This window comes from Serratia sp. EC4 (genome assembly GCF_059652115.1).
This window is the reverse complement of the sequence record NZ_JBNIDE010000007.1, coordinates 57,517-172,859: the sequence shown is the minus strand read 5'-3', so window position 1 is coordinate 172,859 and position 115,343 is coordinate 57,517. Positions and strand designations below refer to the sequence as shown.

Sequence of the window (115,343 nt, the reverse complement as noted above, 5' to 3'; positions counted from 1 at the left end):
AGCCAGATGTGGGCGGTGCTGCCGCAAACCTGGCTCGGCAACCTGCTCGGCTCGGTGCTGGTGGCGCTGATGTATTACTACGGCGGCGGCAGCCTGCTGCCGGTGGATACCAGTCTGGTGCACAGCGCCGCGCTGGCGAAAACCACCGCGCCGACCGAGGTGCTGTTCTTCAAGGGCGTATTGTGCAACTGGCTGGTTTGTCTGGCGATTTGGATGGCGATCCGCGTTGAAGGCGCCGCCAAGTTCATCGCCATTTGGTGGTGCCTGCTGGCCTTTATCGCCTCGGGTTACGAACACTCCGTCGCCAACATGACGCTGTTCGCCCTCTCCTGGTTCGGCAACCACAGCGAGGCCTACACCCTCGCCGGCATTGGCCACAACCTGCTGTGGGTGACGCTGGGCAACATCCTGTCCGGCTCGGTGCTGATGGGCCTGGGGTATTGGTACGCCACGCCGCGCGCCGAACGCCCGCTGGCGGCGAAAGCCGCCGCACGTCAGACCGCCTGAGTTTTCGGGGGCGCATTTCGCCCCCCACCCTGATGACCCCGAGGAGTGCCGATGGACTACCTGCCGATTTTCTGCCAACTGCAACATAAAGCCTGTCTGCTGGTCGGCGGCGGCGAGATCGCCGAACGCAAGGCGCGCCTGCTGCTGGACGCCGGCGCGGCGCTGACCGTCAACGCCCTGGACTTCACCCCGCAGTTCCGCCTGTGGGCGGAAGAAGGCCGGTTGACGCTGGCCGCAGGCGAATTCAGCCCGGCCCTGCTGGCGGAAAAATGGCTGGTGATCGCCGCCACTGACCGGCTGGAGGTCAACGCACGGGTATACCAGTGCGCCAACCAGCAGCGGGTGTTCTGCAACGTGGTCGACGATCCGAAACGCGCCAGCTTTATCATGCCGTCGATTATCGATCGTTCGCCGATCATGGTGGCGGTGTCCTCCGGCGGCAAAGCGCCGGTGCTGGCGCGGCTGCTGCGCGAGAAGCTGGAAGCGATGCTGCCGCAGCACCTCGGCAAGCTGGCCCAACTGGGCGGCTCGCTGCGGCAGCGGGTAAAACAACGCTTCAGCGGCCTCGGCGCACGCCGTCGCTTCTGGGAAAGGTTGTTCGCCCACGATCGGCTGGCGCAATCGCTGGCCAACGGCGACGCCGCGCTGGCCGAACGCCAGCTCGAGCAGTTGTTCAGCGAACAACGGGAAGATCGCGGTGAAGTGGTGCTGGTGGGCGCCGGGCCAGGCGATGCCGGTTTGCTGACGCTGAAAGGGCTGCAACAGATCCAGCAGGCCGACGTGGTGGTTTACGACCGGCTGGTCTCCGAAGAGATCATGACGCTGGTGCGCCGCGACGCCGAGCGCATCTTCGTCGGCAAACGCGCCGGGCACCACTGCGTGCCGCAGGAACAGATCAACCAAATCCTGCTGCAGCAGGCGCTGCAAGGCAAACGCGTGGTACGCCTGAAGGGCGGCGATCCCTTTATCTTCGGCCGCGGCGGCGAAGAGCTGGAGACGCTGGCGGACGCCAACGTGCCGTTCTCGGTGGTGCCGGGCATTACCGCCGCCTCCGGCTGTTCCGCCTACAGCGGCATCCCGCTCACCCACCGCGACCATGCGCAGAGCGTCCGCCTGGTGACCGGCCACGCCAAGGCCGACGGTGGATTGGACTGGGCGACGCTCGCCGCCGGGCAACAGACGCTGGTGTTCTATATGGGGCTGTCGCAAGCGACGGAAATCCAGCGCCGGCTGATCGCGAACGGACTGCCGGCCGCCACGCCGGTGGCGCTGGTGGAAAACGGCACTTCTTGCCGCCAGCGGGTGATCGAAGGCGAACTCCACCAACTGGGCGACTTGTCCCTGCAGGCCGCCAGCCCCAGCCTAATCATCGTCGGCAGCGTGGTCAGCCTGCGCAGCAAGCTCAATTGGTTCGCCAGCGAGGAATCGCCCGCCAGCCTGGCGCAAATGGCGTGATACCGACGTAAAAAAAGCGGCCTAAGGCCGCTTTTTTATTTGCGCCGGCGTTACGCCTGCGGCGGTACGAAACCGACGGCCTGATAGACCTTCGCCAGGGTTTCCTGCGCGCGCGCGCGCGCCTTGGCGGCGCCGTCGCGCATCACCTGCTGCAGATAGGCTTCGTCGTTGCGGAAGCGGTGGTAGCGCTCCTGCAGCTCAGCCAGCATGCCGGAGACGGCTTCCGCCACCGCGCCTTTCAGATGGCCGTACATCTGGCCTTCGAACTCGGCTTCCAACTGCGCGATGCTCTTGCCGGTCACGCCGGCGAGGATATCCAGCAGGTTGGAGACGCCCGCCTTGTTGACCACGTCGTAACGCACGACAGGCGGCTCTTCCGAGTCGGTCATTGCGCGTTTGATCTTCTTGGTCACCGCTTTCGGATCTTCCAGCAGGCCGATCACGTTGTTGCGGTTGTCGTCCGACTTGGACATCTTCTTGGTCGGCTCCTGCAGCGACATCACGCGCGCACCGGATTTAGGAATAAACGGCTCCGGCACTTTGAACACGTCGCCGTACAGCGCGTTGAAACGCTGGCCCACGTCGCGGCTCAGCTCCAGGTGCTGTTTCTGGTCTTCGCCCACCGGCACCTGGTTGGTTTGATACAACAGGATATCCGCCGCCATCAGCACCGGATAGCTGAACAGCCCGGCGTTGATGTTCTCGGCGTAGCGTGCGGATTTGTCCTTGAACTGCGTCATGCGGCTCAGTTCGCCGAAATAGGTGTAACAGTTCAGCACCCAACTCAGCTGCGTGTGCTCAGGCACGTGCGACTGCACGAAGATGGTGCTTTTTTCCGGATCGATGCCACAGGCCAGATACAGCGCCAGCGTATCCAGCGTGGCCTTGCGCAGCTTCTCGGCGTCCTGGCGCACGGTGATGGCATGCAGATCGACGATGCAGTAGATGCAGTCGTAGTCGTCCTGCATCTGCACCCACTGACGCAGCGCACCCATGTAGTTGCCGATGGTCAGTTCGCCGGACGGCTGCGCGCCGCTAAATACGATGGGCTTACTCATGTTTAAATTTCCTGATTCTCTAAAGATGACAGCCCAAGAGCGGGCAACAAATCGGCGAAGCGCTCCAACACCCGATCGGGGTGGCTCAGGGCGATCGATTCGCCGTAGTTATAACCGTAGGTAAAGCCGACGCTCGGGCAACCGGCGCCCTGCGCGGCTTGAATATCGTTGCGTGAATCGCCGACGAACAGCAGCTCATGCGCGCGCAGCCCAAGCTTGCCGAGCACCAGGTACAACGGCGCCGGGTGCGGTTTCTTTTCCGTCACGTCGTCGCCGCCGATCACCAGCGAGAAATAGTCGCCAATGCCCAACGATGCCAGCAGCGGCGCCACGAACGGCGTCGGCTTGTTGGTCACCAGCGCCATCGGGTAACCGTGCGCGGCCAGGCGGGCCAGCGTCTCTTGCACCTGTGGGAACAAACGGCTGCCGCTGTCGACGGTCTGCGCGTAGAAATGGTCGAAGCGTTCACGCAGCCGGCTGCACTGCGCCGGCGTGCCTTCCGCCTCCGCCCAACGCAGCGCGCGCTGCACCAGCACGTCGGCGCCGTTGCCGATCCAGGTGCCGACCCGTGCCTCACCCGCTTGCGGCAGGCCCGTCTCTTCCAGCGCCATATCGATGGCGGCCGCCAGACCCGGCGCGCTGTCGACCAGCGTGCCGTCCAGATCGAAGGCCAATGCGCGGATCGCGCCGAAATCAGCCATGGGTAACCTTCGCCAGCTCGCTGCGCATTTCGTCAATCACCTTGCGGTAGTCCGGCTGGCCAAAGATGGCGGAACCGGCGACGAACATATCGGCGCCTGCGGCGGCGATTTCGGCGATGTTATCCACCTTCACCCCGCCGTCGACTTCCAGGCGGATATCGCGACCGCTGTCGTCGATCAGTTTGCGCACCTGGCGCAGCTTGTCCAGGGTGCCGTGGATGAACGACTGGCCGCCGAAGCCCGGGTTGACCGACATCAGCAGGATCACGTCAATTTTATCCATCACGTAATCGAGGTAGCTCAGCGGCGTCGCCGGGTTAAACACCAGACCGGCCTTACAACCGTGCTCTTTGATCAGCTGAATGGTGCGATCGACATGTTCGGAAGCTTCGGGGTGGAAAGAGATATAAGACGCGCCGGCCTTGGCGAAATCTGGCACGATGCGATCTACCGGCTTGACCATCAGATGCACGTCAATCGGCGCGGTAATGCCGTAGTTGCGCAGCGCTTCGCACACCATCGGACCGATGGTCAGATTGGGCACATAGTGGTTGTCCATGACGTCGAAGTGCACCACGTCGCCGCCTGCGGCCAGCACGTTAGCGGTATCTTCACCTAACCGGGCAAAATCTGCCGACAGAATGGACGGGGCAATCAAAAACTTTTTCATCCGCTTCTCCAAACGTAGGGTCGAGTTGTTATGCGCCGGGGTGCCCCCGGCTTAGCGATACAGCGCCAAAAGCTCGTTCACTTTACTGCGGCCGAGAATGTTGCGGCTGATTGTGCGGCGCGCTTTCACCACATACAGCGCAGCATGCTGGTACCAGTCGCGCGTCAGCTCGGTATCGTGATTGGAGATCAATACCGGTACCTGGCTCTCTACCGAGAGCTGGTGCGCCAGATGCGCCAGGCTCTGCTGATCGGCGATGCTGAAGCTGTTGGTGTGGTAAGCGGTGAAATTCGCCGTCGCCGACAGCGGCGCGTAAGGCGGATCGCAATACACCACGGCACCGGCCACGGCCTTCGCCATGGTATCGCGGTAATGCTCGCAGACAAAAGTGGCATTGCGCGATTTTTCGGCAAACCAGTAGAGCTCTTCTTCCGGGAAGTACGGTTTCTTGTACCGGCCGAACGGCACGTTGAACTCGCCGCGCAGGTTATAGCGGCACAGGCCGTTATAGCAGTGACGGTTCAGGTACAGGAACAGCAGCGCCCGGCGGTAAGGCTCGGTGCTAGTATTGAACTCTTCTCTCAGCAGGTAAAACTGATCCGAGTTATTGAATTCATCGGCGAAAAGCGTGCGGGCATCGCGCACGAAGTCATCCGTGCGCAGCTTAACGATGTTATACAGGTTGATAAGATCGCTATTGATGTCGGCGAGAATGTAGGCGTCGTAATCCGTATTCAGAAAGACGGATCCCGCACCCACGAAGGGCTCGATTAAGCAGTCTCCCGCCGGCAGATGGCGACGAATCTCATCTACCAGCGGGTATTTTCCACCAGCCCATTTTAAAAAAGCGCGGTTTTTCTTCATGCCGTCAATTAGCTACTTATACAATTCAGAGCGGCGGATTGTACTCTGTTTCAGACAGCACATCAGCGCACAAATTTAAATGATTTATTTTTTAAGATCTTGCTGCACTTGGTGTACAGGTCGGACCCACGGTTTTTTCGCCTGCACATCCGCCGGCAACGAAGCAATGGCGCGCTTCGCTTCTGCGGAAGAAGCATAGTTGCCGCTCACCAGCACGTACCACGGCTTGCCGTCACGCTTGGTGGCGTACACCAGGTAATTCTGCAGTTTCTGCTGTTTGGCGTAGGCGTTCAGCGTATCGGAACGCGAAGCGCTGCTCAGTTGCAAGGTATAGTGGCTGCCCGGCGCAGACTGCAGAGAGCTGCCGCTGCTGGCGACCGCTCCCGCTTTCGCGGTGGAAGACGGCTTGGCCGGCGGCGTATACACCGTGGTCGGTGATTTATGCTGCGTTGCGGTCGGTTTGGCGGCGGCGGTTTTCGCCGGCGTTTTATGCTGTTGCGGCGCGGTTCCCTGCACAGGACGCGTCGCTTCGCGCGCTGCGGCACCGCTCATCACCGTCGCCGGTGCGGTCGGCAACGTCGACGCTGCGCCAGTCATGCCTTGGGTCGCCGCATCCACCTGCCCCTGCTGCTGCGACAGCGCATCCGCCATGTTGCCCGGCAAATCGACGCGCTGCTGCGCACCGCCCTGCTGAGGCTGCGTTTGCGCTTCGGTCGGCGTGCCGGAGATCGGCGGAACGCTGACGTTCTGCGGTTGCTGCGGCTGAGTCGCGCTCACGCCGTTGTTATCGTGGGTATCCGTCGTGCCGCCCGGCACGCCGTTGTTGGCGGTGGTCAGCGACGAAGAACCGGACAGGTTGATATCGCGGGCTCCGCCGTTTTGCGCGCCGTTCTCCTGAGCCGCTTCATGTTTGGTCGGCGCCTTCAGGGCTGAACCGATGCCGATAATCAGCAGCAGCAGCACCAAAATGCCGATGCCAATCATCAAATGTTGGCGCGAAACGGCGAAGCGCGGCGCGGCGGCCGGCTTGCGCGAGCGCGTAGGGCGACGATCGCTGCTATCAGGTCTGAGATCGTCTTCCGGTTTAAACTCGTCCATCTGAAACCCTCCAACTAGAGGCAAAAGCCCGCCACCGTAGACCTACCGTGGCACGGGCAGATTAACCCGATGATGGCAAAGCGACACCCGTCGTGCTCTGCTCACTGTATTAATATAGATGCAAATGGCGGCTAAGCCACTGTTACTTAGTCCGATTTAATTACGCGCCCGCTCAGGCAGGCAGGCGGCGATCGACGCCAACACCAGCTCATGCCCTACGCCGCCGCGCACTTCCGCCGCACCGATCGCGGTCGGCAGCACCAGACGCAGTTCACCCGCCAGCACTTTCTTGTCGCGCAGCATGTGCGGCAGATAGGATTCCGGCGTCATTTCCTGCGGCCCGCAGACCGGCAAGCCGGCGCGCAGCAGCAGCGTTTTGATGCGCTCGATGTCTTCAACGGAGAACTGGCCGAGACGGTGCGCGGTTTCCGCCGCCATCACCATGCCCGCAGCCACCGCTTCGCCGTGCAGCCATACGCCGTAGCCCATTTCGGCTTCGATGGCGTGGCCGTAAGTATGGCCAAGATTCAGCAAGGCTCGCAGGCCGCTTTCGCGTTCGTCGGCGGCCACGACCTCGGCCTTGAGCTCGCAGCAGCGGCGGATACAGTAGGCCAATGCCTGCATATCCAGCGCCATCAGCGCATCGATGTTGTTTTCCAACCAGACGAAGAACTCGCGATCGAGGATGATCCCGTATTTGATGACTTCTGCCAGGCCGGAAGAGAGTTCACGCGTCGGCAACGTTTTCAGGCAATCCAGATCAACCACCACCGAAGCGGGTTGATAGAAAGCGCCGATCATGTTTTTGCCGAGCGGGTGGTTGACGGCGGTCTTGCCGCCCACGGAAGAGTCCACCTGCGACAACAGCGTGGTGGGAACCTGAATGAAGCGCACGCCGCGTTGGTAGCACGCGGCGGCAAAGCCAGTCAGATCGCCGACAACGCCGCCGCCGAGGGCGATCAGCGTAGTATCGCGCCCGTGCGGTTTTTCCAGCAGCGCCGAAAACACCTGCTCCAACACCGCCAGAGATTTGTACTGCTCACCATCAGGAAGGATCACCTGATCCACCACGACGCCGCCCTGCTCCAGCACCTGCCGGACACGCTCCAGATAAAGCGGCGCCAGGGTCTGGTTGGTGACCAACATCGCTTGCTCACCCGCCTTCAACGGCATAAAAGAAGCCGGATCGTTGAACAATCCGGCGGCGATGGTAATCGGGTAGCTGCGCTCCCCAAGCGTTACAGTAATTCTCTCCATGTCGCGCTCAGTTCTCTGTATGGTGCGGCGGTGGTTGATCCCCGCAACTGCGGGGAACACAAATCAGTTATCCGCATTGGCCGACGGCGAACGCGGAAAGCGGCAATCAGTTGCTTTCCAGCATGTTGATGATCTGGTTGGCAACCACTTTAGCGCTCTGATCGTCGGTGCGGATGGTGACATCGGCAATCTCTTCATACAACGGATTGCGTTCTTTCGCCAAGGCTTCCAGCACTTCACGCGGCGGAGAATCGACCTGCAGCAGCGGGCGTTTTTTATCACGCTGGGTACGAGCAAGCTGCTTCTCGATCGTGGTTTCCAGATAGACCACCACGCCGCGCGCGGACAGACGGTTGCGCGTTTCGCGCGACTTCACCGAACCGCCGCCGGTCGCCAACACAATCCCTTGTTTTTCCGTCAGTTCATTAATGACTTTTTCTTCACGATCGCGGAAACCTTCTTCCCCTTCCACGTCGAATACCCAGCCCACGTCAGCTCCGGTACGTCGCTCAATTTCTTGATCGGAGTCGAAGAACTCCATATTGAGTTGCTGAGCTAACTGACGGCCAATAGTGCTTTTGCCGGCACCCATAGGCCCAACCAGAAAGATATTGCGTTTCTCTGCCATGTTTTTCGGTATTACTAAGACAATTCGTTAATGTTAACCCGCCCCGCCAATCAAATCAGCGGCGGGACCTAAACTGAAACCTCATGAGCGATAGTGCGAGATCAGACGAAAAATTATCTCAACACTCTTGGTAGTTTGGCAACCGAATAAATCGCAATCCACGCCGCGGGAGGGAAACCATATGTTTTTAACGGCGTCTTGACGCTAACAAAAAACCTCGGTGCTCAATTCGGTAACCCTTGTAAGCTAAATCGGCCGCAGCGTCAAACGCAGATCCCCCCAAGGGGATAAAAAAGTGTATCTGCTCATCAACTTTAGGAGATTTGCCGCCCAGCCGACAGGCAGCCGCTTATCCCTTAATCAGAGTCGGCGTAATGAAGATCACCAGTTCGCGTTTTTTCTGTTGTGCGCCGCTTTGCCGGAACAAGCCCCCCAGCAGTGGCGCATCCCCCAATCCCGGCACCTTGTCCGCCGTCTTGCCGCTATGCCGTTGAAAAATACCGCCGAGCACCAGGGTTTCGCCGCTTTTCACCGTGATCTGCGTCTTAATCTCTTGTTTATCGATGGTCAATGCCTCACCCGCCCCGCGGCTGATGGCGCGCCCCGGCATATTTTGGCTGATGTGCAGCGTCAGCGTGATGCGCCCGTCCGGCAACACTTTCGGCGTCACCTCCATGCCCAGCACCGCCTCTTTGAACTCGATGGCGGTCGCACCGCTGGCGCCGCTCGACACTTCATAAGGGATCTCCGTCCCCTGTTTGATGCTGGCGGTTTGCAGGTGCGCCGTCAGCAGGCGCGGACTGGCGATGATCTCCACCTGATTCTCCTGCTCCAGCGCCGTCAGCTCGAGGCTCAACAAACGCCCGCTGATGCGCGCCAGATGAAAACCGGCGTTCACGGCGCCGCGTTCCAGCGGCAGATTGACACCGACATTGCCCGGCCGCAACGGCCGCGCCGGCCTGTCGTCGGCCGCCAACCCCCAACGCACGCCAAGCTCACGCAGGCTTTCGCGGTTGATCGTCACGATATGCGCCGCCAGTTGCACCTGCGCCAGCGGCGCGTCCATTTCCGTTATCCGCTTTTTCAACTGCGTCAGGATTGGCGCGGTGTCGCGCAGCAGCAACGTATTGGTGCGTTTATCCGCCAACACGCTGCCACGCTCGCTCAACAACGCGCCGCGTTGGGCGTTGAGGCTTTCGGCAATTTCCGCCGCATCGCCGTTCTGTAACGTCAGGGTCAGGCTGTGCAGCGGTTGCCGCTGCGCCAACGCCTCTCGCTGCTGCCTTTTTTCCTGCGCGTCCGGCTCCGGCGAGATCAGTATCACGTTGCCTTCCCGCGTCATCGCCAGTTTGCCCATGCGCAGGGTCAACGCCAGCGCCTGAGGCCAGGGCACATTCTCCAGCCGCAGCGTCAGGTTGCCGCTCACGCCGGGCGCGGCGATCAGGTTCATCTGCCGATAATCCGCCAACGCCTGCAGGATGACCGTGACCGGCGCATCCTGAAATTCCAGGGAAACCCGCTGCTTATCCTGCGCCTGCGCGGTGCCGAGCGTCAGGCACCACAGCGCCACGGCCAATCCAGCACATCCTTTCATGGTTTGCCATCCTTGTTGTCCATCATGAGCGAGACGTCGCCCTGGCTCGCCGGGCAATCCGGTTCGGCCGTCAGCGCCGTTAACGTCAAGCTACGCGCCTGCACCTGTGTCACCTGCCAGCGCTCGGCCAGCACCCGTTGCTGCGGCCGCAGGCGCAACCATTGTCCCGCCGGCGTCACCACCCAGCCATAGCGCAGCGTCGGTTGCCCGATGACGCCTTTCAGTCGCCAGCTCGCCGGCGACGCCTCCGTTTGGGCACAAGCAGGCATCGGAAGCGGCGCAAACGGGTCGCGCGGCTCAGCGCATAGTGCCCATGGCCACAGCAGCCACCACCAACGGCCGGGTCTTTTACTCATTGGGCTGATCCTCGGCGGCATCCTGCAAAACCAACCGCGCCGTCATGCCAAGGGGCGGCGTCTCCACGCTCAGCTGCTCGAGGCGTAAATCGGCGGGCAGCGCCTCCAGCAGCGCCAGCAAACCGGCGTAGTCAATGCGCAAGCTCAGCGTTTGCCTCGGCGGTTTTTCCTGCCGCTGCCAACGCAACAAGGCGCCTCCCGCCCGTTGCAGCACGCTCGCCAGATCGCCGTTGGTGGACGGAGGAAGCGGCGCCGCCGGGATAGCGGTTTCCGGCACCTCGTCCAGTTGGCGTTGCACCATGGCGATCTGTTGCAACAGGCGCTGTTGCCGCTCCCCCGCGCTTTCCCGCTGACGCCATTCGTCTTGCAGCATCCAGCCACCGCCCAACAGCGCCAACGTGCCGATACCCAACCCTTGCGACAGCAGCAATAGCCAGCCCGGCAAGCTCAGCCAGAGGCGCAGCCCGGATGACAAACGGTTATCCATCACGCCCCCACTGCGCCGCCAGATGAAAGGTGTACAGGCCGTCGTCGCGTTGCGCCACCTCAGCCAAACGCAACCGCGGCAACGCAGGCATCCCCGCCAGCCGCCGTTCGAACTGCGTGATGGCCGCAGGAGAACGGCTCAATCCACGCAGCCGCAGGCCATTCACCGCATCGCTCTCCAGCGCCGTGAGCCACAGCGGTGGAGGAATGCTGGAGGACAATTGCTGCAGCAGATGAAAATAACGCCGGTTATGCTGGGCGTTGCTCGCCTGCCGTTCGGCGCGGGCGCGGTGCAGCGCCCGCTGCGCCCGCTCTTGCTGTTGCTGACGGGCGAGCAACGTCAGTGCCGCCAGCTCTTCACCCAGCATCGCCAGCCGCGCCTGCCGCAGCGCCTGTTGGTGACGCAATTGGCCGGCGACCAGGAACAGCGCCAGCAACAGTGCCGTTACCTGTAACATCAGCACGCCCAACCAGAAATAGCCGCGTCGCCGATCGCGGCGTTGTCGCCAAGGCAGAAAGTTGACCTGATACATCAGCGATCCTCCTCGCGCAGCGCCAGGCCACCGGCCAACGCGAACGCCGAAGGATGCGCAGGCAACGGCGGACGCAGCTGCGTGAAGGCGCTGAGCGGCGACCAGGCAAGGCAACCGGCGGGCAAGGCTCCCGCCAGCACGCTGCCGGCATAGACCGGCCGATCGTCGCCCGCCGGCATCTGAGCTTGCAGCGCCCGCAGCGCCTGCGCGTCATCGTCGCCCGGCGCCAGACCAAAAGCGAACGCGCCGTCGGCCGGCGCCACCCACAGCCATTCTCGTTCGAGACGGTGCATCAGCCCCGCAGCGGGCGGCACGCCTGCCGCCGTCGCCATCATCCGCAGCGCGCAGGGGGTGATATCGACCGCTTGCGGATGCAGGCCAGCCTGACGCAGACAATGCAGCCACTGCTGCAGCTCCTGCCGCCGCGCGGCGGTCAGCAACAGCGCCGCCTCATCCGCCGGCGCGGTGCGATAGTCGAGCGCCAGCGTCTGGCCGTCGAGCGGAAACTGCTTCACACCGTGGCCGCCGATATAGTCGCTGCGTTCCGGCTCGCGCAGCCGCACGTCCGGCTGCGCCATGCGTTGCTGCAACACGCGCTGCGCCGGCAGGGCAATGCGTAAGGAAATATGTCGCGGCAGTTGGACGCGCCATTGCCGCAGCGCCCGGATCAGGAATTCAGAAGGTTCCAGACAGCCATCGCGTAAAACCGCCTGCGGCAGCGCCTGCTGCCACCAGTGGCGCAACTGCCAGCCGTTGCGGCGGCGTTGGGCCGCCACCGCCCGCACGCAGTCGATTTGTATATCCAGCCCCACCTGCCATGCTTGAGGGAACATGTTTCGCAAGCCTCCATAACATCAGATGATAAAAGAACATATCCATGTCGCAGGCTTGCCTTTATACTACCGCGCGGTTGTTTATAAACTGCCCAAATGACTTAGAAATGGGAAATCTCAGGTGAAGTTCGTAAAGTATTTACTAATCCTTGCAGTATGTTGCATCGTGCTGGGAGCAGCCTCGATTTTCGGCTTGTACAAATATGTCGAGCCGCAGCTGCCCGACGTCGCAACGCTGAAAGATGTGCGGCTGCAGATACCGATGCAGGTCTACAGCGCCGATGGCGAACTGATCGCCCAATACGGCGAGAAGCGCCGCATTCCGCTGAAACTGGATCAAATTCCGCCGGTGATGGTGCACGCATTCATCGCCACCGAAGACAGCCGCTTCTATGATCACCATGGCGTCGATCCGGTCGGCATCTTCCGCGCCGCCTCCATCGCGTTGGTCTCCGGCCACGCTTCGCAGGGGGCCAGTACCATCACCCAACAGCTGGCGCGTAACTTCTTCTTAAGCCCGGAACGCACCCTGATGCGTAAAATCAAGGAAGCCTTCCTGGCGGTGCGCATCGAGCAGATGCTCACCAAGGATGAAATCCTTGAGCTGTATCTGAACAAGATCTATCTGGGTTACCGCGCCTACGGCGTAGGCGCCGCCGCGCAGGTCTATTTCGGCAAAGACGTCAGCCAGCTGACCCTGAGCGAAATGGCGACCATCGCCGGCCTGCCGAAAGCGCCGTCCACCTTCAACCCGCTCTATTCGCACGATCGCGCCGTTGCCCGCCGCAACGTGGTGCTGTCGCGCATGCTGGACGAACACTACATCACGCAGGCGCAGTACGATCAGGCGCGCTCCGAAGATCTGGTCGCCAATTACCATGCGCCGGAAATCAGCTTCTCCGCGCCGTATCTCTCCGAGATGGTGCGTCAGGAGATGATCAAGCGTTACGGTGAAAACGCCTATACCGACGGTTACAAGGTTTACACCACCGTCACCAAACGGCTGCAGTTGGCGGCGCAGGAGTCGGTACGCAACAACGTGCTGGCCTATGACATGCGCCACGGTTACCGCGGCCCATCCAACGTGTTGTGGAAAGTCGGCGAAGCGGCCTGGGATCGCAAACAGATTGTCGATTCGCTGAAAAACCTGCCGAACTACGGCCCGCTGGCGCCGGCGGTGATCACCGCCGCCAACCCGCAGGAAGCGACGGCGATGCTGGCCGACGGCAGCAGTATTGCCCTGCCGATGGCGACCATGCGCTGGGCACGCCCATACCGTTCGGACACTCAGCAAGGCCCAACGCCGAAACGCGTCACCGACGTAGTGCAGGCCGGCCAGCAAGTGTGGGTGCGTAAAGTGAACGAAGCCTGGTGGCTGTCGCAGGTGCCGGACGTCAACTCGGCGCTGGTCTCTATCAACCCGAACGACGGCGCGGTGAAAGCGCTGGTTGGCGGCTTCGACTTCAATCAGAGCAAGTTCAACCGCGTCACGCAGGCTCTGCGTCAGGTGGGCTCGAACATCAAACCGTTCCTGTACACCGCCGCGATGGATAAAGGTCTGACGCTGGCCACCATTCTGAATGACTTGCCGATTACCCGTTGGGATGCCGGCGCCGGCACCGACTGGCGGCCGAAGAACTCGCCGCCGACCTACGACGGCCCGATTCGCCTGCGACAGGGGCTGGGGCAGTCGAAGAACGTGGTGATGGTGCGTGCGATGCGCGCGATGGGCGTCGACTACGCGGCGGAATATCTGCAGCGCTTCGGCTTCCCGGCGCAGAATATCGTGCATACCGAATCGCTGGCGCTGGGGTCCGCCTCCTTCACCCCGATGCAGCTGGTGCGCGGCTACGCGGTGCTGGCGAACGGCGGTTATCTGGTCGACCCGTACTTCATCACCAAAATTGAAGACGATAACGGCAATACGGTGTTCGAAGCCAAACCGAAAGTGGTGTGCGGCAGCTGTAACCTGCCGGTGATCTACGGCGACACCCACCGTTCGGCGGTGCTGTCCGACGACAACATCGAAAACGTCGCCACCTCGCAGGAAGGCAACAACAGCACGGTGCCGATGCCTCAGCTGGAGCAAGTCACCCCGGCTCAGGTACAGCAGGACGGCGATCAACAGTATGCGCCGCACGTCATCAGCACACAGCTGGCCTTCCTGATCCACGACGCGCTGAACAGCAACATCTTCGGAGAACCGGGTTGGATGGGTACCGCCTGGCGCGCCGGCCGCGATCTGAAACGTCATGATATCGGCGGCAAAACCGGTACCACCAACAGTTCCAAGGACGCCTGGTTTTCAGGCTATGGCCCGGATACCGTGACTTCGGTGTGGATCGGTTTCGACGATCACCGCCGCGACCTGGGCCGTTCGACGGTATCCGGCGCCATCCCGGATCAGATTTCCGGCGGTGAAGGCGGTGCCAAGAGCGCCCAGCCGGCGTGGGACGACTTCATGAAAACCGCGCTGGAAGGCATCCCAGAGCAGAAAGTCACGCCGCCGCCGGGCATCATCAGCGTCACCATCGACAAGAGCAGCGGCAAGCTCTCTGGCGGTGGCGGCGGCAGCCGTTCCGAGTACTTCATCGAAGGAACGCAGCCGACGGACTACCCATCGCGCGATACCGGCACCACGTTGACCGATCCGGGCGGTGAAAGCCACGAGCTGTTCTGATCGAAAAGGGCCAGAGAAATCTGGCCCTTTTTTTATTCGGCGTGAAACGTATCAGCGCGACGCGCGCAAAAATGCCTCGGAAAGGAACAGCGCGCTGACGTTGCGCGCCTCACGGAAATCCGGTTCCGCCAGCAGCGCCATCATGTTGGCGATCGGCCAGCGCACCTGCGGCAAGGGCTCCGGCTCATCCCCCTCCAGGCTCTGCGGATAGAGATCGTGCGCCAGCACGATATTCATTTTGCTGGAAAAGTAGGACGGCGCCATCGTCAGCTTACTGAGAAAATCAAAGCGTTTCGCGCCGTACCCCACCTCTTCCATCAGCTCGCGGTTGGCCGCCTCCAGCACCCCTTCGCCGGGATCGATCAGCCCTTTCGGGAACCCCAGCTCATAGGATTCGGTGCCGACCGCATATTCGCGGATCAGCAGCAGGTCATCGCCAATCACCGGCACGATCATCACCGCTTCGCGATCCGAAGGCCGCATGCGTTCATACACCCGCCGAACACCGTTGCTGAATTCCAAATCGACCGACTCGACGTTAAACAAACGCGAACGCGCGACCGTTTCCACTTTCAGAATTTTAGGTTTTTGCAGGTGTTTATCCATGATTGCCTCAAAGAGGTTACCCAGGCGCGGACGGGGCAACCGAAAAAATGATTGGCGTAACGCACGGCTCGTTGGCGCTCAAACGCTGACCAAATTCGATCCTGATCACATTGTGCGTTAAGGGCAAGCTCCGCCGCAACGCGCATGAACAGTAATTTACTTTCTTTTAACAAGCGTAGCCAGCGGCCGGCGATTTTCCGTACTGATTCAGCAAACAGCGCGCAAGAAAATAGGATAATACCGATATCGACGGCAGAGACCGGTTGCTAGTATCACGCAGGCAAGAATCAGTGATAAAATGGCCTTGCGTCATGAAGGAATGAGATCCAGAGCGAGAATCTGTTTGTTCCCTCATTAGTTCTGGGTGCCTCCTGGCGGTTTACTCCGTATAATATTCAGCTTTTCATCAGGTTGGCGAAATTCACGGGTGTGAGATGGGGATTGCATGAGCACAATAGTGTTGATATTGGCCTTAGTGCTTGTCTGCCTGATTGCCGCCGGCCTGTACCTGTGGTTCAAGGCCCGCAACCCGTCGGCGCTGGCGCACGCATTGCCGTTTATCAAGCCTGCCCACCGCAAGCTGACCGACGAAGAGCGCGCCGCAGTCGAGTTCTATCTCAATCAGCAAAACAAGCTGAGCAACAAACTGTTGCCCGGCGGCGGCGCTACGCTGCCCGCGGCCAAGCTGGCGCTCACCCCGCAAAGCGATAACGTATATCCGGTCACGCACGCCATCACCCGCTACGGGCTGGCCAGCGACGATCCCAATAAATGGCGCTATTACCTCGACGCGGAAGAGGTGCATCTGCCGCCGTTTTGGGAACCCTATATCACCGCCGACAACCATGTGGAAGTGATCAGAACCCAGACGCTGCCGCTGGTGATTTCGCTCAACGGGCACTCGCTGAAAGATCATATTCACGATCGGCCGCAGCCGCCGGTGGTGGCCGCCACGCCGACCAAAAACGCGTCCATCCGCAAGGAAGAGAGCGAGCATGTCGAGCTGGTCAATATTCGCAAGGAAACGCCGGAAGAGCATGCGCTGAACCGGCCGAACGGCATCCGTGAAGCCGTCATCATCTCCGCCGCGCTGCTGCTGCTGTTCTTCAGCCTGATAAGCCCGGTGCTGGTTATCCCCTGGATGATTTTTGTGGCGGTGCTGATGATCGCCTGGGGATGCTGGAACCTGTTCCGCCGTCCGGCGTCGCGTGAGCTGAAAGAGATCCACTGCCTGCGCGGCACGCCGAAGCGCTGGGGCCTGTTCGGCGAGTCCGATCAGGGGCAGATCAGCAACATTTCGCTCGGCATCATCGATCTTATCTACCCGCCGCATTGGCAGCCGTACCTGACGCAGGATCTGGGCAAGACCACCGATGTGGACGTCTACCTCAATCGGCAGGTAGTGCGCCAGGGGCGCTTCCTCTCGCTGCATGACGAAGTGAAGAATTTCCCGCTGCAGCAGTGGGGCCGCAACGCGGTGCTGGTCGCCAGCTCGGCGCTGGTACTGCTGTTGCTGCTGATCTATATTCCGCTCAACCTGCCGCTTACCCTCAGCATGGCCTGGCTGCAGGGTGCGCAGAAAGTGGAAGTGACCAGCGTGCAAGCCCTGGAAGCCACGCCGCTGCGCATCGGCGACACGCTGAAAGTGCGCGGCAGCGGCATGTGCTATGTGCCGCCGCCGGCCAACGGCGGCGGCACCGTCAATTTTGCGCCGTTCGACTGCTCCGGCATCTATTGGAACAACGCCGCCCCGCTGCCGCAGCCGGAATCGGAAGTCATAGATAAAGCGACAGCCCTGCTGGCCACGGTCAACAGCCAGCTGCATCCGAGCGGCGCCGATCAGAAGGTCAACCCGCAGCTGGCCAGCGCCATCGAGAAATCCGGCATGATCCTGTTGGATGACTTCTCTGATATCGTTCTGAAAACACAGGATTTGTGCCAGGCAGAAAACGACTGCGTGCGGTTAAAAAACGCCTTGGTCAACCTGGGCAACGCCAAAAACTGGAGCGGCCTGGTGAAACGCGCCAGATCCGGCGCGCTGCAAGGCGTCAACGTCCTGCTGCGCCCGGTAAGCGCCGAGTCGCTGGAAAGCCTGACCAAAGTGGCCACGTCGTCGTTCATCTTCAATGAAACGCGCCTGGCCGCCGCGGCGCTCAACAGCCCGCCGCCGGGCGGTTTCCTGATCCGCAGCGATGAAGGCCGCCAGCTGGTCAGCCATCCGCAGTCTTCAGCGCCGCAGAGCGAATACAACGCCCTCGACCAGTGGAATGAGCTGCAGCGCCTTTCCACTCTGCTGCTGCATACCCCGTTCCAGGCGCAAGGGGTGATCACCAGCCTCAGCGTCGATGCCAACGGCACCCGCCACGTGGCGCTGCACAGCGAACCGGACATGATCACCCTGTGGCGCTACCTCGGCACCAGCCTGCTGTTGCTGGCGGTGGTCGTCAGCCTGGGCTATAACGCCTGGCGGCTGGTGCAGCGTCGGCGCATCAATCAGCACCGCGTCGCCGATATCCAGCGTTACTACGACAGCTGCTTCAATCCGCAGATCAATCCGATGTCGATGCGGCCGATGGCCTGAACCTGACGCCGGGCCTCCGCCCTGTCATCTGCTTATGCTACGCTAACGCTATTATTCTCATCTGCGGACCGCCCGTCGGTCCGCCCGTGGAGTTTTTATGGTTCCCGAATTTGATTGGCCGCAGATCGATACCGTGCTGCTGGATATGGACGGCACCTTGCTGGACCTGGAATTCGACAGTCACTTCTGGCTCAGCCTGGTGCCGCAAGCGCTGAGCGAAAGGCGCGCCATTCCGTTTGACGAAGCCCGTCATATCATTGAGCGGGAATATCAGGCGGTGCAGCACACCATGAATTGGTATTGCTTCGATTACTGGAGCGAGCGGTTGGATCTGGATATCTACCGCATGACCAGCGAAGTGGGCAGCCGCGCCCGGCTGCGCGAGGATACCGAGCCGTTTTTACGGGCGCTGCGCGGCGCCGGCCTGCAAACCATTTTGCTGACCAACGCCCATCCGCACAGCCTGGCGGTGAAAATCGAGCATACCGGTCTGGATCGGCACCTTGATTTATTGTTTTCCACCCACACATTTGGTTATCCGAAAGAAGATCAGCGTCTGTGGCAGGCGGTGCAACAGCACACCGGGTTCAACCCGCAGCGCACGCTGTTCGTCGACGACGGCGAGCCGATCCTCGACGCGGCGCGCACTTTCGGCATTCGTTACTGCCTGGGCGTGCAAAACCCGGACTCCAGCACGGCGGAGAAAAGCTTCCAGCGCCATCCGTCGATGCGCGACTATCGCCTGCTGATACCGGCGCTGGCCAAGGGGGAAGCATGAAGGACAAAGCGACGCGCGACGACGCGGTCCGGCTGGATAAATGGCTGTGGGCCGCACGCTTCTACAAGACCCGCGCGCTGGCGCGCGAAATGATCGACGGCGGCAAGGTGCATTACAACGGCCAGCGCGGCAAGCCGAGCAAGATTGTCGAACTTAACGCCGAGCTCAAGCTGCGGCAGGGCAACGAAGAACGTACGGTGATCGTGCTGGCGCTGACCAGCCAACGCCGCGGCGCCGGCGAGGCGCAGCAAATGTATCAGGAAACCGAAGCCAGCATCGCCAACCGCGAAAAAATGGCGCTGGCGCGCAAGATGAACGCGTTGACCATGCCGCATCCGGACCGTCGTCCGGACAAAAAGGAGCGGCGCGACCTGATGAAATTTAAATTTGGTGAGCCGGAATAAGCCCTCACCGCAATGAGAGAAGATTATGTCCAACCATGACCAATTGCACCGTTACCTGTTTGAAAACTACGCGGTGCGCGGCGAGCTGGTTACCGTCAGCGAAACCTATCAGCAGATCCTGAATAACCACGACTACCCGGCGCCGGTGCAAAAGCTGCTGGGTGAACTGCTGGTCGCCACCAGTCTGCTGACCGCGACCCTGAAGTTCGACGGCGATATCACCGTTCAGCTGCAAGGCGACGGCCCGCTGAAGCTGGCGGTGATCAACGGCAACAACCGCCAGGAGATGCGCGGCGTTGCGCGCACCCAGGCGCCTATCGCCGACGACAGCACCTTGCATCAGATGATCGGCAACGGCGTCATGGTCATCACCATTTCCCCGACGGAAGGCGAGCGCTATCAGGGCGTGGTCGGTCTGGAAGGTGAAACCCTGGCCGAATGCCTGGAAGCCTACTTCCGCCAGTCCGAGCAGCTGCCAACCCGCCTGTTCATTCGCACCGGCGAAGCGGAAGGCAACGCCGCGGCGGCCGGTATGCTGCTGCAGGTGCTGCCGGCGCAGGACGGCAATCTCGATGATTTCGATCATCTGGTGCAACTGACCAACACGGTCAAAAGCGAAGAGCTGTTCGGCCTACCGGCCAACGAAGTGTTGTACCGCCTGTACCACCAGGAAGAGGTCACTTTGTACGAACCGCAGGACGTGCAGTTCCGCTGCACCTGTTCTCGCCAACGTTGCGCCGACGCGCTGCTGACCCTGCCGACCGACGAAGTGGCGGACATGCTGGAGCAGGACGGCAACATCGACATGCACTGCGACTACTGTGGCAGCCACTATGTCTTTGACCCGGTTGATGTTGCCGCGTTGTATGCGGGTAACACCGGCGAAAGCGACCAGTTGCACTAAGTTACACCCTTTCGGCGGGCGCGCCCGGCGCCCGCCAACGCCCGCCGTTTGCACGTTTGCTTTTTTCCGTGTGCTATCTCTCAGATCGTAACGAAATACCGCCTAAAACGTTAAATATTTGATACCCATCGCGGTTACGCACCGTTAGATCCCTACAATTGCCGCCAGAAATTCTGTGACCAAGGAGTAGTAACATGCGCGTTAAAGGTATAACCCCTCAGGATCTGGCCGCTTACGGCATTCACGACGTTAGCGAAATCGTTCACAACCCGAGCTATGAACTGCTGTTTAAGGAAGAAACAGACCCATCTCTGGAAGGTTTTGAGCGTGGGGTAGTCACCAAGCTGGGTGCCGTCTCCGTCGATACCGGCATCTTCACCGGCCGCTCGCCGAAAGACAAATACATCGTCCGCGACGACATCACCCGCGATACCGTGTGGTGGGCCGATCAGGGCAAAGGCAAGAACGACAACAAACCCCTCAGCCCGGAAGTGTGGGCCGATCTGAAACACCTGGTCACCGAACAACTGTCCGGCAAACGCCTGTTCGTAGTGGATACCTTCTGCGGCGCCAACGCCGACTCGCGCCTGAAAGTGCGCTTCATCACCGAGGTGGCCTGGCAGGCGCACTTCGTGAAAAACATGTTTATCCGCCCGAGCGACGAAGAGCTGGCTGACTTCGAGCCGGACTTCGTGGTGATGAACGGCGCCAAGTGCACCAACCCGAACTGGCAGCAGCAAGGCCTGAACTCGGAGAACTTCGTCGCCTTCAACCTGACCGAGCGCATGCAGCTGATCGGCGGCACCTGGTACGGCGGCGAAATGAAGAAAGGCATGTTCTCGATGATGAACTACCTGCTGCCGCTGAAAGGCATCGCCTCGATGCACTGCTCGGCCAACGTGGGCGAGAAAGGCGACGTGGCGGTGTTCTTTGGCCTGTCCGGCACCGGCAAGACCACCCTCTCCACCGATCCTAAGCGTCAGCTGATCGGCGATGACGAGCACGGCTGGGACGACGACGGCGTGTTCAACTTCGAAGGCGGCTGCTACGCCAAGACCATCAAACTGTCTGAAGAAGCTGAACCGGACATCTACCACGCCATCAAACGCGATGCGCTGCTGGAAAACGTCACCGTGCTGGCCGACGGCAGCATCGACTTCAACGACGGTTCGAAAACCGAGAATACCCGCGTTTCTTACCCGATCTATCATATCCAGAACATCGTCAAGCCAGTGTCCAAGGCGGGTCACGCCACCAAGGTGATCTTCCTGACCGCCGACGCTTTCGGCGTGCTGCCGCCGGTATCGCGCCTGACCGCCAACCAGACTCAGTACCACTTCCTGTCCGGCTTCACCGCCAAACTGGCCGGCACCGAGCGCGGCGTAACCGAACCGACGCCAACCTTCTCCGCCTGCTTCGGCGCCGCGTTCCTGTCGCTGCACCCGACGCAGTACGCCGAAGTGCTGGTGAAACGCATGCAGGCCGCCGGCGCCCAGGCTTACCTGGTCAACACCGGCTGGAACGGCACCGGCAAACGCATCTCGATCAAAGATACGCGCGGCATCATCGACGCCATCCTGAGCGGTGAAATCGACAAGGCGGAAACCGTTACCCTGCCGATCTTCGATCTGGCGATGCCGACCGCGCTGCCGGGCGTGAACCCGGAAATCCTCGATCCGCGCAACACCTACGCCAGTCTCGAGCAGTGGCAGGAAAAAGCGCAGGATCTGGCCGAGCGCTTCATCACCAACTTCGACAAATACACCGATACGCCTGCGGGCGCCGCGCTGGTTAGCGCCGGCCCGAAGCTGTAATTCGGTAACGTTACCTCTTCAGCTAAGGCGCGGATCCCGCGCCTTTTTTTATTTCAATTGATTGCTTTTTAATCGGCAAGACGAGAAAATAAGTCAATGCAATCATTGATAGCAAAGGAGGTTTCAATGGCTACTATCACCGTCAGAAATCTGGACGACGAAATCAAAGAGCTGCTGCGTATCTCAGCGGCGAAAAACGGCCATTCCATGGAAGAGGAAGCGCGCATGATCCTGAAACAGGCGCTGGTGAAAAAGCCGCCGCGCTATGGATTGGGTACCTGGATGCATCAGCACTTCGCCGAATTCGGCGGCGTTGAGCTGGAGATCCCACCGCGTGACGCCGTGCCGCCACGCATCGTCACCTTTGATGATGAAGATGACAACGCATGATCATTATCGACACCAACGTCATTTCAGAAACGCTGCGTCCCAGCCCGTACTACAACGTCATTAACTGGTTAAATGAAAAGGACAATGACGAGCTCTATCTCAGCGCCATTGTCCTCGCCGAACTGTTCAGCGGCGTCGCCTGCATGCCTGACGGCAAGCGCCAGCGGGATCTCAAGCTGAAATTGGCGGACGCCATTGAATTGAAGTTCGAGGGGCAGATATTGCCGTTTGATGGGCTGTGCGCGATGCAATACGCGGAATTGACGGCAAGGAATCGGCTGCTGGGTAAAGCGATGAGCGTGCCGGATACCCAAATCGCCGCCACCTGCCTGCATTACGGCGCCGCCCTGGCCACCCGCAATACCAAAGACTTCCTCCACTGCGGCATCGAGTTAATCGATCCGTGGCAGGCGCCGACCGGCCGTCGGTTGCATGAAGATGCGGCGGAATACTACGTGATGAGCAGAAAGTCCTGACGGGGCCGCAGCGGCGCGGCCCACGCCAGAGTGTCAGGCGTTTTCCCTGGCCGTTTGATGGCCGTTGGTCGACTCTTTTTTCTCCATCGGCAACGGAATATACGCGCGGATCAACAGCCCACCGCGCTCGCTGGTGCCGATATCCAGTTCGCCGTCATGCGCGTCGATAATACGCTGCACGATCGCCAGCCCCAGACCGGTGCCGCTGGTGCTGCGCGCGCTGTCACCGCGTACGAACGGCTGCAACAGGTGCTTCAATTCTTCCGGCTTGATGCCCGGGCCGTCATCTTCCACCTGGAACCAGCCGCGCTGCAGCTCGCGGCCGCTGCTGACCTTGATCCAACCGTTGCCGTAACGCGCCGCGTTCACCACCATGTTCACCGCCGCCCGCTTAATCGACAGCGGATGCACATTCATCATCAGCTCGCCCTGCGACAGCGCGGTTTCAATCACCCGCTCATAGCCGCTTTCCGCCGCGACCACTTCGCCTAAAATGGCGTTCAGATCGCTGCTTTCGGTCGGCATCTCCTGCCCGGTACGCAGATAATCGATGAACTGCTCGATGATGGCATTGCACTCTTCGATGTCTTTATTGATCGACTCGGCCAGATAACCGTCTTCAGCGCTCATCATCTCCGTCGCCAGCCGAATGCGCGTCAACGGCGTGCGCAGGTCATGGCTGACCCCGGCCATCAGCAAGGTGCGATCGTCCGCCAGCTGCTTGACGCCCGACGCCATCTGATTGAATGCGCGAGTCACTGACCGCACTTCGGAAGCGCCATACTCGCGCAGCGGCGGCGGAATGATGCCCTTGCCCACCTGCAGCGCCGCATGTTCCAGCTCCACCAACGGGCGGTTTTGAATGCGGATAAACAGCCAGGCGCCGCCGATCGCGAGCAGCATGATCGCCAGCGTATAGCGGAACAGCGGCGAGAAGTCGCCCTGGTGGATTTCCGTCAGCGGCACGCGCACCCAGATATCGGGCTGCAGCCAGGTTTTCAGCCACACCACCGGGGAGTTCTTGTTCACCTCCACCCGCACATCGGTCGGCCCACCGAGCTGCTGCGCCATCTGCTGGCTGAGGAACTGGTAGTGCTGCGCCCAGCGCAGGCCGCTCTCCTCCGCCGCCGAATTCGTGTAGAGAGAGATGCCCAGTTCGCGGTAGATCTCACGGCGGAATGCCGGCGGCACTTCCAGCAGCGTGCCGTCTTCCAACTGCAGCCGATCGGTCATCAGCATACGCACTTCGTAGGCCAACACCTTGTTGAACTGCTGCAGGCTGGGCAGGATGGCGAAGTTCAGCACCACCAGATAGGTCGTCACCAGGCTGACGAACAGCAAGGTGACGATCAACAACAGGGTTCGGGCAAACGAGCTACGCGGTGAAAAGCGCAATCGCCTCATGCCTTGCTGCCGTCCGGTACGAAGACGTAGCCGAGACCCCACACGGTCTGGATATAACGCGGATGCGCCGGATCTTCTTCAACCATGCGGCGCAGGCGAGAGATCTGCACGTCAATGGAACGCTCCATGGCGCTGTATTCGCGGCCACGCGCCAGGTTCATCAGCTTATCGCGCGACAGCGGTTCACGCGGGTGGCTGACCAGCGCCTTCAGTACCGCGAACTCGCCGCTGGTCAACGGCATCGGTTCGTCTTCGCGGAACATTTCGCGGGTGCCGAGGTTCAGTTTGAATTTGCCGAACGCGATCACCGCCTCTTCCTGCGAAGGCGCGCCCGGCAGTTCGTTCGCCTGGCGGCGCAACACCGCGCGGATACGAGCCAACAGCTCACGCGGGTTGAACGGTTTAGGAATGTAGTCGTCGGCGCCGATTTCCAGGCCCACGATGCGATCGACCTCTTCGCCTTTCGCGGTGACCATAATGATCGGCATCGGGTTGCTCTGGCTGCGCAGGCGGCGGCAGATGGACAGGCCGTCTTCGCCCGGCAACATCAGATCGAGCACCATCAAATGGAAGGATTCACGAGTCAGCAAGCGATCCATTTGCTCAGCGTTGGCAACGCTGCGAACCTGGAAGCCCTGCTCGGTTAAATAACGTTCTAAAAGCGCGCGCAGGCGCATGTCATCATCGACAACCAGGATCTTATGATTCTCTTGCATGGTATTACTCCCAAAGGCTTTATTGCCTGACTCGAATATTGTTAGAAAACCTTGCCATTTGAGACAGCGTTTAATGGTATGTATTCTAGACGAAATTGTTACAAAGCTTATTCTTTTCCCCATTTATCAACAATTTTCAGTGAATGTCGACGGGGGTTCGTTAAAATTTCGCCCTTTATCGGCGCAATGTGGGGCGACGGCCCAATTTTGCACAATTTCGCCACCGGCGAACCGACCGGTGGCGTTTAGCCGTCGGGTCAGGAAGTCTGCAGGAAACGCGCCAGCTGCCGGCGCAACTGCCGGTTCTCTTGCTGCAGCGCATCAACCCGATCGAGCAACGTCAGCGCCATGGCGATCCCCGGCCAATCCAGATCCAGCTCGGCACGCAGCCTGCGCGCGCGCTGCAGATGGCTCAGCGCCGGGTAATCGAACTCCCAGCGCGGCTGCGCCGGCTCCAGCGGCACGATCACGCCCAGGCCGACGATCTCGACCAATTCGTCCTCTGAAATCTCCACTCGCTGACACAGTTCCACCACGGTGAATGTGATCTCTTTCTTCATCATGTGCTTTACTCCCATTCCGCACGCGGATTGAACGCCGCCTGCTCAGCCAGCTCTCGCCACAGGGCGCTGGCCTTCTCGTTCGGCTTCGGCGGCATCACCACCTTGAGAATGACATACAGATCGCCGGGCTCTTTCTTGCCCGCCAGCCCTTTGCCCTTGACCCGCAGCCGTTTGCCGCTCTGGCTGCCGGCCGGCACGGTCAACGCGATTTTGCCGGTCAGCGTCGGCACCTCGATGCTGGCGCCGAGCGCCGCTTCCCACGGGGCGAGCGGCGCCACGATGCTCAGATTGTGGCCATCAATTTCGAACAGCGGATGCGGCGCGAGGCGGATGACCAGATACAGGTCGCCGTTCTGGCCGCCACCCACGCCGGCAACGCCCTGCCCCTTGAGGCGAATGCGCTCGCCGTCGCCCACGCCGGCCGGGATTTTCACGTTCAGCGTTTTGCTGGCTTCGCTCACCTGCCGCCCCAGCTCGTCGTACACCGGCAGCGTGTAGGATATCTCGCGGCTTTGGCCATGCAGCGTTTCCTCGAGGAACAGCGGCACCTCCATTTCGAGATCCTGGCCGCGGAAGCCATGCCCGCCGCGCGAGTGCGAAGCGGAGCGATGCCCGCCCGCCGCCCGCCCGCCGAACATGCTTTCGAAGAAATCGGAGAAGTCTTGCGCGTCGGCGCCGCCGCCGTGCCATGAAGCGCTCTGCTGATAGCCGCCGTGATCGCCGCGCGCCTGGCGGCCAAAGTTCGGATCGTTGCGATGCAGCCGGATCTGATCGTACTCGGCGCGGCGCTCCTCGTCCTTCAGCACCTCATAGGCTTCGGCCACTTCCTTGAACTTGCTTTCGGCGTCGTCTTCAGTGCTCACGTCAGGGTGATATTTACGCGCCAGCCGACGGTAGGCCGTTTTGATGGTTTTCAGATCGGCGTTGGGCTCAACGCCCATCGTGGCGTAGTAATCTTTAAATTCCATGCGGTAATACCTTCAATGTGTTGGGTTGTGCGCCAAAATTCCTTGTCTCTCTCGCCAGATATCCTCCTTTCGTCACATTCCTTTTCCGCTATCGCTAAGCATACTCCCGATTGTTAAAAGCTGCGCAAACTGAATAAAAACCGTGCGACAACGCGCAGGCCCGCGCGCCATTTCTAAAGCCCCCCGCATTCACGTACACTGTGGCGGTGACCCCATAAAGATAAATCACGATGAGAACTCAACTGATAACCCGTGAAGGGTATGACAAGCTCAAACAAGAGCTGGATTACCTCTGGCGCGAAGAACGCCCCGAGGTGACCAAGAAAGTGACCTGGGCCGCCAGCCTGGGCGACAGAAGCGAAAACGCCGATTACCAGTACAACAAGAAGCGGCTGCGCGAAATCGATCGCCGCGTCCGCTATCTGACCAAATGCCTGGAGCAGTTGAAGATCGTCGATTACTCCCCGCAGCAGGAAGGCAAAGTGTTCTTCGGCGCCTGGGTAGAGGTGGAGAACGAAGACGGCGAAATCAAACGCTTTCGCATCGTCGGTTACGACGAGATCTTCGGCCGCAAGGATTACATCTCCATCGACGCGCCGATGGCGCGCGCCCTGCTGAAAAAAGAGGTCGGGGACGTCGCCACCGTCAATACGCCGCTGGGCGAGGCGCAGTGGTACGTGAACGAAATAGACTACCCGAAGTAAGCTTTCAGCTTTTTCCGAACCGCCGCCAACGCCGCCGCCTGAGCTGTTCTCCACGCCGCGGCCGCGCGGCGGCGGCCCGCTCCACTGGCATTTTCCCCGATCAATCCGTATAACTGTCCCCTGTTTATTCACCGTTCTCAATACAGATACCAGACCTATGAATGACCCACTGAGCCGCATTATTGCAACAGAACTGCAGGCCCGGCCGGAGCAAGTCGACTCCGCCATCCGTCTGCTGGATGAAGGTAATACCGTGCCCTTTATTGCACGCTATCGTAAGGAAGTCACCGGGGGCCTGGACGACACCCAACTGCGCCAGCTGGAAACCCGCCTGGGTTATCTGCGTGAACTGGAAGATCGTCGTCAGACCATCCTGAAGTCGATCGATGAACAGGGCAAACTGACTGAACAACTGGCGGGGGCGATCAACGCCACGCTGAGCAAGACTGAACTCGAAGACCTCTACCTGCCGTACAAGCCCAAGCGCCGCACCCGCGGCCAGATCGCCATCGAAGCCGGCCTGGAACCGCTGGCGGACACGCTGTGGCAGGATCCGCAACAGCAGCCGGAACAACTGGCCGAACGCTACGTCGACGCCGACAAGGGCGTGGCGGACGTGAAAGCCGCCCTCGACGGCGCACGCTATATCCTGATGGAGCGCTTCGCCGAAGACGCCGCGCTGCTGGCCAAGGTGCGCGACTACCTGTGGAAAAACGCCCATCTGGTGTCCAAAGTGGTCGAGGGCAAGGAAGACGAAGGCGCCAAGTTCCGCGACTATTTCGATCACCACGAACCGATTTCCCAGGTGCCTTCGCACCGCGCGCTGGCGATGTTCCGCGGCCGCAACGAAGGCGTGCTGCAGCTGGCGCTGAACGCCGATCCGCAGTTTGAAGAAGCGCCGCGCGAAAGCCAGGCAGAGCTGATCATCATCAATCACCTCAATCTGCGCCTGAACAACGCTCCGGCCGACGCCTGGCGCAAGGCGGTGGTCAACTGGACCTGGCGCATCAAGGTGTTGCTGCACCTGGAAACCGAGCTGATGGGCACGGTGCGCGAGCGCGCGGAAGATGAAGCGATCAACGTGTTCGCCCGCAACATGCATGATCTGCTGATGGCCGCGCCGGCCGGCATGCGCGCCACCATGGGCCTCGATCCGGGCCTGCGCACCGGGGTGAAAGTCGCCGTGGTCGACGCAACCGGCAAGCTGGTCGCCACCGACACCGTCTACCCGCACACCGGGCAAGCGGCGAAAGCCGCCGCCATCGTCGCGGCGCTGTGCATCAAACACAACGTGGAGCTGGTGGCCATCGGCAACGGCACCGCGTCGCGTGAAACCGAGCGTTTCTATCTCGACCTGCAAAAGCAGTTCAGCGACGTCCGGGCGCAGAAAGTGATCGTCAGCGAAGCGGGCGCGTCGGTGTACTCCGCGTCCGAACTGGCGGCGCAGGAGTTCCCGGATCTCGACGTATCGCTGCGCGGCGCGGTGTCCATCGCTCGCCGCCTGCAGGATCCGCTGGCGGAGCTGGTGAAGATCGATCCGAAATCCATCGGCGTCGGCCAATATCAGCACGACGTCAGTCAGAGCCAACTGGCGAAGAAGCTGGATTCGGTGGTGGAAGACTGCGTGAACGCCGTCGGCGTCGATCTGAACACCGCGTCGGTGCCGTTGCTGACCCGCGTGGCCGGCCTGACGCGCATGATGGCGCAGAACATCGTCAACTGGCGCGACGAGAACGGCCGCTTCAGCAACCGTGAACAGCTGCTGAAGGTCAGCCGCCTGGGGCCGAAAGCGTTCGAACAGTGCGCCGGCTTCCTGCGAATCAACCACGGCGACAACCCGCTGGATGCCTCCACCGTTCACCCGGAAGCCTATCCGGTGGTGCAACGCATCCTGGCCGCCACCGAGCAGGCGCTGCAGGATCTGATGGGCAACGCCTCGGCGGTGCGCAGCCTGAAAGCGGTTGATTTCACCGACGACAAGTTCGGCGTGCCGACGGTCACCGACATTCTGAAAGAGCTGGAGAAGCCGGGCCGCGATCCGCGTCCGGAGTTCAAAACCGCCACCTTCGCCGAAGGCGTGGAAACCCTCAACGATCTGCAGCCGGGCATGATCCTGGAAGGCTCGGTGACCAACGTCACCAACTTCGGTGCCTTCGTGGATATCGGCGTGCATCAGGACGGCCTGGTGCACATCTCCTCGCTGGCGGACAAATTCGTCGAAGATCCGCACACCGTGGTGAAGGCCGGCGACATCGTCAAAGTGAAGGTGATGGAAGTCGATCTGCAGCGTAAACGCATCGCGCTGAGCATGCGCCTGGATGAGCAACCGGGCGAAGGCTCGCCGCGCCGCGGCGGCAACGCGCCGGCACAGTCGCGCGACACCGCCAACCGTTCGGCGGGCGGCAACAAGGCCAAACCGCGCAACGCGGCGCCGGCCGGCAACAGCGCCATGGGCGACGCGCTGGCGGCGGCATTCGGCAAGAAACGCTAAGTCAGAGCCAACAGGGCGGAGCCTGCTCCGCCCTTTCTGATGAATAAAACTTGCGGCATTTCTTGACCCGTCTCAATAAACCGTCATCTTTTTATTTCCCGTTCCTGCGTGATCACCCTCTCATTATTCAGCCAGCAAAAATGCCTTCTGCAGCCATTTATTAACAACTTTGTTAACACGCATTTTTCATCTCGCCAATAGTGAGAGAAACACAAATGGTTACCGCTCGCATTACGGCGGAATAATGTTATCGAATTGCTTTTCAGCGGAAATAAATAAAGGGAAAAAACCCTCGATATTTGCAAACGAGAAAACTTGGCTACAAATACACAACTGATTTAACTCGCCATTCTCATTTGTTCCCCATCGCAAGCGGTGGTAAAACGTCGTTAATCAAGACAACGCCATCAAAAACTGTCGACGCCATAATAATTGGTTACAATACCCCTACTTTTTGTATTGAACGCGATAATGATAATTACTATTATTTGCGCTCACTTTATTGCATGACCTTATGGATGAATACCGCCGACGGCGTGGCATTTTCGCCGGCAACGTCCAATTATCATCAGCCCGATGTTCATCGGCACCCGGAAGGTTAATCACATGCAGCTTCAACCTAAACACACATATAAGATTATCGGCTTTTCCGGTGAAATTGCGCCGGCCTACCGCCAGAAACTGTTATCGCTCGGCATGCTGCCCGGTTCTTCGTTCGACGTGGTGCGCGTCGCGCCGCTGGGCGATCCGATAGAAATTAAAACCCGCCGCGTCAGCCTGGTGCTGCGCAGGAAGGATCTGGCGCTGCTGCAGCTCGACGGCCAGCCCTGAACCGGCACGCCTCCATTTGCCGACGCGCCCTTGCGCCGGCGCTGTTCTCCTTGAAGACGACACGCTGAACTATGAAAAAACTCACCATCGGCTTAATCGGTAACCCGAACTCCGGCAAAACCACGCTGTTCAACCAGCTGACCGGCGCACGCCAACGGGTCGGCAACTGGGCGGGCGTGACGGTCGAACGCAAAGAAGGCCATTTCACCACCCCGCAGTCCGACGTGCGGCTGGTCGATTTGCCCGGCACCTACTCCCTCACCACCATCTCGGAGCAAACCTCGCTCGATGAGCAGATCGCCTGCCACTACATTTTGAGCGGCGACGCCGATCTGCTGATCAACGTGGTCGACGCCTCCAACCTGGAGCGCAACCTCTACCTGACGCTGCAATTGCTGGAGCTGGGCATCCCCTGCATCGTGGCGCTGAACATGCTCGACATCGCCAAAAGCCAGCATATCGATATCAACGTCGCCGCGCTGTCGGCGCGCCTCGGCTGCCCGGTAGTACCGATGATCTCCACCCGCGCCGACGGCATCGGCGTGCTGAAACAGATGATCGACAATCATCGCATCAACGAACAGCAGGCGCTGGTGAACTACCCGCCGTTGCTGCTGAAAGCGGTCGCCACGCTGAGCGACGCCATGCCGCAAACGCTGCCGGCGGTGCAACGCCGCTGGCTGGCATTGCAGATGCTGGAGGGCGACATCTACAGCCACCGGCTGGCCGGCCCCGCCGTCGCGCTGCTGCCTGCGGCCATTCAGGCGTTGCAACAGCAGCAGCAAGAAGACCCGGCGCTGGTGATCGCCGACGCGCGCTACCAGTCCATCGCCGCCCTGTGCGACGCGGTCAGCAACTCGCAGCAGGCGATGCCCAACCGCCTGACCGATATGCTGGATAAAGTGATCCTCAACCGCTGGCTGGGCGTGCCGATCTTCCTGTTGGTGATGTACCTGATGTTCCTGCTGGCGATCAATATCGGCGGCGCGCTGCAGCCGATCTTCGATATCGGCTCGGCGGCGATCTTCATTCAGGGCATTCAGTGGCTCGGCTACACCCTGCACTTCCCCGACTGGTTAACCGTATTCCTGGCGCAGGGCGTCGGCGGCGGCATCAACACCGTGCTGCCGCTGGTGCCGCAGATCGGCATGATGTACCTGTTCCTGTCGTTCCTGGAAGACTCCGGCTACATGGCGCGCGCGGCGTTCGTGATGGATCGCCTGATGCAGGCGCTCGGGCTGCCGGGCAAATCCTTCGTGCCGCTGATCGTCGGCTTCGGTTGCAACGTGCCGTCCATCATGGGCGCCCGTACGCTGGACGCCCAGCGCGAGCGCCTGATCACCATCATGATGGCGCCGTTCATGTCCTGCGGCGCCCGTCTGGCGATCTTCGCGGTGTTCGCCGCCGCCTTCTTCGGCCAGGACGGCGCTGGGGTGGTGTTCTCGCTGTACATGCTCGGCATCGCGGTGGCGATCCTGACCGGCCTGGTACTCAAATATACCCTCATGCGCGGCGAAGCCTCGCCGTTCGTCATGGAGCTGCCGGTTTACCACGTGCCGCACCTGAAAAGCCTGCTGCTGCAAACCTGGCAGCGGTTGAAAGGCTTCGTGTTGCGCGCCGGTAAGGTGATCGTGGTGGCCAGCATATTCATCGGCGGCCTGAACAGCTTCTCGTTCAGCGGCAAAACGGTCGACAACATCAACGACTCCGCGCTGGCCTCGGTCTCCAAGGTACTGACACCTCTTCTGCAGCCGATGGGCGTCCACAGCGATAACTGGCAGGCCACCGTTGGGCTGGTGACCGGCGCGATGGCGAAAGAAGTGGTGGTCGGCACGCTGAATACGCTGTATACCGCCGAGCACATCAACAAAGAGGCGTTCGACGCCGCCAACTTCAACTTGCTCGATGAACTGGGCGGCGCGCTGCAGGAAACCTGGGACGGCCTGAAAAACACCTTCAGCCTGAGCGTGCTCTCCAACCCGATCGAAGCCAGCAAGGGCGACGGTGAGATGGGCGTCGGTTCGATGGGCGTGATGAGCAGCAAATTCGGCTCCGGCATTTCCGCCTACAGCTACCTGATCTTCGTGTTGCTGTACGTGCCTTGCGTCTCGGTGATGGGCGCTATCGCCCGTGAGTCAAGCCGCGGCTGGATGACCTTCTCAATCCTGTGGGGGCTGAACGTCGCCTACTCGCTGGCGACGCTGTTCTATCAGGCGGCCACCTTCAACCAACACCCGCAGTACAGCCTGACGGCGATCCTGGCGGTGGTGCTGGTAAACCTGCTGGTGCTGTTCGGCCTGCGCCGGGCGCGCAGCCGCGTCACGGTGCGCCTGGGCAACGCCACGCCGGCGGCCTGTTGCCAGAGCGCCAAAGGGAGCTGTCACTGATGGCCGGGCTGCTGCAGGTGCGCGATGCGCTGGCGCTGCGCGGCAGCGCCCAGGCGCAGCAGCTCAGCCAATCGCTGGCGACGCCGCTGCCGCTGGTGCAGGCGATGCTGGATCGTTTGACGGCGATGGGGAAAGTGGAACGTATCGAACAGGATGGCGGCGCCTGTCTGAGCGGCAGTTGCAAAAGCTGCCCGCAGGGCCAGGGATGCAGCACGGTGTTCTACCGGCTGAAGGCCTGACGATCAGGGGCGCCGCAGCGGCGCCCCTTGCCGTTCAAGGCTTATTGCTTGTCTTTGTAAACTTCGGCGATGGCGCTGAATTTACCGTGTTCGCGGCCCGCCAGGATCACGTAGTATTGACCGCCCTTTTCGTCCGCCAGTTTGGACAGCTCTTCCTTGGCATCCATCGGTGACGTGGTTTCCGCCGTCGTGGTGACGGTGCCGATCTTCTCGTATTTACCCGGATTCTTATCCAGATCTTCCTTGGTCAGCAGGGTTGCCGCCATGGAGCCGAAAGACACCGAACCCAGCACTGCCGCTGCAATAATCATCTTCAATGATTTCATGACACTAACCTCTCAATGGATAATTTATCTGTTATGAAAGCCGTCCAGGATCCATGCGTAGTACCGCAGGCTGCCGCGACATCCTCAGGCCTCGTTGCTTTCCCTGACGGGGCCTGTTTCCCAGAGACGAAACGCCAAAATGAAAATCGCCGCACGCGGTCTTTTCATTTTGCAGCCAACGCATTGACTCACTAAGTATTGAACAGCTTTGTCTTTTATCCACCCGGCGGCGTTTTTTTTCGCGCTCTATCGTGCGTTTTCCCGCTGCATTCAATGTGCTGCAATAAACGCTTCGATCATCGTCACAAATTCATCGGGATGAGAGATAAACGGCGCATGGGCGGCTTTGGCCACGATCTGCGACGTGGAGTTCGGCCAGGCGGCGTCGAGCTGCTCGGCGACCTTGCGCGGCACCAGCCCGTCCAGATAGCCGTAGATCCGCAGCAGCGGCAAATTCAACTCCGCCAGCGGCGCGCGCAGATCGGCGGTGCGCAGGATCTCCAGCCCGCCGTTCAGTACCTCGACGCTCGGCGTCGGTTGGTTGAGCACCACCGCTTTCAGCTGGCGCGCATCCTGACGCGCGCTCTCGGTGCCCAGCGTCTGCAGCGCCAGAAAACGCTCGACGGTACGCTGGAAATCCAGGCTTAGCTGGTGCTGGAAACCGCTCAGCACATCCGGACGAATCCCCGGCCACGCATCGCGGGCGGCAAAGCACGGCGAAGAGGCCACGGTGATGAGCCCGCTGACCCGCTGCGGCTGCATCAGCGCCGCCTGGCTGGCCACCAGTCCGCCGAGCGACCAGCCGAGCCACCAGGCCTGCGGCGGGGCGGCCGCCAGCACGATTTCCGTCATCTGCTCCAGCGACAGGGCGCCGAACCCCTGGCTGCGGCCGTACCCCGGCAGATCGACCAGGTGCAGGCGAAAATGCGGCGTCAGCCGCGCCTGAATGCAACGCCACACTTCGGCGTTCAATCCCCAGCCGTGCAGCAGCACAAGATCGCGTTCGCCTTCGCCTATTGTTTGCCAGTACAGCGCTGTCATTGGTTATTGTCCTTTCATGCTTACTCGTCTCGGAGACGCTATGCTATCAATCCGCAGCCGCTGTTGGCTATGCCGACAACCGTTGAGCCTGATGCGTCATGGCATCTGCAGTTGCTGCCTGCGCCATCTGCCGGCCCACCCGCCGTGTTGCCCGCGCTGCGGATTGCCCGCCGGGAAGGCGCGAACGCCCTGCGGCCGCTGCCTGCAACGGCCGCCGCCCTGGCAACGGCTGGTGTTCGTCGGCGACTACGCTGCGCCCCTCAGCCAACTGGTAAAAAGGTTCAAGTTCCACCGCGCGCCCGAGCTGGCGCCGACGCTGGCGCGCCTGATGCTGTTGCGGTGGCAGCAGGCGCGCAGAGAGCAGTATCTGAACAGACCCGACCTGATTTTAGCGGTACCCTTGCATGCATCACGCTGCTGGCGCCGTGGCTATAACCAGAGCGATCTGCTGGCGCGGCCGCTGGCGCGCTGGCTGGGCTGCGCCTATCAGCCCGCCGCCTTGCGCCGGGTGCGCAAAACCGCCCAGCAACAGCGGCTGAGCGCCTCTGCCCGCAGACGCAATCTGCAGCGCGCGTTCGCCTGTACCGTACCGGTCGCCGGCCGGCATATCGCCTTGGTGGATGACGTGGTGACCACCGGCAGCACCGTCGCGGCGATCGCGGCGCTGCTGCGGCGGCAAGGCGCCGCCTCGGTGCAGATATGGTGCGTTTGCCGCACGTTGTAGTGCCACGGCAATGGGCGTATTATAACCGACTATAGAAGTCAACTATTGAGCTAATGCTATGATCCGTATAACAGATGCTGCACAGGAACACTTTGCCAAACTGCTGGCAAATCAAGAAGAAGGCACCCAAATCCGCGTATTCGTGATCAACCCGGGCACGCCGACGGCCGAATGCGGTGTCTCTTATTGCCCGCCGGACGCGGTAGAAGCGACGGATACCGAACTGAAGTTCGACAAACTGTCCGCCTATGTCGATGAGCTGAGCGCGCCGTATCTGGAAGACGCCGAAATCGACTTCGTGACCGACCAGCTGGGTTCTCAGCTGACGCTGAAGGCGCCGAACGCCAAGATGCGCAAGGTCGATGACGACGCGCCGCTGATGGAGCGCGTGGAGTACGTGCTGCAGTCGCAGATCAACCCACAGCTGGCGGGCCACGGCGGCCGCGTAACGCTGATGGAGATCACCGACGACAACATGGCTATTCTGCAGTTCGGCGGCGGTTGCAACGGCTGTTCTATGGTCGACGTCACGCTGAAAGAAGGCATCGAGAAAGAGCTGCTGCAGAAATTCCCGGAGCTGAAGGGCGTGCGTGATTTGACCGAGCACCAGCGCGGCGAGCACTCCTACTACTGATACCCTTCTTACTTGAAGTTGCAGCGTTGTTGGCCGCATGCGCGCACCCCAGTCACTTACTTAAGTAAGCTCCTGGGGATTTACGCACTTGCCGCCTAGCTGCAACTCCAATTAATTCGGGTATCCGTCATTTGGATGGGACTAAAGTTCTCGTCCTTTGACCTAATACAACGACACCTCATCGTCACCCCACCGACACCTTGCGTCGGCGCTTGTCCAAATCCTTCAGCAGCCGGTTTATCCGCGGGTCGGCGAACATCTCCTCCAGCGTCCGGGTCAGCTTGCGCCGCCAGTTAGGGTACTGATCGCTGGTGCCGGGAATGTTAACCGGATCCGCCATATCCAGCCAGTCTTCCGGCTGCAGGCCGAGCAAGGCGCTGGCGCTGTCGGCGACATAACGCTGCAGGCCGCGGTTGAGCAGCGGGCTCATGCCGAGCAGCGCCGCCTTCTTGCCCACCTTCTGCGGCACGCAGCCATAGCGATGCAATCCGTCCAGCAACCCCTGTTTGGCGCGTTCCCGATCGGCGAACAGCGCCCGCAGGATCTCCGCATCCGGGTAAAGACCCAGCCGGTTGCCGAGCGTCAGGTCGTCGCTTTGCCAGTAGCCGCGCAGCGTCGGCAGATCGTGGGTGGTGATGGTCGCCATCGCCTGCACCGGATAGGCCTGCGGCGCGCGGAAATGGTGTTCGCCGTCGCTTTCGAAATAGAGCACTTTGTAGGAATAGACGCCGCTGTCGCGCAGCTTGCCGACGATTTCCACCGGCACCGTGCCGAGATCCTCACCGATCACCATGCAGCGGTGGCGCTGGCTTTCCAGCGCCAGCACCGCCAGCAGATCGTCCACCGGGTATTTGACGTAGGCGCCGCGATCGGCGGTTTCGCCATACGGGATCCACCACAGCCGCAACAGCGCCATGACGTGATCGATGCGCAGCGCGCCGCAGCTGGTCATGTTGGCGCGCAAAAGATCGATGAACGGCTGATACCCGCGCGCCGCCATCACGTGCGGATCCATCGGCGGCAGGCCCCAGTTTTGCCCCAGCGGCCCCAGAATATCCGGCGGCGCCCCGACCGACGCTTTCAGGCAGTACAGCTCACGGTCACACCAGGTTTCCGCCCCGCCTTCCGCCACCCCGACCGCCAGATCGCGATACAGGCCAATCGGCATCCGCTGCTGTTGACTCTGGTCAAAACACTGCGCGAACTGCGTGCCCGCCAGCCATTGCAGCCACAGGTAAAAGCGAACCGCGTCCTGATGTTCAGCGCAGAACTGCCGCACCGCTTCGCTCTGCCCCTGCCGATAACGTTCGGGCCAGGCCGGCCAGCCCCACTGGCTGGCGTCTTTGGCCGCCAGATGGGCGTGCAGCGCATCAAACGCCGCCTGCTGATACAGGCTGTCGCCGCCCTCAGACACAAACAGCTCGAACGCCTGACGCTGCGCGTCGTTCGGCTGACGCGCCTGAAACAGCGGGAACGCCAGCTTCAGCGCCGCCAGCTTCAGCTGCATCACGGCGGTGTAATCCACCCACTCCGCGGCGCGTGCCCTGGCCAGCTGCTTCTGCGTCGCCGGCTTCTGCCACCAGCGCTGCGCCGCGTCGCTGCGCTGGAAATCCTCCACCGCGTTGACGTCGATATACGCCAGATTCAGCCAGCGGCGCGACGAGGGGCTGTAGGGGCTGGCGCTCTCCGGGTTGGCCGGATACAGCGCATGGATCGGATTGAGGCCGACGAAGGCGCCGCCGCGTTCCCCCACCTGCTCCACCATCAGGCGCAGATCGCCGAAATCGCCGATGCCCCAGTTGCGATCGGAACGCAGCGTATACAGCTGAACGCAGGCGCCCCACAGTTTTTTGCCGGTCAGCAAGGCGTCCGGCTCGAAGCAGCGCCTCGGCGCGACGATCACGCGGCATGACCACTGCCGCACGCCCTGGCTCAGCGTCAATTGATGGTAGCCCGCCGGCAGATCGCCGGGCAACGTCAGGGTCTTGCGCGCGCCGACGCGCCCCTGCAGGCATTCGCCGTCTTCACGCTGCAGCGCCCACAGGTACTCGCCTTCACCCGCCGGGGTCAACGCCAGCGGCGCGCCCTGATAGAACACCTTGACCGCCGGTAACGGCGACGCCGCGCCTTCCTGCGCGGCATCGGCCCGATTCATGGCCGCCAACAGCTTGCGCTTGGTCTCCGGTTCAATCGCCTGCCGCTTGCCGTGGGCATTGATGAAATCGGCAGCGATCCCCGCCTGCGCTGCCGCCTGATCGATACGCTTGCGATCCATTCGCTCTCCTTAACGTTTGGCTTGCCAGATGCGCTGCTGATAATCGCGGATCGAGCGATCCGAGCTGAACATGCCGACGCGCGCGGTGTTAAGGATAGCCCGCCGCGTCCACTCGTCCCGATCGCGATACAGTTCATCGACCCGGCGCTGCGCCTGGCAGTACGAGGCAAAGTCCGCCAGCACCAGGTAGGGATCGCCGCCTTCCAGCAGGCTGTGCAGCATCATGTCGAACGCGTGCTTGTCGCCGTGGCTGAAGGCGCCGCTCGCCAGCTCGTCCAGAATCGCCTTCAGGTGCTTGTCTTTCTTGCGGTAGCTGAGCGGATCGTAACCCTTCGCCACTATCGCCTTCACCTGCTCCACGGTATTGCCGAAGATAAAGATATTGTCTTCGCCCACCTGCTCGGCGATTTCGACGTTGGCGCCGTCCAGCGTGCCGACCGTCAGCGCGCCGTTCAACGCCAGCTTCATGTTGCCGGTGCCGGAGGCCTCTTTGCCGGCGGTGGAGATCTGTTCGGAGATATCCGCCGCCGGGATCATCAGTTCGGCCACCGAGACGCGGTAGTCAGGGATGAACGCCACTTTCAGGCGATCTTTCACCAACGGATCGTTGTTGATCTTCTCGGCCGCCTGATTGATGGCGTAGATGATGTTCTTCGCCAGGTAGTAGCCCGGCGCCGCCTTGGCGCCGAACAGGAAGACGCGCGGCACGATGTCCAGGTTGGGGTTGTCGCGCAGCTGGCGATACAGCGACAGGATGTGCAGCAGGTTCAGGTGCTGACGTTTGTATTCATGCAGGCGTTTAATCTGCACGTCGAAGATCGCGTCCGGGTCGAGCGTCAACCCCATCACGCCGTGCACGTAATGGGCCAGCGCCACCTTGTTGTCGCGTTTGATCTGCTGATAACGCTGGCGGAACGCCGCGTCGTCGGCGAATTTTTCCAGCCCGCGCAGCGCGTCGAGATCGCTCGCCCACTCCACCTTCAGCGTCTCGTCGATCAGGCCCGACAGCGCCGGGTTGCACTGTTTCAGCCAGCGGCGCGGCGTGATGCCGTTAGTGACGTTATGGAATTTGTTCGGCCACAGCTGGTGATATTCCGGGAACAGATCTTTCACCACCAGATCCGAGTGCAGCTGCGCTACGCCGTTGACTGCAAAGCCGCTGACCACGCACAGGTTGGCCATGCGCACCTGCTTGTTGTGGTGCACCGCCAGTTTGGCCCACACCGCCTCGTCGCCCGGCCAATGCTTATCCACCAATTTTTTAAACCTGGCGTTGATTTGTTTGATGATGGAGAAATGGCGCGGCAGCAGGCTGCGCACCAATTTTTCATCCCAGCATTCCAGCGCTTCCGGCATCAGGGTGTGGTTGGTATAGGCGAAGGTGTTGCTGGTGATCGCCCAGGCCGCCTCCCACTCCAACTGGTGTTCGTCCAGCAGAATGCGCAGCATTTCCGGAATGGCGATGGTCGGGTGGGTGTCGTTCAGTTGGATCACTTCGTACTTCGGCAGATCTTCAATCTTGCGGCCGGCCTGATGGTGCTTGCGCAAAATGTCCGCCACCGAGCAGGCGCACTGGAAATACTGCTGCATCAGGCGCAGGCGCTTGCCGGCCTGATGGTTGTCGTTCGGGTAGAGCACCTTGGTCAGCTTGTCGGCTTCTACGCCCTGCTTCTCCGCCTGCAGGAATTTGCCGTCGTTGAAATCGCTCAGGTTGAACGGATGCTGATGGGTCGCCTGCCACAGGCGCAGCGGCTGCGCCACGCCGTTGCGATACCCCAGCACCGGCAGATCCCAGGCTTCGCCGCGCAGGGTGAAGGCGGGGCGCCACAGTTCGCGGCCGTCGGCCTGCTTTTCCAGCTTGCCGCCGATGCCCACGTCCACCGCCAGCGCGGCGTTGTGGCGGAACCACGGGTAGCTCTCGCGCTGCCAGTTATCCGGCGCCTCTTGCTGTTGCCCTTCGCGGAACGACTGGCGGAACAGCCCGTACTGGTAATTCAGCCCATAGCCGGTGGCCGGTTGTTCCACCGTCGCCATCGAGTCGAGGAAACAGGCCGCCAGCCGCCCCAACCCGCCGTTGCCCAGCGCCGGATCGGTTTCCTGCTCCAGCAGATCCGCCAGCTTGACGTTCTGCTCGGCCAGCGCCTGCTCGACGGTGTCGTACCAGCCCAGGTTGATCAGGTTGTTCGCCGTCAGCCGGCCGATCAGAAACTCCATCGACATGTAGTTCACGTGGCGCAGCGGTTTGGCGCTTTTGCGCGGCGCCGGCTGCGCGGCCAACTGCTCGGCCAGCGCCGCACTGACGGCTTCCCACCATTGATGTTGCGTCATCTGCTGTGCGGAACTGAGGCCGAACCGTTGCCACTGACGGGCGAGCGCCGCCAGAAAAGCATCCTTCTTGAGCGTAGGCTGTGACATAAGGAAAACTCTCTATCCAGTAAGTGGGTCAAATTGCCGCTATCGTGCCGGTGAGAAAGCCTGACGGCATCATCCCGCCTGGGGATTAGCTGGGGAGGAGGATTGGGGCGTAGCTGGAATTGTGATCTCAGGCACTGTTTGACTCCCTTGCAACGATGCAAAAAAGCCCGCCAACGCGTGCGGCGAGCACTGAGAACGTTAACCATGACGTTAGCACAAGTATTCGCGCTGCTGAAGTTTTGTCCATGGCCGGAAATGCGATCCGCCGCCGCATCGCCGCGCGCCGGCGCCAAACGTAAAAAAGTGTGATCGATAGCAACTTAACTCCAAGCCGATGCGGAAGCTTGTTGCAATACGTTTAGGGTTGGCAGAAGTTAGGGGGAGCTATTAATTACGAACCATAAAATAATTAGCGCCACTCCAATCCCGGCGGGAACCGCGATTTATACCCTGGAATACTATGCTGATCCCATCAAAACTGAGCCGCCCGGTACGGCTGCAAAATACCGTGATCCGCGATCGCCTGCTGGCCAAACTGGCCAGCGCGGGCAACTATCGTCTGACACTGGTCAATTGCCCGGCGGGATACGGGAAAACCACGCTGATCGCTCAATGGGCGGCCGGCAAGGCCGATCTGGGCTGGTATTCCCTGGATGAGAGCGACAACCAGCCGGAGCGCTTCGCCAGCTACCTGATCGCCGCGCTGCAGCAGGCCAGCGGCGGCCGCTGCGTCAAGAGCGAGGCGCTGAGCCAGAAACACCAGTACGCCAGCCTGTCGGCGCTGTTCGCCCAGCTGTTTATCGAGCTGGCCGACTGGCATCAACCGCTGTACCTGGTGATCGACGACTATCACCTGATCACCAACGACGCCATTCACGAAGCCATGCGCTTTTTCCTGCGCCATCAGCCGGAAAACCTGACGCTGATCCTGCTCTCGCGCACCTTGCCGCCGCTCGGCATCGCCAACCTGCGGGTGCGCGATCAGCTGTTGGAAATGGGCACGCAACAGTTGGCGTTCACCCACCAGGAGGCCAAACAGTTCTTCGATTGCCGTCTGGCGGCGCCAATGGAACAGCAGGACAGCAGCCGCCTGTGCGACGAAGTCGAAGGCTGGGCCACCGCGCTGCAGCTGATCGCGCTGTCGGCCCGCCAATCCGCCTCCTCAGCTCAGCTGTCGGCCAAACGGCTGGCGGGGCTGAACGCCAGTCACCTGTCCGACTATCTGGTGGACGAAGTGCTGGACCACGTCGATGCCGATGCGCGCGCTTTCCTGCTGCGCTGTTCGGTGCTGCGCTCAATGAACGACGCGCTGATCGTGCGGCTGACCGGCGAAGACAACGGCCAGCAACGGCTGGAGGAACTGGAACGCCAGGGGCTGTTTATCCACCGCATGGACGACACCGGCGAATGGTTCAACTTCCATCCGCTGTTCGCCTCTTTCCTGCGCCAGCGTTGCCAGTGGGAACTGGCGCTGGAGCTGCCGGGGCTGCACCGCGCCGCCGCCGAGGGCTGGCTGGCGCTGGGGTATCCGGCGGAGGCCATTCACCACGCGTTGGCGGCCAGCGACGTCAGCATGCTGCGCGATATCCTGCTGCAACACGCCTGGTCGCTGTTCCACCACAGCGAACTGGCCTTGCTGGAGGAGTGCCTCAACGCGCTGCCCTATGAACGCCTGATCCAAAACCCCAAGCTGGCGCTGCTGCAGGCCTGGCTGGCGCAGAGCCAGCACCGCTACAGTGAGGTCAACACCCTGCTGGAGCGCGCCGAGCGCACCATGCGCGAGCAGAAAATCGAGATAGACCAAACGCTGCACGCCGAGTTCGACGCCTTGCGCGCCCAGGTGGCGATCAACGCCGGCAAACCGGAAGAAGCCGAGCGGCTGGCGACCGAAGCGTTGAAATTCCTGCCGCTGTCCAGCTACTACAGCCGCATCGTCGCCACCTCGGTGACCGGCGAAGTGCACCACTGCAAGGGCGAACTGGCGCGCGCGCTGCCGATGATGCAGCAGACCGAGCAGATGGCGCGTCGTCATCAGGCCAACCATTACGCGCTCTGGGCGCTGCTGCAGCAGAGCGAAATCCTTATCGCCCAAGGCTTCCTGCAGGCCGCTTACGAAACCCAGGATAAGGCGTTCGAACTGATCCGCGAGCAGCACCTGGAACAGCTGCCGATGCACGAATTTCTGCTGCGCATCCGCGCCCAGATCCTGTGGTCGTGGTCGCGGTTGGACGAGGCGGAAGACGCGGCGCGCGCCGGGCTGAAAATTCTGGCCAACTACCAACCGCAGCAGCAGCTGCAGTGCATCGCCATGCTGGCCAAATGCTCGCTGGCGCGCGGCGATCTGGACAACGCCAATACCCATCTGCAGCGCTGCGAAACCCTGCTGCACGGCGCCCACTATCATCGCGACTGGCTGACCAACACCGACAAGTCGCGGGTGATCCACTGGCAGATGACCGGCGACACCGCCGCCGCCGCCCAGTGGCTGCGCCACACCGAAAAACCCGGCATGGCGGACAACCACTTCACGCAGGGCCAATGGCGCAACATCGCGCGGGTGCAAATCCTGCTCGGCCAGTATGAAGAGGCCGGCGTGGTGCTGGATGAACTGAACGAAAACGCCCGTCGCCTGCGGCTGGTGAGCGATCTCAACCGCAACCTGCTGCTCAGCAACCAGCTCTACTGGCTGCTGGAGCGCAAGGGCGAAGCGCAGCAGGCGCTGATCGAAGCGCTGTCGCTGGCTAACCGCACCGGCTTCATCAGCCACTTTGTCATCGAAGGCGAAGCGATGGCGCAACAGCTGCGTCAGCTGATCCAGCTCAACACGCTGCCGGAGCTGGAGCAGCATCGCGCCCAGCGTATCCTGCGCGACATCAACCAGCATCATCGGCACAAGTTCGCGCATTTCGACGAGAACTTCGTCGATAAGCTGCTGACCCACCCGCAGGTGCCGGAACTGATCCGCACCAGCCCGCTCACCCAACGCGAATGGCAGGTGCTGGGGCTGATCTATTCCGGTTACAGCAACGACCAGATCGCCGGCGAGCTGGACGTGGCGGCCACCACCATCAAGACGCACATCCGCAACCTGTATCAGAAACTGGGCGTGGCCCATCGCCAGGAGGCGGTGCAGCAGGCGCAGCAACTGCTGAAGATGATGGGCTACGGCGCGTAAAAACCCTGATGTCCCTCTGGTCTTAAACGCCGCAGAGTTGGTTACAATAGCGGCGTCCCCCTATTACGAGGCAGTCAGCAGTATGGAACAGTTCGAAGCGATCAACGTTGAGCAGGCGTACACCCGCTGGAAAGAGGGCAGCGCCGCCCTGGTCGACATCCGCGATCCGCAAAGTTTTGAAGCCGGGCATACGCCGGGCGCCTTTCACCTCACCAACGCCACCCTGTCGGCCTTTATGCAGCAAAACGACTTCGAGCGGCCGGTGATGGTGATGTGCTACCACGGCAACAGCAGCCGCAGCGCGGCGCAGTACCTGCTGCACCAGGGGTTCGACGCGGTCTACAGCATCGACGGCGGTTTCGAGGCCTGGGCCCGCCAGTATCCGCAAGACGTGGAAACCTCTGCCTGATCCCCGCCGCCCGCCGCGCGTCGGCGGGCTTCCCCTTCGTTTTTATGCGCGTTTTCGCGGGTTTTTCGCAGATCCGTTTGCCAGCGCTCAGGATTTCGACGTTATAATCGGCCGTCAGGGTCGCCGGCGAGCAAGCCGCGGCCAAAATCATTCACTTACGACGGAAGAGCAATGGTTAGAGTAATCGCCATATCCAACCCGCGCCTGGCGCTGGCCTTTGTCGACTATATGGCGACTCAGGGCATCCGGCTTGAGCTGCGCAACAGCGGCGAGGCGGCGGAAATCTGGCTGGCCGACGACGGTCACCTCGAGCAAGTGCAACACGAGCTGCAGCAGTTTCTGGCCGATCCGCTCAACCGCCGTTATCAGGCCGCCAGTTGGCAGACCGGCCATACCGACGCCGGCCTGCATTATCAGAGCGAATCCTACCTGCACACCCTGCGCAGCAAGGCCGGTCCGCTAACGCTCGGCGTGATGGTGCTGTGCATCGCGGTCTATATTCTGATGCAGGCGCTGGGCGACGATACCGTGATGTACTGGCTCTCCTGGCCGCAGGACAGCAGCCAATACACCCAGCTGTGGCGCTGGATCAGCCATGCGTTCCTGCATTTCTCCCTGCTGCATATCCTGTTTAACCTGATGTGGTGGTGGTATCTCGGCGGCCAGATGGAAAAACGCCTCGGCGCCGGCAAGCTGTTCGTGCTGGCGGTGGTGTCGGCCTTCTTCAGCGGCTGGGCGCAATCGCTGTTCAGCGGCGCGCTGTTTGGCGGGCTGTCGGGCGTGGTCTATGCGCTGATGGGCTATGTGTGGCTGTCGGGCGAACGGGCGCCGGAGCGCGGCCTGATGCTGCCGCGCGGCCTGATGGTGTTCTCGGTGTTGTGGCTGGTGGCCGGATATTTCGATATTTTAGGAATGTCGATCGCCAACGCGGCACACGTAGCCGGTTTAGTGTTAGGGTTATTGATGGCATTTTGGGATACGCGTCATCGCGCACACAACGAACAATAACAGCCGGGAGCTATGTCCAGCGGGCATAGCGGGCGTTTTAGGGGATTATCGTGAAGCAAACACAGCGTCATGACGCAATTATCGAGCTGGTGCGCCTGCAGGGTTACGTCAGCACGGAAGAGCTGGTCGAACATTTTGACGTCAGCCCGCAAACGATTCGCCGCGATTTGAATGACCTGGCCGACCAGAACAAGATCCAGCGTCACCACGGCGGCGCGGCGCTGCCTTCCAGCTCGGTCAACGCTGCCTATAACGATCGCAAGGTGATGTGGTCGGAAGAGAAGGCCCGCATCGCGCAGCGCGTCGCCAGCCAGATCCCGGACGGCGCCACGCTGTTCATCGATATCGGCACCACGCCGGAAGCGGTGGCCCATGCGCTGATGAACCACAAGAACCTGCGCGTGGTCACCAACAACCTTAACGTCGCCACCCTGTTGACCGCCAAGGAAGACTTCCGCCTGATCCTGGCCGGCGGCGAAGTGCGCACACGCGACGGCGGCATCATGGGCGAAGCCACCCTGGACTTCATCTCCCAATTCCGTCTCGATTACGGCATTCTCGGCATCAGCGGCATCGATATGGACGGCTCGCTGCTCGAATTCGACTATCACGAAGTGCGCACCAAACGCGCGATTATCGAAAATTCCCGCTGCGTGATGCTGGTCACCGACCATTCCAAATTCGGCCGCAACGCCATGGTCAACCTGGGCAACATGAACCTGATCGACTACCTGTTTACCGACCAACTGCCGCCGCCGAGCGTGATGAAAATCATCGAACAGTACGACGTGCAGCTGGAGTTGTGCTGATTCGGCCTTAACCTGCGGGGCGCGCCGCCGCCCCGTTTCATACCTTCAGGCTCCCCTCATCGACAGCCGTTTGCGCGCCCGCGCCATATCCATACTGCTTGTGTGACTATCATCACCAAACTGTTACCTCTATCACGCCTAAATGTTTTTGTTTGGTTAACTCTTGGCTTGCCTGTTGGTTTTTGATTACAATCATGAGCGAAAACGAACATGAAAGAGCTATTTCGAACATCTGGAGGAAGATGACGTGGAAACCAAAGACTTGATCGTTATCGGTGGCGGCATCAACGGTGCCGGCATCGCGGCGGATGCTGCCGGGCGCGGGCTGTCGGTACTGCTACTGGAAGCGCAAGACTTGGCCTGTGCTACGTCTTCCGCCAGTTCCAAACTGATCCACGGTGGCCTGCGCTACCTGGAACACTACGAATTCCGTCTGGTGAGCGAAGCGCTGGCCGAACGTGAAGTGCTGCTGAAGCTGGCGCCGCACATCGCGTTCCCGATGCGTTTCCGCCTGCCGCACCAGCCGCACCTGCGTCCGGCCTGGATGATCCGTATCGGCCTGTTCCTGTACGATCACCTGGGCAAACGCACCAGCCTGCCGGGCAGTAAGGGTTTGCGCTTTGGACCAGAGTCGGTGCTGAAGCCTGAATTGAAGCGCGGTTTCGAATATTCCGACTGCTGGGTCGACGATGCTCGCCTGGTGGTGCTGAACGCGCAGGAAGTGGAAAAACGCGGCGGCGAAGTGCGCACCCGCACCAAAGTGACCCGCGCATGGCGTGAAAACGGCCTGTGGATGGTGGAAGCGGTCGATATCGACAGCGGCAAAACCTTCACCTGGCGCGCCAAAGGCCTGGTGAACGCCACCGGCCCGTGGGTGAAAAACTTCTTCGACGACGGCCTGAAGCTCAAATCGCCTTACGGCATCCGCCTGATCAAAGGCAGCCACATCGTGGTGCCGCGCGTGCACGATCAGCCGCAGTCTTACATTCTGCAGAACGAAGACCACCGCATCGTGTTCGTGATCCCGTGGAATGACGAGTTCTCCATCATCGGCACCACCGACGTGGAGTACAAAGGCGATCCGAAAGACGTGAAGATCGACGAGAACGAAATCGCTTATCTGCTGAAAGTGTACAACGATCACTTCAAGAAGCAGCTGGGCCGCGACGACATCGTCTGGACTTACTCCGGCGTGCGTCCGCTGTGCGACGACGAGTCCGATTCACCGCAGGCGATCACCCGCGATTACACGCTGGACGTGCACGATGAGCAGGGCAAAGCGCCGCTGCTGTCGGTCTTCGGCGGCAAGCTGACCACCTACCGCAAGCTGGCCGAACATGCGATGGAAAAACTGGCCCACTACTACCCAGGCTGCGGCCCGGCGTGGACCAAAAACGCCACGCTGCCGGGCGGTGACATCGACGGCGATCGCGATGGCTACGCGGCCAAACTGCGCCGTGCGCACGGCTGGCTGCCGGAAGCCCTGGCGCGCCGCTATGCCCGCACCTACGGCAGCCAGAGCGAGCTGATCTTGGCCGGCGCCAACGGCCTCGCCGATCTGGGCGAAGATTTCGGCCACGGTCTGTATGAAGCCGAGCTGCGTTACCTGACCGAGAAAGAGTGGGTCGTAGAGCTGGACGACGCCATCTGGCGCCGCACCAAGCTGGGCATGTGGCTGGACGAGGCGCAGCAGGCGCGAGTGAAAGCCTGGCTGGCGGAACACGCGAAAACGAAAGCGCTGTCTCTGGCTTCCTGAGCTGCAGCGTAACGACAAAGGGCCGGTTATCCGGCCCTTTGCTTTTTTCCTCTCCCGCTTTATAGCTTCACCGGCTTAATGTGCCAAATTTCATCCGCATACTCCTGAATGGTGCGATCGGATGAGAAGTAGCCCATATTGGCGATATTCAGCACCGCGCGCCGCGTCCACTCGTCCTGATTGAGATACACCTCGTCCACCTTGTCCTGCGTGTCCACATAGCTGCGGTAATCCGCCAACAGCTGATAGTGATCGCCGAGGTTGACCAGCGAGTCGAACAAATTGCCATAGCGTTTCGGCTCTTCCGGGCTGAACACCCCGGTGGCGATCTGCGTCAGCGCCTGATGCAGCTCCGAGTCTTGCTCATAGTACTGGCGCGGGTTGTAACCGTTGCGGCGCAGTTCCTCAACCTGCTCGGCGGTATTGCCGAAAATAAAGATATTCTCCTCCCCCACGTGCTCGCGCATCTCGACGTTGGCGCCGTCCAGCGTGCCGATGGTCAGCGCGCCGTTCAGCGCGAACTTCATGTTGCTGGTGCCCGAGGCCTCGGTGCCCGCCAGCGAGATCTGTTCCGACAGATCCGCCGCCGGGATAATGATCTGCGCCAGGCTGACGCCGTAGTTCGGAATGAACACCACCTTCAGTTGGGTATGCACGCGCGGATCGTTGTTGATCACTTTGGCCACGTCGTTGATCAGACGGATGATCTGCTTGGCGGCATAGTAGGCAGAGGCCGCCTTGCCGGCGAAGATCACCACCCGCGGCACGCGCTCGATGTCAGGGTCAGCCAGCAAACGGTTATACAGCGTGATGACATGCAGCACGTTGAGCAGTTGCCGTTTGTACTCGTGGATACGCTTGATTTGCACATCGAACAACGCATCCGGGTTGACCACCACGTTGAGCGTTTTGGCGATATACAGCGCCAACCGCTCCTTGTTCTGCCGTTTGGCGCGCTGCACCGCCTGCAGGAAGCTCGGGTAATCGACGTTGGCTTTGATCTCGCTCAGTTGGCTGAGATCGGTGCGCCAGGTTTGGCCGATGCAGTCGTCCAGCACCGCCGCCAGCGGCGGGTTGGCCAGCGCCAGCCAACGGCGCGGCGTCACCCCGTTGGTTTTGTTGCAGAAACGAGTCGGGAACAGCCGGGCGAAGTCGGCGAACAGCGACTGCACCATCAGTTCGGAATGCAGGGCGGAAACGCCGTTGACCTTGTGGCTGGCCACCACCGCCAGCCACGCCATGCGCACCCGGCGGCCGTTGGTTTCGTCGATGATCGAGACCCGCGCCAGCAGGTCGTTGTCGTCCGGCGCCACTTCCTGCACCATCTTGAGGAAGTGATCGTTGATTTCGAAAATCAGCTGCAGATGGCGCGGCAAGATGCGGCCTATCATGTCCAGCGGCCAGGTCTCCAGCGCCTCGCTCATCAGCGTGTGGTTGGTGTAAGAGAACACCTGCTCCACCACTTCCCAGGCGTCGAGCCACTTGAATTTGTGCTCGTCGATCAGCCGGTGCATCAGCTCGGGGATCGACAATACCGGGTGGGTGTCGTTGAGGTGAATGGCGATCTTGTCCGCCAGGTTGTCGAAGGTTTTGTGCATCAGCCAATGGCGGTTAAGAATATCCTGCACCGTGGCCGACACCAGGAAATACTCCTGCCGCAGCCGCAGCTCGCGTCCGGAGGAGGTCGAATCGTCCGGATAGAGCACCCGCGACACGTTCTCCGAGTGGTTTTTGTCTTCCACCGCCGCGAAGTAATCGCCCTGGTTGAACTTGCCGAGGTTGATCTCATTACTGGCCTGCGCGCCCCACAACCGCAGCGTGTTGGTGGCGTCGGTGTCAAAACCGGGGATCACCTGATCGTAGGCGATGGCCACGACCTCTTCGGTCTCCAGCCAGCGCGCCTTGGCCCCCTCCTGCTGCACGCGGCCGCCGAAGCGTACCTTGTAGCGGGTGTTATGGCGCGGAAACTCCCACGGATTGCCGTACTCCAGCCAGTAGTCCGGCGACTCCATCTGTTGGCCGTTGACGATGTTCTGCTTGAACATGCCGTATTCATAGCGAATGCCGTAGCCGCGCCCCGGCAGCGCCAGCGTCGCCAGCGAGTCGAGGAAACAGGCCGCCAGCCGGCCCAGGCCGCCGTTGCCGAGCCCGGGGTCGTTTTCTTCCTCCAGCAGCTCCGCCAGGTTCAGCCCCATCTCGTTCAGCGCGTTGTCGATGTCCTGATAGATGCCCATCGACAGCAGCGCGTTTGACAGGGTGCGGCCGATCAGGAACTCCATCGACAGGTAATACACCTGCCGCACATCTTGAGACAGCTGGGCGCGGTTGGAACGCAGCCAGCGCTCCACCATGCGATCGCGCACCGCGAACAGCACGGCGTTCAGCCAATCGTGCCGGTTGGCGATGGCCGGATCCTTGCCGACGATAAACATCAGCTTATAGGCGATGGAGTGTTTCAGCGCTTCCACACTGACCGTAGGTGAGGTGTAACTAAACGGTGAAGTCATGGCTTTTTAATCCCTTGTGGGGAGCCCCGCCATTCGCCGCGGAATAGCGGGCTCCGCTGAACATGGACGCGGCACGCCGCGCCCCGACAATCTACCCTTACGGCTGCCCGCCGCGCGTCAACCCGAGACGCGAAACGCGGGCTACAAGCGTTGATAAAGCGATAAATACTCTTTCGCCGCCACCGGCCAGCCGAAGTCCACGCTCATGGCGTGGCGCTGAACGTGGCGCCAGTGTTTCGGCCGGCTCCACAGCACCATGGCGCGGCGGATGGCGTTGCCCAGCGCGACGGCGTCGCAATCGTCGAACACGAATCCGCTGGCGGTGCCGTCGGCCAGGTTCTCCAGCGCGCAGTCCACCACCGTGTCCGCCAGCCCGCCGGTGCGGCGCACCAGCGGCAGCGTGCCGTACTTCAGACCGTAGAGCTGCGTCAGACCGCAGGGCTCGAAGCGGCTCGGCACCAGAATAACGTCGGCGCCGCCGATGATGCGGTGGGAGAAGGATTCGTGATAACCGATCTGCACGCCGACCTGTTCAGGGTAGTCGGCGGCGGCGGCCAGAAACGCCTGTTGCAGCACCGCATCGCCGGCGCCCAGCAGCGCCAGCTGCCCGCCCTGCGCCAGCAGTTCAGGCAATGCCTGCAGCACCAGATCCAGGCCTTTTTGGCTGGTCAATCGGCTCACCACCGCGAACACCGGCAGCGATTCGTCCACCTTCAGCCCCATGGCCTTTTGCAGATGCAGCTTGTTTTTGACCTTGCTTTTCAGATCGTCGGCGTCATAGCGGGCGCTCAGCCGCGGGTCGTGGGCCGGATCCCAAATCTTGTCGTCCACCCCGTTGAGGATGCCGCTCAGCCTGCCCTGCCGCTGCCGCTCCTGCAGCAGCCCCTCCATGCCGTAGCCGAACTCCGGCCGGGTGATCTCGCGCGCATAGGTCGGGCTGACGGCGGTCACGTGGTCGGCATAAAACAGCCCGGCCTTGAGGAACGACATCTGGCCGTAGAACTCCAGACCATAGACGTTGTAAAACGACGCCGGCAGCCACAGTTCGGTCACGTGATGGGCGGAAAACAGCCCTTGATAGGCCAGGTTATGCACCGTGAACACCGAACGCGCCGGGTGGCCGTTGGCGGCCAGATAGGCGCAGCTAAGACCGGCGTGCCAGTCGTGGGCATGCACCAACTGCGGCCGCCAGTAGCGATCCAGCCCCTTGGCCAGCTCGCAGGCCATCCAGCCCAGCAGCGCAAAGCGGCGGTGGTTGTCAGGGTAGGCGTACATGGACTGATCGTGGTACGGGCTGCCCGGCCGGTCATACAGCCAGGGCGCATCGATGAGATAGATGCCCACGCCATGGTAGGTGCCGTAACGCAGGCCAACCCGGCCGGCGAACGAGTCGATTTCCGCCACCAGCACGGTGTCGGGTATGCCGTTGCGTACGTCAGGGAAAGCGGGCAATAGCACCCGAACATCGGCGCCTTCGGCGATTTGCGCCGCCGGCAGCGCGCCAACCACGTCTGCGAGTCCGCCCGTTTTCAGCAGGGGGAACATTTCAGAACATACGTGTAAGACCTGCATTATCACTCCTGAAAGTCGGCCGAAGGCCTCTGGATAAGAAATAAAGCAGGCTTGCCGCTGTTATGTGTGCCGCGTTGCGCAAGCCATCGAACCGTTCATCGGGCGGCAGGCTATCGTTCTGCCCCCACGTTAACTCACAATTTTGACAACATTTCGCGCGTCACCAGCACGATGCCGCCTTCCGAGCGATAGAAACGCTTGCTGTCCTCATCGGCGTTTTCCCCGATCACCATGCCCTCCGGAATATGGCAGGCGCGGTCGATGATGCAGCGCCGCAGGCGGCAGGAACGGCCGACGTTCACGTCCGGCAACAATACGGTAGAGTCGATGGTGCAGAACGAGTTCACTCGCACGCGCGGGAACAGCACCGAATGCACCACCACCGACCCGGACACGATGCAACCGCCGGACACCAGCGAGTTCATGGTCATGCCATGGCTGCCGGAGCGATCCTGCACGAACTTGGCCGGCGGCAGCGGTTCCATGTGGGTGCGGATCGGCCAGGCGCGGTCGTACATGTCCAGCTCCGGCGTCACCGACGCCAGATCGAGATTGGCGCGCCAATAGGCGTCCAACGTGCCCACATCGCGCCAGTACGGCGGCAGATCGGGATTGGACGTCACGCAGGACAAGGTAAACGGATGCGCCCACGCCGCCTGCTGCGCGGTGATTTTCGGGATCAGATCCTTGCCGAAATCGTGGCTGGAGCCGGGAGTCGACATATCCTCTTGCAGCAGCTGGAACAGGTAGGCGGCATTAAAAATATAGATGCCCATGCTGGCCAGCGACATATCCGGGTTGCCCGGCATCGCCGGCGGATCGGCGGGCTTTTCCAGAAACTCGATGATACGGTCGCTTTCATCCACCTTCATCACGCCGAATTCGCCGGCTTCGCTGCGCGGCACCGGCAGGCAGGCCACGGTGCACTGAGCGCCCTTCTCGACGTGATCGATCAGCATGCGTGAATAATCCATCTTGTAGATGTGATCGCCCGCCAGGATCACCACGTATTCGGCCTCGTAGCGGCGGATGATATCCAGGTTCTGGTACACCGCGTCGGCGGTGCCCTTGTACCAATGCTCGGTGCTGAGGCGCTGCTGGGCCGGCAGCAGATCGACGAACTCGTTCATTTCCTCGTTGAGGAATGACCAGCCGCGTTGAATGTGCTGCACCAGCGTGTGCGACTGATATTGGGTGATCACGCCGATGCGGCGGATGCCGGAGTTCAGGCAGTTCGACAAGGCGAAATCGATGATGCGGAATTTGCCGCCAAAGTGGACGGCGGGCTTGGCGCGGGTGGAGGTCAAATCTTTCAAACGTGAGCCGCGGCCGCCGGCCAGGATCAGCGCTACGGATTTAATCGGCAACTGGCGCGCCAACATCAGGGGGTCTTTATTTTCAAACCTAACCATAGCGGACTCCTTTTATTATTTCCGTACCAGTACGCAAAGCGAGCGCGCGGCCTGGTGCCAGGCGGGCAATACCGCCCGTGAGTCTTCCTGAGTGAACGGAGCGACAACCTGCCAATCGCCTTCCGGCAATCTCATCTCCGTCGTTTGCGGCGTGGCGTTGACCAGCAGCAGCCAGCGCTGCGACAGCAGGATCTGCATGAGCAACTCGCCCCGCTCCCACTGCTGCGCGTCGAGCGGCTGGCCTTGCGCGTTCAGCCACTGCACGCTGCCGTCGTCCTGCTGCCACCAGCGGTCCTGCTGCAGCGCGGGGATCTGGCGGCGCAGCGCGATCAGCGCCGCGACGTAATCGGTCAGCGCGTCGTCCGCCGTGGCCCAGTCGAGCCAGGTGGTGGCGTTGTCCTGACAATAGGCATTGTTGTTCCCCTGCTGGCTGTGTCCCTGTTCATCGCCGGCCAGCAGCATCGGCGTACCCTGGGACAGCAACAGCGTGGCGAGCATCGCCCGCTGGCTGGCCCTGCGGCGTTGCACAATGGCGTCGTCGGCGACCAGGCCTTCGACGCCGTGGTTGTTGCTGAAATTGCGATCGCTGCCGTCGCGGTTGCCCTCGCCGTTCGGCTGATTGTGTTTCTCGTTGAAGCTGACCACGTCCTGCAGGGTAAACCCGTCATGGGCGGTCAGCATGTTGACGGTGGCGTAAGGCGCCCGCCCGCGCTGGTTGTACAGATCGCTCGAGGCGGCAAAACGCTGGGCGAACTGGCCGAGCGACACGCCGCTCTGCAGCCAGAAACGGCGCATGTCGTCGCGGTAATGGTCGTTCCATTCGGCGAAGCGGCCGGGGAACGCCCCCACCTGATAACCGCCGGGGCCAATGTCCCAGGGTTCGGCGATCAGCTTGCAGCGCGACAGCAGATCGTCCGCCAGCATCGCCTGGAACAGCGGCGCATCGCGATCGAACCCCGGCGTGCGGCCGAGCACGCTGCCCAGATCGAAACGGAAGCCGTCGACGTGGCACTCCCGCACCCAAAAACGCAGGCAATCCATCACCCAGGCCACGCCCTGCGGCTGATCCAACCGCAGCGTGTTGCCGCAGCCGGTATCGTTGACATAGTCCCCTTCGGGCGTCAGCCAGTAGTAGCTCAGGTTATCGATGCCGCTCAGCGACAGCATCGGCCCGTCCCTATCCAGCTCGGCGCTGTGGTTAAACACCACATCGAGGATCACTTCGATGCCGGCTTGGTGCAGCGCCTTGACTGCATCGCGGAATTCGTTGAGCGGCGTGGCATCGGTGCTCAGGCTGGCGTAGCGGTTGTCCGGCGCATAGGGCGCCAGCACGTTATAGCCCCAATAGTTGATCAGCCCCAGCCGCTGCAGGCGCGGTTCGGAGGTATGTTGCTGCACCGGCAGCAGTTCCAGCGCGGTGATGCCGAGGCGTTTGAAGTGGGCGATCATCGCCGGGTGCCCCAATGCGGCGAAGCTGCCGCGCAGCGCCGGCGGTATCTGCGGGTGCAGCAGCGTCAGACCGCGCACGTGCGCTTCGTAAATCACCGTCTGCCCCCAGGGCGTGGCGGGCGGGCGATCGTCCTGCCAGTCGTACCGTTCGTCCACCACCACGCATTTCGGCATCAGCTCCGCGCTGTCGTGCGGGTCCGGCTGCTCGTAACCGCCGTGCAGGTGCGGGTGGTCCGCCACCGGCCCTTCCACCGCGCGCGCGGCCGGATCGAGCGCCAATTTGTTGGGGTTGAAGCGCTGCCCGTTCGCCGGATCAAACGGGCCGTAGACCCGGTAACCGTAACGTTGTCCCGGCTTGCCGCCCGGCAAATAGCCATGCCAGATATCGCCGCTGCGCGCCGGCAGCGGCAGGCGCACTTCGCGCTGCTGGCCGTCGAACAGGCACAACTCCACCCGCTCGGCGTGCGCCGAGTACAGGGTAAAGTTGATGCCTTCGCCGTCGTACTGCGCGCCCAGCGGCGCGGCGAGGCCGGCTGTCAGCTCCGTCATGGCGCCTCCCGCAGCAGATAAATGGTCGCCAGCGGCGGCAACGTTACGCAGATGGAGAAGTCGCGGCCGTGGCTGCCGACCGCTTCGGAAGAGACCCGCCCCTGATTGCCGGCGTTGCTGCCGTGATAGTGGTGCGAATCGGTATTGAGGATCTCGCGGTAGTCACCGGCGCGCGAGAGGCCGATGCGGTAGCGGTAGCGCGGCACTGGGGTAAAGTTGCTGATGGCGATCAACTCATTGCCCTGCGAATCGTAGCGCGCGAAGGCGAACACCGAGTTGTCGTGATCGTCGACCACCAGCCATTCGAAGCCGTCCGGGCGGTAGTCGCGCTCGTACAGCGGCGCCTGCTGGCGGTAGCAGTGGTTCAGATCGCGCACCAACCGCTGCACGCCGTTATGCCAGTTATCCAGCCCTTCCAGTAAATGCCAGTCAAGGCTGGTATCGAAATTCCACTCGCGCCCTTGCGCGAACTCGCAGCCCATAAACAGCAGCTTTTTGCCCGGATGCGCCCACATAAAGCCGTAATAGGCGCGCAGGTTGGCGAACTTTTGCCAGGCATCGCCCGGCATACGGTCAAGGATCGATTTTTTGCCGTGCACCACTTCATCGTGCGAGATAGGCAACACGAAGTTCTCGGTATAGGCGTAAAGCATGCCGAAGGTCATCTGGTTGTGGTGATACTTGCGGTGCACCGGATCGCACTTCATGTAATTGAGCGTGTCGTGCATCCAGCCGAGGTTCCATTTGTAGTGGAACCCCAGGCCGTTGGCATCCGGCGGCAGGGTGACGCCGGGATAGTCGGTGGACTCCTCCGCCAGCGTCACCGCGCCCGGCTGCGCCTGGCCGATAGTCTGGTTGGTATAACGCAGGAAGGCGATGGCCTCCAGGTTCTCGTTGCCGCCATAGTAATTCGGCACCCACTCGCCGTCGGCGCGGCTGTAATCGCGATAGATCATCGACGCCACCGCATCGACCCGCAGCGCGTCGATGCCGAAACGCTCCAGCCAATACAGCGCGTTGCCCGCCAGGTAGTTGCGCACCTCGTGGCGACCGTAGTTGTAGATCAGCGTATTCCAGTCCTGATGGTAGCCCTCGCGCGGATCGGCGTACTCGTACAGCGCAGTGCCGTCGAAATTCGCCAGGCCGTAGGCGTCGCTCGGGAAGTGCCCCGGCACCCAGTCGAGGATCACGTTGATGCCCGCCTCATGCGCCGCCGCCACAAACGCCCTGAAGTCGGCCGGCGTGCCGAAGCGCCGGGTCGGCGCATACAGCCCCAGCGGCTGATAGCCCCAGCTGCCGTCGAACGGGTGCTCGTTGATCGGCAGCAGCTCGATATGGGTGAATCCCATGTCCTTCACATAGTCGATCAGCTGCACCGCCAGCTCGCCGTAGCTGAGCCAGAAGTGGTTGTCAGTGTGGCGGCGCCATGAGCCGAGATGCACCTCGTAGATGGCGATCGGCTGGTCAAAATCGTTGGCGCGGCGGCGCGCCGGCGTCGACGGCACCACCTCCGGCAGCGGCGCCACCAGCGAGGCGGTGTCCGGGCGCATCTGCGCCTCGAAGGCGTAAGGATCGGCTTTCAGCTGGGTATTGCCGTAGCAATCGACGATTTCATATTTGTACAGCTGGCCGGCCCGCACGCCGGGCAGGAACAGCTCCCAGATGCCGTTTTCACGCCGCAGACGCATCGGATGGCGGCGGCCGTCCCAGAAGTTGAACTCCCCCACCACCGAGACGCGCTGGGCGTTGGGCGCCCAGACCGCAAAACTGACGCCGTCGATGCCATCCAGCGTAACAAGATGGGCGCCCAGCCGTTCATAGGGACGCAAATGCGTGCCCTCGGCCAATAGCCAACTGTCGATATCCTGCAGCAGCGGGCCAAACCGGTAGGGATCGTCGACGATCTGTTGATGATCGCGCCAGCTGACCTGCAGCTGATAGCGGAAAGGATTTTTTCGCCGCGGCACCACGGCGCTGAAGAAACCGCGCGGATCGTCGCAGTTCAACTGCGCCAGCCGCCGGCCGGTTTGCTGTTCCACCAGCCAAACTTCGGTAGCATCGGGCAGCAGCGCGCGCACCTGCAGACCGTTATCGGTCGCATGCATGCCAAGCAGAGCAAAGGGGTCGGCGTAATGGCCGGAGATGATCTGATCAATCACGTCACGATCGGGAAGTACAGGCATAGTCTTCTTCCTTAGATTAACAGCATGATCTAAGCACGGCTTGTTGGTTATTCCTTGGCCGTTTTGGTCATCATGCAATGCATTCGGACTCTAAAGCGTGATTGCGGTCGGTTATTGACCAATCTTTACTCTGCCGACCTGAATTTCGCTCTTTATGCTTATTTTTTGAAATATTTCAGTCATGGTGAAAAAGTGTTCACCCATGCGTTAAGCATAGCCAATGTCTGTTAAAAACTGCTCGGCATTGCTCAGGAAAATTCTTCATTAAGAAAACTGCCAGCCTGGCGGCGTTTGCATGCAGTGACTGACGAGGAGATAGGCGGGATCCCGCCCATTGAAACGAGGCTTGCGATGACGTTGCCCGACGCGGTGCGCGGCGAACAAAAAAGCGGAAAATAAGGCATTAGGGGGCTTAAAGCAGCCAGCCCCCTGGAAGTGCGGGTTTACAGCAGGATGCGCAACATGCGGCGCAGCGGCTCGGCCGCGCCCCACAGCAGCTGGTCGCCCACGGTGAACGCCGATAGATACTCCGGCCCCATATTCAGCTTGCGCAGACGGCCGACCGGCGTATTCAGCGTGCCGGTCACTGCCGCCGGCGTCAGTTCGCGCATGGTCAGTTCGCGGTCGTTCGGGATCACGCGCACCCAGTCGTTGTGCGTCGCCAGCATCTGCTCGATTTCCGGCAGCGACACGTCTTTTTTCAGCTTCAGGGTGAACGCCTGGCTGTGGCAGCGCAGCGCGCCGACGCGCACGCACAGACCGTCGACCGGGATCACGCTGCCGGTATTCAGAATCTTGTTGGTTTCCGCCTGACCCTTCCACTCTTCACGGCTCTGGCCGTTGTCGAGCTGCTTGTCGATCCACGGGATCAGGCTGCCGGCCAGCGGGACGCCGAAGTTATCGGTCGGCAGTTTGCCGCTGCGCGTGGCTTCGGTCACCTTGCGCTCGATATCCAGGATGGCGGAAGCCGGATCCTGCAGCTCTTTCGCCACGTCGGCATGCAGCATGCCCATTTGGGTCAGCAGTTCGCGCATGTGGCGCGCGCCGCCGCCGGAGGCCGCCTGGTAGGTGGCGACCGACGCCCACTCCACCAGATCGTTGGCGAACAGGCCGCCGAGCGACATCAGCATCAGGCTGACGGTGCAGTTGCCGCCGACGAAGGTTTTGATGCCTTTGTCCAGGCCCTGCTGAATCACCGCGTGGTTGACCGGATCCAGGATGATGATGGCGTCGTCCTGCATGCGCAGCGACGAGGCCGCGTCGATCCAGTAACCCTGCCAACCGCTGGCGCGCAGCTTAGGATAAACTTCGTTGGTATAATCGCCGCCCTGACAGGTAATAATGATATCGAGCGCGCTCAGCGCGTCGATGTCATACGCATCCTGCAGCGTGCCCTGCTGGCCGCCGAAGGCCGGCGCGGCGGAACCGTGCTGCGAGGTGGAGAAAAAGACCGGGCGAATGGCGTCGAAATCGCGCTCTTCCGTCATGCGTTGCATGAGAACCGAGCCGACCATTCCGCGCCAACCGATGAAACCAACGTTTTTCATAATATCTGTGTCCCGCCCGGATAAGGGCTTATGTAGGTGATAACGAGTTGTGTGCAATATCTCCTCACCTTACAAAATGTCGGCGCGGGCGCAAAGTGAATTTATTCGATGGCTGAGGATTTCTCAGCAATCCTTCTTATATACCCGTCGTCTTTCAAACTGCAGCGTTGTTACCTGCACGTAGTTACGTGGCCCATCCGTGGGCCACGCCCCAAGGGGCCGCTGCGAGCAGCGTTCAAATCTGCTCCCGGCAGATTTGTCATACCCCAGTCACTTACTTGAGTAAGCTCCTGGGGATGCGATCGCTGGGCGCCTAGCTGCAATTTGAAATCCATAGGGGATAGGCAAGGACGCGGCCGGAAAGGCCGAGGCGTTTTCCCGATCACGAGGTCACCATGACAGAGATGATTTCCGCTACGGTATTGCTGTTTTTAATTATGGATCCGCTGGGCAATCTGCCGATTTTCATGTCGGTGCTCAAGCATCTGGAGCCGCGCCGCCGCCGGGTGGTGCTGATCCGCGAGCTGCTGATCGCCCTGCTGCTGATGCTGATTTTCCTGTTCGCCGGCGAGAAAATTCTGGCGTTCCTCAACCTGCGTACCGAAACCGTCTCCATTTCCGGCGGCATCATCCTGTTTCTGATCGCCATCAAGATGATCTTTCCCTCGCAGGAGGGAAATAGCTCCGGGCTGTCCGCCGGCGAGGAGCCGTTCCTGGTGCCGCTGGCGATCCCGCTGGTGGCCGGGCCGTCGATTCTGGCTGCATTGATGCTGCTGTCGCACCAATACCCGCATCAGTTGCCCCATCTGGTGGCGGCGCTGCTGATCGCCTGGGGTCTCTCTGCGGCCATTTTGCTGATGTCGAACCTGTTCCTGCGCCTGCTGGGCAGCAAAGGCGTCAGCGCGCTGGAGCGGTTGATGGGGCTGATTCTGGTGATGCTGTCGACCCAGATGTTCCTGGATGGCGTGCGGGCTTACATGAAGCTGTAGGCGCCTGGCGGCGCCGACAACGGTCCGCGCTTAGCGGGCGGTAACGCGGCGAATATGGGCGAGCGTATCGGCGACCACGCCGTCCAACGGCTGGTTGATGTCGATCGCTTGCACATCCGGTTCCTGCTCGCCCGGCTCTTCCAGCGTGGCGAACTGGGAAATCAACATCTGCGGCTTGAAGAAGTGGCCCTTGCGCTGCTTCAGACGCTCCTCGATCACCGACTGGTCGCCTTTCAGATACAGGAAATGCAGGTTGAGATTGCCGTCGCGCAGGCGATCGCGATAGCTTTTCTTCAGCGCCGAGCACACCAGCAGCGACACATCATTGGTGCGCTGCATGGCGAAGATGGCGTCGTTCAGGGCCGCCAGCCACGGAGCGCGATCGTTGTCGTCCAACGCATGCCCGGAGGACATTTTGATGATGTTGGCGCGCGGGTGCAGGTAGTCACCATCCAGCATGGCGGCGTTGGCCTCGTGGGCGACGGCGCTGGCCACGGCGGATTTGCCGCTGCCGGAAACGCCCATCAAAACAAATACGTGATTCTGCGGATTACTCATTGTGTCATGCCCTTATGGGAACTGGCGCGAGCGCGCCACATGCGTCCCAACTGATAAAGATACTCTGGAACGCCGGCGCCCCGCGGGGCGCCGGATAAAGATTATACGACCGTCGCCAGCAGCAGGCAGCCCACCAGGCCGCACACCGAGATAATGGTTTCCAACACCGACCAGGATTTGATGGTTTCCATGATGCTCAGGTTGAAGTACTCCTTGAACAGCCAGAAGCCCGGATCGTTGACGTGCGAGAAGATGACGCTGCCGGAACCGACCGCAATCACCATCAGCTCAGGGCTGACGCCGGTGGTGGCGATCAGCGGCGCGACGATGCCGCCGGCGGTGATCGCCGCCACGGTGGCGGAACCCAGCGCCAGACGCAGCGCGGCGGCGATTGACCAGGCCATCAGAATCGGCGAAACGTTGCTGCCTTCCATCAGGCCGGCGATGTACTGCTCGACGCCGCTGTCCACCAGCACCTGCTTGAAGGCGCCGCCGCCGCCGATGATCAACAGCATCATGGCGATGATTTTAATCGAGTCAGTGATGGTGCCCATCACTTCATCCATGGTGCGGCCGCGGTTCAGGCCGAAGGTGAAGATGGCGATCAGCACGGCGATCAGGGTCGCCATCACCGGGTCGCCGAAGAACTCGGCGAAGCGCAGCAGGCTGTGGCCCTTCGGCAGCACCATTTCAGCGACCGCGCGCAGCGCCATCAGGATCACCGGCACCAGCGACGTGGCAACGCTGACGCCAAAGCTCGGCATCTCCGCGTCGGTAAAGGTTTTCGGGTTGTACAGGCCTTCCGGCACCGGCTTGTCAATGCCTTTCAGGAAGCGGGCATAGACCGGGCCGGCCAGGATCACCGTCGGGATCGCCAGCAGCGTGCCGTACAGCAGGGTTTTACCCATGTCGGCATGGAAGATGGTGGCGATGGCGGTCGGGCCTGGGTGCGGCGGCAGGAAGCCGTGAGTCACCGACAACGCGGCGGCCATCGGCACGCCGACGTACAGCAGCGGAATGCGCGCGGAGGCGGCGATGGTGAACACCAGCGGCAGCAACAGCACGAAGCCCACTTCGTAGAACAGCGCGAAGCCGACGGTGAAGCCGGTCAGCACCACCGCCCATTGAATGTGTTTTCTGCCGAACTTGTCGATCAGCGTGGTGGCGATGCGCTGTGCGCCGCCGCAGTCCGCCAGCAGCTTGCCGAGCATGGCGCCGAAGCCCATGATCAGCGCCAGGCTGCCCAGCGTGCCGCCCACGCCGGCCTTGATGGAGCCGATGACCTTATCGACCGGCATACCCTGTGCAATCCCGACCGCCAGGGCAACCAGAACCAGAGAGATAAAGCCGTTCAGCTTGAAGCGGATCATCAGCAGCAGCAGCAGCGCTACGCCGCCTGCAACAATCACTAATGGCATAGTTTTTCTCCAACCTTTTATCGCGACTCTCTTTACGATAGGCGTAAAGCGTGCGGTTGTTTTATTTTTAGGCTCTTTCCCGGTGTTTAAGAAGAGCTGTAGGTGTTGTTGAGTCAGAGGTTCAGTCTTGCAGCAAGATGACCGCGCACTCGTTGTTACCGGTATCATGATACCGGTAACAGAATAAGCACCGGAACCGGGTAATCGGCTAAAATTCGCGTTCTGGGACAGAGATCAAACTTATGTCGGCAACGAGCTGCGGGCTTACAGGCGGGATAACCAGCGCGCCTCAGGGCGCGCTGCAAAAAGAAAGGGTGTTAAAACAGAACGTTAAAATGGCTCAGATACTGCCGCCGGGGATCACGGTGAAACCGACGTCCACCATGCGCGGGCACACCGTTTCACCGCGCAGCCGGGCCAGCAGGCGCTCGGCGCCGATCTGCCCCATGCGTTCACGCGGCGTCAGCACGCTGGCCAGCTTCGGCACCATCACCTGGCCGATGTCATGGCCGTGGAAGCCAGCGATCGCCATCTCCTGCGGGATCGACAGCCCCTGCCGCTGGCATTCAAAGGCCGCGCCGATCGCCAGGTCATCGTTGGTGCAGAAGATACTGTCGATCTGCGGATAGTCACGCTGCGCCTGGCGCAACAGCTCCCCGCCGGCGGAATAAGAGGAAGAACGCGCGGTCATGATGCTGTACGGCTCCAGGCCGGATTCGCGCATCGCCTGCTCATACCCCTGCTGCTTGATAATAGTACGCTCATCCTGGCGAGCGCCGAAATAGACTACGTGACGGTGGCCGTGCGCGATGATCTGTTGGGTCATCTGGCGCGCCGCCTCGAAGTTGTTGAAGCCCACCGCCAGATCGATGCACGGCGAGACGCAGTCCATCAGTTCCACCACCGGAATGCCCGCCACCTCGATCATCTTCAGGGTGCGCGGCGTATGGTGGCGCTCGGACAGGATCAGGCCGTCGATATTGTAAGAAAGCAGCGAAGTCAGACGCTCTTCTTCACGCTCCGGCAGATAACCATAGTGCGCCAGCATGGTCTGGTAGTTGTGCGCGTCGGTGACGCTTTCGATGCCGCGCAGCACTTCGGCGAACACCTGGTTGGTCAGCGACGGCAACAGCACGCCAATCGCCCGGCTGGTGGCGTTGGAGAGGATGTCCGGCGCGCGGTTGGGGATGTAGCCCAGCTCATCCAGCGCGACGGCGATTTTTTGCTGCAGGGCGACGGAAACCTGGTCGGGATTGCGCAGATAACGGCTCACCGTCATCTTGGTCACGCCCACCTTGTCCGCCACATCCTGGAGTACCGGCCGTTTTTTCTTCATTATCAATGAACTGACTAACCATGAATGGGCAGTCATTTTAGCAAAAAAAACGGCGGGCCGATATTGTCGGTTATGCGACGGCCAACGCAAAAAGGGCTCACACCGTGAGCCCTTGATATTTACCGCTTAATCACACTGGCGGCAGATCGAACAGCAGGATTTCGCTCTCTTCGTCGGCCTGGATCGTCAGCGCCGATTCATCCCACACCGCGAACGCGTCGCTGATGCCGGCGGTCTGGCCGTTGACCGAGACCTTGCCGCGCACCACCTGGATCCAAACGCGACGGCCGGCGGCGATCGGGCATTCCCCCTGCTCGCCTTTATTCAGCGCCCAACGCGACAGCGTCATATCCTGGAACACCTTCAGCGAGCCGTCACGCGCATCCGGCGACAGCACCAGCTGACGGCCCTGCGGCGCGTCGAACATGCGCTGCTCATAGCGTGGCTCCAGCCCGACCTGATCCGGGATGATCCAAATCTGGTACAGGTGCAACGGGCGATCCTGATTGGCATTGTACTCGGAGTGACGCACCCCGGTGCCCGCACTCATGATCTGGAATTCACCGGCCTGGATCTGCTCCTTATTGCCCATGCTGTCCTGATGTTCCACCGTGCCGCTCAGCACGTAGGTCAGGATTTCCATGTCTTTATGCGGGTGAGTACCGAAACCCTGCCCTGCATCGATCACATCTTCGTTGATCACCCGCAGCGCCGAGAATCCCATAAAGTTCGGATCGTAGTAATCGGCAAATGAGAAGGTGTGCCAGCTATCCAGCCAGCCATGATTGGCGTGGCCGCGGTCTTCCGCTTTACGTACATAAATCATATTCAACTCTCCTCAATGTTTTTTTACAGTCTAGTCCTGCCAGCAGAATAAGAAAGCGTAAAAAACTCATGCCTCTGTTCAAAAATTTCGATGGAATGAAACAGCTGATGGGCAGCGGATTTGTTGAAGGCGGAAACGGCTGAAAAAAGGGCAAAAAAAAAGCCAGCACCCGAGCTGGCTAAGTAAACACTGGAAGCAATGTGAGCAATGTCGTGCCTTCGCAGCGAGAGTATCAAGGGTTGATGCCCTCCCCGGAACGCATCGCAATAATAATCATTATCATTCGCACCTGTAAAGCGTTTTTTTTGACCCGTTGAAATAATATTGACTCAAGGCAGTAAACGGATAAATTCAGAGGTTATTCAACCGGTAAGCAAAAGGAGCAGCGAGATGAGCGAGATCGCGATACGCCACGTGGAAACATCGGATGCGCAGGCCCTGCATCATCTTTATTCTCAGACGCCCGTCTACCGCGATACGCTGCACCTACCGCTACCGACAGTCGACCTGTGGCATAAACGCCTCGCCAATCCCGAACCGGGCACGCATAACCTGGCGGCCTTCGTTGACGGACAGCTTGTCGGTCAGTTAGCCGTGATGCTGAATCAGCGCGTGCGCCGCCGCCACGTGGCCACCTTCGGCATCGGCGTCGATCCGCGCTACCACGGTAAAGGCGTCGGCAGCCGCCTGATGCAGGCGATGATCGACCTGTGCGACAACTGGGCGGCCATCGAGCGCATCGAACTGACGGTGTTTACCGACAACCCGGCGGCCATCGCGCTGTATCGCAAGTTCGGTTTTGAGATTGAAGGCACCAGCCGCGCTTTCGCCATGCGCGACGGCGTGCTGGTCGATGCCTACCATATGGCGCGTTTTCGCTCCGGGCAGCCGCGCGGCGATGCGTGATATCATCCCCCCGCAGGGGCCGCTGCGCCGGCCCCTGAATATCAACCGCCGAACCTTTTTACACGCGCTGGCCGGCCTGACCGCCGCCGGCATGTTCCCCCCCTTCACCCCATTAGGTGCCGCTATGCCAACTTCCGCCGCCGGGCGCCCTGGCGCCCGCAATCTGATTACCGATGTACCCGGCCTGAAGGTCGGCGTGGCGCAGGACAGCCGGGTGCGCACCGGCGCGACGGTGATCCTGCCGGACGGCCCGGCGATTGCCGCCGTGGACGTGCGCGGCGGCGGCCCCGCCACCCGGGAAACCGACGCGCTGGGTGAGGACAATTTGGTACAGACCATCGATGCGCTGACGTTCAGCGGCGGTTCGGTATACGGCCTGGCGGCGGCGGACGGCGTCGCGGCCTGGCTCGGGCTACAAGGCAGAGGCTATGCGCTGCGGCCGGCCCCCGGCGTGCCGGTCTCACCTATCGTGCCCACCGCCTGCCTGTACGACCTGGCCAACGGCGGCGATAAAAACTGGCAGCTCACGCCGCCGTATCGCCAACTGGGCATCGACGCGGTCGGCAAGGCCGGCCTGGACTTTCCGCTGGGCACCGTCGGCGCCGGCTACGGCGCCATGACCGGCATGGGCAAGCTGAAAGGCGGGCTCGGTTCGGCATCGATCGTTGCCGCCAATGGCGCTACCGTCGGCGCACTGGTGGCGGTCAACAGCCTGGGTGCGGTGGTAGCGCCCGGCACCCGCGCCTTCTGGGCGACGCCCTATGAAATTGATGGTGAATTCGGCAACGGCGGCGCGGCGGCTCTGGCGCAGCTGCGTGCGCAGGGCGAAGACGGGATGGTGCAAGAGCCGCAGGGCGGCAGAAAGAACACCACCCTGGCCTGCATCGCCACCGACCTGGCGCTGACGCGGGTGGAGTTGAAACGGGTGGCCATCATGGCGCAAGACGGCATGGCGCGCGCCATCCGCCCGCTGCACAGCCCGTTTGACGGCGACGTGGTGTTCGCCCTGTCCACCGGGCAGCGCGAGGTGCAGGGCAGCCGTGAACTGGCGGTGCTGCAGATCGGCGCGCTGGCGGCGGACACCCTCGCTCGAGCGATCGCCCGTGGCGTATACGCCGCCACGCCGTGGCCGGGCAGCCAGGTCACAACCTGGCAAACGCTCGGCGGCTAACGCGCCGCCATCAAAAAAGGGGCGCCGGCGGCGCCCCTCGATCTCTATTGCCCCTCGCCGCCTAAATGCCGGCGGTTTCCCGAATATAACGGCGCGCCTTCACCGCATACTCGAACGGGTTGGCCAGCGCCGGATCCTGCTCGGCCTCCACCACCATCCACCCTTTGTAACCGCGCTCGTCCAGCAGCTTGAACACCGGTCTGAAATCGATCACGCCATCACCCGGCACGGTGAAAGTGCCCTTCTTCACGCCATCGAGGAAACTCAGCTTGTTGGCCTTCACTTCCGCCACCACCTCATCGCGCACGTCCTTCAGGTGGACATGGTTGATGCGCGGCAGATACTTCTCCAGGATCGCCATCATCGCCTGTTGGCTGCCTTCCGAATAGTAGGCGTGGCCGGTATCGAACAGCAGATAAACGTCGTCGTTGACCATGCTCATGTAGCGATCGATTTCGGCCGTGGTCTGAATGCCGGTGCCCATGTGGTGGTGCAGGCACACCTGCATGCCTTTATCGGCGGCGATCTTCGCCAACTCGTTGTAACCGTCGGCCACCCGCCGCCACTCTTCATCGCTGAAATACGGCTTCTCTTCGAACACGCCTTTGGTGGTGCCCTGAATGCTCTTGCTCTGCTCGGAGCAGCCGATCACCTTGGCGCCCATGGCATGCAGGAAATTCATGTGGTTGATAAATTCATCAATGGTTTTGTCTTTCTGGCCGTCGGCGAAAAAGGTGCTGAACCAGGCGTTGCAGATCTGGATGCCGCGAATATCCAGCATCGGTTTCAGCACCGCCGGATCGCGCGGGTATTTGCTGCCCACTTCGCTGCCGGTGAAACCGGCCAGCGCCATTTCACTGACGCACTGCTGGAAGGTGTTTTCCTTGCCCAAATCGGGCATGTCATCGTTGGTCCAGCCGATCGGCGCAATGGCCAATTTCACGTTGTCTTTATTCATGGTTTGCCTCGGTCCTTGCAGGGCCGCCGGTACAAACGCCGCCGGCGAGCCGAATCAGATTATTTGCCCAACAGCTCTCTTTCGATGCGTTCTCTGGTCGCCACCGCCTGGCTCGGCATCTTTTCCGGGTAGCCGAACAGCGAGGTGCAGATGATCGATTCGCCGCCGACCTTGAAGCTGCGGTTGGCGAATTCCATGTCGCGCAGCGTCTGGAACAGGGCGTCGAAATTCACTTCGCCTTCGCCGATGCCGACGTGCTGGTGCACCGCGGCGTCAACGCCTGGCGGGTTGACGATATAACGGCAATGCTTGGTGTGATTCATGGTGTCGGCGATCAGCACGTGGGAAAGATCGTCCCCGGCGTACTGCAGCATGCCGGCTACGTCACCCTGTCCCTTGTCGTAGTAGAAGGTGTGCGGCACGCTGTAGAGGTATTTGACGTGGTCGCTGCGCAGCGACTTCACCAGATCGGCGGTTTCGTTGCTCAGCTCGCAGAAGTCCCACGGGTGCGACTGGATCTCCATACGAATACCCTCGCGCTCAACGATCGGCAGCAGCTCCTCCATCGAGCGATACCACAGCTCCTCGCAGATCTCCGGTTCGTTGGGGTTGCCGGCCAGTTCGGTGTTGATCACCTGCACGCCCATTTCCACCGCGATTTCGATCATCCGCCGCCAGTTTTTGACCGCCGCCTGGCGGCGATCTTCCCCCGGCCCGGACCAGCGATACACCACGATAAATGAGGAGATCTCCACGCCGGTCGCTTTCAGGGCGTTTTTATACTCCGCCATGATTTCGCGGCTGGCCTTCGGATGTTTGTAAAACGGGTTGATCTGCGGGTGCGGCGACTGCTCGATGTATTTGTAGCCCCAGTCCGCCACCTGCTGAACCATTTTGGTGACACCCAAATCCCGGATAACGTCGACATCAAAAGCGATCTTCATGGTCATTCCTCTACAATCATGGGTACGCGCTGCGAGCGGTTATTTGCCGTAAAACGCCGGGCGCGCCGGCAGGGTCACCGGCACGATCTCGCCGCTGAGCTGGGCGGCCACGCAGGCGTCGGCGGTCACGGCGGCGGCGTAGCCGTCCCAGGCGGAAGGCCCGGTCAATTTGCCCGCGGCCACGTCGTTGATGAACCCCTGCAGCTCGACGTCATAGGCGTCGATAAAGCGATCCTTCCAGTCGGTCAGGATTTCGGTCGACAGGCGGGCGCCGCTGCGCATCTGCACCGAGGACGGCTCCGGCAGTTTGGCGATGCCGGTTTCCCCTACCACTTCACACTGAATGTCGTAGCCGTACTGGCAGTTGACGAAGATTTCGACGTCGATGCGCGTCCCTTTGGCGGTTTCAAACAGCACAATTTGCGGATCTTTCAGGTGCGGGAACGCCTTCGGGCTCTTGCGCGGGAACACCACCTGCACCGACACATAGTCGTCGTCGAGCAGCCAGCGCAGCACGTCGATTTCGTGGATCAGGGTGTCGGTGATCGCCATATCGGTGGTGTAGGCCTCGCCGACCGTCGGATTGCGGTGCGCGCAGTGCAGCATCAGCGGCTCGCCGATCTGGCCGCTGGTCAGCACCTGTTTCAACGCGCGATACCCCTGGTCATAGGGGCGCATAAAGCCGACCTGCACCAGCCGCTTGCCGTGCTTCGCTTCGGCGTCGACGATGTTTCTGCAGCCCTGCGCGGTCACCGCCAACGGCTTCTCGCAGAATACCGGTTTGCCGGCGGCGATGGCCGCCAGCACGAACTCTTCATGACTCGGCCCCCAGGAGGTGACCAGCACCGCCTGCACGTCGGCGGCCTTGATCAGATCGTGGCCGTTGTCATACACCCGCGCATCCAGCTGCAGATCGCTCACCACCTTGGCGGCGTTGTCGCGATTGATGTCGTTCACCGCCACGACGCGGGCGCCCTGCAAAACTTTGCTGCAGCGGCGGATATGATCGCGGCCGATGGCGCCGGTGCCGATAACCCCAATGTTCAATGTCATTTTCGCTACCCTCTGGAAAGTGTGTTGTGTTCGAAAACGAATCAGTAATCGCGCGCCTTATCGATGTTTTCCTGCAGCTTGCGCGCCACTTCGACGATTTTCTCGCTGTCGGCCACCTGAGCACCGCCCACGCGCCACCAGCTGAGATATTTGTGCACCATGGTCTTCGGCAGCACCTTGATGTCGAGCAGCGTGGACACGGTCTGCCTGCGGGCGTCGGCCAGCGCATCGAGCAGCTGCTGCTCGGTGGTGACGCGATAGGTTTTGCAGCCGTAAGCCGCCGCCAGCATGGCGAAATCGACCGGCACCAGTTTGCCGTCGAGCTTGCCGCCCTCTGGATTGCGGAAGCGGAATTCGGTGGTGTAACTGTCCATGCCATGTTCCATCTGCAGGTTGTTGATGCAGCCGTTGGTCATGTTGTCGAACAGCACCACGTTGATCTTGCAGCCTTCCTGAATCGAGGTGACCAGCTCGGAATGCAGCATCATGAACGCGCCGTCACCCACCATCGCGTACACCTCACGCTGCGGCTCGGCCAGCTTGACCCCCAATGCGGCGTTCACCTCGTACCCCATGCAGGAGTAGCCGTATTCCACGTGGTAACCGTGCTCGCCGCGGTTGTGCCACACCCGCTGCAGGTCGCCCGGCAGGCTGCCGGCGGCGGCGACGATCACGCTGTCCGGCGGCAGTTCGCGGTTCAGCACCCCCAGCACCCGGCTTTGCGTCATCGCCGAGTCGGTCTGAGCGATAAATTCGGCGAACACCCGCTCGCGATCGAGGTGATCGTCGATCTCCGGCACAAAGCCTGCGCCGCTGTATTCCACCGCGTAAACCCGCTCGGTCTCTTCATGCTGCGCGCTGCGCGCCGCGGCGATGGCGTCGCCCCAGCCGGCGCGATAATCGGCCTGCGCCAGCCGTGCGCCCAGTTCGCTCAGCGCCTCGCGGGCGTCCGCCAGCACCTGCACGCCGTCAAGCTTGCCGGCGTCGAAGGCGCTGACGTTGACGTTGAGGAAGCTGACGCTCGGATGTTGGAACAGCCATTTGGACGAGGTGGTGAAATCGGTGTAGCGGGTGCCGACGCCGATCACCAAATCCGCCTGTCGGGCCAGCGTGTTGGCCGCCAGGCAGCCGGTTTCGCCGATGCCGCCGAGGTTGAATTCATGGTCGCTCGGCACCGCGCCTTTGCCGGCCTGGGTCTCGGCGAACGGAATGCCGAAGCGCTCGGCGAATTCGCGCAGCGCCCGCCCGGCCTGCGAGTATTTCACGCCGCCGCCGCACACCAGCAGCGGTTTGCGTTTGGCCGTCAGCAGCGCCAAGGCGTCCGCCAACATGCCCTCGGTCGCCGGGCGGCGATCGAGCCGATGCACGCGTTTTTGGAAGAAATAGTCGGGATAGTCGTAGGCTTCACCCTGCACGTCCTGCGGCAGACACAGCGTCACCGCGCCGGTTTCCGCCGGATCGGTCAACACGCGCATCGCATTGATGCAGGCGCTCATCAGCTGTTCCGGGCGCACGATGCGATCCCAGTATTTGCTCACCGCACGGAACGCGTCGTTGGTGCTGATGCTGAGATCGTAAGACTGTTCGATTTGCTGCAACACCGGATCCGGCTGGCGAGAAGCGTAAACGTCGCCCGGCAGCAGCAATAAAGGGATGCGGTTAGCGGTGGCGGTGGCGGCGGCAGTGATCATATTGGCGGCGCCGGGGCCGACTGATGAGGTGCAGGCGTAAATTTGCCGACGCAGCTTCTGTTTGGCGAAGCCGATCGCCGCATGGGCCATCCCCTGCTCGTTGCGGCCCTGGTGCACCCGCAGATCGCCGCTATCCTGTTCCAGCGCCTGCCCCAGCCCCAGCACGTTGCCGTGGCCGAAAATCGCGAAAATGCCCGCGACGAATTTGGTTTCCACGCCGTCGGCCAGCAGATACTGGTTATCGAGAAATCTGACGAGCGCCTGCGCCATGGTTAACCTGATCTTGCCCATTTACTCACCCTTTAGATTGAGGGCCGCCCCGGAAAGCGCTCATGCCGAGCCGACAATCCCGTGTTTGTATTACGCGGCGGCAGCTATTATCTTGAGCAGACGATGCCCGCGCTGCTCACGAAGTCGACAACCTGAAACGTGAAGCGATTATAAACAAATATATTTTTCATAAAATCACATTACAGAAGAAACATTTCATTTTGCGATAAAGATCGCATATTACATGAAAAGCGCGTTTCATCTCGTGGTTCAGCCTTCATGGGCTTCGTGCCGCGCACCGGCCGTTAAAAGTCGTTGGCACATGGGCTGACAGCCTTTTACCCTGCCCTCACCCTCCCTTTTATGTACGGCCCCGGCGGCCCTTATCCAGCCGGTTCACCGCCTTTTCCCACGCCTCTGTCGATGTTTTAAACACATCACATTTTTGGGGTGTAAATTTCATTTCATATTGAAATTGAAATTTTCATTCCCCATACTGTCCCCATGCTTCCTGCAGGGCGCCACGCTCGGGCCGCCGCCGGAGTTTTGCTTAAACAGAAGGAAACGGGTATGGCTACACAACAAAAACAGCTTGATGTCATTTGTCTCGGGCGCATCGCCGTCGATTTCTATGCTCAGCAGATCGGCGCGCGTCTGGAAGACGCCGGCACATTCGCCAAATACCTCGGCGGCTCTTCCGGCAACGTGGCCTACGGCACCGCCATTCAGGGGTTGAAATCCGGCATGCTGGCCCGCGTCGGCGATGAACACATGGGCCGCTTTCTGCGTGAAGAGCTGCAGCGCGTCGGGGCCGATACCCGCTGTCTGATCACCGACAAGCAACGATTAACCGGCCTGGTGATCCTCGGCATCAAGGATCAGGAAACCTTCCCGCTGATCTTCTACCGCGAAAACTGCGCGGACATGGCGCTGACGCCGGACGACATCGACGAGGCCTACATCGCCTCCGCGCGCGCGCTGGCCATCACCGGCACACACCTGTCGCACCCGAACACCCGCGCCGCGGTGCTGAAGGCGCTGGAGTATGCGCGCCGCCACGGCCTGCGCACCGCGCTCGACATCGATTACCGCCCGGTACTGTGGGGGCTGACGTCGCTGGGGGACGGCGAAACCCGCTTTGTGGAATCAGACCAGGTGACCCGTGAACTGCAGGAGGTGCTGCACCATTTCGATCTGATCGTCGGCACTGAAGAGGAATTTCATATCGCCGGCGGCAGCACCGACACGCTGACGGCGCTGAAAAACGTGCGCCGGGCCACGGCGGCCACGCTGGTGTGCAAGCGCGGCGCGCAGGGCTGCTCGGTGTTCGAAGATGACATCGCCGACGACTGGGAACAGGTGAAGCTGCACGCCGGCGTGCGGGTGGAGGTGCTGAACGTGCTGGGGGCCGGCGACGCCTTTATGTCCGGGTTGCTGCGCGGCTACCTGAACGATGAAGGCTGGGAGCAGGCCTGCCGCTACGCCAACGCCTGCGGCGCATTGGTGGTTTCGCGCCACGGCTGCGCGCCGGCGATGCCGACCAAACGGGAGCTGGACGATTACCTGCAGCGTGAACAACAGGTCACGCGCCCGGACCGCGACGCACGCCTGAACCACCTGCACCGGGTCACCACCCGCAAGCAACAGTGGCCGGAACTGTGCGTGTTCGCCTTCGATCACCGCAAGCAGCTGGCGGACATGGCGCGCGAAGCCGGCGTCGGCGAGGAACGCATTCCGCGCCTGAAGACCCTGCTGCTCACCGCGGCGCAACAGGCTGCCGCGCAGGCCGGCCTCGACGGCAACAGCGGCATTCTGGCCGACACCACCTACGGGCAGGCGGCGCTGAACGAAATCACTGGCCAGGGATGGTGGATCGGCCGGCCGGTGGAGCTGCCCAGCTCGCGCCCGCTGCGCCTGGAGCACGGCAATATTGGCTCGCAATTGATCGACTGGCCGCAGGAGCACGTGGTGAAGTGCCTGGTGTTCTATCACCCGCACGACGCGGCGGAACTGCGCCGCGAACAGGATGAGCTGATCGCCGACGTCTACCGCGGCTGCTGCAAATCCGGCCACGAACTGCTGCTGGAGGTGATCCTGCCGGACAGCAACGCCGACAAAGACGAACGCTATTACCTGGAGATGATTGAACACTTCTACCAGTTGGGCATTCAGCCGGACTGGTGGAAACTGCCGCCGCTGAGCGCGGAAAACTGGCGGCAGGTCGGCGCCCTTATCGACGCCTACGATCCCGACTGCCGCGGCGTGCTGATCCTGGGGCTCGACTCCCCGGAGGCGGTGCTGAAGGCGGGCTTTGCCGCCGCCGCGGATGCGCGCTGGGTCAAAGGTTTCGCCGTCGGCCGCACCATTTTCGGCCAACCTTCGCGCCGCTGGCTGCAGGGGGAAATCGACGACGCGGCCCTGATCGAGCAGGTGAAACAAAAATACCTGACGCTGATCGGTTTCTGGCGCCAGTACCGTCCGCAGGCGGGCGGCGCGCACTGACAGCCACAGCAGGTTCACGTCCCCTTAAGGCCATTTCGCCGCTTTAAGGGGATTTTTTTGCCCATTTTCTGTGAAGTCGCGCAATGTGCGATCGAATAAATCGCTTTTTGAGGAAATGAAATTTCCGCTCCGTCTGTTAAAATACCCTGTCAATATTTCAGGCGTCAGGCCAATGCGCCTTCACCCCACTGCGAGCCGAATGGATGAACAACCCAACTCAACTTTCGCTGTTACAGGACGAGATCCGCCACCGTTATGAAACGCTGAGCAAGCGTTTGAAGCAGGTGGCGCGCTATATTTTGGATAACAGTAACAGCATCGCTTTCGATACCGTTGCCTCCATCGCCGCACAGGCCAGCGTGCCGCCTTCCACCCTGATCCGTTTCGCCAACGCCTTCGGCTTCAGCGGCTTCAACGAAATGAAGCAGGTGTTCCGTCAGCATCTGATGGAGGAAACGGTGAACTATACCGAGCGCGCACGCCTGTTCCGCCAAACCTCCACCGACGACAACGTCGCGCCGGAGAAGCCGGCGGAGATTCTCAACGTATTCACCATGGTCAACGCGCAGGCGCTGCAGCAGCTGGCGATGCAGATCGCTCCCGAGCAGTTGGATCGCGCCGTCGAGCTGCTCAACAACGCTGAAAACATCTACGTGATCGGCCTGCGCCGCTCGTTCAGCGTCGCTTCCTACCTCACCTATGCGCTGCGCCATCTGGAGCGCCGCGCGTTTCTGATTGACGGGCTGGGCGGGATGTTCACCGAACAGCTGAGCATGGTGAAACCGAAGGACGTGGTGATCGCCATCAGCTATTCGCCGTACGCCCGTGAGGCGGTGGAACTGGTGGAATTGGGCGCCAAGCGCGGCGCGCAACAGATCGCCATCACCGACAGCCAGGTCAGCCCGCTGGCCGCCTTCAGCGACGTCTGTTTCGTGGTGCGCGAAGCGCAGGTGGACGGGTTCCGTTCGCAGGTGGCCTCGATGTGTCTGGCGCAGACGCTGGCGGTCTCGCTGGCGCTGAATAACGCCCGGGACGAGTAAGGCGGATGTGAACGCGCCCGACTGGCTCGGGCGCGGCGGGATTATTGCAGCAACAAATAGCGGTAGAGCGCGCTTTCCAGATCCTGCTTCATGCTGATGAAAAGCAGAATCTCCACCGTTTGGCCGTCGTAGTCATAGATGACGCGGTATTCGCTGTCGGGATCCAATCGTTCGTGCAACCGCACTCCCATGCCCGCCAGCACGGCGTTGAAGCGGTAGCGGGCGGGATCGTCGGCAATTGCCGCGAGGGACGATAACAACAGATTGTCCACGAACATCCCGGCTGCGACGGCCCCTATCGTTCCGCTCTTATAAGACTCGATGTCTTTCAGGCTCCATTCCGCCGCCGGCGCGACGGTAAAACGTATTTCCTGGGGCATCCTGCACCTCGGGTCTATTTCCGCGCGTCACGCAGCCGCTGCAAGGTTTCTTCGGGCGACAGACCGCGCTGATTTTTAATCTCTTGCTTCGCCATCATAGTCAGTTTCAACAACGCGTTGGACTGGCGCTCGAGATTGCGTTCCCGTATTTCGGCCTCTCTCTCAGCCGCCGTTTGTACAAACAGCTCGGCAACACCATTTTTTGTGACGTAAACCCCGCCTTCAAACAGATCGGGCGAACCTAATCCTTCGCGCGCCGCTTTTTGAGACATGGTGGTTGTCATAATTTTTCCTCCTGTGTACCGGCATTCTCACTGCATAACAGCGGTTCGTTAGATTCACTCAGCCAGGGAGCAATCGCGTGCGGACAGGTTATCATTTGAGCAAGATAGAGGGCAAATTTAGGTCAAATTTATCCCCTGATAAAGAGAAAGCCCGGCAAGCCGGGCCTCAAGCGCTTATTGCGCGGCGGGATAGCCGTCGCCGTTAATCCAGGCGTGGTCTTTTTCCCAGGTGAATTTCCACTGCCGCACCGGCCCGGCCATCACGTTGAGGTAATAGTTGTCGTAACCCGCCAGGGTCGCCACCGGGTGATAACCGCGCGGCACTTTCACCACGTCGCGATTGTAGACCGGCATGCATTCGTCGAGCGTGCGATCGTCGGTATAGACGCGCTGCATGCAGAAGCCTTGCTCCGGCTGAATGCGGTGATAGTACGTCTCTTCGAGATAGGTTTCGTCCGGCGAGTCTTCTTGATCGTGCTTGTGGCTCGGGTAGGAGCTGGTGTTGCCCTCGTCGGTGTAAACCTCCACCACCAGCAGACTGTCTGCCGGCTCGCTGTCCGGCAGAATGTTGTGCACCAACCGCTGGTTGCGCCCCTTGCCGCGCCGCTCCACGCCGATTTCCGCCGGCGTGATCAGCCGTGAAGGCAGGTGGCCGCTGCCGGGCGCGCTGCACACCGCCAACTCCAGATCGGTTTCTGCCCGCACGTCGATGCGATCGTGGTGCGGCACGTACACCGCGTAAGGCGGCGTGCGCTCGAACGGGCTCATGCGTTTGCCGATATGCGGGTATTCGGCGCGCAGCGTGGCGACGGAGGCGATACCGGCCACCAGCACCAGACACAGTTCCCTGCCACCGCATTCCAACTGCAGCGACTGCCCGGCGGCCAGGCGGTAAACGTCAAAGCCGACATAGCCCCAACCGGCATTTTCCGGCGTCACGTGCTGGATACGCCCCTCGGCGTTCGGCGCCTGACATTTGGCAAGCAGTGAAGACATTTCGATTCTCCTGTTAACTCCCCGTGCAAAGGCCGCTGCCCCAAAGGAGCAACGGCCCGCTCATATTCTGCGATCGCTTAACCCAGCGTCGGCATGCTGAATTCGGACACCGTCTGCTGCCCGGCCGGCCAGCGCGCGGTGGCGGTCTTCATGCGCGTGTAGAAGCGCACGCCGTCGGTGCCGTGCACGTTCAGCGCGCCGAACACCGAGCGCTTCCAGCCGCCGAAGCTGTGGAACGCCATCGGCACCGGCACCGGCACGTTGACGCCGACCATCCCGGCCTGCACTTCCTGCACGAACTGACGCGCGTAGTGGCCGCTGCCGGTAAAGATGGCGCTGCCGTTGCCAAACTCGTGGCCGTTGACCGTGTCGATGGCGGTGCGATAGTCCGGCACCCGCACGATGCCCAGCACCGGCCCGAAGATCTCTTCGCGGTAGATGCGCATGTTCGGCTTCACATGGTCGAACAGCGTGCCGCCGACGTAGTAGCCTTCAGGGTAGCCCGGCACCTGATAATTGCAGCCGTCGGCCACCAGGGTGGCGCCTTCTTCCACGCCCAGATCGATGTAGCCCAGCACCTTTTTCTGATGGGCGGACGACACCAGCGGCCCCATTTCATTCTCTTCGCCACCCTGCTGCAAGCCCGGCCCGACGCGGAGCTGCGCGATCAGCGGCTTCAGTTTGGCGATCAGTTTGTCAGCGGTATCGTCACCGACCACCACGGCGATCGGCAGCGCCATGCAGCGCTCGCCGGCAGAGCCGAACGCGCCGCCCATCAACGCGTTGACCGTGGCGTCCAGATCGGCGTCCGGCATGACGATCGCCTGGTTTTTCGCCGCGCCGAAGGCCTGTACCCGCTTGCCGTGCGCGCTGGCGGTGGTATAGATATGTTCCGCCACGGTGGAGGAACCGACGAAGCTCACCGCCTGAATGCGCGGATCGGTGCACAGCTGCGCCGCATCTTCATTGGCGCAGTGCACCACGTTGAACACGCCGTCCGGCAGGCCGGCTTCTTTCAGCAACTCCGCCAGGCGCACCGAGGCCGAAGGCACCAGCGCCGGCGGCTTGAGGATAAAGGTATTGCCGCAGGCCAGCGCGATGGGGAACATCCACATCGGCACCATCGCCGGGAAGTTGAACGGGGTAATGCCCGCCACCACGCCCAGCGGCTGCATCAGCGAGAAGCTGTCGACGCCGCTGCCGACGTCCGGCGAATACTCGCCCTTGATCAGATGCGGGATACCGCAGGCGAATTCGACCACTTCCATGCCGCGCGTCAGTTCGCCCAGCGCATCCGAATACACTTTGCCATGCTCGCTGACGATAAGCTCGGCCAGCTCGTCGCGGTGCTGTTCCAGCAGCGCCTTGAAATTGAACATGATGCGCGCGCGGCGCAGCGGCGTGGTGCGCGACCAGTCGGCGAACGCCCGGTGGGCCACGTCGATGGCCTGTTTGACTTCGGCGGCGGTGCTCTGCGTAACGCGCCGCTCAACCTGCCCGCTGGCCGGGTTGTGCACGTCGACGGTTTGATTGCTGCTGCTCAGGCACACCTGCCCGTCAATAAAGTTACCCACGGTTTTCATGTCACGCCCTCTTTTCAAGTCCGCTGTCGCCTGGCCACACCCAGGCGGCGCGGCGTTAATCGTCCCGCTCGCCAAACTCCGTCGGCAAGCCGGCTAAATCCTGACCGGATGCAGCAAACTCTATTTCATTGAAAAAAAAGTTTCAAATAAATTGTTTTGAAAAATTTGTTTTTAGTGCGTGAAGTCGCAATTTTGCGGTGTCGATCGGGCGAGCGCTTGCATTGCCGTGCCAGGGAAAGCGCAACGGCGGCGGCGAAAGTTGGGGGAATGCACACTGACTTTGCTACAGAAAACCCGCACTGCGCCTACCCTGTCGCCGTTACCGCACGCCCTCGTTCGCCCAAGAGACCCGGCACAGAGGTGACGGTTTTTTTTGAACTGGATCTAAAAATCAATATTCCATTATTCACTAATTATGAAATAAATGTTCTTGTTTGTTCCAGCATTTATCGACGACATCGCCTTGATGACAGGCACGGTTCACACCCTTCCGCTCGCCCCCTTCCCGACACCCCAACCGTGCGGACGGAAGCCAGGATAAAAATCGGAGCAACACATGTCATATCAGCGTAAGCACAATACCGGCTACATATTGCGAATTTGCGGCATCGCCGCCCTGGGCGGCATTCTGTTCGGCTACGATACCGCCGTGATCTCTGGCGCGATCGAAGCGTTGAAAGCCTATTTCGATCTCAGCCCGGCCGAAACCGGCTGGGCAGTCTCCAACGTGGTGATTGGCTGCGTGGTCGGCGCCTTCGCCGCCGGGCCGCTGGCGGCGCGCTGGGGCCGTAAAAAGGCGCTGATGCTGGCGGCGCTGCTGTTCACCGTGTCCGCCGTCGGCGCAGCCTTGGCCCCGACCTTCACCTGGTTCGTCATCTACCGCATCATCGGCGGGCTGGCGGTCGGCATTGCCGCCACCGTGTCGCCGATGTACATGTCGGAGGTGTCGCCGAAAGACATGCGCGGGCGGGCGCTCAGCATGCAGCAATTCGCCATCGTCTTCGGCCAGATCGTGATTTTCTACGTCAACTTCAAAATCGCCAGCATCGCCAGCGAAGCCTGGCTGGTGGAAATGGGCTGGCGCTGGATGTTCGCCTCGGGCGTGATCCCCTGCATTCTGTTCTGCATCCTGGTGTTCGTCATTCCTGAATCGCCTCGCTGGAACGTGATGATGGGCCGCGACGATCAGGCGCTGGCGATGTTGACCAAGGTATCCAACGCCGCCCACGCGCAGAATCTGCTGAAAGAAATCAAAGACTCGCTGCAGCAGGATCAACAGCAGCAGCACCGGAAGCTGAACTACGGGGATGTGCGGGTGCGGTTCATTCTGTTCGTCGGCTGCATGATCGCCATGTTGCAGCAGGTCACCGGCGTCAACGTGATGATGTATTACGCGCCGGTGGTGCTGAAAACCGTCACTGAAAACGCGCAGGAAGCGCTGTTCCAGACCATCTGGATCGGCGTGCTGCAGCTGGTCGGTTCGGTCATCGGCGCCATGCTGATGGATCGCATGGGCCGCATTCCGCTGATGCGTTACGGCACGCTGGGCGCCATCGCCGGCCTGCTGCTCACCTCGTACGCGCTCTACACGCAGGCCACCGGCTATTTCGCGCTGTTCGGCATGCTGTTCTTCATGGTGTTTTATGCGCTGTCCTGGGGCGTCGGCGCCTGGGTGCTGGTATCGGAAATCTTCCCGAACCGCATGCGCGCGCAGGGGATGAGCATCGCCGTCGGCTGCATGTGGGTCGCCAACTTCGCGGTGTCGCAGTCGTTCCCGATGATCAACGACCACCCTTACCTGTTCTCGCATTTCCACGGCGCCTTCCCGATGTGGATCTTCGCCGCCTGCTGCCTGTTCAGCTACTGGTTTATCGGCCGCTATATTCCGGAAACCAAAGGCGTCTCGCTGGAAAAAATGGAACAGGTGGTGCTGGCCAAACGCCACCGCCAACCCCTGCCCGACGGCAAGCCGCTGCCGCTGGAAAACGGCAAATCCTGATCTCTCACCCCTGACCGCTGGAGTAATGCCTCATGACCATTGCGCTGAACCGCTTCTGCATTAACCGCAAGATCGCGCCGAATCTCGATCTGGACAATTTTTTCCGCCTGGTGAAACGCTGCGGGCTCAGCAAAGTTGAGCTGCGCAACGACATGCCCAGCGGCAAGGTGACCGACGATCTGAGTAACGCGCAGCTCAACGCGCTCGCCGAGCAATACGGCATTGAAATCGTCACGATCAACGCCCTCGGCATGTTCAATCGGGTGGATGACCCGGCGGCGCTGCAGCAGCGCGCCGAAACGTTGCTGGCGCAGGCGCAGGCTATCCACAGCCGGGCGCTGGTGCTGTGCCCGCACTGCAGCGCCGACGACACGCGCAGCGAGCAGCAAAAACGGGACGACACCCTCGCCGCGTTGCGTCTGCTGGCGCCGCTGTTTGCCCGCTATGGCGTGCAGGGATACGTCGAACCGCTGGGCTTCGGCATCAGCTCGCTGCGATCGTCGCTGCTGACCCAAGCGATCATCCGCGATTCGGGCGCGCCGTACCGCATCGTGCTCGATACGTTCCACCACTACCTGAGCGATGTGACGCAGGCCGACTTCGACGCGCAGATCCAGGTGGCGCAGATCGGCCTGGTGCATCTGTCCGGCGTGGAGGACGGGCGGGATAAAGGCGCGTTGAGCGACGAAGAACGCATTATGCTGAGCGAGGGCGACCGGCTGGAAAGCCGCCGCCAGGTGCAGAACCTGGAACGCCTGGGCTATACCGGCGTCTACGCCTTCGAGCCCTTCTCTTCACAGCTGGACGGCTGGAGCGAGGCCGATATCGAACGGGAAATCCGCCAGAGCATCGCCCTGCTGCAAGGGTAAAAAAAAACGGCCTCCGCGGAGGCCGTTTTTCATGGCGTTACTTCAGGTTGCCGACCACCAGTTGGTGGCGCGCGTTGTAGAACTTACGGTAAGCCAGATAGCAGGCGATGATGGTCGACAGGCTGGCGGTGGAAAGCAGCATAAAGGTCACCATAATCTGGTATTTGATCGCTTTCACCGGGTCGATGCCGGCAAAGATCAGCCCGGACATCATGCCCGGCAGGCTGACCAGCCCAACGGTTTTCGCCGAGTCCACGGTCGGGATCAGCGAAGCGCGGATGCTGTCGCGGATCAGCGCCGCCGATGCGAACTTGGGCGTCGCTCCCAGGCTGAGCATCTCCTGAATCTTCTGCTGCTCGCTTTTGAAACGCTGGCCGAGGTTGGTGTAGCACAACCCCACCGCCACCATGGCGTTGCCGGCGATCATCCCGGAGATGGGGATCACCTGCATCGGCGTAAATTCGATGGAACCGGTCAATACCAACACCGCCAACGTCAGCACCGCGCCGGTGGTGATGGCGATAAACGACGTCACGAACGCGTGTTCGACGTACTTGCTGCGTTTCTTGGCGTTATAGGCCGCGTTAAAGCAGATGAAGAGCACCATCAACACGGTGAGAACGGCGTTATCCAGGTCGAAAATATACTTCAGCACGTAGCCGACGATGATCAGCTGCACCACCGCGCGGCAGATGCTCCAGATAATGTCCTTTTCCAGCGCCAGCTTTTCCCGGTGGCTGATCAGGATGGCGACCACCACCAGCACCATCGACAAGCCCAAGGATTCGTTGGTGATGTTATGCTGATTCATGTTGTTGCTCCTGTTGCTCGGCGCCGTGCGCGCGCAGGGTGATCACTTCGTCCGCATGCGCTATCTCTTCGGTATCGTGCGTCACCCACAGCACCGCCAGCCGGTGTTCCGCCGCCAGCTGATGCACGATCTCATTGACGTTGCGTTTGTTTTCCTCGTCCAGCGCGCTGGTGATCTCGTCGAGCAACAGCACCCGGGGCATAAACTGCAGGTTGCGGATCAGGGACACCCGCTGCTTCTCCCCGCCGGACAGTTCATTGATGCTTTTGGTCAGCATCGCCTCCGGCAGCCCGAAACGCGCCAGATCGGCCTTCATTTTTCGCTCGGCTGGCGGTTCCTGGCGGATCTGGTAAGGCAGCGCCAGATTGTCGTAAACCGTATTGCCGAACAGTGACGGCGTCTGGAAGCAGTAAGAGACCTGCTTGCGATACGCCTCCGGCGACATCTCGTCGATCGCCTGACCCTCGAAATAGAGCTTTCCGCTGGTCGGATCCATTAAGGAAGAGATGATTTTCAGCAGGGTGCTTTTCCCGCAACCGGAAGGCCCGGTGATCAGTTTGAACTCGCCTTCACCCAGCGTGAAAGAGACGGAATCCAGGATCACCTGACTGTCTATTTGATAATGAATATCATCCAATCTCAGTATGTCTTTCTTTTCCTTCATTACGATGCCGGCTCCCTACACCTGTTCCCGTCTGAGCGATAAGTATATGGCCGCCAAAAACATCTTAGCAATGGCTGTGCGGATGGCAGCGAACGAAGGGGGGAGGATTGACGGAGCGAAACGCTCCGTCAAATGATAAATTTAATTAATGATTAGCTGTAGAAATAGTCAAAAGCGACCGCCAGGGTCGAATCACTCTTTTTTTATCGCTGCCTGTTCGTCGCAGCTGTACCAGCGGAGGGAATTGTTGATGCTGCGGTGGGTGCAGTGAACCTTACCCTCCTTTTCCAGCGCCAGCAGCAGGGTGCGGGTGGTATAAATATTTTCGCCGCATTTATCCGCCAGCTCGCGCGTCTTCGGCCACTGCTCCGGCGGAGGATGATGGCCCCCAGATCCTTCCACACGCTCCCTGCACAATCCTTGCAACACATTCAGCATCAGCGATTTTCTGCTTTCAAACGTTTTCGGCGCCTTGGCCATAGCATTCCTCCTGAGTGGTTACTACTGAGCACCCCGCTCACGGCTGCACGTCAGCGATGCGCAGGGTGTAAATCATGGTGGCATTCGGGGGGATCGCCGGCGGGTTGCCCTGTTTGCCGTACGCCAGCGCCGGCGGCACCACCAGCGTGATCGCGCCGTGGCGCTGCAGCTTCTCGATAGCCGCGCGAAACAGCGGCGGGTAGCGCGTCAACGGCTGCGAGATCACCGTCCCCGCCAGCTCCATGTCTTTGACCACCCGGCCGTCGGTCAGGCTTTCGCGCACCACGATATCCACCCGATCATCGGCGCCGATCGCCCCGCTGCCGGCATAGTCCACCCGGTAATAGAAACCGAGCGCATCCTGCTTGACCCCCTCCTGACGGACGAAATTGGCCAGGTAGGCGTTGTCATCCCGAGGTGGCGCCTGCGTCTGTTGCGCCTGCTGCAACCGCTGCTGCGCCGTGTGCAGCGCGCCGTCGATGGCGGTTTCATCGAGCCGCAACCGCCCGGCCAGGGTATCGGCGATGCCCGCCAGCAACAGCTGGGTATCCGCTTCCAACCCCGCGCGCCGGTTCTCCTGCTGCAGATGCAGAATGTCGCGTCCGAGCGACACGCCGGCGGCATACGCCTGCTTGTCCGCCTCGCTGGCCAGCGCGGGCGGCTCGGCCGCCTGCTGCCGTTCGGCCAGCAAGGTCTCTACCCGCCGGCGCTGCTGCGCCAGCTGCGCCGCCAAACTTGCGCTGCGCTGTTCGGCCCGCGTTAACGAAGCGGCCAGCACGCTCACTTCAGGCACCGGCGCAACGGCGTGCCGCAATCCCTTCAGGGCATCGGCCAGCGGCCGAATATCGACGACGGCCGGTTCCCGTTTCGGCACCGCCGCGGCCTGAGCCGCCGCCAACTGCCGCTCCAACTGACGGATTTTCTCCGTCTGCTGTTGCAAAGACTGCTTCAACGACGTTAAACGAGCGCTGTCTGCCCCGACGATAGCGGCCGGTTTGGCGGCCGGTGCTGACGCCGATTGACGCACGGTGTCTTCCCTGGGCGCGGCCGGTGGCGCCTGCCGCTGTTCGGCAAACTTCAACAGCGCGGGAATGCCGTCATCGGCGGCGCAAGCGGCCCCGCTCGCCGCCAACAGCAAAAGAGCCATCGCCCATCCTTGCGCGCATCGCTTCATGGCTACAGATTCTCAACCCGGCTGGACAGATCGGACATCAGCTCATGCTCGACGTCGGCGCAGAATTTCTCGGTTTTATATTGATAAAGAGCATCAATCGCTTTACGGGTACTCTCATCCACGTTGCCGCGCACCCCGGCATATCCCGAAGCGTTGGAAAGCAGGCCATTAAAATAGGCGATGCGTTTTTGGTAACTTTGCGGATTAATATTCTTTAATGAATTAACCCGCTGCTGACAAAGCGCGATGCGTTGCTCATCGGATTTATCATTAGGATTGTTCTGTGAGATTTTTTTCACGGAATTCAGTTTTGTCTTGCTCCCGCCCGCACAGCCAGAAAGCGCCATAAAAGACAGCAGAAATAGGGTCAAACCCACCCAACGGCGCCCGCCGCAAGCATTAATCATCGTTATCATTCCGTTTATAATCCTTTAATTGTCACTTAGGTCATCATTATGTGGCGAACGGCAGCAGCACATGCCTTAATTTGATTAATCAAAATGGGTTAGGCAGCGAAAAATCCCTATTCCGCAAGGTGATAGGATAATTCACTACCGGTGAAATTGTTATTTAATTGTTAATCAATTAGGCTTAAACGCGAACTAAACGCGAATAAGAAACCCAATCCCTCATGAACAGAAAATCACTAAACAACAATAAAAACAATGAATTATGTTTTATATTTTGTTTCTAAAGGGAAATGCATCATCTGCTACCTCAGAGCGATATTAGCAAAACAATATTGTGAATTGTAGGTGCCGCCCTATTTCCCCCGATCTAATATCTCGCATATCGTTATTTATATAGTGATTTATACTGGATAATATTTGTATACGATCTATTGATTTTAAAGCAAATATGTTTCTTTTTCCTTTTGGTTTTATATTCTGAATTTGACTTAATTTAATAAAATCTATTTCCAAGTAATACTATTATTTGCAAGAATATTCCCAGCAACACGCCACACGTAAAAATCGTATTTTATTTACCAGAAAATCCATTATCGATTTTCCAAATCTCGTTATTTCTCATAAATAACGGATGTCGGCGTATTGCCCAGAGCAAAAGGATCTGGCTCCAACCGCACGGACGGCGACATGGCGTTGCCGCCGCCGCGGGGGATTTAGATGTGCTGTTCTTTTTATTTAAAAACTCTCTACAGGAACCTGAGAAATGAAACTGAATAAATTAATGCTGGCAACCGTGATTGCTTTCGCTTCCGCATCTGTTGCTCATGCCGCATCTAATCAGGGCAGCGGTAAAGTCACCTTTACCGGCGAAATTATCGATGCGCCATGCAGCGTCGCGCCGGAATCCGTTGACCAAACCGTGCCGATGGGCCAGATCAGCAGCCGCATCCTGGCCAACCAGGGTAAATCCAGCATGCAGCCTTTCAACATCGAACTGAAAGATTGCTCCATCTCCACCATGAAAAACGTCAAAGTGACCTTTACCGGCACGCCTGATCCGGTCAACAACAAACTGCTGGCCCTGAGCGGCACGGCAACCGGCGCCGGCATCGTGATCTACGACAACCTGCACTCCAAAGAGGTGGAACTGGGCACCGCGACCGACGGTCAAGGCCTGAACGACGGCGACAACTCGCTGAAATTCGCCGCTTATCTGCAGGGCAGCAGCGCCTCAAGCGCCGTGGTGCCGGGCGACTTCACCAGCGTGGCGAACTTCACTCTGGCTTACCTGTAATACCCCACAGGGGATGTCTCAGGGCATCCCCCGCTTTATTGCATGCCGAGGATACCGGCAAGGGAACAGGGAAAGACAGGGAGACGCCAGCATGACTATCCGCCTTTGCGGCCTGTTGCTCATCGCGCTCAGCGTCGGCAGCGCGGCGGCGGCAGCGAAAAATCAGGGCCACGGCAAAGTCAGCCTGGGCGGCACCATCGTTGAAACGCCGTGCGGCATCGCCAGCGACAGCCTGGATCAAACCGTCGATTTTGGTCTGATTTCCATGACCGATGCCTCGCATGACGGGCAGTCGGTGCTGATCGGCAGCCGCCGCCATTTCACGATCAAACTGGTGAACTGCGAGCTGGCCAGCCAGGTGAAGCCTGACTTCATCTATCGCGCGGCCAACGTCACGTTCGACGGCACCGCCGACAGCGGGGATCCGTCCCTGCTCGGCGTTTACGGCGAGGCGAAGGGCGTGGCTATCGAGCTGTTGAACGATGCCGGCGCGCCGATCCCGCTCGGCAGCACGACGGCGGATTACCAGATCGTCGCCGGCGACAACACGCTGCGCTTTGGCGCGCAGTTGCGCCTGCATCCCGACAAGGCGCGGGCGGGCGGCTTCAGCTCTCTGGCCAAATTCACCCTGTCTTATCTCTAGCGCCGGCGGGCGCTGCACAGCATTACGTATTCAGGTCGTACGGATGACCTGCTATTGGGCGCGGACTTGCCATGAGTGATTATGCTATGACGTCATTACTGACACGGAAACACCTACCTCTCCTCGTCATTCTATCTTTCCTCTGGGTGCGTCCGGCATTTTCCGCCACGGAATTCAATACCGACGTCCTGGATATCGGCGAGCGCAGCAAAGTGGATCTTTCGCGCTTCTCCGACGCCGACTACGTCATGCCCGGCGCTTATTTGCTGGACATCAAGATCAACCAGAAAACGCTGCCCCAGCGCAGCATTCAGTATTTCCCGTCACCGGATAACAAGAGCGGCAGCCAGGTGTGCCTGCCGCCTGACCTGGTGGAAAAAATGGCGTTGAAAGAAGAAGCGGCCAAAAAAATCACCCTGTGGCACGACAACCAGTGCGCCGACATTCGCGGCATCAAAGGCGCGACCATCTCCGATCGCATCGGCGGCGGCGTGCTGGCGATCACCATCCCGCAGGCGTGGATGAAATACTCCGATCCCGACTGGACGCCGCCCGAGCAGTGGGACGACGGCATTCCCGGCCTGCTGCTGGACTACAACCTGAGCGGCCAGTTAGGCAAGCAGAGCCACAACAACAACACCGCCCAGAACCTGAGCAGCTATGGCACGCTGGGCGCCAACCTGGGCCCCTGGCGCCTGCGCGCGGACTACCAGGCCAATTACAATCAGCAGGCCGGCGATCGCAGCACCGGTTTCGACTGGAACCAGATCTACGCCTATCGCGCGCTGCCGATGCAGGCCGCCAAGCTGACGCTGGGTGAGATTTATCTCGACTCCGGGGTGTTCGACGCCTATCGCTTCACCGGCCTCAACCTGGCCAGCGACGAGCGCATGCTGCCGCCCAACCTGCAGGGTTATGCGCCGGAAGTGCGCGGCATCGCCAAGAGCAATGCCAAGATCACCGTTTCGCAGGAAGGCCGCACGCTGTACGAAACCACCGTGCCCGCCGGGCCGTTCGCCATTCAGGATCTCAACAGCTCGGTGCGCGGCAAGCTGGACGTCAAGGTGGAAGAACAGGACGGCACCGTCTCGACCTTCCAGGTGGATACCGCCACCATTCCGTACCTGACCCGCCCGGGTTACGTGCGCTACAACGTGGCGCTCGGCAAAACCTCGGCCTACGATCACCGCACCCAGGGGCCGCTGTTTTCCGCCAGCGACTTCTCCTGGGGGCTGAGCAACGCCTGGTCGCTGTATGGCGGCGCGCTGCTCGGCGGCGACTATAACGCCTGGGCGCTCGGCCTCGGCCGCGATCTGAACGTGTTCGGCGCCATGTCGCTGGACGTCACCCAGTCGATCGCTCGCCTGCCCGGCGAGCCGACCGCCAGCGGCATGTCGTTCAAGCTCAACTACGCCAAACGCTTCGACGAGCTGAACAGCCAGATTACCTTCGCCGGCTACCGCTTCTCGCAACGCAAATTCATGAACATGTCGCAGTATCTGCAGGAGCGCTACGGCGATTACGACAAGAATTACAACGGCCGTCAGAAAGAGCTGTATACCATCACCGCCAGCAAAACCTTTATGGCGGAAGACAGCGCCAGGGCGATCACCACTTATCTGACCTACTCGCACCAGACCTATTGGGACGCGCGAACCCAGGATCGTTACGGGCTGTCGACCAGCAAGTTGTTCAGCATCGGCGATATCAGCAACATCACCGCCTCGCTGTCGGCTTACCGCACCTATTACCAGGGCCGCACCGACGACAGCGTGATGATCAACTTCACCGTACCGATCGGCGATCGTCGGCGCGTCGGCTATGCGCTGCAAACCAACAACGGCGACGTCACGCAGACCGCGTCGTACAACGACTACAGCGATCCGGACAATACCTGGCAGGTCAGCGGCGGCTTTAACCAGTCCGGCAAATCGCTGGCGCGCGGGTACTACACCCACAACGCCTCGTTCGGCTCGCTGAACGCCAGCGCCTCTTACCAGCAGGACAGCTACTCGTCGATCGGCGGCTCGTTCCGCGGCGGTCTCACCGCGACCCGGCACGGTATCGCGGCGCATCAGAACTCGAGCAACGGCGGCAGCCGCATGATGCTCGACACCGACGGCATCGCCGGCGTGCCGATCAATAACGGCCGCGCCTACAGCAACCGTTTCGGGCTGGCGGTGATTTCCGACATCACCAGCTACTACAACACCGACACCCGCATCGACGTCAACAAGCTGGCGGACGACGTCGAAGCCACTCGCGCCGTGGTGCAAGGCACGCTGACCGAAGGCGCCATCGGCTACCGCCACTTCGAGGTGGTGAAAGGCAGCAAGCTGCTGGCCACCATTCGCCTCGCGGACGGCAGCGAACCGCCGTTCGGCGCCGCGGTGCTGAGCGAGAAAGGCCGCGAGGTCGCGGTGGTCAACGACGGCGGCTCGGTCTACCTGACCGGCGTACAGCCGGAGGAAAAACTGGACGTCGCCTGGGAAGGCCAACGCCGCTGCCGCATCGTGATCCCGGGCGCCGCCAAGCCGCTGGACCAGCTGCTGCTGCCGTGCGCCACCCTGTAATCCGTAACGCTGAGAAATAATGACATGAACAAACACCCGATAACGCTACTGACCGCCGCCGGCCTGGCCCTGAGCGCCGTACTGCCCACCGCCGACGCGGCGATATCGCTGGATCGCACGCGCGCCGTCTATGTGAGCGACGCCAAATCGATCAGCCTGAATATCGTCAACGAAAACAAAGAACTGCCTTTCCTGGCGCAGTCCTGGCTGGAGAACGAGCAGCATCAGAAAATCACCTCGCCGCTGGTGGTGCTGCCGCCGTTGCAGCGCGTGGAGCCGAGCGAGCGCAGCGTGGTGCGCATCACCAAGACGCCGGAGGCGGATCGCCTGCCGCAGGATCGCGAGTCGGTGTTCTACTTCAACCTGCGCGAAATTCCGCCGAAAAGCACCAAAACCAACGTGATGCAGCTGGCGCTGCAAACGCAGATCAAGCTGTTCTACCGGCCTAAGGCGATTGTCGCGCCCAAGGGTGAAGTGTGGCAGGAAAAGCTGGTGTTCCGTAAAAGCGGCGGCGCCATCACCGTCGACAACCCGACGCCGTTTTACATCACCCTGACCGGCATGACGCGGCAGACGCAAAAACAGGGCGGCGGCGCGATCGGCGGTTTTCAACCGCTGATGCTGAAGCCGAAATCCAGCGAAAGCCTCAAGCTGCACGACACCGGCATGAACAGCTTCGTCATCACCTACATCAACGACTACGGCGGCCACCCCGAGCTGCGCTTCGCCTGCAACGGCAGCGTTTGCACCGCCGTGCCCGAGAAAAAATAAGGAGGTCCAGCATGGCTGAATTCACCGATCGACTGCGCCCGCTGCTGCTCGGCGCGCTGTTGTGCGGCGGCGGCGCGCTGGCGGCCACGCCGCTGGGCGTGATCGAAGGCACCACCGGCACCGTCAGCTTTCACGGCGGCCTGCTCAGCTCTCCCTGCAGCCTGACGCCGGACAGCCGGGATCAGTCCGTCGATCTGGGCGACGTCAGCGCACGCGACTTCCGCAACGCCGGCGATCGCAGCGCGCCGGTGCGTTTTCGCCTCTCGTTCCGCAACTGCCTGCTGGGCGCGCGCGCGCTGGCGGATAATCCGGCCGGCCCGCGCAACGGCGACGCCGGCCGCCTCTACCTGCAGGGTGAACAGGCCGCCACGCTGGTGTTTCTCGGCGAAAGCGACGTCGACAACCCGTCGCTGCTGAAGCTGAACGGCGGCGTACAGGGCATCGGCCTGCGGCTGCAAGACCAGCAGGGCCAGGCGTTGGAGCTGAATCAGCGCAGCCGCCCCTACATTCTGCAACCCGGCAGCAACACCCTGTGGTTCAGCGCCAGCGTGGAATCCACCCAGCGGGCGGTGATGGCCGCCGGTTTCGCCGCCGTGGCGCACATTCAGGTGATTTACCTGTGAGGCTCGAGAACGCGATGAAAACACAACTGACCAAACTCTGCCTGCCGCTGGCGATCGCGCTGGCGGCCCCCGCCGCCTGGGCCAACGGCTACGTCACGCCGGACGGCGGCCCCAAACAGTTCTATATCGATCTGAATGAAAGCAACATCACCAACCAGGTGGGGTTCACCAAACTGTTTCCCTATGATCTGGGCGGCACCTATACCGGCAAGGTGTATTGCGATACCCCTATCCCCACCAGCCCGCACTTTTACAAGTCTGATTCGTCGTTGCCCCCCTCCGACTACGGCAACGGCTATTTAAAGCTGAATGACTTTTTGGATTTAAAAGCCGAGGTGTGGATTGCCGGCAACAAGAACGCCTACGTCACCGTGCCTTTTTACAACGAATCGAATTTGCTGAGCCAACACCGCTGCCAGCCGCCGTACTTACAGGTCAACAACTACGGCAGCGGCTCCAAAGGCAAGATCACCTTCCGGGTGCGCAAAAAAATCATTAACGGCGTTGAGATTAACGATCGGCAGATCATCGAGATGTACGGCCGCCTCGGCTCGACCGACGGCGGTTTCGGCCCCAATCCGATGGCGCAGGTGTTTATCCAGTCCGCAATCCTCTACGTGCCCGATAAATGCGTGGTGAACGAAGGCCAGTTGATCAACGTGGAGTTCGGCGAGATCGGCGGCAGCGATCTCAACGGCTCCAACTACCCGCAAAGCATTCCGGTGCGCTTCCAGTGCGAGGGCGGCAGCTTCGAGGACGGCACGCTGAATATCAAGCTGGCGGTGTCGGGCACGGCGGCCTCCTTCAGCAACGAGGTGTTCAAAACCGACAAGAACGATCTCGGCATCCGGCTGACGCACAACGGCCAGTTGGTTATCCCGAATGAGTTTTACCCGGTGCCGAACATCGGCAACGGCGGCTCCTGGAACCTGGTGGCGGCGCCGTTCGCCAACGGCGGCGCAGAGATCGGCGAAGGGGAATTCAACGCATCGGCCACCATCGTGGCGGCATTCCAGTAACCGAGGGAGGAACGGAAAATGCGTCTACGCGCTTTAGCGCTGCTGAGCTGCGCGCCCTGGTGGTTTGCCGCCATGCCGACGGCGGCGAACACCGAACTTATCGGCGCGCCGGTGCAGTTCCACGGCACCGTGGTGAGCCGCCCATGCAATATCGAACCGCAGTCCGCCGATCAGCTGGTGGAAATGGGCACGGTGATCGTCAAAACCCTGTACCGCTATGGCCACACCACGCCGGTGCCATTCAGCATCAAGCTGACCGACTGCAAGACCACGGTATTCAAATCCGTCAGCGTGACCTTCAGCGGCGCCGAAGACGGTGAGCTGCCGGGCAAGCTGGCGATCAACAACGGCGCGAACGGCGCCGCCATCGCGCTGTTCGATCATCAAGGGGCGGACATCGACCTGAATAAGGCCACCAGCGCCGTCGCGCTGCAAAACGGCCCCAACAGCCTGAACTTTACCGCCTATGTGCAGGGGCGGCCGAGCGCGATCCAGAACCAAAGCATTATCGAAGGCGAATTCACCTCCGTCGCCAATTTTGTGCTGGCGTACCAATAAGCCCCGCACCGCCCAGGGAAATCAGGAAAACGACCGGCGCGCGAACGCCGGCAATGGGCCGTCACCGTTCGCTCCGGCGCGGCGCCACGGCCTTTTAAGGAGCCACCCATGCCAGATATTCGCTTCACGCTGTTCGACAGCGATAACTTCTACCAGCAGGGGCTGCGTCTGCTGCTGCAGGATTATCTGCACTCCCTGAACGAATGCCAGCGCCTGTACCCGCAGTTCTCGCCGCTGGCGCTGCAGGCGTTGGATAACATCGAAATCGTGTTCCGCACGCCGGAAGAGCGCTGGGGCTGCGCCTGCTGTTACCAGAGCCCCTACGGCATCCCGCGCCAGCGGCAGCTGACTTTGCTGATCCTCGACGACGCGACCCAGCAACAGGTGAAAAACCTGCCGCCGCTGTTCAGCATCCACCGGCGCGATTCGGCCTACGCCATCCGCCTCAAGCTGCAGATGGCGCTGGAAAAATTTATCCAGCATCCGTGGATGGCGCTGCACGCCGCCGGCATGTGGAAATGCCAGGCCTGCCGCATCGCCGCGCTCAGCCACTGCGAAAAAAAAGTGCTGGGGTTGATGAGCAGCGGCATGTCCGCCTGCAGTATCGCCGGCCTGCTGCAGCGCAGCCAGAAAACCATCAGCGCCCATAAGCGCTCGGCGATGCGCAAGCTTAACGTACGTAAAAACAGCGAGTTGAATAAAGTGCTGCTGAATCAGCGTGGGCTAAGCTGACTGACAACGGACTCGCGAGTACCGACAGAGTGGTTTACTCTGAGTACTCATTTTCGCACTGCAAAGCGAGCCGGAATCCATGCCCAGAACAGCCAAAGTCGTTGACGTCCCCGCCCTCGGCGAGCTCGATCGCCAGGCGGGCCAGCTAAGCCACCAGCTGGCGCAGGCCCTGCGTCAGGCCATCCACCGGGGCGATCTGAAAGCGGGCGATCTGCTGCCCTCGACGCGCCGGCTGTCGGTGGCGCTGACTCTGGCGCGCGGCACGGTATTGGAGGCCTTTGCTCAACTGACGGCGGAAGGCTTTCTCGAACCGCAGCCCGGTTCCGGCACCCGAGTTGCCCACTATCAGACGCCGCGCCGCGCGCCGCACGCCACGGTGCAGGCGAGTTCGGCGGTAGCGGCTCCGCTTTCTTCACAGGCGCAGCATCTGGCGCGCTTTGCCACTCAGGCGCGAGCGCTGCCGCCGGTGCCGTTCACTGTGTCAGTGCCAATCGGCGATACCGCGCCCGACGATATCTGGCGGCGGCTCGGCAACCGCATCCGCGCCCGCGGCCCCGGCGCGCCGTCGGGCTACGGCGATCCGCTGGGCGCGCTGCCGCTGCGCGAAGCCATCTGCGACTATGTGCGCCGTTCCCGCTCGGTAAACTGCACGCCGCAGCAAATCCTCATCACCTCCGGCACCCAACAGGGACTGTATCTGGCCGCGCAGATCCTGTTGGACGCCGGCGACAGCGCCTGGGTCGAAGATCCTGCCTACGTCGGCATTACCGCCATTTTCGATAGCCTGTTTCGCGATCGGCGCATGATTAGGGTGCCCGTCGCCGACGACGGCATCGACGTCGCCGCCGGCGTGCGTCTGGCCGCCAATGCCCGCGCCGCCTTTGTCACGCCGTCGCATCAGTATCCGCTGGGCATGCCGATGAGCATGGCGAAAAGAAGCGCCCTGCTGGCTTGGGCCAGAGAGCGGCAGGCCTGGATCGTGGAAGACGATTACGACAGCGAGATGCGCTACGCCGGCCACCCGTTCCCTTCGCTGCAGGGGCTGGCGCCCGAGCGGACGCTTTATCTCGGCACCTTCAGCAAGGTGTTGTTCCCTTCGCTGCGGTTGGGTTACGCCATCGTGCCGCCGCCTCTGGTCGACGCCTTTTGCGGCGCCAGGATCCTGATGGATCGTCACCCGCCCAGCGCGGATCAATACGTGCTGGCCGCCTTTATTGCCGAAGGGTATCTCGACCGGCATATCCGAAAAATGCGCGGCGTCTACGCCGAAAAACGTCGGGTGCTGATCGAGGCGATCAACGCGTACATCCCGGCCGAGCTGGCGGTGGTGCAGCCCTGCGATCAGGGCATGCACATGGTGCTGTGGTTGAGGAAAGATCTCGACGACGTGCGTGTCGCCCGGCAGGCCAACGAAGCCGGGTTGGCGCTGCGGGCGGTGTCGCCGATGTATGCGCCCGGCCAGGGTGAGCCGGGCCTGGTGCTGGGGTTGGGCGGTTACGCCGACCGCCAGGTGCAACAGGCGGTGGAACGGCTCGGACAGGTGATCCTGGCCTGCGCCGGCAGCGGCGCCTAGCGGGAAAAACGTTTGGCGCCGAACACGCAAACCACCACGCCGGCCATCACGGCGATCATCATCGGCTGGACGGCCTCATGCAGCAGCCAGCCCGCCAGCGCCAGGCCGAAGAACGGCTGCAGCAGCTGCAACTGCCCGACGGCGGCGATGCCGCCCTGCGCCAGGCCGCGATACCAGAAAATAAACCCAATCCACATGCTGAACACCGAGACGTAAACCAGCGACAGCCAAGCGGCGCCGCTGACCACGGGCCAGGCGGCCGGTGCCGCCAGCCAGGTGGCCGCCAGCGTCAACGGCAACGCCACCACCAGCGCCCAGGAGATCACCTGCCAGCCGCCGATCCGACGCGACAGCACCGCCCCTTCGGCATAACCCAGACCGCACAGCAGCACCGCGCCGACCATCAGCGCATCCCCCTGCCAGGCGCCACCGCTCCCCTGGCTCAGCGCGAAAGCGCCCACCAGCGCGGCGCCGACGCCCGAAAAAACCCAAAAAGCGGGCTTGGGCCGCTCTCCGCCGCGCAAGACGCCAAAACCGGCGGTCGCCAGCGGCAGCAGGCCGATATACACCAGCGAATGCGCCGACGTGGTGTGCTGCAGCGTCAGCGCCGTCAGCAGCGGAAAACCGATGACTACGCCGAGCGCCACAAACAGCAGCGGCGGCCAATCGGCCCGCGTCGGCCGCGCCTGGCGGGTGATCAGCAGCGCGCACAGGGCCAGCAAGGCGGCGATCGCCGCCCTGACCGCCGTCAGAAACAGCGGATCGAGCTCCAGCACCGCCACTCGCGTGGCGGGCAGAGAACCGCTGAAGATAATCATGCCAAGAAAACCGTTCATCCAGCCCCGGGCCGAATGCCCGGCGGCGGGATGTGCAGGGGTAACAACGAGAGTTTTTTCAGACTGGCTGTCCGTCATGTGAACGCTCCGCACGCCTGAGGCATACCGAAATCGGCAACCCGCGAGGCGATGTCATAGTGAAAGAGAACATCGTTCCCCGGCGTCGCTTGCCGGGCCTGCGTTCTATTTTTCAGATAAAGCGGTTCACAGACAGGTCCAGATAGCGAGATTTTCACTGTGCCGGTTGCCAAAGTGCGCCGCTAACGCCAAAGAAGGGCGTTTTTCGGGCTGTCCTTGGCCGTTTGGCGGCTCTGCCTGCGGGGTATCATGGACTTTTATGCGTTTTTGCAGAACAGGACAAGGTGCGGCGCCGTGGTGAAACCCTTCTTACGCAGTGGCAGTTTGGATGATGTGCTGGCTTTAGGCGAAAACGGGCAATCGATCTACGCCTGCGCGCAGCAGCTGCGGGAAACCCTGCGTCTTCGCCGGCAGCAGCAGGCCGCCGACTGTCTGGCGATCCCCCAGCCGAACGAAAGCGGCACCCGCATCGACTGGTATGCGCCCTTTCCGGGCAAGGTGACCTCCTGGCTGGCGGCGAGCGACGCCCAGCGCGCGCAGGCGGTGCGCCATCTGGAACACTGCCTGACGACCTTCCGCAGCCTGACCGAACAGGCCCGGGCGACCGATCACCCCAGCCATCGCCTGTTCGGCGCGCTGCTGACCAAAGCGATGCACATTCCCGATCCCAACCACGTCTACCTGGTGGACGATCGGCCGGTGCTGACCTTTTGGGGCTTTATCAAACCGCAGGCGCAGAGCCCGGACGATCCTTTAGCCTGCCTGCGCCCTGCCGAAACGGAGGTAGAAAAACCGGCGCCGATCGCCGCCGCTCCGCGCAAACCGGCCGTTGTCGAACCGGCCAAACCGGCCGTTGTCGAACCGGCCAAACCGGCTCCGGCGGCAGAGCCTGAACCGGTGCCCGCCCCGGCGACGCCCGTCGAATCCCCTGCCGGTGTTCGCCCCCGCCGGCGTCACGCCCTCTGGCTGTTACCGGTACTGCTGCTAGGCAGCGCGGCGCTGGCCGCCTGGCTGCACCGCTCGCCGGCCCCGCAACCGGCGATGCCGGCGGAGGTGCGCCATCCGGCGCCGCCGGAAAAAACCGCCGCGCCATTGCCCAAGCTGCGCTTGCCGCTGGCGCACGCCACGCTGATGCCGCCGCCCCCGGCGCCGGCCATCCCGCAACCGCTGGACAAAAATGCGCTGGTGCTGCCGCCCGAGGCGGTGAAGGCCGGCTCCACCCGTTTCCTTAACGGCAAATGGCGCGCCACGGTGGCGCTGAAAGATCCGATCACCGGCAAGCGCCCCAGCCTGCAATACCGCCTGAACGCGGGCAAAGGCAGCGCCGTCATCGCCTACGGCGACGGCGTCACCTGCCGGGCGGCGGTCGAGGCCGGGCTGATGCAGTCCGGCAATCTGGTGATCAACAGCCGCACCAAGGCGCGCTGCAGCGACGGCAGCCGCTATCAGATCCCGGAAATCGTTTGCCGCCAGGGCGAAACCGGCGCGGCGGAGTGCACCGGCCGCTACGATGCGGACACCACCTATCCCATGACGTTCAAGCGCGAGAGTAAATGATGCTGGCCCCCCTAACTGACTACAAACACGGCATTACGCTGATTCAGGACAGCGGCATTCAGTTTCTGGACTTTGCCCTGACGCCGCGACTGGACGCCGAGTTTCCCGGCAAATTCGTGCGCAAGACCGCCAGCGGCCCGCTGCTGCGCCTGCAATGGGAGGCCGAGAGCGGCAAATACCAGTTGCCGGCCGTGGGCGACCAGGCCGCCGAAGTGGTGCGGCCGGAGTTCAGCTATCCGCTGCAGCAGTCGCTGCACCTGCTGGATAAGCTCTGGCTGCCGCTGCCCTTCTTGCGCCACACCCCGGCGGGCCTGTTTTTGTCGGGCCCGGACAACTGGGCGCGCCTGCAGGTGGTGCAGCTGGATGAACCGGATCAGGACGGCAACCTGCTGCGGGTGGCGCTGGCCTTCGACACCCGCGCCGCCGCGCCCGGCCAGGAAGCATTGGCGCCAAGCGAGAGCGATCTCGGCGCCGGCCTCAGCTTTGCGCTGGCGCACCGCAACCACGAGCTGGGCGAGTTCCTCGATCTGACCTGGGTGGACGGCTGGCTGCGCGAGGCGTTCAGCCAGCGCGCCGCCGAACGGGAACAGCGCGCCGAGGCGGAGATCAACGCCGGGCTGAAAACCTTCGAGTATCAGGCGCACTACCTCAACCTGTTGCACATGCTCGGCCATCAGTTGACGGTGCCGCAGATAAAAATGGCGGCGGCGACGCTGCAACAGCCGGCGATCGACGTCGATCTGGTGCTGGACGTCGGCAATTCTCACACCTGCGGCGTGCTGGTCGAGGACCATCCGGAAGAGAGCAACGGTCTGAAGCAAACCTATGAGCTGCAGCTGCGCTCGCTGTCCGAACCGCACTGCGTCTACAACGAACTGTTCGAGAGCCGGGTGGAGTTTTCTCGGGCCTCGTTCGGCAAGCCGCATCTGTCCTTCCAGAGTGGACGCGACGACGCCTTCCAATGGCCGTCCATCACCCGCGTCGGCCGTGAAGCCGCGCAATTGGCGCAGCGACGCGAAGGGCATGAAGGCACCACCGGCATCTCCAGCCCACGGCGCTATCTGTGGGACGAGGAGCGCTATGCGCCCGGCTGGCGCTTCAACGAGCGGCACGAGCCGATGGCCGCCGCCGCGCCGTTGACCACCTTGATCAACGACGAGGGCGTGCCGCTGTCCGCCCTGCCGACGTCCCAACGGCTGCCGGTATTCGCCGCCCATTACAGCCGCAGCGCGGTGATGAGCCTGATGCTGAGCGAGCTGCTGGCGCAGGCGCTGATGCAGATCAACAGCATCGCACAGCGCAGCCGCATGCCGAACGCCGCCGCGCCGCGCCGTTTGCGCGCCATCATTCTGACGCTGCCTTCGGCGATGCCGAAGCCGGAGCGCGAGATTTTCCGCCGCCGCATGCAGGAGGCGATCGGGCTGGTGTGGAAGGCCCTCGGCTGGCACCCGCAGGATGCGCCGTTCGACGGCGCGCGCACCCGCTTCCCGGCGCCGCAGGTGCAGATGGAGTGGGACGAGGCCACCTGCGGCCAGATGGTCTATCTGTACAACGAAACCCAGGTGAACTTCGCCGGCCGCACCGACGCCTTTTTCGCCGCCATGGCCCGGCCCGACCGGCCGCTGGCGCCAAGCGAACAAGCAGGCAAAACGCTGCGCATCGCTTCCATCGACATCGGCGGCGGCACCACCGATCTGGCGATCACGCACTACTCGCTCGACGACGGCGTGGGCAACAACATCAAAATCAACCCGCGCCTGCTGTTCCGCGAGGGCTTTAAGGTCGCCGGCGACGACATCCTGCTGGACATCATCCAGCAATTTGTTCTGCCCGCCGTGCAACAGGCGTTCGAAGCCGCCGGCGTGAGCGCCGCCGCGGCGCTGATGGACAAACTGTTCGGCAACGAAGGACGCATGGACGGGCTTTCCACCCTGCGTCAGCAGGCCGCGCTGCAGATCTTCATGCCCGCCGGACGCGCGCTGCTCGGCGCCTATGAAGAATACGATCCGCTGGACAGCCGGGCGGAAATCGCCGCCAGCCTGGGCGATCTGCTGCCGCAGCCGCCGACGCCGCAGGTGCTGGCGTTTATCAACGGCGAAGTGCAGCGCGAAGCTGACAGCAACGCCTTCGATATCCTGCACACCCCGCTGGTGATCCGCCTGGCCGATCTGCACGCCGCCTTCTTGTCCGATCGCATCGGCATCGGCCGCTGCCTGCGCCTGCTGGCTGAGGTGGTGGCGCTGTACACCTGCGACGTGCTGCTGCTGACCGGCCGCCCGGCGCGCTTCCCCGGCGTGCAGGCGCTGCTGCGCCACCTGCAGCCGCTGCCCGCCAGCCGCATTCTGCCGCTGGAGGGGTATCACACCCGCAGCTGGTACCCGTTCAACAAACGCGGCCGCATCGACAACCCAAAATCCACCGCCGCCGTAGGCGCCATGCTGTGCCTGCTGGCAATCGACCTGCGGCTGGAGAGCTTTTACTTCAACGTCGGGGATTTCCAGCCCTACTCCACCATTCGCTATCTGGGCATGCTGGACGGCAACAACATGCTGGCGGACGATAACGTCTATTACCGCGACATCGATCTGGATCGCGCCGATTTCGCGCTCGATCCCGCCGGCAGCTTCCAGCTGCGCGGCCCGCTGCGCCTGGGCTTCCGCCAGTTGGACAACGAACGTTGGCCGGCCTCGCCGCTCTATACGCTGACCATCAATGACGCCCAGTTGGCGCGTAAGCTGGCCGGTGACGCGGTGATCAGCCTGCGGCTGGCCATCACCGCCAGTGCCGAACAGGGCGCCGAAAGCGTCAAGATCGCGCAGGCGGTGCTGGCCGACGGCAGTGCCGTCCCGGCGCACCATCTGCAACTGAAACTCAATACCCTGGCTGCCAGCGCCTCCGGCGCGACCCACTACTGGATAGACAGCGGGAGCATTTACCCACGATGAAAGCGACTACCACCGTCCAATCAGCCCCAAATAACGCGCTCAGCGCCGGCATTCTGCAGGCGATCGACTGGGTGGACGCCGCGCGCCGGCAGTCCGCCCGTTTGGAACAGGAGGCGGATCGCCTGACGCTGCGCCTGCGCCGTTGCCATAATCGCGCCGTCCAGTTGGAAAACACCCAGCCTGCGCAGGTCGCCATCGGTTTGTATGGCCACAACGCCGCCGCCAAGGCCCACCTGCTGGCGGCGCTGGCCCCTGGCGCAAAGCGCTTCAGCGCGGACCTTTCGCTCGCGGTGCGCTACTGCACGGCGGCCGAGGCGGGGCCCGCCGAGTATCAGATCGCCCTCGCCCTGCTCAATGAAGCGCAGTGGCTGGCCATCACGCTCGATGCCGCCGCGATGGGCGGCTTCCGGCTGGACTGGGACGCCCGCGCGATCGCCGGCCATCTGCAAACGTTGGCACGCCACCGCCAAGCCGTCGCCCCCGACGGCCTCAGCGACAGCGATGTGCTGGCGCTGTGGGATAGCCAACGCCGCCACGGCGACAAGGGGCAACAGACGCTGGACAGGCATTTCTGGCCGCAGGCCGTGGCGCTGGCGCCGCAGCTGAGCATCGACGATCGCGCGCGCCTGTTTGCGCCGCTGTGGGGAGAGGAAACGACGCTGACGACGCATTATCGCCAGCTGGCACATACGCTGCATGCCCTCGGTGACAGCCGGCGGGTTCATGCCCCGCGCCGCGCCTTGACGCTGCTGACCGCGAGCGCCGCACCGGAAAACACGGCAATCGTCGTGATGGCCGAACACGGCGGTGAACGGGAGATCGCGCTGAGCGATCTGGCCTGGCTGACCGCCGAAGTGACCACCGGTCTGCCGCAGACGGCGCAGGCGGGCCTGCCCGCCGACGTGGCGCTGATCGACCTGCCCGGCAGCCGCGCCCGCCCGCAGGCGGAGCCGGCGCAGCGGTTGCAACAGGCGAAACGCGCCCATTTGCTGACCCGCTGCGCGGACGGCCTGCACGCCAACCTGCTGCTGGTGACCGATGCCGCCGCCGCGCCGCAGGACGCCGCGCGCATCGGCCAGGCGCTCGCCGGTTGGGTCGACCACACTCAGGGGGAAACCCCGGCGCTGCGCCAACGCCGCAAACCCGGTTTAATCTGGGCAATCACGCCGTTCGACCCACGCCAGGAAGGCAAACCGCGCCCTGACGACGCCGTTCAGCGTCAGGTCGGCGAACCCGGTGACAGCTGGGCCACGCTGCTGGCGCTGGATGAGCAGGATTGCCGCCGCATGGTGAACTACCTGGCCGCACAGGCGCGCCCGGCCCACAAGCAAGCGCGCCTGCTCGAGCTGCGCGAAGAGTTGCAGCGCGAGCTGACGGACAGCCTGCTCGGCAACTGGCTCACCGCCGCCGATCCGTACGCGACCCAGCAACGCGCCCAACAGCTGCTGCGCGCGCTGCAGGCGCAGGCCGGCCGCCACGGCGAACTGCTGGAACGACTGTTGCCCCAGCGCGATACGCTGCGCCAGCTTTACCAGCAACAGCAGCACGCCGCGCCGACCCCGGCGACGCCTGCGCCGTTCGGGCTCGACATCGATCTGTTCGGCGCACCGGAAACGCCGGCCTCCGGCGAGCCCCCCGCGTCACCCTTTGCCGCGCGGGTATTCGCGGATTGGATCAACCATCTGCGCAGCCTGCCGGACAACCGCCGGTTGCTGGATCTGCTCGGTGTCGACAAACCGCATCTCGAACTGCTGGTCGATGCGTTGATCGGCGCCGCCTGCCGCCAGCGGCTCGACGACGAACTGAAGCGAGCGCTGTGCGCCGGCGGCCTGCCGGAACAGGGAGAAGATCGGCAGATCAGCCAGGCGCTGGCGCTACTGGGCGACTTCGTCGCCTGGCTCGGCTTCCAGCGGCGCGATGCGGCAACGCGCCCCGAGAGCCGCGTCAATCCCGGCCAGCCGATCTTTACCCCGCCGCCGCAGCCGGCGGTGGACTGGAGCGGCCAGCAGCGGCTCACCCGGCTGGCGCCGACGCCAACCAAAAATACCGCGTTTTATATCTATGACTGGCTGATCGGCCTGCAGACCCTGCTGGCGGAAAATGCCGCGCAGGCGCAGCCCGCGCTGGCAGACGAGCAGCGCGGCGCACTGACGGCGATCGTCGCCGCCCTACGCGCTGTGCCGTAGCGGGCGCAAGCCGGGCCGGACACCGCCGCGCAGTCAGTGGCAGGCCGGACCGGCCGACATCACTTCGCGGAAATGGGTGACCAGCGGGCGCAGGTTGGCCTTGTGCCACACTGCCCACAGCTGCGTGGTGTATTGCATCCAGGGCAGTTCGCGCAGCACTACGCCTTGCGGCGCGTTATGCCGCAGGCTGTGCTGGATCAACGTCATCCCCAATCCGGCGGCGACCAGCCCCAGCGCGGTCAGCGGCTCGCCCGCCTCCAACCGAATATCCGGATCGAACCCGGCCTTCACGCAGGCCGCCACGAAGTCGTCGCGCGAATGGGCATCCTCTTTGTGGATCACCGAGATCCAAGCCTGATCGGTGAGATCCGCCGGCTGCAGCGTTTCCCTGTCCGCCAGCGGATGCGTCTGCGGCAAGGCCAGCAGCATGCGATCGTCCAGCACCTGCGTATATTCAAAATCCGGATCCGCGCGATCCGGCGCCGTATTGACCAGCGCCACGTCCAGGCTGCGCTGCCGCAGCCCTTCCAGCTGCATGGAAGAAGGCTGGCTGTAAAGCACGATGTGCACATCCGGCCGGGAAACCCGCAGCGACCGCAATGCGTTCGACAAGACGCCGGAGTGCATCGCATTTTCGATATAGCCGATGCACAGCCCGCCGTCTTCCCCCCGCCCCAGGCGGCGCCCGAGCGATTCGAGCCGAGTGGCGTGCGTCAACAGCGCGCGGGTTTCGGCCAGAAACGTCTGGCCATCGGCGGTCAGGCGGATGCGCTGCTGATTGCGCTCGAACAGCATCAAACCCAGACGTTCCTCAAGCTGGGAAATCTGCCGGCTCAGCGGTGACTGGGAAATGTGCAGCCGTTCGGCGGCGCGGCCAACGTGCTCCTCTTCCGCCACCGCCACAAAGTATTTCAACTGACGTAAATCGATCATCTCAGACCTCAAAGGACTTAACTTAGACAAATTATGTCCTATCAAGTCACAACTTGCCAAGTTATCTTTAGCCTCGTGACGGGGCAGACGCTGTATGAGCCCCACAAGTTTCCCTGAAAAGATAACGCATTGAGGATTCACCATGAGCATCAAAAATATTTTACCCGGCAAGATCGGTTTGGGCGGCGCGCCGCTCGGCAATATGTACCGCGCCATTCCAGAAGAAGAAGCGTTGGCTACCGTAACCAGCGCCTGGGACTTGGGCATCCGCTACTTCGACACCGCGCCGCTTTACGGTTCCGGCCTGTCGGAAATTCGCATGGGCGAAGCGCTTTCTCAGTACCCACGCGATGAGTTCGTACTGAGCACTAAAGTGGGCCGCATCATGCTGGACGAAATGGAAGATCCCGCCGCCCGCGATCTGGGTGAGAAAGGCGGCCTGTTCGAACACGGTTTGAAAAACAAGATCCTGAACGACTACTCGGAAGACGGCACGCTTCGTTCCATTGAAAACAGCCTGAAGCGCCTGAAAACCGACCGTCTGGATATCGTCTGGATCCACGACGTCGCTCAGGATTTCTACGGCGACAGCTGGCTGGAACAGTTCAATATCGCCCGTACCGGCGCCTTCCGCGCGCTGTCCCGCCTGCGTGACGAAGGCGTGATCAAAGCCTGGGGACTCGGGGTCAACCGCGTCGAGCCTTGCGAGCTGACGCTGGCGCTCGATGAACCTAAACCGGATGCCTTCTTGCTGGCCGGTCGCTACAGCCTGCTGGATCACGAACGCGCCCTGCAACGCCTGATGCCGGAAGCGCTGGAACAGAATGTCGATATCGTCGTCGGCGGCCCATACAGCTCCGGCGTGCTGGCCGGCGGTGAACATTTCGAATATCAGAAAGCGTCCCCGGCTATTCGCCAGCAAGTCGCGAAAATCAAAGAGATCGCCGCTCGCTTCCAGGTAGACGTCAAAGCCGCTGCGCTGCAGTTTGCGCTGGCTAACCCGGCCGTCGCCGCCGTGATCCCCGGTTCGAGCCGTCCTGGCCGCATGGCCGAAGATCTGGCGGCGCTGGATGCAGTGATCCCGGCTGAGTTCTGGGCGGAGATGCGCCGTCAGAAACTGGTGGCCGACAACGCACCGCTGCCGATTCGTTAAGTTTTATGGGGCCGCCCCCCGGCCCCATTACCCACATTACAGAGTGATATACATGATGAAACTGGATCTTTCAGGCAAAGTCGCCGTCGTCAGCGGCTCCACCTCCGGCATCGGCTTGGGCATCGCGCGCGGACTCGCCAAAACGGGCGCCACCGTGGTGATCGTCGGCCGTCAAAAAACCGGGGTCGATAACGCTATCGCCGACATCAGCGCCAACGTGCCCGGCGCGCAAGTGCACGGCGTGGTCGCCGATCTCGGCACGGAACAAGGGGCAGAAACCCTGTTCGCCGCGGAGCCTAAAGCTGACGTGCTGATCAACAACCTGGGCATTTTCAACGATAAAGACTTCTTTACCGTGCCCGACAGCGAGTGGATGCACTTCTATAACGTCAACGTCCTCTCGGGCGTGCGTCTGGCGCGCCACTACGCGCAGAACATGACCGAACAGGGCTGGGGACGCATTATTTTCGTGTCGTCCGAATCCGGCGTCGCCATCCCGGCGGACATGATCAACTACGGCGTGACCAAAAGCGCCAACCTGGCGGTGTCTCACGGCCTGGCGAAACGCCTCGCCGGCACCGGCGTGACGGTCAACGCCATCCTGCCAGGGCCAACCTTTACCGAAGGCCTGCAGGAGATGCTGGCGGATGCGGCGGCCAAATCCGGGCGCAGCGCGCGCGATCAGGCCGACGAGTTCGTTAAAACCGAACGCCCAAGCTCCATTATTCAGCGCGCGGCGGACGTCGATGAAGTGGCCAACCTGGCCGTTTACCTTGCGTCCCCGCTGTCTTCGGCCACTACCGGCGCGGCGCTGCGCGTCGACGGCGGCGTCGTCGACACCCTGGCAATGTAATTCCGTACCCTAAACCGATATCAAGAGAGAACGAAAATGGCTAATACATCCGTATCTATGAACATCCCGGCATCCGCCGACACCGTATGGCAACTGATCGGCGGCTTCGACGCCCTGCCTGACTGGCTGCCGTTCATCCCGAAAAGCGTCATTTCGGAAGGCGGCCGCGTGCGTACCTTAACCACCGCCGACGGCGGCACCGTCATCGAGCGGCTGGAAGCGTTCGACAACCGTCAACGCAGCTACAGCTACTCCATCATGCAGGCGCCGTTCCCGGTGGTGAATTACCTGTCCACCCTGTCAGTGCACGCCACCGACGACGCCAACGTGGCGCGCGTGGAATGGTCGGGCAGCTTCACGCCGGTCAACATCAGCGACGACGAGGCCGTCGCCCTGTTCAGCGGCATCTACCAGGGCGGCCTGGATGCGCTGAGCGGCAACTTCCCGCGCTAACGCCGGTATGCTCAAGCGCTCGCGGCCGATGGTGAAAGCCATTGGCCGTTTTTTTGTCTTTAGCTCTGGAGCAGGATAAATCCGCCAGCGCCGCTTATGCTGTAAAGGAGACTTCCGTTTGAGGAGATGGCCGTGCGCCCTTTCAGCCTGAAGACTATCGACCATGTGGTGCTGCGCGTGCGCGATATGCAGAAAAGCCTGCATTTTTATACCCAGATCGTCGGCTGTGATATCGCCAAACAGCGGCCGGATTTGGGGCTGATGCACCTGCGCGCCGGAGCGGCCATGATCGATCTGGTGGATATTAACGGCGTGTTGGGGAAAAAAGGCGGCGCGGCGCCCGATCATCACCGGCAAAATGTCGATCACGTCTGCCTGCGCATCGATCCTTTCAACGAGGACGAGCTGCTGGCCTATCTGCGAGCGCAGGGGATCGGCGTGGATCCCGCCGAATCGCGCTATGGCGCTGAAGGCGACGGCCCGTCTATTTATTTCAGCGATCCGGACGGCAATCGCGTGGAATTGAAGGGGCCGGCGGGATGAGACTAATGGGCCATAGATAATAGAGCCTTATCGGCTCCATCTGTTTGAACGCTACGGGTAGGTATTGGCACCAACAATAAGCGGCTAGCCTATATTGGCGATGAGAGGCGCGGCCCCGTATGAGAAAACCGATCGCCTCGGTGATTTTTGTCCTGGTATTCGCTGTCTTGCCGAACATCATTCCCTCTCGGCTACTGCTGACACCGGACATGGCGTTAGAAATGGTTCACAAGTCTAATGAATGGGGTCTCGGCGATCCGCAAGCGCTTTCGACAACCGACCTGCTAATGCTTTATGGCGCTCGCTGGGTTGTATCTGCGTTTTATGCCAATAACATCGGCCTGACCCGTCACCGCTGAACGCTAACGCCCCTGCGCCGCCAGCGCCTGGGCGCAGGCCCAGGCCGAACTCCAGGCCCACTGGAAGTTGTAGCCGCCCAGCCACCCGGTCACGTCCACCACTTCGCCGATGAAATAGAGCCCTGGCGCCTTGTGGGCTTCCATCGTCTTGGAAGAAAGTTCGTTGGTGTCAACGCCGCCGAGCGTCACTTCCGCCGTGCGGTAGCCTTCGGTGCCGTTCGGCTGCACGCGCCAGTTCTGCAACAGATCCACCAACGCCGCCTGTTGCGGCGCATTCAGCTGCTTCAGCGTCGCCTCCGGCAATTGTCCCAGGGTCTGCAAACACTCCACCAATCGCTTCGGCAAATGCAGCGCCAGGGTGTTTTTCAGGCTTTGGTTCGGGTGCTCTTGGCGTTGGTTATCCAGGAAGCCCGCCAAATCCAGCTCAGGAAGTAAGTTAACGCTCACATACTCACCCGGTTGCCAGTAGCTGGACAGCTGCAATACCGCCGGGCCGGAGAGACCGCGATGGGTGAACAGGATGCTTTCACGGAAGCTGACGCCGTTCTCGGCGGTGATCACCGCCGGCACCGACACGCCGGACAGCGTCTGCACATGCTCCAGCAGCGGCTTATGCAGGGTAAAAGGCACCAGCCCGGCGCGCGTCGGCAACACCCTGAGGCCGAACTGCTCCGCCAGTTTGTAACCGAACGGCGACGCGCCCAACCCCGGCATGGATAATCCGCCGCTGGCCACCACAAGTGAGCGAGCACTTACTTTTTCACCATTGAGCGCCAGCTGGTAGCCGCTCTCGGTTTTCTCCACGCCCAACACTTCGCTGCGCAGGCGCATCGTCACCTGGCCCAGCTCGCACTCTTTGACCAGCAGATCCACCACCTGCTGCGCCGAATCGTCGCAGAACAGCTGCCCCAGCGTTTTTTCATGGTAGGCGATGCCGTAGCGGTTGATCAGATCGATGAAGTCCCACTGGGTGTAGCGCGCCAGCGCCGACTTGCAGAAGTGCGGGTTGTTCGACAGATAGGCCGCCGGTTCGGCGTACATGTTGGTAAAGTTGCAGCGCCCGCCGCCGGACATCAGGATCTTGCGGCCTGGTTTTTTGCCGTTGTCGAGCAGCAACACGCGGCAACCGAGTTGCCCCGCCTGCGCGGCGCAAAACATGCCGGCGGCGCCCGCCCCAATCACTACGACATCAAACTGTTCCACCTGAGCCTCACTTATCAAAACCACAATCGCGACAAAAGAGCGCCATATTACGCCGTTTCGCCGCCGGTCACCGCCAAATTCACGGCGGCAGATTGTAAAGCCCCGGCGCCGCCAACGCCACAGTAAGAAAATATTACAGAGGTCAGAGGAGAATAACGCGTTGATATTCAATATTTTTGTTATAGGCGCGTCATCGTTTCGTCATGTCCAAATCAAAAAAACGTCATATTTTCCTTTTCCCCGGCCCCGGTTGTCACTGATAATGCGCGGCGTTCATGTCCACAAACTGGCGTAACGCTTATGCTGCATTTGTTCGCTGGCCTGGATTTCCATACCGGCCTGATGTTAATTCTCGCATTGTTGTTCGTGTTGTTTTATGAAGCCATCAACGGTTTTCATGATACGGCCAATGCGGTCGCTACAGTTATTTATACCCGCGCCATGCGCTCGCAACTTGCGGTCGTGATGGCAGGTTTGTTCAACTTTCTTGGCGTAATGCTCGGCGGTTTGAGTGTTGCTTACGCCATCGTCCACTTGCTGCCTACCGATCTGTTGTTGAACGTCAGTTCAGCACACGGATTAGCCATGGTCTTCTCCATGCTGTTGGCGGCAATCATCTGGAACCTCGGCACCTGGTATTTCGGTCTGCCGGCGTCCAGTTCCCATACGCTGATAGGCGCAATCATCGGTGTCGGTTTAACCAACGCCCTGATGACCCACACTTCGGTGGTGGATGCGCTTAACGTCCCGAAAATGATTGGCATTTTCCTTTCTCTGCTGTTCTCGCCGCTGGTCGGCATGATGGTGGCGGGAGTGATGGTGTTCGCCTTGCGCCGCTATTGGAGTGGCACCAAGAAACGCCAGCGTATCCACATGACTCCTGCGGAACGTGAAAAGGTCGACGGCAAACGCAAGCCGCCGTTCTGGACCCGTATCGCGCTGATCCTGTCGGCGATTGGCGTCAGCTTCTCGCACGGCGCCAACGACGGCCAGAAAGGCATCGGCCTTATCATGCTGGTGCTGATCGGCGTTGCGCCGGCCGGCTTCGTGGTCAATATGAATGCAACCGGTTATGACATCACCCGTACGCGTGACGCCGTGACCCACCTGCAGCAATATTACCAGCAGCACGGCGACGCGCTGTCGCATGCGGTGTCGCTGACGCCGCTGGTGCCAAGCCCGGATGACGAAGCTGCGTCTGGCAAGCCTGCCGAGTTCCACTGCGACAGTTCGCGCGCCATGCCGGCCATCGAACTGGCTCAGGGCATGCTGACCAACCTGCAAAGCTACGATCAGCTGACGGTTGACCAGCGCAGCCACCTGCGCCGCCTGCTGATGTGCGTGACCGACACGGCGGATAAAGTCGCCAAGCTGCCGGAAACCTCATCCGCCGACCAGCGCTTCCTGAAGAACCTGCGTCAGGATCTGCTGCAGACCGTCGAGTACGCGCCGATGTGGATCATCGTCGCCGTCGCGCTGGCGCTGTCGCTCGGTACCATGGTGGGCTGGAAACGCGTGGCCACCACCATCGGCGAGAAGATCGGCAAGAAAGGCATGACCTACGCCCAGGGCGTATCGGCCCAGATGACCGCGGCGCTGTCGATCGGCGTGGCGAGTTATACCGGCATGCCGGTCTCCACCACCCACGTCCTCTCTTCGGCGGTTGCCGGGACGATGATTGTGGACGGCGGCGGCGTGCAGAGCAAAACCGTGAAGAATATCCTGTTGGCCTGGGTACTGACCCTGCCAATCTCGATTCTGCTTTCCGGTGCGCTGTATTGGGTTGCGTTGAAGCTGATCTAAGCGATAAGCACCACGAGAAAGGCGGCCGCAGGGCCGCCTTTTTTTTGCCTGCATCAAGGGAAACAGGAAGGCATTAATACCAGATCATCAGCGCTATCAGGCTGATGACCACCAGGCCGCACAGGGCCGAGGTCAGCATAAACTGCCCGCGCACCCGCTCACAGCGGCGAATAAACTCCGGATCGTGGTGTTCGACATAGCGCTGCGCGAAGATATAGCGCACCAGCCTCAGTTGCTTGCTGGGTTGCCCGTGGGCGGTGAAGAAGCCGCCGCCGTCGACGTATTGGTACAGCAACGGGTCACAGCCGCGCAATACCACCAGCAACGCGCGCAGAGAAGAGTAATACCGCACCATGTTTACCACACACACCACACATAAGGCCCAAAACAGCGCGACGGTACTGATCATGATTACCCCCTCAAGGCGTTGTTATCCGCGGCCATCCGCCGGGTCCAACCGCCCTACCTCATTACCCGATACTCTGCTGGAGCTTACCGCTCTCATCCCCTTTTTTTGCCTGCACGAGCCACGCCCATAACCCACCGCCTCCAAAGACGTTGCCGCGCCGCACAGAGAGATTTGCACGGCATGGTTCTACTCAGAGGAGAAATGGTGAAGCCCATATCCATCATTGTAGGTTAATGGAACGCAAACTGGCCTGAGCAGTGGATAAAATTTACCGTCCTGTACCGAAAAGTCACCTGCCGGGGCGTTATAAGCGATAACCATCCGTTTCGATTATGTCGCTTTTCTGGATAGTCTATCCCGCGCCGCGCCGCTGATCTTTCCCCCCACGCTGGCTAGACTCAGGTTTCCGTTACGTTCATCCAAGGAAACTGTTATGGCAAACCATTCAATCAAGGGAAAAACCGTCCTCATCGCCGGCGGCGCCAAGAATCTCGGCGGGCTGATCGCGCGCGATTTGGCTGAACAAGGCGCCAAAGCGGTGGTGATCCACTACAACAGCGCCGCTTCCAAAGCCGAGGCGGAAAAAACCGTCGCCGCCATTCAGGCCGCCGGGGCGCAAGGTGTCGCGCTGCAGGCCGATCTCACCACCGCGGGCGCGGTCGAGAAGCTGTTCGCCGACGCGGTCGCCGCCGTCGGCAAGCCGGATATCGCCATCAATACCGTCGGCAAAGTGTTGAAAAAGCCGATGATCGACATCAGCGAAGCCGAGTACGACGAAATGACCGCGGTCAACGCCAAAACCGCGTTCTTCTTCCTGAAAGAGGCGGGCAAGCACCTTAACGACAACGGTAAAATCTGCACGCTGGTCACCTCGCTGCTCGGCGCCTTCACGCCGTTCTACGCCGCTTACGCCGGCACCAAAGCGCCGGTGGAGCACTTCACCCGCGCCGCCGCCAAGGAGTTCGGCGAACGTGGCATCTCCGTGACGGCAGTCGGCCCCGGCCCGATGGATACCCCGTTCTTCTACCCGGCTGAAGGCGCGGACGCCGTGGCCTACCACAAGACGGCGGCGGCGCTGTCGCCGTTCAGCAAAACCGGCCTGACCGATATCGAAGACGTGGTGCCGTTCATCCGCCATCTGGTCAGCGACGGCTGGTGGATAACCGGCCAAACCATCCTGATCAACGGCGGCTACACCACCAAGTAAGTTCGACGGGGGCGGAGAGGCCCCCGCACCTGCTCGCGCGCAACCGCGCCATGCGGCTACACTCTACTGTCAGAAACGGCGCCAAGGAACAGCAGGTCAGCGAGATGGACAGATTCAATCAATACCGCGTATTCGTACAGGTGGCGGAAATGGGCAGCTTTATCCGGGCGGCCCATGCGCTGGAGGTGCCGCGCGCCTCGGTGTCCGCCGCCGTGCAGCAATTGGAAACGCAACTGGGCGTACGGCTGCTGCACCGCACCACGCGGCAAGTGCGGCTGACCGCCGACGGCGAACAGTTGCTCGAGCGGCTGCGCCCGCTGCTGGCCGAAGTGGAAGACATCGATCAGTCATTTCAGGCCAGCCAGCGGCAGGCCTCCGGGCGGCTCAGCGTCGACGTGCCGAGCCGCATCGCCCGCCGGCTGATCGCTCCGGCGCTGCCCGGCTTGCTGCGGCGCCATCCTCACCTGCAGCTGGCGCTCGGCTCCGCCGATCGCGCCATCGATCTGGTGCAGGAAGGGGTCGACTGCGCGGTGCGCGTCGGCGATCTGCACGACAGCAGCCTGGTGATGCGCCCGCTCGGCCATATCGCGCTGATCAACTGCGCCAGCCCCGCCTACCTGAGCGAATTCGGTCATCCGCTCCACCCCGACGATCTCGTCGAGGGGCACTGGAGCATCGGCTACGCCTCGCCCAGAACCGGCCGCGAATCCCCCTGGGAATACCTGACCGGCGACGGCCATACGCAACGGCTCGAACTGCCCAGCCGGGTGGTGGTCAACAACGCCGAAAGCTATATCGCCTGCTGCCGCGCGGGGCTGGGGCTGATGCAAATCCCGCGCTACGACGTACAACACCTGCTCGACGCCGGTGAACTGGTGGAAGTTCTGCCCGGTTACCGCGCCGCCTCCATGCCGATCGCCCTGATCTACCCCCATCGCCGCCAGCGCTCAAGGCGTCTGGCGGTGTTTCATGAGTGGTTTGAAAGCCTGCTGCAGCCGCATCTGGAGCGCTGATTGCACATTTAGCGCTATACTTTGTTTAATAACGCTTATAATTCAAGCGGTCAGACCGTTAAAACCCGCATAACCCATAGGCTTTTACGCCGCGCGGGTGTACAACGAAAGGTATCGTGCGCAGAGATTTCCGATGCGGCGCAGTGTGATCGCCCCAACATATCATTGCGTTATCCAAATGATACTATGGAACCAACAGCGCCAGGCGGGTACACGGAACGCCTGCTAACCCTTTTTAATCGGCATGTTTATGGAAGGAGTATTCTTATGGCTTACAAACACATATTGATCGCGGTGGACCTATCCCCGGAAAGCAAGATCCTGGTAGAAAAAGCCGTCTCTATGGCGCGGCCGTATAACGCCAAAGTTTCTCTGATCCACGTCGATGTCAACTATTCCGACCTCTATACCGGCCTGATCGACGTCAATCTCGGCGACATGCAAAAACGCATCTCTGAAGAAACCCATCAGGCGCTGACCGAGCTGTCGCAAAACGCCGGCTACCCGATCACCGAGACCCTGAGCGGCAGCGGCGATCTGGCGCAGGTGCTGGTGGACGCCATCAAGAAATACGATATGGACCTGGTGCTGTGCGGCCACCATCAGGACTTCTGGAGCAAGCTGATGTCTTCCGCGCGCCAGCTGATCAATACCGTGCACATCGATATGCTGATCGTGCCGCTGCGCGATGAAGAAGACGAATAAAGTAAGCGCCTGCTAACTTAACTGACCAACGCCCGCGCCCTGCGGGCGTTTTTCATGCCGCCACGCCGATTAATCGCTTGATAATCAACCGCCCTCCGATGATATAGTCGCTAAAGACACAACATCCTCCCCCGAGCATCGCCTACACCCAAATCTATAAGAAATAGCGGGGGAAATTTAATGCGAAAAGGAGTTATCCATGGAATATGCCATATCGGTAGAGTCTTTCCTGTCCTCGTTACAACGCCATAACCCCCACCAGCCTGAATATCTGCAGGCGGTGCGCGAAGTGTTCACCTCGCTGTGGCCGTTTATCGAACGCAATCCGCGCTATCGCGAACAGGCGCTGCTGGAGCGCCTGGTGGAGCCCGAGCGCATCATTCAGTTCCGCGTCAGTTGGGTGGACGATCGCGGCCAGGTGCAGGTCAACCGCGCCTTCCGCGTGCAGTTCAACTCGGCCATCGGCCCCTACAAGGGCGGCATGCGCTTCCACCCGTCGGTGAACCTGTCGATCCTGAAATTCCTCGGCTTTGAGCAGACCTTCAAGAATGCGCTGACCACCCTGCCGATGGGCGGCGGCAAAGGCGGCTCCGATTTCGATCCCAAAGGCAAAAGCCAGGGGGAGATCATGCGCTTCTGCCAGGCGCTGATGACCGAGCTGTATCGCCATCTGGGCCCGGACACCGACGTGCCGGCCGGGGACATCGGCGTCGGCGGCCGCGAAGTCGGCTTTATGGCCGGCATGATGAAAAAACTGTCCAACAACACCGCCTGCGTGTTTACCGGCAAGGGTCTCTCCTTCGGCGGCAGCCTGATCCGCCCCGAGGCGACCGGCTATGGCCTGGTGTACTTCACCGACGCCATGCTGCAGCGCCACGGCCTGGGCTTTGAGGGCATGCGGGTGGCGGTATCCGGCTCCGGCAACGTGGCGCAGTACACCATCGAGAAAGCGCTGGAGCTGGACGCGCGCGTGATCACCGTGTCGGATTCCGGCGGCACCCTGGTGGACGAAGACGGCTTCACCACCGAGAAGCTGGCGCACCTGGCGGAGATCAAGAACCAGCGTTACGGCCGGGTGGCGGACTACGCCCGCGAACGCGGCCTGACCTATCTGGCGGGCCAGCAGCCGTGGAGCGTGCCGGTGGATATCGCCCTGCCGTGCGCCACCCAGAACGAGCTGGATCTCGAGGCGGCGCAGACGCTGATCCGCAATGGGGTGAAAGCGGTGGCGGAAGGCGCCAACATGCCGACCACCATCCAGGCCACCGACGCCTTCCTTGACGCCGGGGTGTTGTTCGCGCCCGGTAAGGCGGCCAACGCCGGCGGCGTGGCCACGTCGGGGCTGGAGATGGCGCAAAACGCCGCGCGCATCGGCTGGCGGGCGGAAAAAGTGGATGTACGTTTACAACATATCATGGCGGATATTCACCATGCCTGCGTGGAATACGGCGGCGAGGGCAAGCAAACCCACTATGTACACGGCGCGAATATCGCCGGTTTCGTTAAGGTTGCGGAGGCGATGCTGGCGCAGGGCGTGCTGTAATCGGGCGCAAAGGTGATCTTGTTCACACATCGATTAAATGCTTCAATGCCGGCTCCTTCGCCGGCATTTTTTTCCGCGTCCAAGCCATCAAAATGATGCACATACGTTAATTAAAAGTTAATAAAAAGTTATTCGCAGCCGTTTAGTTGGTAGTAAATTTACCACCGTCAAATAATTAAACATTTATTTAACATTAAATACGTCAATATTTTACTTAAATGTGCGCAGATCACATTTCGTTAACTTCGGCTACGCCCCCTCTTCCATTCCTTTGTAATCTGCAGCGGTGGAAAAACCGCCACCCCTACAGATAAAAAAGGTACAGCTAATGAAATTTAACCTCGCATTATTAAATGCATGTGTGGTTTCTGCGTGCATGTTATCGACAACACCTGTGTTCGCCGCTGATAAATATGAGATTGCCGTGGTCGCCAAAGTGACCGGCATTCCGTGGTTCAACCGCATGGAAGTGGGCGTCAACGAAGCGGCGAAAAAGCTCGACGTCAACGCTTACCAGACCGGCCCTTCTACGCCGGATCCGGCCGCGCAGGTCAAGGTGATTGAGGATCTGATCGCCAAGAACGTCAACGCCATCATCGTAGTGCCGAACGACGCCAAGGTGCTGGAGCCGGTGCTGAAAAAAGCGCGTGACAAAGGCATCGTGGTGCTGACCCATGAATCCCCGGACCAGCAGATCGGCCAGTGGGACATCGAGACCATCGACAGCGAGAAATACGCGCAGGCCAACGTCGATGAACTGGCGAAAGACATGGGCGGCAAAGGCGGCTACGCCATCTACGTCGGCTCGCTGACCGTGCCGCTGCACAACGCCTGGGCCGATTCCGCCATCAAGTACCAGAAAGAAAAATACCCGGACATGTTTGAAGTCACCTCGCGCTTGCCGGTGGCGGAAAGCATCGACAAATCCTACGCCACCACGTTGGATCTGATGAAAACCTATCCGCAGATGAAGGGCATCATCGGCTTCGGCTCGCTCGGCCCGATCGGCGCCGGCCAGGCGGTGGCCAAGAAGCGCGCCAAGGACAAAATCGCGGTGGTGGGCATCGCCATGCCGGCGCAGGCCGCCCCTTACCTGATGCGCGGCGACATCAAGAAAGCGCTGCTGTGGGATCCGAAAGACGCCGGTTATGCGCTGGTGACGGTGGCCGATCAGCTGCTGCAGGGCAAGGACGTGAACAAAGACCTGTCGATCGAGGGCCTCGGCAAGGCCGACGTCGATATGGAACACAAAGTGATTCGGTTTAATAAGATTTTGGAAGTGACCAAAGACAACGCCAAATCGCTCGGATTCTGATTTTTCGCGTAATTTCGCTACACCGGGAAAGTAGTTAAACCCTCGTAGGGGCGCAGCGTTGCTGCGCCCAGGGCTTCGGCCGCTACGCAAGCACAGGTTAACGTTATGACAGCCTCCCCCGCATTTATCACCCTGGAGAATATCAGCAAGCGATTCCCAGGCGTGCTGGCATTAGACCAGATCAACCTGACGCTGAATAAAGGCGAAGTGCACTGTCTGGCCGGGCAAAACGGCTGCGGCAAAAGCACCATCATTAAAATCATCTCCGGCGTCTATCAGCCGGAAAAAGGCGCCAATATTTCGCTGGAAGGCAAACTCTTCCACGCCCTGACGCCGCAGCTGTCCGGTTATTACGGCATACAGGTGATCTACCAGGACCTGTCG

The 115,343-nt window shown here is 61.3% G+C and carries 101 protein-coding genes (2 of these 101 only partly in view); 53 read left to right on the top strand and 48 right to left on the bottom strand.

Features of this window, described 5'->3' with window-relative positions:
* Window positions 1-507, top strand: the 3' portion of a protein-coding gene (gene nirC, locus ACP39K_RS18880; RefSeq protein ID WP_497008757.1) for a nitrite transporter NirC. Its footprint begins 294 nt before the window's first position; the window shows 507 of its 801 coding nt (coding positions 295-801); the start codon falls outside the window, past its left edge; its stop codon occupies window positions 505-507.
* 51 nt (window positions 508-558) lie between these two features.
* On the top strand, window positions 559-1,962 hold the full coding sequence (cysG, locus tag ACP39K_RS18875; RefSeq protein WP_060445019.1) for a siroheme synthase CysG: 1,404 nt from the start codon (window positions 559-561) through the stop codon (window positions 1,960-1,962).
* 50 nt (window positions 1,963-2,012) lie between these two features.
* Here cysG and trpS read toward each other — a convergent pair whose 3' ends face one another.
* The 12 genes from trpS to pilM all read right to left on the bottom strand — a co-directional run bounded on the left by trpS (window position 2,013) and on the right by pilM (window position 12,040).
* Window positions 2,013-3,020, bottom strand: coding sequence for a tryptophan--tRNA ligase (trpS, locus tag ACP39K_RS18870; protein ID WP_004930324.1), 1,008 nt, complete (start codon window positions 3,018-3,020; stop codon window positions 2,013-2,015).
* 2 nt (window positions 3,021-3,022) lie between these two features.
* Entirely contained in the window at window positions 3,023-3,721 is a 699-nt protein-coding gene (locus ACP39K_RS18865; protein WP_033639220.1) for a phosphoglycolate phosphatase, read from the bottom strand.
* The gene (gene rpe / locus ACP39K_RS18860) at window positions 3,714-4,391 is read right to left on the bottom strand and encodes a ribulose-phosphate 3-epimerase (protein WP_004930320.1); all 678 of its coding nucleotides are present in this window, start codon (window positions 4,389-4,391) and stop codon (window positions 3,714-3,716) included. Before rpe ends, ACP39K_RS18865 begins: the two co-directional genes overlap by 8 nt.
* Before the next feature lie 51 nt (window positions 4,392-4,442).
* Window positions 4,443-5,255: an adenine-specific DNA-methyltransferase gene (gene dam, locus ACP39K_RS18855; protein WP_004930319.1), complete on the bottom strand. Its 813-nt coding sequence runs from the start codon at window positions 5,253-5,255 to the stop codon at window positions 4,443-4,445.
* Between the two features lie 84 nt (window positions 5,256-5,339).
* Complete coding sequence (locus tag ACP39K_RS18850) at window positions 5,340-6,353, bottom strand: SPOR domain-containing protein (RefSeq protein ID WP_016930365.1); 1,014 nt, start codon at window positions 6,351-6,353, stop codon at window positions 5,340-5,342.
* A gap of 156 nt (window positions 6,354-6,509) precedes the next feature.
* The gene (gene aroB / locus ACP39K_RS18845) at window positions 6,510-7,610 is read right to left on the bottom strand and encodes a 3-dehydroquinate synthase (protein WP_033639217.1); all 1,101 of its coding nucleotides are present in this window, start codon (window positions 7,608-7,610) and stop codon (window positions 6,510-6,512) included.
* 106 nt (window positions 7,611-7,716) lie between these two features.
* Window positions 7,717-8,238 carry a shikimate kinase AroK gene (gene aroK / locus ACP39K_RS18840; RefSeq protein WP_004391482.1) on the bottom strand — a complete coding sequence of 174 codons (522 nt, stop codon included), beginning with the start codon at window positions 8,236-8,238 and terminating at the stop codon, window positions 7,717-7,719.
* Window positions 8,239-8,587: 349 nt separating this feature from the next.
* A complete protein-coding gene (hofQ, locus tag ACP39K_RS18835) occupies window positions 8,588-9,832 on the bottom strand; it encodes a DNA uptake porin HofQ (RefSeq protein ID WP_048796869.1) in 1,245 nt (414 codons plus the stop codon).
* Window positions 9,829-10,188 carry a HofP DNA utilization family protein gene (locus ACP39K_RS18830; protein ID WP_028127614.1) on the bottom strand — a complete coding sequence of 120 codons (360 nt, stop codon included), beginning with the start codon at window positions 10,186-10,188 and terminating at the stop codon, window positions 9,829-9,831. The genes hofQ and ACP39K_RS18830 overlap by 4 nt, the downstream gene beginning before the upstream one ends.
* Window positions 10,181-10,675: a hypothetical protein gene (locus ACP39K_RS18825; protein ID WP_048796870.1), complete on the bottom strand. Its 495-nt coding sequence runs from the start codon at window positions 10,673-10,675 to the stop codon at window positions 10,181-10,183. The genes ACP39K_RS18830 and ACP39K_RS18825 overlap by 8 nt, the downstream gene beginning before the upstream one ends.
* Window positions 10,668-11,207: a PilN domain-containing protein gene (locus tag ACP39K_RS18820; RefSeq protein ID WP_033639215.1), complete on the bottom strand. Its 540-nt coding sequence runs from the start codon at window positions 11,205-11,207 to the stop codon at window positions 10,668-10,670. Before ACP39K_RS18820 ends, ACP39K_RS18825 begins: the two co-directional genes overlap by 8 nt.
* Complete coding sequence (gene pilM, locus ACP39K_RS18815) at window positions 11,207-12,040, bottom strand: pilus assembly protein PilM (protein WP_033639214.1); 834 nt, start codon at window positions 12,038-12,040, stop codon at window positions 11,207-11,209. Before pilM ends, ACP39K_RS18820 begins: the two co-directional genes overlap by 1 nt.
* A 121-nt stretch (window positions 12,041-12,161) precedes the next feature.
* Between pilM and mrcA the strand changes: the two genes are divergently transcribed.
* Window positions 12,162-14,720: a peptidoglycan glycosyltransferase/peptidoglycan DD-transpeptidase MrcA gene (gene mrcA / locus ACP39K_RS18810; protein ID WP_031300057.1), complete on the top strand. Its 2,559-nt coding sequence runs from the start codon at window positions 12,162-12,164 to the stop codon at window positions 14,718-14,720.
* A gap of 51 nt (window positions 14,721-14,771) precedes the next feature.
* Here the strand turns inward: mrcA and nudE are convergent, their stop codons facing one another.
* Window positions 14,772-15,326: an ADP compounds hydrolase NudE gene (gene nudE / locus ACP39K_RS18805; protein ID WP_015379304.1), complete on the bottom strand. Its 555-nt coding sequence runs from the start codon at window positions 15,324-15,326 to the stop codon at window positions 14,772-14,774.
* A gap of 445 nt (window positions 15,327-15,771) precedes the next feature.
* Here nudE and ACP39K_RS18800 point away from each other — a divergent pair, with 445 nt between their 5' ends.
* The 7 genes from ACP39K_RS18800 (at window position 15,772) to ACP39K_RS18770 (ending at window position 22,673) form a co-directional block, all read left to right on the top strand.
* On the top strand, window positions 15,772-17,907 hold the full coding sequence (locus ACP39K_RS18800) for an intracellular growth attenuator family protein (protein WP_028127610.1): 2,136 nt from the start codon (window positions 15,772-15,774) through the stop codon (window positions 17,905-17,907).
* A 97-nt stretch (window positions 17,908-18,004) separates the two neighbouring features.
* Entirely contained in the window at window positions 18,005-18,685 is a 681-nt protein-coding gene (yrfG, locus tag ACP39K_RS18795) for a GMP/IMP nucleotidase (RefSeq protein WP_016930376.1), read from the top strand.
* Window positions 18,682-19,089 (top strand): ribosome-associated heat shock protein Hsp15, encoded by a 408-nt coding sequence (gene hslR, locus ACP39K_RS18790; protein ID WP_016930377.1) that lies wholly within the window; start codon window positions 18,682-18,684, stop codon window positions 19,087-19,089. Before yrfG ends, hslR begins: the two co-directional genes overlap by 4 nt.
* 25 nt (window positions 19,090-19,114) lie before the next feature.
* Window positions 19,115-19,993 (top strand): Hsp33 family molecular chaperone HslO, encoded by an 879-nt coding sequence (hslO, locus tag ACP39K_RS18785; protein WP_015379307.1) that lies wholly within the window; start codon window positions 19,115-19,117, stop codon window positions 19,991-19,993.
* A gap of 194 nt (window positions 19,994-20,187) precedes the next feature.
* The gene (gene pckA / locus ACP39K_RS18780) at window positions 20,188-21,807 is read left to right on the top strand and encodes a phosphoenolpyruvate carboxykinase (ATP) (RefSeq protein WP_015379308.1); all 1,620 of its coding nucleotides are present in this window, start codon (window positions 20,188-20,190) and stop codon (window positions 21,805-21,807) included.
* Window positions 21,808-21,933: 126 nt separating this feature from the next.
* Window positions 21,934-22,197 carry a FitA-like ribbon-helix-helix domain-containing protein gene (locus ACP39K_RS18775; protein WP_004930730.1) on the top strand — a complete coding sequence of 88 codons (264 nt, stop codon included), beginning with the start codon at window positions 21,934-21,936 and terminating at the stop codon, window positions 22,195-22,197.
* A complete protein-coding gene (locus tag ACP39K_RS18770) occupies window positions 22,194-22,673 on the top strand; it encodes a type II toxin-antitoxin system VapC family toxin (protein ID WP_016930378.1) in 480 nt (159 codons plus the stop codon). The genes ACP39K_RS18775 and ACP39K_RS18770 overlap by 4 nt, the downstream gene beginning before the upstream one ends.
* Window positions 22,674-22,706: 33 nt before the next feature.
* Here ACP39K_RS18770 and envZ read toward each other — a convergent pair whose 3' ends face one another.
* The 4 genes from envZ to cbpA form a co-directional block, all read right to left on the bottom strand.
* Window positions 22,707-24,077 carry a two-component system sensor histidine kinase EnvZ gene (gene envZ / locus ACP39K_RS18765; protein ID WP_048795970.1) on the bottom strand — a complete coding sequence of 457 codons (1,371 nt, stop codon included), beginning with the start codon at window positions 24,075-24,077 and terminating at the stop codon, window positions 22,707-22,709.
* Window positions 24,074-24,793, bottom strand: a complete 720-nt coding sequence (gene ompR / locus ACP39K_RS18760) for an osmolarity response regulator transcription factor OmpR (protein WP_004709363.1) — start codon at window positions 24,791-24,793, stop codon at window positions 24,074-24,076. Before ompR ends, envZ begins: the two co-directional genes overlap by 4 nt.
* Window positions 24,794-25,050: 257 nt before the next feature.
* On the bottom strand, window positions 25,051-25,356 hold the full coding sequence (locus ACP39K_RS18755; RefSeq protein WP_004930739.1) for a chaperone modulator CbpM: 306 nt from the start codon (window positions 25,354-25,356) through the stop codon (window positions 25,051-25,053).
* 5 nt (window positions 25,357-25,361) lie between these two features.
* Window positions 25,362-26,324: a curved DNA-binding protein gene (cbpA, locus tag ACP39K_RS18750; protein ID WP_033639209.1), complete on the bottom strand. Its 963-nt coding sequence runs from the start codon at window positions 26,322-26,324 to the stop codon at window positions 25,362-25,364.
* 230 nt (window positions 26,325-26,554) lie between these two features.
* On the opposite strand from cbpA, the gene greB reads away from it, so the two are divergent.
* The 5 genes from greB (at window position 26,555) to ACP39K_RS18725 (ending at window position 32,976) form a co-directional block, all read left to right on the top strand.
* The gene (gene greB, locus ACP39K_RS18745; protein ID WP_016930381.1) at window positions 26,555-27,028 is read left to right on the top strand and encodes a transcription elongation factor GreB; all 474 of its coding nucleotides are present in this window, start codon (window positions 26,555-26,557) and stop codon (window positions 27,026-27,028) included.
* 157 nt (window positions 27,029-27,185) lie between these two features.
* Window positions 27,186-29,519: a Tex family protein gene (locus ACP39K_RS18740; RefSeq protein WP_033639208.1), complete on the top strand. Its 2,334-nt coding sequence runs from the start codon at window positions 27,186-27,188 to the stop codon at window positions 29,517-29,519.
* A 606-nt stretch (window positions 29,520-30,125) separates the two neighbouring features.
* On the top strand, window positions 30,126-30,350 hold the full coding sequence (gene feoA, locus ACP39K_RS18735) for a ferrous iron transporter A (RefSeq protein WP_028127609.1): 225 nt from the start codon (window positions 30,126-30,128) through the stop codon (window positions 30,348-30,350).
* Between the two features lie 71 nt (window positions 30,351-30,421).
* A complete protein-coding gene (gene feoB, locus ACP39K_RS18730; RefSeq protein WP_497008756.1) occupies window positions 30,422-32,737 on the top strand; it encodes a Fe(2+) transporter permease subunit FeoB in 2,316 nt (771 codons plus the stop codon).
* Entirely contained in the window at window positions 32,737-32,976 is a 240-nt protein-coding gene (locus tag ACP39K_RS18725) for a FeoC-like transcriptional regulator (RefSeq protein ID WP_033639206.1), read from the top strand. Before feoB ends, ACP39K_RS18725 begins: the two co-directional genes overlap by 1 nt.
* A 41-nt stretch (window positions 32,977-33,017) precedes the next feature.
* Here the strand turns inward: ACP39K_RS18725 and ACP39K_RS18720 are convergent, their stop codons facing one another.
* Window positions 33,018-33,302, bottom strand: coding sequence for a YdgH/BhsA/McbA-like domain containing protein (locus tag ACP39K_RS18720; protein ID WP_004930765.1), 285 nt, complete (start codon window positions 33,300-33,302; stop codon window positions 33,018-33,020).
* A 270-nt stretch (window positions 33,303-33,572) separates the two neighbouring features.
* Complete coding sequence (bioH, locus tag ACP39K_RS18715; RefSeq protein ID WP_497008755.1) at window positions 33,573-34,343, bottom strand: pimeloyl-ACP methyl ester esterase BioH; 771 nt, start codon at window positions 34,341-34,343, stop codon at window positions 33,573-33,575.
* A 40-nt stretch (window positions 34,344-34,383) separates the two neighbouring features.
* Here bioH and gntX point away from each other — a divergent pair, with 40 nt between their 5' ends.
* Both gntX and nfuA read left to right on the top strand, forming a co-directional pair.
* On the top strand, window positions 34,384-35,067 hold the full coding sequence (gene gntX / locus ACP39K_RS18710) for a DNA utilization protein GntX (protein ID WP_497008754.1): 684 nt from the start codon (window positions 34,384-34,386) through the stop codon (window positions 35,065-35,067).
* Window positions 35,068-35,125: 58 nt separating this feature from the next.
* A complete protein-coding gene (nfuA, locus tag ACP39K_RS18705) occupies window positions 35,126-35,701 on the top strand; it encodes a Fe-S biogenesis protein NfuA (protein WP_004930777.1) in 576 nt (191 codons plus the stop codon).
* 184 nt (window positions 35,702-35,885) lie between these two features.
* On the opposite strand, the gene malQ is transcribed toward nfuA, so the two are convergent.
* Both malQ and malP read right to left on the bottom strand, forming a co-directional pair.
* Window positions 35,886-37,976 carry a 4-alpha-glucanotransferase gene (gene malQ / locus ACP39K_RS18700; protein ID WP_147881930.1) on the bottom strand — a complete coding sequence of 697 codons (2,091 nt, stop codon included), beginning with the start codon at window positions 37,974-37,976 and terminating at the stop codon, window positions 35,886-35,888.
* A gap of 9 nt (window positions 37,977-37,985) precedes the next feature.
* Window positions 37,986-40,391: a maltodextrin phosphorylase gene (gene malP, locus ACP39K_RS18695; RefSeq protein WP_497008753.1), complete on the bottom strand. Its 2,406-nt coding sequence runs from the start codon at window positions 40,389-40,391 to the stop codon at window positions 37,986-37,988.
* Between the two features lie 460 nt (window positions 40,392-40,851).
* On the opposite strand from malP, the gene malT reads away from it, so the two are divergent.
* The 5 genes from malT to glpD all read left to right on the top strand — a co-directional run bounded on the left by malT (window position 40,852) and on the right by glpD (window position 47,548).
* Window positions 40,852-43,566 (top strand): HTH-type transcriptional regulator MalT, encoded by a 2,715-nt coding sequence (malT, locus tag ACP39K_RS18690; RefSeq protein WP_033639202.1) that lies wholly within the window; start codon window positions 40,852-40,854, stop codon window positions 43,564-43,566.
* 82 nt (window positions 43,567-43,648) lie between these two features.
* Window positions 43,649-43,975, top strand: coding sequence for a thiosulfate sulfurtransferase GlpE (glpE, locus tag ACP39K_RS18685; protein WP_004930790.1), 327 nt, complete (start codon window positions 43,649-43,651; stop codon window positions 43,973-43,975).
* A 171-nt stretch (window positions 43,976-44,146) separates the two neighbouring features.
* Window positions 44,147-44,983, top strand: a complete 837-nt coding sequence (glpG, locus tag ACP39K_RS18680) for a rhomboid family intramembrane serine protease GlpG (RefSeq protein ID WP_016930391.1) — start codon at window positions 44,147-44,149, stop codon at window positions 44,981-44,983.
* Window positions 44,984-45,033: 50 nt separating this feature from the next.
* Entirely contained in the window at window positions 45,034-45,792 is a 759-nt protein-coding gene (locus ACP39K_RS18675) for a DeoR/GlpR family transcriptional regulator (protein WP_004930797.1), read from the top strand.
* Between the two features lie 247 nt (window positions 45,793-46,039).
* Window positions 46,040-47,548 carry a glycerol-3-phosphate dehydrogenase gene (gene glpD / locus ACP39K_RS18670; RefSeq protein ID WP_004930801.1) on the top strand — a complete coding sequence of 503 codons (1,509 nt, stop codon included), beginning with the start codon at window positions 46,040-46,042 and terminating at the stop codon, window positions 47,546-47,548.
* A gap of 59 nt (window positions 47,549-47,607) precedes the next feature.
* On the opposite strand, the gene glgP is transcribed toward glpD, so the two are convergent.
* The 6 genes from glgP to asd all read right to left on the bottom strand — a co-directional run bounded on the left by glgP (window position 47,608) and on the right by asd (window position 58,767).
* Window positions 47,608-50,055, bottom strand: a complete 2,448-nt coding sequence (gene glgP / locus ACP39K_RS18665; protein ID WP_197788048.1) for a glycogen phosphorylase — start codon at window positions 50,053-50,055, stop codon at window positions 47,608-47,610.
* Between the two features lie 141 nt (window positions 50,056-50,196).
* Window positions 50,197-51,627 (bottom strand): glycogen synthase GlgA, encoded by a 1,431-nt coding sequence (glgA, locus tag ACP39K_RS18660; protein ID WP_004930807.1) that lies wholly within the window; start codon window positions 51,625-51,627, stop codon window positions 50,197-50,199.
* A gap of 134 nt (window positions 51,628-51,761) precedes the next feature.
* Window positions 51,762-53,039 (bottom strand): glucose-1-phosphate adenylyltransferase, encoded by a 1,278-nt coding sequence (gene glgC, locus ACP39K_RS18655; protein ID WP_016930394.1) that lies wholly within the window; start codon window positions 53,037-53,039, stop codon window positions 51,762-51,764.
* A 15-nt stretch (window positions 53,040-53,054) separates the two neighbouring features.
* Window positions 53,055-55,037 carry a glycogen debranching protein GlgX gene (gene glgX / locus ACP39K_RS18650; RefSeq protein ID WP_497008752.1) on the bottom strand — a complete coding sequence of 661 codons (1,983 nt, stop codon included), beginning with the start codon at window positions 55,035-55,037 and terminating at the stop codon, window positions 53,055-53,057.
* Entirely contained in the window at window positions 55,034-57,220 is a 2,187-nt protein-coding gene (glgB, locus tag ACP39K_RS18645; RefSeq protein WP_197788046.1) for a 1,4-alpha-glucan branching enzyme, read from the bottom strand. The genes glgX and glgB overlap by 4 nt, the downstream gene beginning before the upstream one ends.
* A 443-nt stretch (window positions 57,221-57,663) precedes the next feature.
* Window positions 57,664-58,767, bottom strand: a complete 1,104-nt coding sequence (gene asd / locus ACP39K_RS18640; protein WP_016930397.1) for an aspartate-semialdehyde dehydrogenase — start codon at window positions 58,765-58,767, stop codon at window positions 57,664-57,666.
* A gap of 395 nt (window positions 58,768-59,162) precedes the next feature.
* On the opposite strand from asd, the gene ACP39K_RS18635 reads away from it, so the two are divergent.
* Entirely contained in the window at window positions 59,163-59,756 is a 594-nt protein-coding gene (locus ACP39K_RS18635; protein ID WP_025159894.1) for a YhgN family NAAT transporter, read from the top strand.
* Between the two features lie 30 nt (window positions 59,757-59,786).
* On the opposite strand, the gene gntK is transcribed toward ACP39K_RS18635, so the two are convergent.
* The 4 genes from gntK to ACP39K_RS18615 form a co-directional block, all read right to left on the bottom strand.
* Window positions 59,787-60,314, bottom strand: a complete 528-nt coding sequence (gntK, locus tag ACP39K_RS18630) for a gluconokinase (protein ID WP_033639197.1) — start codon at window positions 60,312-60,314, stop codon at window positions 59,787-59,789.
* A gap of 101 nt (window positions 60,315-60,415) precedes the next feature.
* Window positions 60,416-61,732, bottom strand: coding sequence for a gluconate transporter (gntT, locus tag ACP39K_RS18625; RefSeq protein WP_016930400.1), 1,317 nt, complete (start codon window positions 61,730-61,732; stop codon window positions 60,416-60,418).
* 340 nt (window positions 61,733-62,072) lie between these two features.
* Window positions 62,073-63,068 carry a gluconate operon transcriptional repressor GntR gene (gene gntR, locus ACP39K_RS18620; RefSeq protein ID WP_033639195.1) on the bottom strand — a complete coding sequence of 332 codons (996 nt, stop codon included), beginning with the start codon at window positions 63,066-63,068 and terminating at the stop codon, window positions 62,073-62,075.
* A 130-nt stretch (window positions 63,069-63,198) separates the two neighbouring features.
* Entirely contained in the window at window positions 63,199-63,894 is a 696-nt protein-coding gene (locus ACP39K_RS18615; protein WP_004930835.1) for a pirin family protein, read from the bottom strand.
* Between the two features lie 390 nt (window positions 63,895-64,284).
* Here ACP39K_RS18615 and ACP39K_RS18610 point away from each other — a divergent pair, with 390 nt between their 5' ends.
* A complete protein-coding gene (locus tag ACP39K_RS18610) occupies window positions 64,285-64,800 on the top strand; it encodes a GNAT family N-acetyltransferase (RefSeq protein ID WP_033639194.1) in 516 nt (171 codons plus the stop codon).
* Entirely contained in the window at window positions 64,793-65,971 is a 1,179-nt protein-coding gene (locus ACP39K_RS18605) for a P1 family peptidase (protein WP_016930403.1), read from the top strand. The genes ACP39K_RS18610 and ACP39K_RS18605 overlap by 8 nt, the downstream gene beginning before the upstream one ends.
* 61 nt (window positions 65,972-66,032) lie before the next feature.
* On the opposite strand, the gene iolE is transcribed toward ACP39K_RS18605, so the two are convergent.
* From iolE to iolD, 4 genes are read right to left on the bottom strand one after another with little or no spacing between them, the layout of a single operon-like run.
* Window positions 66,033-66,929, bottom strand: a complete 897-nt coding sequence (gene iolE / locus ACP39K_RS18600) for a myo-inosose-2 dehydratase (RefSeq protein WP_089185107.1) — start codon at window positions 66,927-66,929, stop codon at window positions 66,033-66,035.
* A gap of 59 nt (window positions 66,930-66,988) precedes the next feature.
* Entirely contained in the window at window positions 66,989-67,873 is an 885-nt protein-coding gene (locus ACP39K_RS18595; protein WP_004930845.1) for a sugar phosphate isomerase/epimerase family protein, read from the bottom strand.
* A gap of 39 nt (window positions 67,874-67,912) precedes the next feature.
* Window positions 67,913-68,926, bottom strand: coding sequence for a bifunctional inositol 2-dehydrogenase/D-chiro-inositol 1-dehydrogenase (gene iolG, locus ACP39K_RS18590; RefSeq protein WP_016930405.1), 1,014 nt, complete (start codon window positions 68,924-68,926; stop codon window positions 67,913-67,915).
* Between the two features lie 41 nt (window positions 68,927-68,967).
* A complete protein-coding gene (gene iolD, locus ACP39K_RS18585) occupies window positions 68,968-70,908 on the bottom strand; it encodes a 3D-(3,5/4)-trihydroxycyclohexane-1,2-dione acylhydrolase (decyclizing) (protein ID WP_048796030.1) in 1,941 nt (646 codons plus the stop codon).
* A gap of 549 nt (window positions 70,909-71,457) precedes the next feature.
* Here iolD and ACP39K_RS18580 point away from each other — a divergent pair.
* Window positions 71,458-73,389, top strand: coding sequence for a bifunctional 5-dehydro-2-deoxygluconokinase/5-dehydro-2-deoxyphosphogluconate aldolase (locus ACP39K_RS18580; protein WP_089185108.1), 1,932 nt, complete (start codon window positions 71,458-71,460; stop codon window positions 73,387-73,389).
* A 203-nt stretch (window positions 73,390-73,592) separates the two neighbouring features.
* A complete protein-coding gene (locus ACP39K_RS18575) occupies window positions 73,593-74,429 on the top strand; it encodes a MurR/RpiR family transcriptional regulator (RefSeq protein ID WP_004930856.1) in 837 nt (278 codons plus the stop codon).
* Window positions 74,430-74,470: 41 nt separating this feature from the next.
* Here the strand turns inward: ACP39K_RS18575 and ACP39K_RS18570 are convergent, their stop codons facing one another.
* The 4 genes from ACP39K_RS18570 to ACP39K_RS18555 all read right to left on the bottom strand — a co-directional run bounded on the left by ACP39K_RS18570 (window position 74,471) and on the right by ACP39K_RS18555 (window position 77,672).
* Entirely contained in the window at window positions 74,471-74,809 is a 339-nt protein-coding gene (locus ACP39K_RS18570; RefSeq protein WP_004930859.1) for a type II toxin-antitoxin system RelE/ParE family toxin, read from the bottom strand.
* A gap of 14 nt (window positions 74,810-74,823) precedes the next feature.
* Window positions 74,824-75,093 carry a hypothetical protein gene (locus tag ACP39K_RS18565; RefSeq protein WP_004930864.1) on the bottom strand — a complete coding sequence of 90 codons (270 nt, stop codon included), beginning with the start codon at window positions 75,091-75,093 and terminating at the stop codon, window positions 74,824-74,826.
* Between the two features lie 174 nt (window positions 75,094-75,267).
* Entirely contained in the window at window positions 75,268-76,089 is an 822-nt protein-coding gene (gene iolB / locus ACP39K_RS18560; RefSeq protein ID WP_033639188.1) for a 5-deoxy-glucuronate isomerase, read from the bottom strand.
* Window positions 76,090-76,166: 77 nt separating this feature from the next.
* Window positions 76,167-77,672, bottom strand: a complete 1,506-nt coding sequence (locus ACP39K_RS18555; protein WP_497008751.1) for a CoA-acylating methylmalonate-semialdehyde dehydrogenase — start codon at window positions 77,670-77,672, stop codon at window positions 76,167-76,169.
* Window positions 77,673-78,228: 556 nt separating this feature from the next.
* Between ACP39K_RS18555 and ACP39K_RS18550 the strand changes: the two genes are divergently transcribed.
* Together ACP39K_RS18550 and ACP39K_RS18545 are read left to right on the top strand one after the other, a co-directional pair.
* Window positions 78,229-79,671: a sugar porter family MFS transporter gene (locus tag ACP39K_RS18550; protein ID WP_016930409.1), complete on the top strand. Its 1,443-nt coding sequence runs from the start codon at window positions 78,229-78,231 to the stop codon at window positions 79,669-79,671.
* Between the two features lie 32 nt (window positions 79,672-79,703).
* The gene (locus ACP39K_RS18545) at window positions 79,704-80,540 is read left to right on the top strand and encodes a TIM barrel protein (protein ID WP_261267698.1); all 837 of its coding nucleotides are present in this window, start codon (window positions 79,704-79,706) and stop codon (window positions 80,538-80,540) included.
* Window positions 80,541-80,577: 37 nt separating this feature from the next.
* Here ACP39K_RS18545 and fetB read toward each other — a convergent pair whose 3' ends face one another.
* The 5 genes from fetB to ACP39K_RS18520 all read right to left on the bottom strand — a co-directional run bounded on the left by fetB (window position 80,578) and on the right by ACP39K_RS18520 (window position 84,085).
* A complete protein-coding gene (gene fetB, locus ACP39K_RS18540) occupies window positions 80,578-81,351 on the bottom strand; it encodes an iron efflux ABC transporter permease subunit FetB (RefSeq protein ID WP_004930878.1) in 774 nt (257 codons plus the stop codon).
* Window positions 81,338-82,015 (bottom strand): iron efflux ABC transporter ATP-binding subunit FetA, encoded by a 678-nt coding sequence (gene fetA / locus ACP39K_RS18535; protein WP_033639186.1) that lies wholly within the window; start codon window positions 82,013-82,015, stop codon window positions 81,338-81,340. Before fetA ends, fetB begins: the two co-directional genes overlap by 14 nt.
* A 192-nt stretch (window positions 82,016-82,207) precedes the next feature.
* Window positions 82,208-82,495 carry a FaeA/PapI family transcriptional regulator gene (locus ACP39K_RS18530; RefSeq protein WP_004930885.1) on the bottom strand — a complete coding sequence of 96 codons (288 nt, stop codon included), beginning with the start codon at window positions 82,493-82,495 and terminating at the stop codon, window positions 82,208-82,210.
* 37 nt (window positions 82,496-82,532) lie between these two features.
* Window positions 82,533-83,642: an FKBP-type peptidyl-prolyl cis-trans isomerase N-terminal domain-containing protein gene (locus ACP39K_RS18525; RefSeq protein ID WP_115116391.1), complete on the bottom strand. Its 1,110-nt coding sequence runs from the start codon at window positions 83,640-83,642 to the stop codon at window positions 82,533-82,535.
* Window positions 83,643-83,671: 29 nt separating this feature from the next.
* Entirely contained in the window at window positions 83,672-84,085 is a 414-nt protein-coding gene (locus ACP39K_RS18520; RefSeq protein WP_033639183.1) for a YuaE family lipoprotein, read from the bottom strand.
* A gap of 757 nt (window positions 84,086-84,842) precedes the next feature.
* Here ACP39K_RS18520 and ACP39K_RS18515 point away from each other — a divergent pair.
* The 9 genes from ACP39K_RS18515 to pdxR all read left to right on the top strand — a co-directional run bounded on the left by ACP39K_RS18515 (window position 84,843) and on the right by pdxR (window position 93,865).
* The gene (locus tag ACP39K_RS18515; protein ID WP_015379342.1) at window positions 84,843-85,373 is read left to right on the top strand and encodes a fimbrial protein; all 531 of its coding nucleotides are present in this window, start codon (window positions 84,843-84,845) and stop codon (window positions 85,371-85,373) included.
* 91 nt (window positions 85,374-85,464) lie between these two features.
* Window positions 85,465-86,016 carry a fimbrial protein gene (locus ACP39K_RS18510; protein ID WP_060445003.1) on the top strand — a complete coding sequence of 184 codons (552 nt, stop codon included), beginning with the start codon at window positions 85,465-85,467 and terminating at the stop codon, window positions 86,014-86,016.
* A gap of 86 nt (window positions 86,017-86,102) precedes the next feature.
* Window positions 86,103-88,589, top strand: a complete 2,487-nt coding sequence (locus ACP39K_RS18505; protein WP_042706109.1) for a fimbria/pilus outer membrane usher protein — start codon at window positions 86,103-86,105, stop codon at window positions 88,587-88,589.
* Between the two features lie 24 nt (window positions 88,590-88,613).
* Complete coding sequence (locus ACP39K_RS18500; RefSeq protein ID WP_016930416.1) at window positions 88,614-89,360, top strand: fimbrial biogenesis chaperone; 747 nt, start codon at window positions 88,614-88,616, stop codon at window positions 89,358-89,360.
* 11 nt (window positions 89,361-89,371) lie between these two features.
* The gene (locus ACP39K_RS18495; RefSeq protein ID WP_004930909.1) at window positions 89,372-89,983 is read left to right on the top strand and encodes a fimbrial protein; all 612 of its coding nucleotides are present in this window, start codon (window positions 89,372-89,374) and stop codon (window positions 89,981-89,983) included.
* Between the two features lie 14 nt (window positions 89,984-89,997).
* Window positions 89,998-91,002, top strand: a complete 1,005-nt coding sequence (locus ACP39K_RS18490) for a fimbrial protein (protein WP_016930417.1) — start codon at window positions 89,998-90,000, stop codon at window positions 91,000-91,002.
* An 18-nt stretch (window positions 91,003-91,020) separates the two neighbouring features.
* The gene (locus ACP39K_RS18485; RefSeq protein ID WP_497008750.1) at window positions 91,021-91,560 is read left to right on the top strand and encodes a fimbrial protein; all 540 of its coding nucleotides are present in this window, start codon (window positions 91,021-91,023) and stop codon (window positions 91,558-91,560) included.
* Between the two features lie 108 nt (window positions 91,561-91,668).
* Complete coding sequence (locus tag ACP39K_RS18480) at window positions 91,669-92,292, top strand: LuxR C-terminal-related transcriptional regulator (protein ID WP_016930419.1); 624 nt, start codon at window positions 91,669-91,671, stop codon at window positions 92,290-92,292.
* Between the two features lie 79 nt (window positions 92,293-92,371).
* A complete protein-coding gene (gene pdxR / locus ACP39K_RS18475; protein ID WP_497008749.1) occupies window positions 92,372-93,865 on the top strand; it encodes a MocR-like pyridoxine biosynthesis transcription factor PdxR in 1,494 nt (497 codons plus the stop codon).
* Here the strand turns inward: pdxR and ACP39K_RS18470 are convergent.
* On the bottom strand, window positions 93,862-94,701 hold the full coding sequence (locus ACP39K_RS18470; protein ID WP_497008748.1) for a DMT family transporter: 840 nt from the start codon (window positions 94,699-94,701) through the stop codon (window positions 93,862-93,864). The genes pdxR and ACP39K_RS18470 overlap by 4 nt on opposite strands.
* A 372-nt stretch (window positions 94,702-95,073) precedes the next feature.
* Here ACP39K_RS18470 and ACP39K_RS18465 point away from each other — a divergent pair, with 372 nt between their 5' ends.
* Genes ACP39K_RS18465 through ACP39K_RS18455 form a run of 3 tightly spaced genes read left to right on the top strand, consistent with a single transcriptional unit; the run spans window position 95,074 to window position 101,467 of the window.
* Complete coding sequence (locus tag ACP39K_RS18465) at window positions 95,074-96,336, top strand: SrfA family protein (RefSeq protein WP_497008747.1); 1,263 nt, start codon at window positions 95,074-95,076, stop codon at window positions 96,334-96,336.
* Window positions 96,336-99,281, top strand: coding sequence for a virulence factor SrfB (locus ACP39K_RS18460; protein ID WP_497008763.1), 2,946 nt, complete (start codon window positions 96,336-96,338; stop codon window positions 99,279-99,281). Before ACP39K_RS18465 ends, ACP39K_RS18460 begins: the two co-directional genes overlap by 1 nt.
* Entirely contained in the window at window positions 99,278-101,467 is a 2,190-nt protein-coding gene (locus tag ACP39K_RS18455; RefSeq protein ID WP_497008746.1) for a virulence factor SrfC family protein, read from the top strand. Before ACP39K_RS18460 ends, ACP39K_RS18455 begins: the two co-directional genes overlap by 4 nt.
* Window positions 101,468-101,500: 33 nt before the next feature.
* Here the strand turns inward: ACP39K_RS18455 and ACP39K_RS18450 are convergent, their stop codons facing one another.
* Window positions 101,501-102,400, bottom strand: coding sequence for a LysR substrate-binding domain-containing protein (locus tag ACP39K_RS18450; RefSeq protein ID WP_016930425.1), 900 nt, complete (start codon window positions 102,398-102,400; stop codon window positions 101,501-101,503).
* 142 nt (window positions 102,401-102,542) lie between these two features.
* Between ACP39K_RS18450 and ACP39K_RS18445 the strand changes: the two genes are divergently transcribed.
* The 5 genes from ACP39K_RS18445 (at window position 102,543) to ACP39K_RS18425 (ending at window position 105,761) form a co-directional block, all read left to right on the top strand.
* On the top strand, window positions 102,543-103,553 hold the full coding sequence (locus ACP39K_RS18445; protein ID WP_033639176.1) for an aldo/keto reductase: 1,011 nt from the start codon (window positions 102,543-102,545) through the stop codon (window positions 103,551-103,553).
* Window positions 103,554-103,608: 55 nt separating this feature from the next.
* Complete coding sequence (locus tag ACP39K_RS18440; protein ID WP_497008762.1) at window positions 103,609-104,406, top strand: SDR family NAD(P)-dependent oxidoreductase; 798 nt, start codon at window positions 103,609-103,611, stop codon at window positions 104,404-104,406.
* 36 nt (window positions 104,407-104,442) lie between these two features.
* Entirely contained in the window at window positions 104,443-104,859 is a 417-nt protein-coding gene (locus ACP39K_RS18435) for an SRPBCC family protein (protein ID WP_028127813.1), read from the top strand.
* 126 nt (window positions 104,860-104,985) lie between these two features.
* Window positions 104,986-105,402: a VOC family protein gene (locus ACP39K_RS18430; RefSeq protein WP_033639174.1), complete on the top strand. Its 417-nt coding sequence runs from the start codon at window positions 104,986-104,988 to the stop codon at window positions 105,400-105,402.
* A gap of 119 nt (window positions 105,403-105,521) precedes the next feature.
* Complete coding sequence (locus tag ACP39K_RS18425; protein WP_033639173.1) at window positions 105,522-105,761, top strand: hypothetical protein; 240 nt, start codon at window positions 105,522-105,524, stop codon at window positions 105,759-105,761.
* A gap of 3 nt (window positions 105,762-105,764) precedes the next feature.
* Here ACP39K_RS18425 and ACP39K_RS18420 read toward each other — a convergent pair whose 3' ends face one another.
* On the bottom strand, window positions 105,765-106,964 hold the full coding sequence (locus ACP39K_RS18420; RefSeq protein WP_016930433.1) for a BaiN/RdsA family NAD(P)/FAD-dependent oxidoreductase: 1,200 nt from the start codon (window positions 106,962-106,964) through the stop codon (window positions 105,765-105,767).
* Between the two features lie 300 nt (window positions 106,965-107,264).
* On the opposite strand from ACP39K_RS18420, the gene pitA reads away from it, so the two are divergent.
* Complete coding sequence (gene pitA / locus ACP39K_RS18415) at window positions 107,265-108,767, top strand: inorganic phosphate transporter PitA (RefSeq protein ID WP_016930434.1); 1,503 nt, start codon at window positions 107,265-107,267, stop codon at window positions 108,765-108,767.
* Window positions 108,768-108,840: 73 nt separating this feature from the next.
* Here the strand turns inward: pitA and uspB are convergent, their stop codons facing one another.
* The gene (gene uspB, locus ACP39K_RS18410; RefSeq protein ID WP_016930435.1) at window positions 108,841-109,176 is read right to left on the bottom strand and encodes a universal stress protein UspB; all 336 of its coding nucleotides are present in this window, start codon (window positions 109,174-109,176) and stop codon (window positions 108,841-108,843) included.
* A 433-nt stretch (window positions 109,177-109,609) separates the two neighbouring features.
* Between uspB and ACP39K_RS18405 the strand changes: the two genes are divergently transcribed.
* The 6 genes from ACP39K_RS18405 to ACP39K_RS18380 all read left to right on the top strand — a co-directional run.
* A complete protein-coding gene (locus ACP39K_RS18405; RefSeq protein WP_033639172.1) occupies window positions 109,610-110,383 on the top strand; it encodes an SDR family oxidoreductase in 774 nt (257 codons plus the stop codon).
* Between the two features lie 104 nt (window positions 110,384-110,487).
* Window positions 110,488-111,396 carry a LysR family transcriptional regulator gene (locus ACP39K_RS18400; protein WP_048795568.1) on the top strand — a complete coding sequence of 303 codons (909 nt, stop codon included), beginning with the start codon at window positions 110,488-110,490 and terminating at the stop codon, window positions 111,394-111,396.
* Window positions 111,397-111,663: 267 nt separating this feature from the next.
* Window positions 111,664-112,101: a universal stress protein UspA gene (uspA, locus tag ACP39K_RS18395; protein ID WP_004930988.1), complete on the top strand. Its 438-nt coding sequence runs from the start codon at window positions 111,664-111,666 to the stop codon at window positions 112,099-112,101.
* A 199-nt stretch (window positions 112,102-112,300) separates the two neighbouring features.
* Window positions 112,301-113,644 (top strand): NADP-specific glutamate dehydrogenase, encoded by a 1,344-nt coding sequence (gene gdhA / locus ACP39K_RS18390; RefSeq protein ID WP_261267701.1) that lies wholly within the window; start codon window positions 112,301-112,303, stop codon window positions 113,642-113,644.
* Window positions 113,645-113,972: 328 nt separating this feature from the next.
* Window positions 113,973-114,959 carry an autoinducer 2 ABC transporter substrate-binding protein gene (locus ACP39K_RS18385; protein WP_028128102.1) on the top strand — a complete coding sequence of 329 codons (987 nt, stop codon included), beginning with the start codon at window positions 113,973-113,975 and terminating at the stop codon, window positions 114,957-114,959.
* 105 nt (window positions 114,960-115,064) lie between these two features.
* Window positions 115,065-115,343, top strand: the 5' end (the start) of a protein-coding gene (locus ACP39K_RS18380) for a sugar ABC transporter ATP-binding protein (RefSeq protein ID WP_028128101.1). 1,221 nt of this gene lie beyond the right edge of the window; 279 of the gene's 1,500 nt are visible here — the first part of the coding sequence; it begins with the start codon at window positions 115,065-115,067; its stop codon lies beyond the right edge, outside the window.

Coding starts and splice junctions, on each gene's coding strand:
- cysG (WP_060445019.1), top strand. CDS start 559: ATGGACTACCTGCCGATTTTCTGCCAACTGCAACATAAAGCCTGTCTG.
- trpS (WP_004930324.1), bottom strand. CDS start 3,020: ATGAGTAAGCCCATCGTATTTAGCGGCGCGCAGCCGTCCGGCGAACTG.
- ACP39K_RS18865 (WP_033639220.1), bottom strand. CDS start 3,721: ATGGCTGATTTCGGCGCGATCCGCGCATTGGCCTTCGATCTGGACGGC.
- rpe (WP_004930320.1), bottom strand. CDS start 4,391: ATGAAAAAGTTTTTGATTGCCCCGTCCATTCTGTCGGCAGATTTTGCC.
- dam (WP_004930319.1), bottom strand. CDS start 5,255: ATGAAGAAAAACCGCGCTTTTTTAAAATGGGCTGGTGGAAAATACCCG.
- ACP39K_RS18850 (WP_016930365.1), bottom strand. CDS start 6,353: ATGGACGAGTTTAAACCGGAAGACGATCTCAGACCTGATAGCAGCGAT.
- aroB (WP_033639217.1), bottom strand. CDS start 7,610: ATGGAGAGAATTACTGTAACGCTTGGGGAGCGCAGCTACCCGATTACC.
- aroK (WP_004391482.1), bottom strand. CDS start 8,238: ATGGCAGAGAAACGCAATATCTTTCTGGTTGGGCCTATGGGTGCCGGC.
- hofQ (WP_048796869.1), bottom strand. CDS start 9,832: ATGAAAGGATGTGCTGGATTGGCCGTGGCGCTGTGGTGCCTGACGCTC.
- ACP39K_RS18830 (WP_028127614.1), bottom strand. CDS start 10,188: ATGAGTAAAAGACCCGGCCGTTGGTGGTGGCTGCTGTGGCCATGGGCA.
- ACP39K_RS18825 (WP_048796870.1), bottom strand. CDS start 10,675: ATGGATAACCGTTTGTCATCCGGGCTGCGCCTCTGGCTGAGCTTGCCG.
- ACP39K_RS18820 (WP_033639215.1), bottom strand. CDS start 11,207: ATGTATCAGGTCAACTTTCTGCCTTGGCGACAACGCCGCGATCGGCGA.
- pilM (WP_033639214.1), bottom strand. CDS start 12,040: ATGTTCCCTCAAGCATGGCAGGTGGGGCTGGATATACAAATCGACTGC.
- nudE (WP_015379304.1), bottom strand. CDS start 15,326: ATGGATAAACACCTGCAAAAACCTAAAATTCTGAAAGTGGAAACGGTC.
- ACP39K_RS18800 (WP_028127610.1), top strand. CDS start 15,772: ATGAGCACAATAGTGTTGATATTGGCCTTAGTGCTTGTCTGCCTGATT.
- yrfG (WP_016930376.1), top strand. CDS start 18,005: ATGGTTCCCGAATTTGATTGGCCGCAGATCGATACCGTGCTGCTGGAT.
- hslR (WP_016930377.1), top strand. CDS start 18,682: ATGAAGGACAAAGCGACGCGCGACGACGCGGTCCGGCTGGATAAATGG.
- hslO (WP_015379307.1), top strand. CDS start 19,115: ATGTCCAACCATGACCAATTGCACCGTTACCTGTTTGAAAACTACGCG.
- pckA (WP_015379308.1), top strand. CDS start 20,188: ATGCGCGTTAAAGGTATAACCCCTCAGGATCTGGCCGCTTACGGCATT.
- ACP39K_RS18775 (WP_004930730.1), top strand. CDS start 21,934: ATGGCTACTATCACCGTCAGAAATCTGGACGACGAAATCAAAGAGCTG.
- ACP39K_RS18770 (WP_016930378.1), top strand. CDS start 22,194: ATGATCATTATCGACACCAACGTCATTTCAGAAACGCTGCGTCCCAGC.
- envZ (WP_048795970.1), bottom strand. CDS start 24,077: ATGAGGCGATTGCGCTTTTCACCGCGTAGCTCGTTTGCCCGAACCCTG.
- ompR (WP_004709363.1), bottom strand. CDS start 24,793: ATGCAAGAGAATCATAAGATCCTGGTTGTCGATGATGACATGCGCCTG.
- ACP39K_RS18755 (WP_004930739.1), bottom strand. CDS start 25,356: ATGATGAAGAAAGAGATCACATTCACCGTGGTGGAACTGTGTCAGCGA.
- cbpA (WP_033639209.1), bottom strand. CDS start 26,324: ATGGAATTTAAAGATTACTACGCCACGATGGGCGTTGAGCCCAACGCC.
- greB (WP_016930381.1), top strand. CDS start 26,555: ATGAGAACTCAACTGATAACCCGTGAAGGGTATGACAAGCTCAAACAA.
- ACP39K_RS18740 (WP_033639208.1), top strand. CDS start 27,186: ATGAATGACCCACTGAGCCGCATTATTGCAACAGAACTGCAGGCCCGG.
- feoA (WP_028127609.1), top strand. CDS start 30,126: ATGCAGCTTCAACCTAAACACACATATAAGATTATCGGCTTTTCCGGT.
- feoB (WP_497008756.1), top strand. CDS start 30,422: ATGAAAAAACTCACCATCGGCTTAATCGGTAACCCGAACTCCGGCAAA.
- ACP39K_RS18725 (WP_033639206.1), top strand. CDS start 32,737: ATGGCCGGGCTGCTGCAGGTGCGCGATGCGCTGGCGCTGCGCGGCAGC.
- ACP39K_RS18720 (WP_004930765.1), bottom strand. CDS start 33,302: ATGAAATCATTGAAGATGATTATTGCAGCGGCAGTGCTGGGTTCGGTG.
- bioH (WP_497008755.1), bottom strand. CDS start 34,343: ATGACAGCGCTGTACTGGCAAACAATAGGCGAAGGCGAACGCGATCTT.
- gntX (WP_497008754.1), top strand. CDS start 34,384: ATGCTATCAATCCGCAGCCGCTGTTGGCTATGCCGACAACCGTTGAGC.
- nfuA (WP_004930777.1), top strand. CDS start 35,126: ATGATCCGTATAACAGATGCTGCACAGGAACACTTTGCCAAACTGCTG.
- malQ (WP_147881930.1), bottom strand. CDS start 37,976: ATGGATCGCAAGCGTATCGATCAGGCGGCAGCGCAGGCGGGGATCGCT.
- malP (WP_497008753.1), bottom strand. CDS start 40,391: ATGTCACAGCCTACGCTCAAGAAGGATGCTTTTCTGGCGGCGCTCGCC.
- malT (WP_033639202.1), top strand. CDS start 40,852: ATGCTGATCCCATCAAAACTGAGCCGCCCGGTACGGCTGCAAAATACC.
- glpE (WP_004930790.1), top strand. CDS start 43,649: ATGGAACAGTTCGAAGCGATCAACGTTGAGCAGGCGTACACCCGCTGG.
- glpG (WP_016930391.1), top strand. CDS start 44,147: ATGGTTAGAGTAATCGCCATATCCAACCCGCGCCTGGCGCTGGCCTTT.
- glgP (WP_197788048.1), bottom strand. CDS start 50,055: ATGACTTCACCGTTTAGTTACACCTCACCTACGGTCAGTGTGGAAGCG.
- glgA (WP_004930807.1), bottom strand. CDS start 51,627: ATGCAGGTCTTACACGTATGTTCTGAAATGTTCCCCCTGCTGAAAACG.
- glgC (WP_016930394.1), bottom strand. CDS start 53,039: ATGGTTAGGTTTGAAAATAAAGACCCCCTGATGTTGGCGCGCCAGTTG.
- glgX (WP_497008752.1), bottom strand. CDS start 55,037: ATGACGGAGCTGACAGCCGGCCTCGCCGCGCCGCTGGGCGCGCAGTAC.
- glgB (WP_197788046.1), bottom strand. CDS start 57,220: ATGCCTGTACTTCCCGATCGTGACGTGATTGATCAGATCATCTCCGGC.
- asd (WP_016930397.1), bottom strand. CDS start 58,767: ATGAAAAACGTTGGTTTCATCGGTTGGCGCGGAATGGTCGGCTCGGTT.
- ACP39K_RS18635 (WP_025159894.1), top strand. CDS start 59,163: ATGACAGAGATGATTTCCGCTACGGTATTGCTGTTTTTAATTATGGAT.
- gntK (WP_033639197.1), bottom strand. CDS start 60,314: ATGAGTAATCCGCAGAATCACGTATTTGTTTTGATGGGCGTTTCCGGC.
- gntT (WP_016930400.1), bottom strand. CDS start 61,732: ATGCCATTAGTGATTGTTGCAGGCGGCGTAGCGCTGCTGCTGCTGCTG.
- gntR (WP_033639195.1), bottom strand. CDS start 63,068: ATGAAGAAAAAACGGCCGGTACTCCAGGATGTGGCGGACAAGGTGGGC.
- ACP39K_RS18615 (WP_004930835.1), bottom strand. CDS start 63,894: ATGATTTATGTACGTAAAGCGGAAGACCGCGGCCACGCCAATCATGGC.
- ACP39K_RS18610 (WP_033639194.1), top strand. CDS start 64,285: ATGAGCGAGATCGCGATACGCCACGTGGAAACATCGGATGCGCAGGCC.
- ACP39K_RS18605 (WP_016930403.1), top strand. CDS start 64,793: ATGCGTGATATCATCCCCCCGCAGGGGCCGCTGCGCCGGCCCCTGAAT.
- iolE (WP_089185107.1), bottom strand. CDS start 66,929: ATGAATAAAGACAACGTGAAATTGGCCATTGCGCCGATCGGCTGGACC.
- ACP39K_RS18595 (WP_004930845.1), bottom strand. CDS start 67,873: ATGAAGATCGCTTTTGATGTCGACGTTATCCGGGATTTGGGTGTCACC.
- iolG (WP_016930405.1), bottom strand. CDS start 68,926: ATGACATTGAACATTGGGGTTATCGGCACCGGCGCCATCGGCCGCGAT.
- iolD (WP_048796030.1), bottom strand. CDS start 70,908: ATGGGCAAGATCAGGTTAACCATGGCGCAGGCGCTCGTCAGATTTCTC.
- ACP39K_RS18580 (WP_089185108.1), top strand. CDS start 71,458: ATGGCTACACAACAAAAACAGCTTGATGTCATTTGTCTCGGGCGCATC.
- ACP39K_RS18575 (WP_004930856.1), top strand. CDS start 73,593: ATGAACAACCCAACTCAACTTTCGCTGTTACAGGACGAGATCCGCCAC.
- ACP39K_RS18570 (WP_004930859.1), bottom strand. CDS start 74,809: ATGCCCCAGGAAATACGTTTTACCGTCGCGCCGGCGGCGGAATGGAGC.
- ACP39K_RS18565 (WP_004930864.1), bottom strand. CDS start 75,093: ATGACAACCACCATGTCTCAAAAAGCGGCGCGCGAAGGATTAGGTTCG.
- iolB (WP_033639188.1), bottom strand. CDS start 76,089: ATGTCTTCACTGCTTGCCAAATGTCAGGCGCCGAACGCCGAGGGGCGT.
- ACP39K_RS18555 (WP_497008751.1), bottom strand. CDS start 77,672: ATGAAAACCGTGGGTAACTTTATTGACGGGCAGGTGTGCCTGAGCAGC.
- ACP39K_RS18550 (WP_016930409.1), top strand. CDS start 78,229: ATGTCATATCAGCGTAAGCACAATACCGGCTACATATTGCGAATTTGC.
- ACP39K_RS18545 (WP_261267698.1), top strand. CDS start 79,704: ATGACCATTGCGCTGAACCGCTTCTGCATTAACCGCAAGATCGCGCCG.
- fetB (WP_004930878.1), bottom strand. CDS start 81,351: ATGAATCAGCATAACATCACCAACGAATCCTTGGGCTTGTCGATGGTG.
- fetA (WP_033639186.1), bottom strand. CDS start 82,015: ATGAAGGAAAAGAAAGACATACTGAGATTGGATGATATTCATTATCAA.
- ACP39K_RS18530 (WP_004930885.1), bottom strand. CDS start 82,495: ATGGCCAAGGCGCCGAAAACGTTTGAAAGCAGAAAATCGCTGATGCTG.
- ACP39K_RS18525 (WP_115116391.1), bottom strand. CDS start 83,642: ATGGCTCTTTTGCTGTTGGCGGCGAGCGGGGCCGCTTGCGCCGCCGAT.
- ACP39K_RS18520 (WP_033639183.1), bottom strand. CDS start 84,085: ATGATAACGATGATTAATGCTTGCGGCGGGCGCCGTTGGGTGGGTTTG.
- ACP39K_RS18515 (WP_015379342.1), top strand. CDS start 84,843: ATGAAACTGAATAAATTAATGCTGGCAACCGTGATTGCTTTCGCTTCC.
- ACP39K_RS18510 (WP_060445003.1), top strand. CDS start 85,465: ATGACTATCCGCCTTTGCGGCCTGTTGCTCATCGCGCTCAGCGTCGGC.
- ACP39K_RS18505 (WP_042706109.1), top strand. CDS start 86,103: ATGACGTCATTACTGACACGGAAACACCTACCTCTCCTCGTCATTCTA.
- ACP39K_RS18500 (WP_016930416.1), top strand. CDS start 88,614: ATGAACAAACACCCGATAACGCTACTGACCGCCGCCGGCCTGGCCCTG.
- ACP39K_RS18495 (WP_004930909.1), top strand. CDS start 89,372: ATGGCTGAATTCACCGATCGACTGCGCCCGCTGCTGCTCGGCGCGCTG.
- ACP39K_RS18490 (WP_016930417.1), top strand. CDS start 89,998: ATGAAAACACAACTGACCAAACTCTGCCTGCCGCTGGCGATCGCGCTG.
- ACP39K_RS18485 (WP_497008750.1), top strand. CDS start 91,021: ATGCGTCTACGCGCTTTAGCGCTGCTGAGCTGCGCGCCCTGGTGGTTT.
- ACP39K_RS18480 (WP_016930419.1), top strand. CDS start 91,669: ATGCCAGATATTCGCTTCACGCTGTTCGACAGCGATAACTTCTACCAG.
- pdxR (WP_497008749.1), top strand. CDS start 92,372: ATGCCCAGAACAGCCAAAGTCGTTGACGTCCCCGCCCTCGGCGAGCTC.
- ACP39K_RS18470 (WP_497008748.1), bottom strand. CDS start 94,701: ATGAACGGTTTTCTTGGCATGATTATCTTCAGCGGTTCTCTGCCCGCC.
- ACP39K_RS18460 (WP_497008763.1), top strand. CDS start 96,336: ATGCTGGCCCCCCTAACTGACTACAAACACGGCATTACGCTGATTCAG.
- ACP39K_RS18455 (WP_497008746.1), top strand. CDS start 99,278: ATGAAAGCGACTACCACCGTCCAATCAGCCCCAAATAACGCGCTCAGC.
- ACP39K_RS18450 (WP_016930425.1), bottom strand. CDS start 102,400: ATGATCGATTTACGTCAGTTGAAATACTTTGTGGCGGTGGCGGAAGAG.
- ACP39K_RS18445 (WP_033639176.1), top strand. CDS start 102,543: ATGAGCATCAAAAATATTTTACCCGGCAAGATCGGTTTGGGCGGCGCG.
- ACP39K_RS18440 (WP_497008762.1), top strand. CDS start 103,609: ATGAAACTGGATCTTTCAGGCAAAGTCGCCGTCGTCAGCGGCTCCACC.
- ACP39K_RS18435 (WP_028127813.1), top strand. CDS start 104,443: ATGGCTAATACATCCGTATCTATGAACATCCCGGCATCCGCCGACACC.
- ACP39K_RS18430 (WP_033639174.1), top strand. CDS start 104,986: ATGGCCGTGCGCCCTTTCAGCCTGAAGACTATCGACCATGTGGTGCTG.
- ACP39K_RS18425 (WP_033639173.1), top strand. CDS start 105,522: ATGAGAAAACCGATCGCCTCGGTGATTTTTGTCCTGGTATTCGCTGTC.
- pitA (WP_016930434.1), top strand. CDS start 107,265: ATGCTGCATTTGTTCGCTGGCCTGGATTTCCATACCGGCCTGATGTTA.
- uspB (WP_016930435.1), bottom strand. CDS start 109,176: ATGATCAGTACCGTCGCGCTGTTTTGGGCCTTATGTGTGGTGTGTGTG.
- ACP39K_RS18405 (WP_033639172.1), top strand. CDS start 109,610: ATGGCAAACCATTCAATCAAGGGAAAAACCGTCCTCATCGCCGGCGGC.
- ACP39K_RS18400 (WP_048795568.1), top strand. CDS start 110,488: ATGGACAGATTCAATCAATACCGCGTATTCGTACAGGTGGCGGAAATG.
- uspA (WP_004930988.1), top strand. CDS start 111,664: ATGGCTTACAAACACATATTGATCGCGGTGGACCTATCCCCGGAAAGC.
- gdhA (WP_261267701.1), top strand. CDS start 112,301: ATGGAATATGCCATATCGGTAGAGTCTTTCCTGTCCTCGTTACAACGC.
- ACP39K_RS18385 (WP_028128102.1), top strand. CDS start 113,973: ATGAAATTTAACCTCGCATTATTAAATGCATGTGTGGTTTCTGCGTGC.